Raw genomic sequence first — 82,708 nt, 5'->3', positions numbered from 1 at the left:
CATCCAGCCGAAGCTGAATCGAGGTTATTTGGCATTTGACAAGTGCACGCTGTTGAGTTCTCAAGGATCGGACGCTCCCCCGACCCAGTCATCACAACCAGGCCCGAAGGGCAACTTCTCAATCTTAGCCACCCTGTCCCGCTTGTCAAATCAGCGCGCCGCGCGGATCTTGGATCCGGTGCGCAGCCTGTGACAGCCGCAGATGGGGTGGATCTCCCATCCTAGACGCACGCGCCTGTTCTCACAAGTGAGAGGAGTGGGAGGTGGTTCTCCGCTTGAGGGGGGTGAAGCTCTCGGCCTCTCCGCTTCCCTGTGGGGCGAACAAGTAATAAGTTACGTGGATTCCGGGGTTCTGGCAAATCGGGGCGGCACCCCCGGGCGTGTCGCGGGCGGCCCGCGATCAGGAATGCCCAGTCCAGCGGCACTAAAGCATCGGGATCGGCCCCACGGGTACGATCGCAGCGTGCGCCAGCCTCCGATCTGCTCCCCCGCCGCCGCCCTCCTCGACCGCGTGCGGACGGAGATCGGCGTCGACTGGGGCGACGACGATATCGCCGCGTCGCCACCTCATCCCGTGCCGCTGCCCGCCCGGCTGTCCGTCTCGGATCTGGCATGGGCGAGCGTGCGCGCCGCGGGGCTCGCCGCCGGCATCGCCACTCCCCCTGACCCGGACCGCATCGCGATGGCGTATCGCAGCGACCGTGTCCTCACCGTCGACGGCGCTTCTCCCGATGTCTGGTCGCCCTTCTCCGGATTCTGGCGCTCGCGTGACGGCTGGGTGCGCACCCATGGCAACTACCCGCACCATGCGGCGCGGTTGTTGGCCGGACTCGATCTGAGCACAGAATCGGATGCCGCCGACGTGGCAGCCGTCATCGCTGGTTCGACGACTTCCGAGACGGTGGCGGCGATCACTGCGACCGGCGGGCTCGCGGTCCCCGTGCGCCCCGAGTCGCCGCCGACGGATGCGAGGCTGCGCGCCGCCCCGCTCCTCGAGGTCATCCGCGCCGGCGGAGGGGACGCCGCGCCCCCAGCGGCGAGGGGTCAGGACCACGGGAGTCGGCCGCTCGACGGCATCCGCGTCCTGGATCTCACCCGTGTCATCGCAGGGCCGGTCTGCACCCGGACCCTCGCGCTCCTGGGCGCGGATGTGCTGCGAGTCGATCCGCCCCATCTGGCCGAACCCGACTGGCAGCATCTGGACACGGGGCACGGCAAGCGGTCCATCCTGCTCGATGCACGCATCGGCCGGTTCCAGGAACTGCTCGACCGTGCCGAGGTCGTCGTCCTCGGCTACCGCCCCTCGTCACTGGCGACGCTCGGCCTCTCCCCCGAAGCCCTCGCCGCCCGGCATCCCGGGCTCGTGATCGCACAGTTGAGCGCCTGGGGTGCCGACGAACCGGGGCGGACCGGATTCGACAGTCTCGTGCAGGCGGAGTCCGGAATCGCGCTGATCGAGTCACCCGACGGGGATCGTCCTGGCACGCTTCCCGCGCAGGCGCTCGACCACAGCGCGGGCTACCTGCTCGCCGCCGCGATCACGGGGGTGCTCCGGCGTCGTCGACGGGAAGGCGGCACCTGGATCATCCGCACCTCGCTCCGGCGGATCGCCGCTGAACTGCTCGGGATCCCGCGCGCGAGCGAGCCCGAGCCGGAGCAGACGATGGATCTGCCGGCGCACACCGCGTCCTTCGATGTCGACGGGACGACGCTCATCACCGCCGCTCCCGCGCTGCCGGGACTCGCGTTCGCGGCTCCGCACCGATGGGGCTCTGATCAGCCCGAGTGGTGACGCCGCCGGAAGGCGGGCAGCGCGAGGCAGAGCGCCAACGTGAGCGCACCCCACAGCGCACAGGCCGGCGGGAGCATCCGATAGGCCAGGTGCTGGTACGTGAATTCGGCGGTGAACGGGCCGTATGCCAGGTAGCCGACGATGCAGGCAGTCACCAGCACCGCAGGCAGCGACAGCCACCAGGCGATGCGCACCGCCGCGGGGACGAACCTGTCGTCGCCGTCTCGGGGTTCCTGCCGGTTCCAGCGGAGCATGGCCCAGATGCCGATGCCGAGGAGCCCGATCACACTCGATCCGTGCTGCAGCCACTTGTAGCCGCTCAGCGGTCCCCACATCTGCTCGAGCGCCGGGAAGATCTCGACGCCCCAGCGACCCTCATGCGTGAAGAGGTCCCACACGATATGCGTCAGCACACCCAGGATCAGCGATACGGCGAGCAGGACGGGGTAGGCGGGACGCCCGAGACCGACGCCGACCGCTTCCCCGGCTGCCACGACGCCTGAGCGCTTCCACTCGTCGGGCAGCCGCCGCGCGATCCAGAGTGGCGTGAGCTCTCCGACCGCCGGACGCAGCACGACGCGCCAGACGAGGAAGAGCACGAATGCGACCAGCGCCGTCCACACGACGTTTCCGAACGTGTGCGTGAACGAGTACTGGAGTCCGAGACCCCGCACGAACAGCGGAAGGTCGGGGGTCATCGCTCCGATCGCGATGGCCGACGGCACCAGCGGCGTGCGGATGAACGGCAGGGCGACCAGAGCGTGACTCGGGGTGAACGGCATCGGTGTCTCCTGTCGGACCAGGCGGTCGAGAGGCGTGGCGGCGGCTGTCCGAGGTGATCTCGGTCAGCCGCCGCTTCGCGATCGGATGTCGCTCGTCGCTCAGGCGATGAAGACCCCGGCGAGGGTCTTCTTGCCGCGTCGAAGGACCGAGACTCCGCCGGGCAGCGTGCCCGCGACGGTGGCGCTCTCATCCTCGACACGTTCTCCGTCGAGCGACACCCCGCCCTGGCTGATCGCACGGCGTGCTTCGGACAGACTCGACACCAGGCCGGTCGTCACGAGCGCCTCGACCACCGGCGCTCCCACCGCGACAGTCGTGTGCGGCAGCTCCTCGATGGCCGTACGCAGCGTCGCCGCATCGAGCGCGGTCAGGTCGCCCTGGCCGAACAGAGCCTCGGATGCCGCGATCACCGCGGCCGCGGCATCGATGCCGTGCACCGTGGCGACGACCTCCAGCGCGAGACGCTTCTGTGCGGCACGACGGAACGGCTCGCTCTCGACCAGTGCCTCGTACTCCTCGATCTCGGCCCTGGTGAGGAAGGTGAAGACCTTCAACCGGTCGATGACGTCGGCATCCGTCGTGCTCAGCCAGAACTGGTACATCCGGTACGGGCTGCACATGTCGGCGTCGAGCCAGATCGCGTTGCCCTCGCTCTTGCCGAACTTGGTGCCGTCGCTGTTCGTGATCAGCGGCGTGCCGATCGCGTGCGCGGAGACCCCCTCAGCACGACGGATCAGATCCGTACCGCTGGTCAGGTTTCCCCACTGGTCCGACCCACCGGTCTGCAGCACACAGTCGTACTGCCGGTACAGCTCGAGGAAGTCCATCCCCTGCAAGATCTGGTAGCTGAACTCGGTGTAGCTGATGCCCTCGTCCGAGTTCAACCGCGCAGCGACCGCATCCTTCTTCAGCATCGTGCCGACCCGGTAATGCTTGCCGATCTCGCGCAAGAAGTCGATCGCCGACAGCGGCGCCGTCCAATCGAGGTTGTTGACGATGCGCGCGGCATTGTCGCCCTCGAAACTCAGGTACCGCTCGACCTGCGTCCGCAGGCGCCCCACCCACTCCTCGACCGTCTCCCGCGTGTTCAGCGTGCGCTCCGCCGTGGGACGAGGGTCACCGATCAGACCCGTCGACCCTCCGACGAGTCCGAGCGGCTTGTGACCGGCGAGCTGGATGCGACGCAGCGTCAGCAGTTGCACCAGGTTTCCGAGGTGCAGGCTGGGAGCCGTCGGGTCGAAGCCGCAGTAATACGTGATCGGGTCCCCGGCGAGAAGGGCGCGCAGCGCCTCCTGGTCAGTGGACACATGGACGAGGCCGCGCCACAGCAGTTCGTCCCACACGTTCTCGAACGTGGGGTCGATCGCCGGCGGGGCGGTCGTCAGAGCGGAATTCGACACGCGCTCCAGGCTATCAGCGGTCGGCATCGGCGATTCGCCGACCGTGCGCTCGGCCTGTCACCGTTCGCGCGGCAGGTCAGCTGTGCGCTGCCCACCACACGAGGAACGCGGCGCCCAGACCGATCACCCAGCTGACGAGGCTGCCGACGAGGAAGTACTCGGCGCGCGCCCCCGTCTCTCCGTCGCGCGAGATCTCCGGGAACCTCACGATCCCCTTGGCCGCCAGCATCGCCGCGAGGATCGGGTAAGCGGCGGCGAGTGTCAGGATCATCACGAGGATGCGCTCGAGCGGACCGATCAGGCGACCGCCCTGGAATCCGGCACGGGGGTCGCGAGGCGTCGCTACCCCCGGCGCTGTCTCGACAGCGGAGGTCTCGACAGCAGAGGTCTCGACAGCAGAGGTCTCGACAGCAGAGTTCTCGACATCAGGCGCGGCGGAGGCCCGCTCGGCGGGTCGCCAGGTGTGCTCGCCGTCGAGCGCCGCGCGCACCACGAGGTTCGAGGACTCGAGGAGGAAGACCCCCGTGCCCAGGGTCAGCAGCGCGAGGTCGAACGGCACATCCCCGAACGGAGAGCGCAGGTTCCATACGCCGCCGATCAGCCCCGCGTCGTCGCGCGCGCCGAGCCAGACGACGGCTCCGATCGTCAGTACCCCGAGGAGGACAGCGGGCCAGAAGCCCAACGGCGCGGTCTTCTCGGACGGCATGCACCACACCCAGAGTGCTCCGACGACGAGCCCGAGCAGCATCGGCAGCAGCGCGTCGCTGACGCTGCCCAACAACAGCAGAATGATCGCGACCGTGAGATAGCCGACCCAGCGGCGCGGGGCGAACTGGCGCACGAGGTCGGCAGCGCCGACCGCGAGGAGGAGGAAGCCGGCGACGATCACGTGTTCGATCCTCTCAGCGCGGCGAGTCCTTCGAGAAGGGCGGAGCTGCCGGCATTGCGCAGCGATTTCGAGACGCTCGGCTGCGAGATGCCCTCTTCGGCGGCGAGTTCGTGCTGCGATCGACCGACCAGCCGTCCGTACGTGAGGCGCCGCTCGCGCTCGTTCATCGCCCCGACCAGCTCGTCACGGACGAGGAGGTAGGCGTTCGATGCCGCGATCGTGCTCTCCATGACCTCATCCTGCCCGGGGGCTCCGACAATCCAGGTCCGCGTGCGCGGTACGGCGCGACCTTCCCTGGCGTGGACGGTCTCGATGGCCGCCCGCGCGGCATACCAGCCGGGGCCGTCCGCCAGTTCGCCGTGCACGGAGTCGACCGCGCTGACGGCCCCGACTCCGATGCCGAACCGGAACGCGATGCCGTCCGGCAGCCGGAGCTGGATCATGAGGAGCGAGACCATCGCGTCTTCGAGGGTGCGGTAGAGGCCCTGCTGCTCGTCGCCGACGGTGGGGGTGAGGGTCTGCTGCGCGAGAGGGAGCTCGCCCTCGACCTGGGCGATGGTGTCATCGAGGATGCGCTGCGCCGCGGTGCGATCGTCGAGCTTGCGGGAGCCCACGATGTCGGCGAGAACGGCGATGACCATGTGATAACCGTATCACGAATAACTTGGCTTTATGCCCTATTTGGTTATAGTCTCGAGATATGCCTGAATCAGACATCATCTCCTGGACCGACGGAGCCTGGACCCACGAGCCCGCAGCGGTCGCCCCATCCGCCGGACATCTCGACGTCACCGCTGTCGAGAGCAGCGACGCCTGGCGTCACACCGCCTACGGTTTCGTGCACGACACCGAGCACGCCCTGCTCGCTCCCCTGGCGGTCGGCGAGGCGATGGACGTCTCCTTCCGCGCCCCCTGGGACGGCCAGTTCGACCAGGCAGGGATCTTCGTGCAGACAGACGAGGAGCACTGGATCAAGGCGGGAGTGGAGTACGCCGACGGTCATCTCGGGCTCGGCGCGGTGGTCACCGACATCCGCTCGGACTGGTCGGTGGGATACGTCGACGAGTGGCACGGCAGCGAGATCACGGTCCGAGTGAGCCGCTGGCAGGACGCCGTCATCGTGCGCGCCCGCGCCGACGACGGCGAGTGGCGACTCGTCCGCGTCGCGCCGTTCGCCGGAGATGCCGCAGCATCCGCCGGGCCGTTCCTCGCCGCACCCACCCGCGCGGGACTCGTCGTGCGATTCACCCGCTGGACGAGGTCGGCCGCCGACGCCGAACTGCACTGACGCGGCTAGAGGCCGAGCGCGTGCGCCGCGGCCTGCGCGCGAGCCACCAGCTCGGCGCGCTGCTCCGCGACGCGCACGGGAGCAGTGCCGCCCGCTCCGGTGCGTGAGGCCACCGATCCCTCGATCGTGAGCACCTCCCGCACCTCGGGCACGAGATGCGGGGACACCGAGAGCAGCAGGTCATCGGATGCGTCCTCGAGGCCGATCCCCTGCTCCTCGCAGGCACGGACGAGGGCTCCGGAGATCTCGTGCGCATCGCGGAACGGCACCCGGCGCTTGACGAGCCACTCGGCCACGTCGGTCGCCAGCGAGAACCCCTGCGGCGCGAGCGCCGCCATCCGCTCGGTGTCGAAGCGCAGAGTCGCGATCATCCCGGCGAACGCCGGAAGCACGACCTCGAGGGTCTGCACCGAATCGAACACCGGCTCCTTGTCCTCCTGCAGGTCGCGGTTGTACGCGAGCGGGAGTCCCTTGAGCGTGGCCATGAGCCCGGAGAGATTGCCGATCAGACGCCCGGACTTGCCACGAGCGAGCTCGGCGATATCGGGGTTCTTCTTCTGCGGCATGATGCTCGAGCCCGTCGAGTACCCGTCGTGCAGTGTGACGAATCCGAACTCGCGGGTGTTCCAGAGGATGATCTCCTCGCTGAGACGGGAGAGGTCGACACCGGTCATCGCCGCGATGAACGCGAACTCCGCGACGACGTCGCGGGCGGCGGTGCCGTCGAGCGAGTTCTCCGCCGGACGATCGAGGCCGAGCTCGGAGGCGACCAGAGCCGGGTCGAGCCCCAGGGTCGACCCGGCCAGCGCTCCCCCGCCGTACGGGGAGACGCCGGCACGACGCCGCCAGTCGACGAGCCGCTCGAGCTCGCGCACCAGCGGCCAGCCGTGCGCCTGCAGGTGGTGGGCGAGCAGCACCGGCTGCGCATGCTGCAGGTGCGTGCGACCGGGAAGGATGGCGTCGGGATGCGCCTCGGCCTGAGCCACGAGCGCATCGATGACGCGCAGGAGGTCGCGCGCGATGACGCGGGCATGGTCGATCAGGTACATCCGCACGAGCGTGGCGATCTGGTCGTTCCGACTCCGGCCGGCGCGGAGGCGCCCGCCGAGCTCAGGGCCGAGCTCGGCGATCAGCGCCTGCTCGAGCGCGCCGTGGACGTCCTCGTCCGAGGGCACCGGCTGCAGAGCGCCGTCGGCGATGCGGCCGGCCACGGCATCCAGCCCCTCGTGCATCCTGGCCGCCTCGTCGGGCTCGAGATAGCCGGCAGCCTCGAGCGCCTTCGCGTGAGCGTGCGATCCCGCGATGTCGTAGGGCGCCAGCACCCAGTCGAAGTGGGTCGATCGGCTCAGCTCGACCAGCTCCGGCGAGGGGCCGGTGGCGAACCGGGCGCCCCACAGCGCGCCCTCGTTGGTGCCGTCGTTCTTCGCGTCGACCATCAGGCGTCCTTCTTGTCGAGCAGCCAGACCAGCAGGGCCTTCTGGGCGTGCAGGCGGTTCTCGGCCTCGTCCCAGACGACGCTCTGCGGGCCGTCGATCACCTCGGAGTCGACCTCGTATCCGCGGTCGGCGGGGAGGCAGTGGATGAAGATCGCCTCAGGATCGGCGATCGACATGGTCTCGGGGGTCACCTTGTATCCGCCGAGATCGCGGATGCGGGCGAGCTTCTCCTCCTCCTTGCCCATCGACACCCAGGTGTCGGTGACGACGACGTCGGCTCCGGCCGCGGCCTCGACCGCATCGGTGTAGAGGGTGATCGATCCCCCGGTCTCCGCGGCGCGGCGATCCGCCGCCTCGACCACGTCGGCGCGGGGCGAGTAGTCGGCGGGAGAGGCGATGCGCACATGCATCCCGGCGGTGACACCGGCCAGCGCGTACGAGTGCGCCATGTTGCTCTGCCCGTCGCCGAAGAAGGTCAGGGTCAGGCCCTTGAGGTCGCCCTTGTGCTCGCGGATCGTGAGCAGGTCGGCGAGCAGCTGGCAGGGGTGGAAGTCGTCCGAGAGCGCGTTGACCACCGGAACCGTGGTGCCCTCGGCCATCTCCTCGAGCCCCGCCTGGGCGTAGGTGCGCCAGACGATGGCGGCGACCTGACGCTCCAGCACGCGCGCCGTGTCGGACGGCGTCTCCTTGCCGCCGAGCTGGCTGTTCGCGGTGGAGATGACCAGGGGCGAGCCGCCCAGGTCTGCGATGCCGACCGCGAACGAGACCCGGGTGCGGGTCGAGGACTTGTCGAAGATGACCGCCACGGTCTGCGGTCCCGCAAGAGCCTTGTTCGCCCAGCGGTCCTTCTTCAGTTCGAGGGCGAGGTCGAGGATCTCGGCCTGCTCGGAGGAGGTCAGATCGTCGTCGCGCAGCAGATGGCGGGTCATGCGAGGGCCTTTCCGGATTCGGTGAGGGATGCCTGCACGTCGGCGAGCGAGGCGGCGAAGAGCTCGCGGAACTCGGCGAGCTCGGCGTCTCCGATGGTGAGTGCGGGCGCGATGCGCACGGTCTCGGGATTGGCGGCGTTCACGATGAGCCCGCGCTCCTGAGCCGCAGCGACCACCTCGTTCGCGACCGGCGCACTCAGCGCGACGCCGATCAGCAGGCCTCGACCGCGCACGCCGGTGACGAGAGGCGACTCCAGACCGCTGATGATCTCGCGGAGCTCCGCGCCTCGACGTGCGGCGTTCTCGACGAGTCCCGCACGCTCGATCTCGGCGAGCACGGCGTCGGCCACGGCCGTCGCGAGCGGATTCCCTCCGAAGGTCGAGCCGTGCGACCCGGGTGTGAACAGGGCACTGGCCGCGCCGTAGGTCACGAGGGCGCCGATCGGGAAACCGCCGCCGATGCCCTTCGCGAGCGTGATCGCATCGGGGGTGATGCCCTCGTGGCTGAAGCCGAACCAGGCGCCGGTGCGTCCGGCACCGGTCTGGATCTCGTCGACGATGAGCAGCGCCCCGTGCTTCAGGGTCAGCGAGCGCGCCGCCTGCAGGTATCCGTCCGGAAGCTCGACGACACCGGCCTCGCCCTGGATCGGCTCGACGATGACGGCCGCGACGGTGTCGTCGATCGCCTCCTCGAGCGCGGCGATGGTGGCGGGGATGTGCTCGACCCCGCCCGGCATCGGCTCGAACGGCGCGCGCATCGAGGCCTTCGCCGTGAGTGCGAGCGAGCCCATCGTGCGACCGTGGAAGCCGTTCTCCAGCGCGAGGATGCGGGGCTTCTCGGTCGCGCCGTGCAGGCGCGCGAGCTTGAAGGCGGCCTCGTTCGCCTCGGCTCCGGAGTTCGAGAAGAACACGCGGCCGTCGATGCCGGCGCCCGCGAGGCGCTTCAGTCTCGCGGCGAGCGCGAGCTGCGACGGGGTCGCGAAGTAGTTCGAGACATGGGCGAGGGTCGCAGCCTGCCTGGACACGGCCTCCACGAAGACCGGATGCGCGTGACCGAGCGAGGTCACCGCGATACCGGCCAGGAAGTCGAGGTGGCGCTTGCCCTCGGAGTCCCAGAGGTAGGACCCCTCCCCGCGGGTCAGCATCGCCAGTCGCGGGCCCGCGTTCAGGACCAGGTGGTTCGCGGCGTCATCCTGCCAGTTGCTCATGCGTTCGTCCCTGCTGTTCCCAAGACCACTTCTGTTCCGATTCCCTTGCTCGTGAAGAGCTCGACGAGCACCGAGTGCGGCACGCGTCCGTCGATGATGGCTGCCGCGTCGACGCCGCCCTCGATCGCATCCAGGCATGCCTTCATCTTCGGGATCATGCCGGACTCGAGAGTCGGCAGCATCTCGATGAGAGCATCCGAGGTGAGGTGCGAGACGAGCGAGTCGCGGTTCGGCCAGTCGGCGTAGAGCCCCGGCACATCCGTGAGGATCACCAGCTTGCGGGCGTTGAGCGACACCGCGAGGGCGGCGGCTGCGGCATCCGCGTTCACGTTGAGCGACTGACCGGGGTGATCGAGGTCGGGCGCGATGCTCGACACGACCGGGACGCGTCCGGCGGCGAGGTGGTCGAGCACGGGGGTCGGATCCACCTCCACGACGTCGCCGACGCGGCCCAGATCGATCTCCTCGCCGTCGATCACGACGCCTCGGCGGCGTCCGCCGAACAGCCCGGCGTCCTCACCGCTGAGCCCGGTCGCGATGGGGCCGTGGGAGTTGATCTTCGACACGAGCTGGGGGTTCACCTGACCGGTGAGGACCATGCGGACGACGCTGATCGCCTCGGTGTTCGTGACCCGGTAGCCGCCCTTGAACTCGCTCGGGATCTCGAGACGCTGCAGCATGTCGGAGATCTGGGGGCCGCCGCCGTGCACGACGACGGGCAGCACGCCCACGTAGCGGAGGTAGGCGATGTCCTGGGCGAATGCCTCCTGCAGCTCGTCCGAGACCATGGCGTTGCCGCCGTACTTGACCACGACGATCTGGTCACGGAACTTCTTCAGCCACGGGAGCGACTCGATGAGCGTCGCGGCCTTGACGGCGGCGACGTCGGGCGTGGTGTCCTGGATGTCGGTCATGAGGCGTAGGCGCTGTTCTCGTGCACGTAGTCGTGGGTCAGGTCGTTGGTGAGGATCGTCGCGGTCGCGTCGCCGACCTTGAGGTCGATCACGAGATGGGTCGCGCGAGGGGTGAGGTCGACCTCCTCGCGGGGGCGATCGGGGCCGCCCTCGCTGCACACGCGCACGCCGTTCATCCAGACGTCGACGTCGTAGGGGTCGAACTGCGCGCTCGTGGTGCCGATCGCCGCGAGCACCCGGCCCCAGTTGGGGTCGTTGCCGAAGATGGCGGCCTTGAACAGGTTGTTGCGAGCGACCGAGCGGCCCACCTCCACGGCTTCCGCTTCGGTCGCCGCGTGCTGCACCTCGATGGTGATGTCGTGGCTTGCCCCTTCGGCGTCGCCCTGGAGCTTCACCGCGAGCTCCTGGCTCAGCTCGGCGAGTGCCGCCGTGAACTCCTCGACGCCGGGGGCGATGCCGGATGCGCCGTTCGCCAGCAGGGTGACCTGGTCGTTCGTCGACATGCAGCCGTCCGAGTCGAGGCGGTCGAAGGTCGTCCCGGTCGCAGCACGGAGCGCGGCATCCGCTTCGAGGGGCTCGAGGACCGCATCCGTCGTGATGACGACCAGCATCGTCGCGAGACCCGGTGCGAGCATGCCGGCACCCTTGGCCATGCCGCCGATGGTCCAGCCGTCACGGCTGACGACGGCGGTCTTCGACACACTGTCGGTGGTCATGATGGCTTCGGCGGCGAGCTGGCCGCCGTCGGCCGACAGAGCCGCGATCGCCTGCTCGGTGCCCGAGAGGACCTTGCCCCGGAACACCTCGTCACCGACTCCGATCAGCCCGGTCGAGCAGATGAGGATGTCTCCGGCACTCACTCCGAGCAGCTCAGCCGCCTTCTCAGCGGTCTGGTGCGTGGTCTGGAAGCCGAAGCTGCCGGTGAAGCAGTTCGCACCGCCGGAGTTCAGCACGACGGCCTCGACGATGCGGTCGGCGACGGCCTGCTGCGACCAGATGATCGGGTTGGCCTTCGCGCGGTTGCTGGTGAACACCGCGGCGCCGACCTTGCGGGGGCCGCGGTTCACGACCACGGCGACATCCGGCTTGCCGGTCGTCTTGAGTCCAGCCGCGACGCCGGCGGCTTCGAATCCTGCGGGTGCGGTGACGCTCACGGCGCGACTCCGTTCACTGAGAGGGCGCGGGACTCTGGCAGCCCCAGCGCGAGGTTCATGGACTGGATGGCAGCGCCGGCGGTGCCCTTGACGAGGTTGTCGACCGCCGTCACGACGGTGACGCGGTTCGCTGACCGGTCGATGGCGAGACCGATGAGCGCCGTGTTGGCGCCCAGCACGTCGGCCGTCCGGGGGAACTGCCCCTCGGGGAGCAGCTGCACGAAGGTCTCGTCGCCGTACGCATGCTCCCATGCGGCTCGGATCTCGGCGTCGCTGACGTCACCGGCGATGGGTGCCGTCGACGTGGCGAGGATGCCGCGTGACATCGGGACGAGGACCGGGGTGAAGGAGATGCGGATGCTGTCGCCCGCGGCGCCCGACGCGGCGGCGAGCGCCTGGCGGATCTCGGGGATGTGCCGGTGTGTGCCGCCGACCGCATACGGATTGGCGCTGCCGAGGATCTCGCTGGCGAGCAGGTTGGTCTTGAGGCTCTTGCCGGCTCCGGACGGCCCGACGGCGAGGACCGAGACGATGTCGCCCGGATCGATCACGCCCGCGGCGACACCGGGGGCGAGACTCAGGCTCACCGTCGAGGCGTTGCAGCCCGGAGCGGCGATCCGCGTCGCACCTCGGAGGGTCTCGCGCTGCTTGGCACCGCCGACGAGCAGCTCGGGGACGCCGTACGCCCACGGCTCGTGGAAGTCTCCGCCGTAGAAGGCGTCCCACGATTCCTGGGAGGTGAGGCGGTGATCTGCTCCCGCGTCGATCACGAGCGGGGTGTCGCCGAGGGAGTCGGTGTACTGCCCCGACTGCCCGTGCGGCAGGGCGAGGAAGACGATGTCGTGCCCCGCGAGCGTCTCGCGCGTCGTGTCCTGCAGAGTCAGATGTGCGAGCGAGCGCAGGTGCGGCTGATGCTGCACGAGCGGCTGCCCGGCGTTCGAGTGGGCGGTGACGGTGCGGATCTCGATGTCGGGATGCGAGGCGAGAAGGCGCAGGATCTCGCCGCCCGCGTAGCCGGATGCGCCGGAGACGGCGACGGAGTACGTCATGCTTCTACCTTAACGGTCGGACCCCTCGTCGAACGCGGGGTGCAGTGTCGGGAACCGGGGCGGCGACACCGGCACTCGACCGCCGTGCGTGAGCAGGCAGAAGCGCAGGGTCGCCTAGAGTCGGCGGCCGCTGCGGCGTCGGCGCACGGCGATGACGCTCGGAGCGAGCGTCAGAGAGGCAGTGGCGGCCGAAGGCATGCCGCGACGATAGCGCGCTCGTCGCGGCATGCGCAAATCCGGCGCGTCATGTGGCGGATGCAGTCGTTTCCGCGGCCGCGAAGAACGCCCGCTCGTGCTCGCTCGATGCGGTGAAGGCGCGCAGCATCCGCTGTCGCCCTGCGGCGTCCGTCCGGTGTGCTGCGGTCATGACGTGGCCGATCGCCTCCTCCGTGGCCGCGGCGAACGCCGGGTCGGCATACGTCTCGAGCCACGATGCATACGGATGCCGCGGGTCGCGCGCGAACGCGTCGAACTCCCCCGCGTGCAGGCGCCCGCCGAGGTCGGTGTAGAGCCAGAAGCACGGCAGCAGCGCGGCGATCAGCTCGTCGTAGTCACCGCCGAACGCCACGGATCGCAGATGATCGAGGTAGGCGACCGTGGCCGGGGCAGGCGTCGCGGCGAAGGTGGCGTGGTCTTCCCCACCTGCGGGTGCGAGCCACGACGCATGGAGTTCGAGCTCGCCGACGATCGACCCGTGCGCGGAGTGCGCCCAGAACGCCTGCTCGTGCGGGGTGGGGGCCAGTCGCGCGGCCTCCGCGAGCACCCTGGCGTAGTCCCTGAGGTAGAGAGCGTCCTGGCCGAGGTAGAAGAGGAAGGAGCCGCGCGCGAGCGTGCCGCCCGCGAGCGCCGTGATGAACGGCAGTTCGTCGATGTCCGCTCGCACGGAGGCGATGCGCTCCCACCAGTCCTCTCGGATCTCCTCAGCGGCCGGAGCCGTGTCCACACCGCCCCGTCGCCAGAGTCCGGCGAGATGGTTGACGGGCCCTCGCCCTCGTCCGACCTGGAGCGCCTCGCCCTCACGGAGAGCCTCGCGCAGCCACGCGCGGGCGGCCGCCACCCCCTCGACGGGGGTGACCCCTCGGGCCAGCTGAGTCGCGAGCGCGGAGGAGAGCGAGCATCCGGTCCCGTGCGTGTGCGCGGTCGCGATGCGGGACCCCGGGTACCCGTGGCGCAGCCCGGCGGCCGAGTCGACCAGCGCGTCGGGGACCTCATCGCCGTCGAGGTGCCCGCCCTTCACCAGCACGGCGACCCCGAAGCGCTCGGACAGGACATCGGCTGCGGCGAGCGCGGCATCCCAGTCATCGACGTCCTGCCCGGTGAGGACCGCGAGCTCCGCGAGATTCGGGGTGACGACGTCGGCGCGACCAAGCAGTCCGAACAGCGCGGATTCTGCGTCGGGTTCGAGCAGACGGTCGCCGCTCGTGGCGACCATGACGGGATCCAGCACGACGATCGGCGGCCGGACCTCGTCGAGCCAGTCGGCGACGGTGCGGATGACGTCGGCATCCGCGAGCATCCCGATCTTCACCGCATCGATGACGATGTCGTCGGAGATCGCGTCGAGCTGGGCGCGCAGGAACCCGGGTGGCGGGACGTGGACCGCGCGCACGCCCTGAGTGTTCTGCGCCGTGAGGGCGGAGATCACCGCCATGCCGTATCCGCCGTTCGCGGCGATCGACTTGAGGTCGGCCTGGATGCCTGCGCCTCCTGACGGGTCGCTGCCGGCGATGCTCAGCACCCGCGGCACGCCGACTCCCCGCCATCGACGGACGAACTCCCGTGCGGTGACTGCCGGGTCATCGGCCGCGCAGAGTGCGGAGACGACGGCGAGCCCCGCGGCCCCTGCGGCACGAAGCGCCTCGGTGTCGTCGATGCGCACGCCGCCGATGGCCACGCAGGGGATCGGGCTGGCAGCGGCGAGCGCCCCGAATCCGTCGACCCCGAGGGCCGGAGGATGATCAGGCTTGGTCGCCGTGGGGCGGATGACCCCGACCCCGAGGTAGTCGACGGTCCCCGCCGGGAGGGCGAGCACCGCCTCCACGTGCTCGGGGGTGTTCGCCGTGAGTCCGATGATCGCGTCAGGACCGAGCGCCGCCCTGGCGCGGCGCACCGACGCGTCCCCCTGTCCGAGATGGACACCATCGACGCGAGCTCCCTGCTCCCGCGCGGCGAGCGCGGCATCGAGCCGATCGTTCACCACGAGCAGCGCGCGCCCGTCGATCACCCTCGAGAGCTCGATGAGCAGGGCGGTCGTGTCGGCATCCGTGGCCGCCTTGTCTCGCAGCTGCACGATACGCACTCCCCCGTCCACGGCCTCTCGAACGGTCTCGACGACGCCGCGCGCGCCGCACAGGTCGGGATCTGTGACGAGGTACAGCGAGAGGTCGGCGATCACAGCGCGCGCTCCTCGACTCGCGCTGCGGGCGCGAGGTCGTGCGGACGGATCGTGGCGAGCGCATCGAGGAATGAGACGGCGAAGCTGCCCGGACCGGATGCCCGAGCCGCCGCGTGCTCGGCGGCGATCGTGTAGACGAGGCTCGCGGATGCCACCGCGGTGAGCGGGTCGACGCCGCCCGCCCGTGCTGCACCGAGGAACGCGGCCATCACCGCTCCCAGGGCGCACCCGCCACCGGTGACGCGGGTCAGCAGTTCATCGCCGTTCGCGAGGCGGATGACGCGGCGTCCGTCGGTGATCAGGTCGACGGGTCCGGACACCGCGACGACCGCACCGTGGCGGGCGGCGAGCGCGATCGCGGCATCGGCGGCCGCATCCGTCGTGTCGGTGGCATCCACCCCGCGTCCGCCCGCGGTCTGGCCGGCCAGCGCGAGGATCTCGGAGGCGTTGCCGCGGATCGCCGTCGGGCGGGCGGCGACGAGTTCCTGCGCGAGTGCGGTCCGGATCGGGAGCACGCCGATCGCCACCGGGTCGAGCACCCAGGGCGTGCCGGATGCCGTGGCCCCGGCGACCGCCTCCCTGCTCGCCGCGCGCTGTTCGGGGGTCGGCGTGCCGAGGTTGATCAGCATCCCGGATGCGACGCCGGCGAAGAGTCCCGCCTCGTCGACGATGTCGACCATCGCGGGCGCGGCGCCGAGAGCCAGCAGGACGTTCGCCGTGAAGCCGGTGACGACGCTGTTCGTGATGCAGTGCGTGAGCGGCGGGGCGCCACGCAGCGCGGAGAGGAGCTCTGCGGCTGAGGCCGCGAGGGTCGGATCGGATTCTGGACGCAGACGATCGCTCATGGGCGACATCCCTTCGCTAGTACGAACTAGATCAGGTTCGACGGGTCTGTTCTCAGCCGCGGATGCGGCACCCCGTGTCACTGCTCGCAGTCTAGCGATGCGCCCTCGCTCGGCCCGCGCTCCCGCGTCGTCCCGCACTCTGCGGGCAGCGGTGGTCACCTTCGCATCCCCCGGCCCCGTCTCGGATGCGTTATCGACCCCGCCTGGCATGTGCAGTGCAGCGGTGGTCACTTTTGCACCCCTCAGGCCCGTTTCGGATGCGATATCGACCCCGCCTGACATGTGCTGGCAGCGGGGGCGACCTCTGCACCCCAGTGCAGCGGTGGTCACTTTCGCATCCCCCAGCCCCGTTTCGAATGCGATATCGACCCCGCCTGGCATGGGCGGGCAGCAGGGGTCACTTTCGCATCCCCCACTCCAGCGGTGGTCACTTTCGCATCTTCCACTCCAGCGGGGGTCACTTTCGCATCCCTCAGCCCCGTTTCGGATGCGATATCGACCCCGCCTGGCATGTGCAGGCAGCGGTGGTCACTTTCGCATCCCCCAGCCCCGTTTCGGACGCGATATCGACCCCGCCAGGGACGGGACGGGACAGGACGGGACGGGACGGGGAAGGACGGGGCGGGGACGGGACGGGACGGCTACTCGTCAGGCGAGCAAGCCGATCAGCGCGAGCTCGTCGGCGCGAGTGAGACCGGCCCGACGATCCCGGTCGACCCCGCGCTCCTGCTCGTCGCGGATCACCGTGGCGATCGTGTCCTCGAGGGGCCTCAACTCACCGCCGGCCGCGCGGTAGCGGGCGTTCGAGCGCGACATGAAGCCTGTCATCTCCGCGGGCAGCCACAGGGGCAGCGACCTCTCCCCTGCCCAGTACTCCACGCCGTTCGCGCCGAGCCATTCCTCGGTGGCGGAGACGACCTCCCCCCGGTGGCCGGCCTGCTCGCGCACGACACTCAGGACATCGGCGAGCGGATGCCGGTCCCCGATCGTGTTGATCACGCCCGTCGCATCCGTCGTGATGACGAACTCCACGAGGTCGTCGACGTCGATGACCTGCAGGTCGCGGTCCTCCATGGGCGGCAGCAGGACCGGCCCGTCCTCGGCGCGCAGGAAGGCGGCCGCCCAGTATCCGAATCGGTCGCTGGGATCCCCCTCTCCCACGATCAGCCCTGGGCGCACGATCAGCGCGCGGTCGTCGAGCGAGCGCACCGCGTTCTCGGCGGCGACCTTCTGCGCTCCGTACTCGTATTCGTCGCCCGGGGCGGCCGCGTCGCGCAGCGGAGCCGTCTCGTCTGCACCGATCGTCTCATCGTCGGAGTACGCCGACATCGACGAGACGTACGTCCAGCGTGCGGCCCGAGACCCGAGCGCCGCCACCGCAGCCTCGACATGGGCGGCCGTCGACGAGACGTCGATCACGTGATCCCATTCCCGCCCCGAGACCGCGTCGTATGCGTCGGCGTCGTCCCGGTCGGCGAGCACGAGGCTCGCCCCGTCCGGCGACGGACGCCCGCCCCGCGCGAGACACATCACTGTCGCCCCGTTCACCAGCAGCCGTCGGGCGATGCGGCCGGACAGCCACCCCGTGCCGCCGAGGATCAGTACGTTGGTCATGCCCTCATGCCACCACGCGTTCGAGGCGGAGCGGAAGGGGCTTCCGCTCAGGGCAGAGACCGTGCTCAGTCCTTCTGGAGGTCCGCGAGCCCGTCGAGCACCGGCACCGTCCAGGTCGGGTCGGGCCGCCAGTTCTGCCATTCCGGATCGAAGGGCCACTCCCCCGCGCGGAACGACGCGATCGCCGCGTCGGCGTGACGTTCGATCTGCGCGGCCTGCTCACTGGTGAGGCGGCCCTGCTCGATCGCGGCGATCAGCTCGTCCTCATCCTTCAGGTGCACCTGGCCGTCCGCTTCGATCTCCACGTCGAGGATGTGATCGGACGAGTACGTGTCATGGTCGGTCCGCAGATGCGCGTTCTCGAGGTTCACGTACCACCCCGCGAACTCCCAGCGCGTGCCGTCGACTTCGCTCCAGAACAGCCACACCGACCACGCGGCTCCCGCCGGTGCGATGCGCAGGATGCCATGCCCCCACCACTCCTCCACGATCCGGGTGCGCGGGTCGAGCCAGCGGCGCTCGAGCGGCACGGTCCGGATGCGTTCACCTGCCGGGGTGCCCTGCCCCTCCTGCAGCGTTCCCGGTGCGAGCCAGGCGATCAGCCCGCGTTCGTCGTCCCGGACGACACGCATCGGCGTGATGGTCGAGGCATCACCCGGCTGCCAGCCGGGCTTGCGGTAGTGCCAGGAGATCTGATCACCCGGCCGCAGGAACGGCGCCTCGCCCATCGGGCGGACACCATCCGGCACCGCCGCGGGCGTGCTGTGGGGAAGGATGCTCACCTCGCCACGGTACCTCGCAGCGTCGTCGGGCCCAGGAGGGCGCGGCGGCGGTTCGCATACGCCTCTGCCGCGACGATCGGCCTCCGGCGGTTGCGTGAACTGCATCCTCGCTCGGGATGCAGTTCACGCAACGAGCATCAGTCGCGGATGACGGCTCCGAAGCGCTCGGCGGCGACGGCGACTCCGGCGAGCTTCGCCTCGGTGGCTTCCGCGGCGGTGAGCGTGCGGTCGTCCGCCCGGAACCGCAGCGCGAACGTCAGGCTCTTCTGGCCGTCGGGGACGCCCTCGCCGCGGTAGTCGTCGACGAGTCGAACGGACTCGAGAAGCGCGCCCGCTCCGTGAGCCAGCGCAGCGCGCACATCGCCTGCGGGGACCTCGGCGCCGACCACGAGCGACACGTCCTGCGTCGCCGCGGGGTAGGTCGACAGCGATGCGGCCACGGCCCGAGCGCTCGCGAGCGTCAGGATGCCGTCGAGATCGAGTTCGAGCACGGTCGCGCGTCCCGGCAGATCGGCCGCCGCGGCGACCTCCGGGTGCACTTCGCCGACGTATCCGACCTCGGCTCCGCCGACCGTCAGCACACCCGTGCGTCCAGGGTGCAGCGCGGCACGCTGCCCCTGCGCCACGTCGATGTCGACGCCGGCCGCCGCGGCGATCACTCGCACGGCGTCGAGGGCTTCGGACAGTCCGGCGGGCTCGGCGGCGCGTCCCGGCTGGCGTGCGACGACGTTCCCGGTGAACAGCGCCGCGACGTGGCGGTGCTGCGGCGGGATCGACGCGTTCAGCGCCTCGAGCGTCTCGTCGGAGGGTCGGATGCCGAGGGGCGGGACCTCATCCGTGCCGTACTCGACACCGGGCTCGGGAAGGAACACGACACCGGTCTCGAACAGCGCGAGGTCGGTGAGACCGCGCGAGATGTTGCGGTGCGCGATCTGCAGGAGCCCCGGGATGAGCGAGCGGCGCAGGAACGGCGCAGATCCGTCGAGCGGGTTCGCCAGGCGGATGCTGGGCAGATGCGTGCCCGATGCCGATCCGTGCAGATCGTTCTCCGCCTCGGTCGTGAACGGGAACGACGGCGTCTCGACGAGGCCCGCAGCAGCCAGCGCATCGGCCACGCGACGGCGGCCCTGCTGGTGAGCGGTGAGACCGCGTCCGGACGGCGGCGTCGGCAGCACGGAGGGGATGCGGTCGAGACCGTGGATGCGGGCGACCTCTTCGGCGAGCGACCACTTGTCGGTGAGGTCGGGGCGCCAGGTCGGCGGGATGACGGTCCAGCCGGCATCCGTCGCCGTGACCTCTCCGCCGATCGTCGTGAGCGCGCCGACGATCTCCTCGTCGGTGTAGTCGACGCCGATGAGTCCCTGCACGAATCCCTTCGGCAGCTCGATGTCGGCGACGAAGACCTCGGCGAACAGCGCGCCGCCCTCGTCGGTGAGCGTTCCTCCGGCGAACTCGACCATCAGGTCGGCGGCACGGCGGGCGGCGACGAACGGCACGAGCGGGTCGACACCGCGCTCGAAGCGCTTGGAGGCCTCGCTGGGCAGCTTGTGCCGCCGGGCGGTGCGGGCGATCGTGACCGGGTCGAACGTGGCCGCCTCGATCAGCACGTTGCGAGTGGTGTCGCTCATCTCGGTGGTGCCGCCGCCCATGACCCCGGCGAGGCCGATGGGCCCCGACTCGTCGGTGATGAGGAGGTCCTCGGCGTGGAGCGTGCGCTCCTGTCCGTCGAGCGTGGTCATCTTCTCCCCGGGCGTCGCGCGACGCACGGTGATGCCGCCGGCGAGCCTGTCGAGGTCGTAGCCGTGCAGCGGCTGCCCCAGCTCAAGCATGACGTAGTTCGTGATGTCGATCAGGATCCCCAGAGAGCGCATGCCCGCGAGGGAGAGTCGCGCGATCATCCACGGCGGGGTCGGCCGCGCGGGGTCGACGTCTCGGACGACGCGCGTGACGAACTCGCTGGCTCCGACGCGGCCGCGGACGGGCGCCGCATCATCGACGATCGCCGTGTGACCGGTGCCCGGCTGCAGCTCGGCGAAGTCGCGCTCAGCGGGGTCGCGGAAGGTCGCCCCCGTGGCGTGGGAGTACTCACGAGCCACACCACGCAGTGAGAACGCGTATCCGCGGTCGGGGGTGACGTTGATCTCGACGGCGACGTCATCGAGGCCGAGCAGGCTGATGGCGTCGGTGCCCACCGGGGCGTCGATTCCGAGGTCGGCGAGCACGAGGATGCCGTTGTGCTCGTCTCCGAGTCCGAGTTCGCGCGCCGAGGCGATCATGCCGTCCGACACGTGGCCGTAGGTCTTGCGCGCGGCGATCGGGAACGGCCCCGGCAGCACGGCGCCGGGCAGGGTCACGACGACCTTGTCTCCGGCGACGAAGTTGTGCGCACCGCAGACGATGCCGCGGATGCCGCCGTGGGCCTCGCCCACATCGACCTGGCACCAGTTGATGGTCTTGCCGTTCGACTGCGGCTCCGCCTCGAGCGAGACGACCTGTCCGACGACGACAGGACCCGAGATCTCGAAGCGGTGCACGTCCTCCTCTTCGAAGCCGACGGTCACCATCGCCGCCAGGACCTCTTCGGGAGTCGCCTCCGCCGCCAGATCGACGTACTCACGCAACCACGAAAGTGGGACGCGCATCACACCACCATCCCGTACTGCTCGCTGAAACGGACATCGCCCTCTGCCATGTCCCGCATGTCCTGCACGTCGCTGCGGAACATCAGTGCCCGCTCGACGCCCATCCCGAAGGCGAACCCGCTGTAGACGTCGGGGTCGATCCCGGCCGCGCGGAGCACGTTCGGGTTGACCATCCCGCATCCGCCCCATTCGATCCAGCGCGCACCGCCCTTGAAGGTCGGGTGCCACAGGTCGAGCTCTGCCGACGGCTCGGTGAACGGGAAGAAGTTCGTGCGGAAGCGCGTCTTGGCCTCAGGGCCGAAGAGCTGGCGTGCGACATGGTCCAGCGTGCCCTTGAGGTGCGCCATCGAGATGCCCTTGTCGACGACGAGGCCCTCGAACTGCGTGAACACCGGGAGGTGCGTGGCGTCGAACTCGTCGGTCCGGTAGACCCGGCCGGGGCACAGCACGTAGATCGGCACGTCGCGCTCGAGCATCGAGCGCACCTGCACGGGGCTCGTGTGCGTGCGCATGACCAGATGACGCGACGCCGGGTCGACGTAGAACGTGTCCTGCTCCTGGCGGGCGGGGTGGTCCACATCGAAGTTCAGTGCGTCGAAGTTGAACCACTCGTGCTCGAGCTCCGGCCCCTCGGCGATCTCCCATCCCATCCCGACGAAGATGTCGGAGATCTGTTCGCTGAGCAGGGTGAGCGGATGCCGCGCTCCCACGCGCGTGCGCGACGGCACAGCGGTGATGTCGACCCGCTCCGACTCGAGACGGGCGGCGACCTCTGCTGCGGCCAGCTCGGCTTCTTTGGCGGCGAGCGCCTTCGTGACCCGACCACGTCCTTGACCGACCAGCTTGCCGAAGGCGGCCTTGTTCTCGGGCGCCACCTGGCGCATCGAGGCGTTCAAGACGGCGAGCGGCGAGCCGTCGGCGACGTGGGCGGCCCTGGCCGCTTTCAGCTCGGCGGTGTCGGCGGCTGCGCCGATCGCTGCGAGAGCTGCCGCGACGGCGGCTTCGACTGCTTCCGGGGTGATTTCGGGAGACTCAGACACGAGATAGGAGTCTACCGGGGGCCGCGGGCCTCGCCTCGCGGGTCACGGCTGGGGCAGGGCCGCCGCCGTCTGACCTCAGAGCGGTCCGAACATGCCGACCCCGGCCCGCGGCACCCAGACGGTGCGCTCCTGCTCGAGCGAGGCAGCCACATGTGGATCCCTGCTCGCGTCCCGACGCAGCGCTGCACGTCCGTCTCCGATGACGGCTGCCGGTACCACGAAGCCCGAGACGAGGAGGAGCACCAGCCCACCGTCGATCATCAGGATCGGCGTCAGGTCGGAGGCCGACAGCATGGCCGGGATGAAGAAGACGTTCACTGCGGCGAACATGCCGCCTGCCGCCACGATGCCCCCGCGCAGCGTGCCGGCACCGCGTGTCGTGTGCGACTCACCCGGTCGCGGGATCCTCCGCTGCTCGCGTCGCAGGACGACAGCGGATGCCGCGGCGACGACACCTCCGACCGAAGCCGTCGCCACCGCAGCCGTCCACCACCCGAACACGAGGAACGCCGCGCCCATGACGACAGCCGATGCACCGAGGGCGAGGAACGCTGCCCACATCGCCCGGCGCATCGCCCGTCCGTCCGCGATCTCGCGCAGTCGGGTGCGCGCATCGGAGCCGTGACGGGCGGACAGCTCCGGATCCAGCCACTGCGCGAGCGTTCGGCTCGACGCGGGCGGATACGGCGAGACCGGTTCGACGTGCATCCGACCAGCCTGCCAGAGGGTCAGAGCGCGCCTGAACCTGTGTTCGTCCCGTCGAACTTGCCCGCGCCCTTCTGCATCGCGATCACCTGCGTCATCGTCGACTCGTCGTCCGCTGCGGGGTTGCCTGCAGCAGTGATGGCCTGCACCTTCGGGGATCGACGGGTGCGGATCTCGATCCACCGCGCGATGCCGGAGAGGATGAGGCACATGATGATGTAGATGCCGCCGATGACGAAGGCGGACTGGAGCACCGGGCGACCCTGCTGCGAGGTCAGCTGCTTGGCGAAGTAGAGCAGTTCCGGGTAGGTGATGATGAACCCGAGCGCGGTGTCCTTCATCGTCACCACGAGCTGCGCGACGATGACAGGCAGCATCGCTCGGATCGCCTGAGGGAGCAGGATGAGACGCATCACGCCGCTCTTGCGGAGACCGATCGCGTAGCCGGCTTCCTTCTGACCGCGAGGCAGCGACTCGACGCCGGCACGGATCACCTCGGCGAGGACGGACCCGTTGTACGCCATGAGGGCGAGGACGACCGCCCAGTACGGCTCCATCTTGACGCCGATGACCGGGAGTCCGTAGTAGAGCAGCATCATGAACACGAGCACCGGCACGGCTCGGAACAGCTCGGTCACGACGGTGACCGGGACGCGGATCCAGGCGTGGTCGGAGAGACGCCCGATCGCGAGGACGAACCCGAGCACGATGCTGAGGACGGCGGCGACCGCGAAGGCCGCGAGCGTGCTGCCCAGCGCTTCGAAGATCTGTGCCCACACGGCGCTGAAGGTGAACACGTACCACCGGGACGCCTCGAACTGGCCGCTCTCCCAGAAGCGGTACCCGATGAATCCGAGCAATGCGAGGATGACCACCACTGTGGCCACGCCGATGAGACGGTTCCTCAGGATCGCCTTCGGACCGGGGACGTCGTACAGGACGGAAGTCATCGCGCGATCCTCCACTTGTTCTCGAGATAGCGCTGGAGCCAGCTGAGCAGCATGACGAGGGCGACGAAGATGAGGGCGACCCAGAGCAGCACCACGAGCGCGTTCTCACCGCGCTCGCTGAGGTACGAGCGCACGGCTCCGAGCTCGAGCACGGAGAAGCCGGCAGCCACGGTCGTGTTCTTGAGGAGCGCGATGAAGACGCTCATCATCGGCGGCACCACCGACCGGAACGCCTGCGGAAGCACGACGAGCGTCATGACCTGCCCGAAGGGGAGTCCGATCGCTCGTGCGGCCTCGGCCTGGCCGACGGGCACGGTGTTGATGCCCGCGCGGATCACCTCGGCGACGTAGGTCGCGGTGTAGATGCCGATGGCGAAGATCCCGAGCACCATCGTGCTCACCTTCGGCAGGCCGAGCTGGGGGTAGCCGAAGATGAAGAAGAAGAAGACCAGGGTGAGTGGCGTGTTGCGGATGAGGTTGACGTAGATCGTCCCCACTCCGCGGGCGATCGGCACCGGTGCGACGCGCATGGCGCCGACGATGATGCCGAGAATCAGCGCGAGCACTCCGCCACCGAAGAAGAGCGTCAGCGTGTTGCTGAGGGCTCTTCCCCAGAGATCGGTGTTGCCGAAGATGACGTCCACGCCACCCTCCCCTTCTCCGGACCGGGCGGGGTGGCCCTTCCGCGGAAGGGCCACCCCGAGTGGGATCAGTACGCGTCGACCTCGGGCTGCTCGACCTCGATGCCGCTGGAGCCGAGGTTCTTGTCGAAGATCGCCTGCCAGATGTCGCCACCGTCGGTGAACAGCTCGTTGATGTGGCCACGCAGTGCGTCGTCGCCCTTGGTGAGGCCGACGCCGTAGCGCTCCTCGGAGAACGGCTCGCCGACGACCATGAGGTTGTCGGGGTCCTGCGCCGCGTAGCCGATCAGGATGGCCTGGTCGGTGGTGACGGCCTGGACCTCACCCGACAGCAGAGCCTCGACGCACGCCGAGTACAGGTCGAACTCCTTGGTGGGAACCTCGGGGTAGTTGTCCCGGATGTTCTGGATCGGCGTCGATCCCGTGGCCGAGCAGACCGTGGTGTCGGCGTTCAGATCCTTCTCGCTCTTGATGTCGCTGTCGGAGCCGACGAGCAGGCCCTGACCGGTGATGAAGTAGGGGCCAGCGAAGTCGATGAGCTCCTTGCGCTTGTCGTTGATCGAGTAGGTGCCGACGTAGTAGTCGATGTCACCGTTCGTGATCGCCTGCTCGCGGTTCGCCGAGGCGATCGGCTTGAACTCGATCTTGTCCTCGTCGTAGCCGAGCGAAGCGGCGATCCAGCGGGCGATGTCGACGTCGAAGCCGGTGCGCTCGTCCGTCGTGACGTCGAGGAATCCGAGCCCCGGCTGGTCCTCCTTGACGCCGATGACGACCTTGTCGCGCTCCTGGATGGCGTCGAACGTGGGGCTGCCCTCGAGCTGCACGTCGTCGGCGACCTCGAACCAGGTGGAGTCCTCGCCCTCGTCGCCTCCCGTGCCTGCGCCCGGGCTGGACGGGCTGCCGCTGTTGCAGGCGGTCAGCGCGAGCAGCGCTGCTGCCGCGATCCCGATTCCTGCCAGTGTCCGTGTGCGTCGCATGTGCGTCTCCTTCGTGTGCTGTGTGTGCAGGGTCTGTGAGCTGCTCAGTGCGTGAGCAGCTTCGAGAGGAAGTCCTTGGCGCGATCGCTCTTCGGGTTCGTGAAGAACTCCTCGGGCGTCGCCTCCTCGACGATCTTGCCGTCGGCCATGAACACGACCCGGTTGGCGGCCTTGCGCGCGAAGCCCATCTCGTGGGTCACGACGATCATCGTCATGCCGTCACGGGCGAGCTCCACCATGACGTCGAGGACCTCGTTGATCATCTCGGGGTCGAGCGCGCTGGTCGGCTCGTCGAAGAGCATGACCTTGGGCTGCATGGCGAGGGCGCGGGCGATCGCGACGCGCTGCTGCTGTCCGCCGGAGAGCTGAGCGGGAAGCTTCGAGGCCTGCTGGGCGACGCCGACGCGCTCGAGCAGCATCATCGCCTCCTTGTCGGCATCCGCCTTCTTCATGCCGCGGACCTTGATCGGGCCGAGCGTCACGTTCTCGAGGATGGTGAGGTGCGCGAACAGGTTGAACGATTGGAACACCATGCCGACGTCGGCGCGGAGGTTCGCGAGGCCCTTGCCCTCGGCGGGGAGCGCCTTGCCGTCGATGCTGATCGTGCCGCTCGTGATGGTCTCGAGGCGGTTGATGGTGCGGCAGAGGGTCGACTTGCCGGAGCCCGACGGACCGATCACGACCACGACCTCGCCGGCGTCGACCGTGAGGTCGATATCGGTGAGCGCCTGGAAGTCGCCATAGTGCTTCTGGACGTTGTCGACCACGACGAGGGGCTTACCAGAGGTCATCATTTCTCCAAACTAGCCAGGTCGAACACGGGGCTCCACACGGACACCTCGACATTTACACGTTCGTAACCACGCGACGGGACGGATTCGGGCCGGGCACCGGAGTGCCCCCCGGTCCGCCCCCGCGAACCGTGGGGGCGTCCCTGCCGCCGCGTTCCTCCCCCTGGTAGAACGAGACGGCAAGCCTCCGATCGGATGTGATCCCGAGATCCCCCGGAGGAGAGGCCGAGCCCGCGCCTGCATGAATGGCGTGGGCTCCGTGGCATCTGAATTCTCCGTCGAATCGAGCGCGATCGATCACCAGAGTGGCAGAGCGTCACCCTCATCCGAGCGGATCTTGAGGGTTTCTTGAGGCCTCAATCGCGTTGCGCCCGGTAGTACTCGATCGCTCCCGGATGCAGCTCGACGGGGCCGGTGAAGATCGCCTGCCGTCGATCGAGCAGCGCCGCCGCCGGGACGGTGTGAGCGATGCGCGTGCGGGCGTCGAAGAGGCCCGTGAGCACGTCACGGACGATGGCATCCGGAGTATCCGCGCCCGTGACGAGGTAGTTGGGGACGGCCATCGTCGGTTCCGAGCGATCGAGCCCGTACAGCCCGACGGGGAAGTCCGACGGACGGTAGGCGTCGGAATAGCGTCTGTTGATCTCGTTGACCCAGCTCTGGTCGATCGCCAGGAGCCGGACGGGTGTGGTCTCGGCGAGTTCCGCGATCCCCGGGGTGGGGATGCCGCCGACCCAGAAGAAGCCGTCGATCTCCGACGCCTCCAGCGCGCTGATCGACTCCGCGAGGTCGAGCTGACGGTCGGTGAGCGATGCGGCATCGACCTCAGCGGCATCCAGGACCCGCCCGGCGATCACGTTGACACCCGAGTTCTCCGCGCCCAGCGACACGGTACGGCCGGCGAGGTCGGCGAGTTCCTCGATGTCCGAGTCCGCCCTGACGACGACGTGGAGGTACTCGTCGTAGAGCCGTGCGATCGCCTGCACCGGCAGCGGTTCGTCGAACGCGCCGGCGCCGGCCACGGCATCCGCTGCCGCATCGCCCTGGGCGAAGGCCAGCAGGGCCTCCCCCGATCCCACGCGCAGCAGATTGTCGACGGAGCCGGCCGTCTCCGCGGCGCTGATCTCCACGTCGAAGGCGGCTTCGAGTTCGCTCGCCAGCTCGCTGCCGTAGGCGTAGTAGACGCCGTTCGCCCCGCCCCCGGCGATCTCGAAGGTCGAATCCGTCCATTCGGTCGCTCGGGTGCTGCAGGCGCTGGTCGCACCGAGCATGGTGACGGCGAGCCCGACCGCGACGATCCGTCGGACCAGCACTCCGCTCCGCGCGCCGACGCTCACTGCCCCGCTCCGTCAGGGACCACGAGGGTCACCTGGAGGCCGCCGCCCACCGCCGATTCGACGCGGAGCTCGCCCCCGATCGACTGCAGGAGGTCGGTGGCGATGGCGAGGCCCAGCCCCGAGCCCGGTGTCTCGCCGCTGTCATCACTGCGCCAGAACCGATCCGCGGCGTTCGCGGCCTGCTCACTGGTGAGACCCGGTCCGTGATCGCGCACCGAGAGTCTGCACTCCCCGTCGCCGAGGTGCGCGTCGATCTCGACGACGGCTTCCGCGGGCGAGAACTTCACGGCGTTGTCGATCACGGCGTCCAGGGCACTCTCCACGATCGTCCGATCCGTCACGCAGAGGATCGGTCCCGTCGTCGCAGCTCGCATGATGACGCCCCGCTGCGATGCCACCTCGCGCCAGGCATCCGCCCGCCGTCCGGCCAATGCGGCCAGGTCGACGGCTGAGATGGTGGTGTCGGCACGGCCGCCGCGGGCGAGGCCGAGCAGGGTCTCGAGGATCCGAGCCATCCGACGCCCCTCCTCCCGGGTCTCCTCGATGTCGTCCTGCCAGCGCGCGTCGAGTCCGGTGGAGAGGTGCTCGACGCGCAGCAGCAGCGCGTTCAGCGGGTTGCGCAGCTCGTGCGAGGCGTTGAGGGCGAACTCCTGCTGACGGGTCATGACGCGCTCGATCTCGTCCGCCATGCCGTTGAACACGCGTGTCATGCGGCGGAGCTCAGGTGGCCCGGTGTCCTCAGCGACCCTGGCGTCCATCTCGCCGCGCTCGATCGCGACCATCGCCTCATCGAGCCGCCGCACGGGCGAGAGCACCCACCGCGCCAGCTGGAACACCAGCAGCACGCCGAGACCGATGAGCACGATCGAGATGAGCGTCAGGATCAGGATCTGCTGCAGGATCTGCGCACGCGGCGTCTCGACGTCAGCGGACACCATGACCGCGCCGATCACGTCGCCGTCGTCGAAGACGGGCTCCACCAGCGACGACTCGGCGGCGATCCACGGGAACACCGGCTCAGGCGCCTCGGCGCGACGTCCGGAGAGCGCGAGGTCGACCCTCGCCGCCTCGTCCTCGGCGAGCACGTCGTCGCCCTCACCCCCGGACGCCCAGAGGCCGCCGGCCAGGTCGAAGACCAACACCCGGATGCCGTACACCTCCTCGAACCGCTTCACCTCGGCGTCGATCACGGTCGCGCTCCCCGACCTCAGGGCCTGACGCGCGCTGGTGACGAAGTACCCGAGGTCGCCGAGCTGCTCGGTGTAGAAGGCCTGCTGGATGCTGCGCGTCGCGCTCCATGCGGCCGTGCCCCCGAGCGACAGGAGGATCGCCACGAGAGGCACCAGGAAGACGACGATGAGACGGCGGCGCATCGTCCGCTATCCAGCCAGCCGGTAGCCGACGCCGCGCACCGTCTCGATCAGCCTGTGCTGCCCCGCCTTGCGGCGGATCGCGCCGACATGCACCTCGAGCGAGTGACCGAAGCCGCGCCAGTCGGTGTTCCACACCTCGCGGATCAGGCGTTCCTTGGGCACCGCCACCCCCGGATAGCGGGCGAGCACGGCGACGATGTCGAACTCCTTGCGCGTGAGTTCCACCGGCGACCGATCGATCGTCACCTGACGAGCCACGAGGTCGATCTCCACGACCCCGCCCTGCAGCTGCACCCGTGCCTCCGACTCCGGTCGCATCGGCCTCGAGCGGCGCGTGACCGCCTCGATCCGCGCCAGGAGCTCGTGCACGTCGTACGGCTTCACGACGAAGTCGTCGGCCCCGGCTCGGAGGCCCTTGATGCGCTCGGTCACCTGATTCCGTGCCGTCACGATGACGATCGGCACCTCGGATCGGCCACGGATGCGGCGGCACAGATCGATGCCGTCGACGTCGGGCAGTCCGAGATCGAGCAGCACCACCTCGGTGTCGGCCCCGAGCATCTCCAGAGCGGATGCTCCGTCGGCTGCCCGGGCGGTCGCATAGCCCGACCGCGCCAGGAATGCTTCGAGGGCGGCGGCGACGCGCTCGTCGTCCTCCACGATCAGAATCCTCATCGACTCTGGGTCCCCTTCTCCGCTCGAGCAGGCCTAAACCTACCAGCCGTGCAGGCGTCGAGCGGACCGACGGGGGTCAGGCCACAGTGGCGGCGCGCTGCGCGAAGGCGCTCTCGTACAGGCACACGCTCGCCGCCGTCGCGAGGTTCAGCGACTCGGCGCGGCCGAAGATCGGCAGCTTGAGCACGCGGTCGGCTCGTGCCAGCGCCTCGTCCTCGAGGCCCCGGGCCTCGTTGCCGAACAGCCAGGCGGTGGGCTCGGCGAGCACGCCCTCCGCTCGGGCGCGCAGCAGGTCGTCGCCCTTCACATCCGCGGCGAGGATCCGCAGCCCCGCGGCATGCGCCTTCTCGACGACGTCGGCGAGCTCGGCCCCCACCGACACCGGCAGGTGGAAGAGGGAGCCGGTGGTGGCTCGCACCACCTTCGGGTTGTACGGATCGACCGTGCGACCGGTGAGCACGACGGCGTCCGCACCGGCGGCATCCGCTGCCCTGATGATCGTGCCGAGGTTGCCGGGATCCCTGACCTCTTCGCAGATGGCCACGAGACGGGGCGCCGCGGCGAAGATGTCCTTGACAGAGGTCGGCGTCTGCCGGACGACCGCGACGAGACCCTGCGGGGTGACCGTGTCGGCCATCGCGTTCAGCACGTACTCGGTGACGTACTCGACCTCGATGTCGGCATCGGCCGCCTTCGAGCGGATGTCCGGGTGCTTCTCCCAGCCGGTCGGTGTCGAGAACAGCTCGACGATCGCCTCGGGGCTGTAGGTCAGCGCTTCGCGCACCGCCTGAGGGCCTTCGAGCAGGTACAGACCGGTCTCGGTGCGCGCGCTGCGCTTGGTCAGCTTCGCGACAGCACGGACTCGGGGCGAACGGGGGTTCTCCAGCACGTCCTCAGTCTAGAGAACCGCGGGCGTCCCTCCGTGCAAACGACGGGATAACGACAGAGGACGCCCTCCCGAAGGAGAGCGTCCTCTGTGAAGAAGAGTCTGCTTACGCAGCCGTCTTCGGGGCGTTGACGTCAGAGGGCAGAGCCTTCTTCGCCGTCTCGACCAGCGTCGTGAAGGTCGCAGCGTCGTTGACCGCGAGGTCAGCGAGCATACGACGGTCGACGGTGACACCCGCGAGGCCGAGGCCCTGGATGAAGCGGTTGTACGTGATGCCGTTCTGGCGTGCAGCGGCGTTGATGCGCTGGATCCAGAGGCGACGGAAGTCGCCCTTGCGCTTGCGACGGTCCCGGTACGAGTACACCAGGGAGTGGATGACCTGCTCCTTGGCCTTGCGGTAGAGGCGCGAACGCTGACCGCGGTAGCCGGAGGCGCGCTCGAGGATGACGCGACGCTTCTTGTGGGCGTTTACCGCCCGCTTGACTCTTGCCATTTTCCTGTGTTCCTATTCGTGCGTTCGGGCGCGTCAGCGGCCGAGAAGCTTCTTGGCGACCTTGAAGTCTGCCTTCGACAGAACCTGGTCCTGGTTGAGGCGACGGGTGCGACGGCTCGACTTGTGCTCGAGGTTGTGGCGCATTCCGGCCTGCTGCTTCTTCAGCTTGCCGCTGCCGGTGATCTTGAAGCGCTTCTTAGCACCCGAGTGGGTCTTCTGCTTCGGCATCTTCTCTTCCTTCGTATGGCGCCTTCTCAGGCGACGGTGTCAACCCGCGGTGCGGGAGTTCTGGGGCGGAATCACTCCGCCGCGGCTGCGGCAGGAGCGTCCGTGTCGGTCTTGGCCTCGCGGGCAGCCTGCTTGTTCGCTGCGCGCTGGGCGTCGCGGACGGCGTTCTGCTCCTGCTTGGCCTCGGACTTGCTCTTGAGCGGAGCCACGATCATGACCATGTTGCGACCGTCGATGGTCGGGTTCGACTCGACGGTTCCGAGCTCCGCGACATCCTCGGCGAACTTGCGCAGCAGGCGGACGCCCTGCTCCGGGCGCGACTGCTCGCGGCCTCGGAAGAGGATCATGGCCTTCACCTTGTCGCCAGCCTTGAGGAAGCCCTCGGCGCGCTTGAGCTTCGTCGTGTAGTCGTGCGCCTCGATCTTCAGGCGGAAGCGGACCTCCTTGAGGATGGTGTTCGCCTGGTTGCGGCGAGCTTCCTTCTCCTTCTGGGCGGCTTCGTACTTGAACTTGCCGTAGTCCATGATCTTGACCACGGGCGGCTTCGAGTTGGGTGCGACCTCGACGAGGTCGAGGTCGGCTTCCTGCGCAAGGCGCAGCGCCGCCTCGATGCGGACGACGCCGATCTGCTCACCCGCGGGGCCGACGAGGCGGACCTCGGGGACGCGGATGCGCTCATTGGTGCGGGGATCGCTGATGCGGAACTCCTTAGACGATGGGATTCGGCCACCGGAACGCTGTCAGCATCCCGGGCGAAATCAGAATCGTCCCCACCCACCGGCATTCAGACGCCGGCTCCACACCCTGTCTGCCGGATCCGTCTGACGACGAAGCCGGTGGAGTGCAAGACCCGGTAGCCTGGAACGGCAAGCGCGGGTGGGAAGTGAATCCTCTTTCGTGCCGGAGCATGACGCTCCGGAGCCCGACACAGTCTAACAGAAGGCAAGGCGAAGTGACGAACCAGGCATCGGACGAGGCAGCACGCGAGCGCGAAGAGCGCTGGGCCCGGCAGGAGGAGGCGGCCTCATCCGCCACACGGGACATCGCGGACGTGCCGGCCGTGGAGGTCATCACCACCGCCGCCGTGCACCTGATGAGCGCCGCCGCGGTCAAGCTCGGCCTCGCCGACGACCCGGATGCCGCCGCCCAGCTCGACCTCGACGAGGCCCGCAAGCTGATCAACACGCTCGCAGGGCTCATCACCGCCGGCGCTCCGGAGATCAGCGACATGCACGCGCGCTCCCTTCGCGACGGTCTGCGGTCTCTGCAGCTCGCCTTCCGCGAGGCCTCGACCATCCCCGACCCGATCGGCAAGGGCCCGGGCGAGAAGTGGACCGGGCCGGTCAACTAGCCCGCGAGAACGACCGGCGGGGCCGTCGACGCCCCGCCGCATTGGCCGGTCGGAGGCGTCCACTCGATCGTGTGCTCCGACTCCCCCAGGAGCGTGCCGTCGGCGGCGAACACTCGGATGACGACGGACTCGGGTGCGGTCATATCGAGGTTCAGCGTCCAGTCGTCGCCGTCCTGATCCGCCCGCAACATGGTCGCCACCGAGCCCGTCGGCTGCGTCCCGTCTGCACGCGGCGAGCATTCCTCATCGATGCAGAACTGCAGGTCGGTGACGCCGTCGATCGCGCTGGTGTCGACTCGCACGCTGTTGGACCATCCGATCGCCGGACAGTATGTCTCGCAGCCGGCCAGGCCGATCATGAGCGTCAGGGCCATGATCACGGCGGCTGTTCGGCGCATGCCGTCACCCTACGATGCGACGAGCACTCAGAGCGAGCGGCGGAGCTTCACGGTGAGGGAGTCCGCGAGGACCGCGATGCGGTCATCGGCAGCCCAGCGCTGCGCGAGCCGGGCGAGCACCGCATCGAGGACCTCGCGCTCGAGCCCATCCACGAGCTCGAGGACGACGACCAGCTCGGGTCCGCGCAGCCGGGCGTCCGGATCCCCCGCTGCGACCGACACGTCGATGACGGCCAGCTCATGGGCGACGCTCTCCTGGAGCGCGTGGAAGACCTCGGGTGAGAGGAAGCTCGGTTCCCACCGATGCCCCTGAGCGATCGCCCACACGGCGGGGCGGCGGATGACGAACTCGGTGTCGGAGGTCGGATCGAGCACGATGAGGTCGGTGTCCTCCGCCGACGCCGCGAGCGCCACGCGCGTCGCCTCGACGGGGATCGGGCGCGCCGCGGCATCCCACCGCTGCATCGCCTCGACCGAGGAGAAGACCGGCTGCACACGGCGTCCGTCAGGGGCCGCGACCGTGACGATCGAGAGCTCCTGCGTCTTGTCGACGGCGAGCCCGCTGGGCGCCACGCCCTCCTCGCCCTTCTCCGCGATGAGCGGGATGAGCACCCTGGCGTTGCGGAACGCGTCGACGACCTCGGCCTGCGACCCGTCACCGGCGCGGAACCTCAGCAGCGCGTCGAGCAGCGCGGGGTCGGCCGAGCCGTCGTCACCCGCGTGCGGATTCGACTCGAAGCTGCGGCCCTCCCACGGGACGCCGGCGGAATCGCCGTCGTTGCGCGGAGCGTCGTGGGCGCCGTGGTCGTGCGAACCGTGGGCGCCGGTGTCGTCAGTCCCCCGCGACATCCAGTGCCTCGGCCAGCGTGAACGCGCCGGCATAGAGTGCCTTGCCGACGATGGCGCCTTCGACACCGAGCGGCACCAGCTCGCGGAGGGCCGCGATGTCGTCGAGGTTGGAGATGCCGCCGGAGGCGACGACGGGCTTCGGGGTACGGGCCGTGACCTCGCGGAGGAGCTCGAGGTTCGGGCCCTTGAGGGTTCCGTCCTTGGTGACGTCGGTCACGACGTAGCGGCTGCACCCGGCATCCTCGAGACGCTCGAGGACCTCCCAGAGATCGCCGCCCTCCTTCGTCCAGCCCCGTGCGGCGAGCGTCGTGCCCCGGACGTCGAGTCCGACGGCGATCGCCTCACCGAAGCGGCCGATCACGTCGGCCGCCCACTCCGGGTTCTCCAGCGCAGCGGTGCCGAGGTTGATACGGCTCGCACCGCTCTCGAGTGCGGCCTCGAGCGTCGCGTCGTCGCGGATGCCACCGGAGAGCTCGACGTTGACGTTCTTGAACTGCTTGATGACCTTGCGGAGGATCGGCGCGTTGGTGCCACGACCGAACGCGGCGTCGAGGTCGACGAGGTGGATCCACTTCGCGCCCTGCGCCACCCACTCCCCTGCGGCATCCAGCGGGTCGCCGTAGCTGGTCTCGGTGCCGGCCTCGCCCTGGGTGAGCCGGACCGCCTTGCCCCCGGCGACGTCGACAGCGGGAAGCAGGGTGAGCGAAGGAGACTGCGCGAAGTCGTTCATGACGTCCTCAGGTGAGATGGGAGGGCCGATTCGTCGGCACGAGAATCGACACTAGCCCGCGCATCCGCCCGCTCCAAAATGATGACCGCAGAGAACATCCGGCATCAGGCGGTAGCCTCGATGACGCCCCTGTTCGGTCGGTGAGGAGATATTGCATGGTGCGCGATGCGGAACCGCGAGGAGGCGGACCCCTGCGACGCGGGAACCCGATGCCGCCGGAGAACCCGGACATCGTGGCGCACGTCCCGCTGAACCCGGAGGATGCCGCTCCCCTGGCACGGCCTCCGCGCCCGGCGGATGCCACCGCGGCCGCAGACATCGACGACTCCGTGCCCGAGATGACGGTGCCCAGGGCACCGAGAGCGGCGAGCACCGCGGCCACTCCGGCGCCGACCGCGCCCGCCACGCGGGCGGAGGCCGCCGCTGCGGCGGCTGCGGTCCCGACTCCCCCTGCGGCACCGGCTCCCACTGCGGCACCGGCGGCCGCACCGGGAACACCGGCCGCGAGCCCGGCCTCGTCCGCGCCGGCCGCCCCGACTCCTCCGATGACGCCGACCGCTCAGACCGCCCCGACCTCGATCCGGCGCGATGCCGCTGCGCCTGCATCTCCGGTCTCGCCCGCCACTCCGAGCGTTCCGACAGCTCCGTCCTGGCCGGCACCGCCGGTCGTCGCGCCCGCGCAGCAGACCCCCGCAGCGCCCGCGACACCTCCGGTGCCGATCACCGGCGTCCCCACGAGCCCCTCCGCGCCCGCCGCGCCGTCTCTGTCACCCGCGCCGTCTCTGTCGCCCGCGCCGTCTGTGTCACCGGCGCCGTCTCTGTCACCGGCGCCGTCTCTGCCGTCGACCCCGGCCACGCCATCCGCGTCGCCGGCACACGCCCCCGTTCCGTCGCCGGTCGCGCCGCCGTCACGCCGCGAGCAGCGGGAGCAGGGCATCGAACGACGCTCGTTCCTGCAGGAGGAGCGCCGCGAGGAACCGGCCCGTAGAGGCGGACGCGGATTCCTCAACAAGGTCGGCTTCTCGATCGGCCCGAACGCGCGCGAACGTGCCATGCGCGACGACGAGCACGAGGTGAGTCGCCACTGGCCCGGCCCTCGAACCGTCGCCGTGGTGAACGGCAAGGGCGGCGCGGGGAAGACCCCGGCCACCGTGCTGCTGTCGGCCGTCTTCGCCCAGTACGGCGGTGCCGGCGTGCTCGCGTGGGACAACAACCAGACTCGAGGGACACTCGGCTGGCGCACCGAGGCCGGTGCCCACGACCGCACTCTGCTCGAGCTCCTGCCCCAGACGCAGCGGCTCCTCGGCGCCCAGGGCCAGTCGGCCGACCTCGCGCACTTCGTGCACCATCAGCCGCAGGAGAAGTACGACGTCCTGCGGTCCAAGCCCATCCGGCTGGCGCATGAGAACAGGCTGAGCCCCACGGACGTCGACTCGATCCACGCCGTCGCAGCGAAGTTCTACCGCCTGATCATCATCGATTCCGGTAACGACGAATCCGACCCGATGTGGCTGCGGATGATCGACCTCGCCGACCAGATCGTCGTCGCCACGACGACCCGCGACGACCACGCCGAAGCAGGCGCGCTGCTCCTCGAGGCACTGGAGGACCGCGACGAGCGGTCGGCCCGCCTCGCCCGCGATTCGGTCGTCGTCGTCAGTCAGGCCGACCCGAAGGCGTCGTCTGCGGATGTCGCTGAGGTCGTCGCGGGCTACCAGCCGTTGGCCCGTGAGGTCGTCAGCATCCCCTTCGACCGCGAGATGGTCGACGGTCACCTGCGCCTGCGGGGTCTTGCGGCGCCGACGCAGCAGGCGTGGCTGTCCGCCGCAGCCGCCGTCGCGCGCGGATTCTGACGACGAGGGTCGCCAGAGGCGTCCGACGCCCGTCAGCCGGCGCTGTCAGCCGCGAAGGCTGTCGACCCAGTTGCGCAGGAGCTGGATGCCCGCGTCGCCGGACTTCTCCGGGTGGAACTGGGTGGCCGACAGCGGTCCGTTCTCGACGGCCGCGAGGAACGGGTCGCCGTACGTCGACCACGTGAGCACCGGCTGCGGGAACGGCGGGATCACATCGAGCTCCCACGACTGCGCGGCGTAGGAGTGCACGAAATAGAAGCGCTCGTTCTCGATGCCGCGGAAGAGCACCGAGTCGGAGCCCGGCTCGACCGTGTTCCATCCCATGTGCGGAAGCACGGGAGCGTTGAGCTCCGTCACCGCTCCGGGCCACTCGGCCAGGCCCTCGGTGTCGTGGCCGCGCTCGACCCCGTGGGCGAACAGCACCTGCATGCCGACGCAGATGCCGAGCACGGGGCGGCCTCCGGCGAGGCGTCGATCGATGATCTCGTCGCCGCCGTGCGCGTGGAGCGCCTCGCGGACGGCCTGGAAGGCGCCGACTCCTGGCACGACGAGGCCGTCGGCCTCGAGCGCCTCCTTGCGGTCGCGGGTGAGCACGGCATCCGCTCCCGCCGCGACGAGGGCCTTCACCGCCGAGTGGACATTGCCGGACTCGTAGTCGAAGACGGCGACCCGAGGTGCGCTGCTCACAGCGCGCCCTTGGTCGAGGGGATGCCGTCCACCGAGGGATCCAGAGCCTTGGCCTGACGGAACGCGCGGGCGAACGCTTTGTACTCCGCCTCCGCGATGTGGTGCGGGTCGCGTCCGCCGAGAACCCGGACGTGCACGGTGAGGGCGGCGTTGAAGCTGATGGCCTCGAACGAGTGACGCACCAGCGACCCCGTGAAGTGGCCACCGATCAGGTGGTGCTCGAACCCGGCGGGCTCCCCGGTGTGCACGAGGTACGGGCGCCCCGAGATGTCGACGACCGCCTGCGCGAGCGCCTCGTCGAGAGGCACCAGCGCATCGCCGTAGCGGGAGATTCCCGACTTGTCGCCGAGCGCCTCGAGGATGGCCTGTCCGAGCACGATCGAGACGTCCTCGACCGTGTGGTGCGCATCGATCTGCGTGTCACCGGAGGCTCGCACGGTGAGGTCGGTGAGCGAGTGCTTCGCGAACGCCGTGAGCATGTGGTCGAAGAACGGCACCGACGTGTCGATGCGGCTCGCACCGGTGCCGTCGAGGTTCAGTTCGAGCTCGACGGTGGACTCCGACGTGCTGCGCACACGCGAGGCGGTGCGCGGGGTCTGGACGGGGCTGCTCATGAAGCCGATCCTATCGAGGCGAGGGCGTCGAGGAACGCGGTGGTCTCCGCCTCCGTGCCCGCGGTGACGCGCAGGTGCCCGGGAATCCCGACGTCGCGGATGAGCACGCCCCGGTCGTAGAGCTGCTGCCAGACCCGCTGCGGCTCGGCGACGCCGCCGAACAGGACGAAGTTCGACCACGACTCGTGGGGCGTGTAACCCAGGGCCTCCAGAGTGGCGGAGATGCGATCGCGCTGTTCCACGATCTCCTCGACCATGCCCAGCATGACCTCGGAGTTGCGCAGGGCGGCGATCGCGGCCGCCTGCGTCAGGGCACTCAGGTGGTATGGCAGGCGCACGAGGCGCAGAGCGTCGATGAACGCGGGGTCGGCGGCGAGGTAGCCCACGCGTGCCCCGGCGAACGCGAACGCCTTGCTCATGGTGCGCGACACCGCGAGGCGTGGCCGACCCTCGAGCAGAGTCAGCGCAGACGGCGCCTCGTGCGGGGCGAACTCCTGGTACGCCTCGTCGACGATCACGATGCCGCGCGACACCTCGTAGACCGCCTCGACGACGTCGAGGCCGAGCGGCGTTCCGGTCGGGTTGTTCGGGGAGCACAGCAGGATGACGTCGGGGTCGAGTTCCTCGACCTGGGCGGCCGCCTCGTCGGGCGTGATCGTGTAGTCGGGCTGGCGGGTGCCCGCGATCCAGCGCGCCCCCGTGCCCTGGGCGATGAGCGGGTACATCGAGTACGTCGGCGCGAAGCTGAACGCCGTGCGCCCCGGTCCGCCGAACGCCTGGAGGATGTGCTGGAGCACCTCGTTCGACCCGTTGCCCGCCCAGATCTGCTCGGGCTGGAGCCCGTGCCCGAGATACTCGGCAAATCCTTCGCGCAGTGTCGTGAACTCGCGGTCGGGGTAGCGGTTCACGTCCCGCAGTGCGACCGCGATGTCGTCGAGGATGTCACTCGCCACAGCATCCGGCACGGGATGCGTGTTCTCGTTGACGTTCAGGGCGATCGGAAGCGGGGCCTGAGGAGCGCCGTACGGCGTGAGCCCTCGAAGGTCGTCGCGAAGCGGGAGGTCAGACAGTGATGCAGTCACCCTTCCCATGGTAGGCCGCGTCAGACCTCTCGACTCGCGTCGTGACGGAGAAGGACTGCGCGAGGCCTCACTCGGAGTACTGCGCGGGGATGGCCAGCTCCTGGCCGATCTGCAGCTCGCCGCCGCGCAGGACGTTCAGGCGGGTGATGTCGCCGATGACCTCTCGCGGATCCGCCGCCGGAGCGATGCTCTCTGCGATCGACCACAGGGTGTCGCCCGGCATCACCGTCACCGTCGCGAACGACGCGGTGGCGACCTGCTCCCCCGACGCCATCGCGCTGCCGCCGCTGAGAGCGGCGAAGCCGATCCCCACGGCGAGCGGCACCGCTGCGATGGCGAGGACGACACGACGGCCACGCGCCGTCAGCTTGAGCCGCGTCGCCGGACGAGCCGGAAGGACTGCTGCTGCGGTGCTGAAGGTGATGGTGCTCATGTCGTGGCTCCTCTGCATTCCCGCCGAAGCGGTGAAGTTGGCGTAGCGTTCGCATCCGCGTCTCGGCCGGGAGCCTTGGATGCGAAGCTACGTTCCGAAGGTATCTTCGAATTCGAACATCTGTCAAGCGTTCTTCGAAAAACACATCCGATATTCGGCCGACACGCTCGAACAGATCTTCCACATCGGCGCGATTCTCGGATACGGTTTCGATACGGACACCCCATCACGGGCCTCCGACATTCGAACCGAGACGCCGGATCGCACACCTGAGGAGCACCATGAGCGAGAACTCCGCACCCGAGTCCGACGTCCCGCGAACCCGCCGCCGGAAGAGCCTGAGCCCCAAGCAGATGGCGATCCTCGAGGTCATCCAGGCCTCGATCAGCCGGCACGGCTACCCGCCGAGCATGCGCGAGATCGGCGACGCCGTCGGGCTGAAGTCGCTGTCGAGCGTCACCCATCAGCTCGGTCAGCTGGAGCTCAGCGGCTACCTGCGCCGCGACCCGGGCAAGACGCGGGCCATGGAGGTCCTCATCGACCTGCCCGGCACGAGCGGCGAGAACCCCGCCGACGTCGCGACGCCCGTCGGCGACGCCGCGCTCGTCCCCCTGGTCGGGCGTATCGCCGCCGGGGTTCCCATCACCGCCGATCAGCAGGTCGAGGAGATCTTCCCCCTCCCCCGGCAGCTCGTCGGCAAGGGCGACCTCTTCATGCTCAACGTCTCGGGCGAATCGATGATCGACGCGGCGATCTGCGACGGCGACTGGGTCGTCGTCCGGTCGCAGAACAACGCGGAGAACGGCGAGATCGTCGCCGCCATGCTCGACGGCGAGGCCACGGTCAAGGTGCTCCGTCGCCGCGACGGCCACACGTGGCTGCTGCCGCGCAACTCCGCGTTCGAGCCGATCCTGGGCGACGAAGCCGTCATCCTCGGCAAGATCGTCGCCGTGCTGCGCGCCGTCTGACTTCCACGAAGGCTCCTCCTGCATAGGAGGGGCCTTCGTCATGCGCGGACCGGTCTCCGCCTCGGGCCGCTGCGAGCCGTCGGAGAGCACCATAGGCTCGAAGCATGTCGTCGCCGTTCGGTACCTGGCCCTCCCCCTTCTCCCCCGCCTCTGTCGCCACCGCCTCACCACGGATCGACGGCGCCCTGTTCGTCGGCGATGAGATCTGGTGGGGCGAATCCGTCCCCTCCGAGGGCGGCCGCGTGACCGTGCGCAGTTCGACCGGGGTCGAGATCCTTCCCGCGCCGTGGAGCGCCCGCTCGCGCGTGCACGAGTACGGCGGAGGAGCATGGACAGCCGACCACGACGGCACGCTGTACTTCGTGGCAGCTACCGACCAGCGCGTGCATCGGATGCCGCGGGGCGGCGCACCGGTCCCACTGACCCCCCAGGGTGCCGCCCACGGAGGCCTGCGGTTGCAGCACGGCCGCCTGTTCGCCGTCAGGGAAGACCTCACGCAGGACCCTCACCGCCGAGCGATCATCGAGATCCCCACCGACGGCTCGGCACACGACGACGCGTCTCGGCTGAGCGTCATCGTGGAGGGTGAGGCGTTCTACGCGCATCCCGCCCTCTCGCCGGACGGCACCCGCATCGCGTGGGTCGAGTGGTCGGGAGAGCGGATGCCGTGGCAGCACGCCGCTCTCATGGTCTCGGACGGTGCGACCCGCATCGAGCTGCCCACGCGCGCGGCTCTGCAGCCCGAATGGCTTGACGACGCAGAACTCGTCTACGCCGACGATCCCTCCGGTCGCTGGGCGCTGCACCGTCAACGCTTCGAGCATCTGCACGCGGTCGGGCCCGCAGTGCCCGTGGACGAAGTCGACGCGGACACCGGATACGGGCTCTGGGTGTTGGGCAACCGCTGGTACCGACCGCTCGGAGACGGCCGTCTCGTCGCCGTGCGGACCGAGGGACGCGATGAGGTCGTCCTCCTCGATCATGACGGTGCCGCACGGGTGCAGGGACTCCCCGCCGACGGACACGTCAGCGTCGACGACGTCTCAGGCACCCGGGTGCTGCTCTCCGGGAACAGCTCGACGACGTCGCCGGGAGTGTGGTGCGTCGACGTCGACTCGGGTGAGGTCACGGCGATCACCGGCGCCCAGCCCGTCGATGCCGACTGGATGCCCGCGCCCTCCGAGCTCGTCGTCGCCGGCGCCCACGGCGACGTGCACGCCTTCGTGTACGCCCCGGCGAATCCGACCGCATCCGCTCCCGATGGCGAGCTCGCGCCCTACGTCGTGTGGGTGCACGGCGGTCCCACCGCGCACGTCACGGGAGCCGCATCCGCCGCCATCGCGTTCTGGACGAGCCGGGGCATCGGCGTACTCGACGTGAACTACGGCGGCTCCACCGGCTACGGCCGTGCCTATCGTGAGCGCCTCGACGGCGCCTGGGGCGTCGTGGACGTCGACGATGTCATCGCCGCCGCCCGCGGTCTCGCCGAGGCCGGCCTCGCGGACCCTGCCCGCATCGCGATCCGCGGCGGATCGGCCGGCGGCTGGACGGTGCTGTCCGCCCTCGTCCGCGGCGGCACGTTCGCGGCGGGCATCAGCCGCTACGGCGTGGCCGACCTGCGGATGCTGACCGCGCACTCCCCCGACTTCGAGGCGCACTACATCGACGGTCTGGTCGGCCCACTGCCGGAGGCCGAGGCTCTCTACGTCGAACGCTCTCCCCTGACCCACGCGGACCGGATCCAGGTGCCGGTGCTGCTGATGCAGGGAGCGGACGATCGGGTGGTGCCGCCGTCGCAGTCGGAGGCCATCCGCGACGCACTGGCTGCGCGCGGGATCGACCACGAGTACGTCCTCTACCCGGGTGAGGGACACGGGTTCCGTGCGAAGGAGACGATCGTGGATGCGCTCGAGCGCGAGTACGCGTTCCTCGGCCGCGTCTTCGGGTTCGCTACCGAGAGCTGATCACTCGCCGACGCGGTTGCGCAGGCGCATCGCGCGTTCGGCTTCGCGGGTGTCCTGACGCTCGCGCAGCGTCTGGCGCTTGTCGAACTCGCGCTTGCCCTTGGCGAGAGCGATCTCGACCTTGGCCCGACCGTCGGAGAAGTACAGCTTGAGCGGGATCAGCGTGTAGCCACCGGCCGAGACGGCATGCTGCAGCTTCGCGATCTCCTCGCGGTGCAGCAGCAGCTTGCGGACGCGCTTGGCGGAGTGGTTGGTCCAGTGCCCCTGCGAGTACTCCGGGATGTGCACGGAATCGAGGAACACCTCGTTGCCCTTGACGAACGCGTATCCGTCGCTCAGATTCGCGCGCCCCTGGCGCAGCGACTTCACCTCGGTGCCGGTGAGCACCATCCCCGCCTCGTACGACTTCTCGATGTTGTAGTCGTGACGTGCGCGACGATTGGTCGCGATGACCTTCTCCCCGCGTTCCCTGGGCATGATTCTCTCCTGATCCGTGCCGTGCAGTGGTTCCAGAGCCCGATGGCGGGCGCACGACAGCCTGTCAGTCTATACCGACAGGCGGCTCACGTGCGCAGCCAGCGACGGATCGCGAACCCTGCCGAGAGCGCGGCGAGCACCACCCCGATGCCGATCAGGACCGGCACCACGATCGCGGCGTCGTTCATCGAGACCCAGGTCGTGATGAACGGCACGCGTCCTCGCAGGTAGCCGTCGACGCCGAAGTGCACACCTGCGACCACGGCAGCACTCGCCAGTACGGACCCGAGGAATGCGGCGAAGACGCCCTCCAGGACGAACGGCGTCTGGATGAAGCGGTTCGAGGCGCCGACCAGACGCATGATCCCGATCTCCTTGCGCCGCGCATAGGCGGACAGCCGGATGGTCGTGCCGATCAGGAGGATGGCGGCGATGAGCATGAGCACGGCGATCCCGACGGCGATGTACGTCGCGACGGTGAGGGCCGAGAAGAGGGGTTCGAGGTACTGCAGCTGGTCCTGGACCTGCTCGACCCCGGCGACGCCGTTGAACGCCTCCGCGATGACCTGGGACTGCCCCGGGTCCTTCATCGTGACGAAGAACACCTCGAACGCCTGGTCCGGCGTGATCACGCTGGCCTGGTCCTCGCCCAGCTGGTCGACCAGCTTGGCGTAGGTGTCCTCCTTCGAGTCGAAGGTGACATCGCTGATGAGCGGCGCGAGCGCTTCGCCCTCCAGCTGGTCGCGGACGGCGTTGACCTGGTCCTCGGAGGCGCCGCCGTCGACGCAGGTGTCCTGCTCGGAGATCTCCGAGCACATGTAGACCGCGACCTGCGCCCGCTCGGTCCAGTAACCGCGCATGGTGCCGATCTGCGCCTGCATGAGGATGGCGGCGCCGACGAAGGTCAGCGAGACGAAGGTCACCAGCACGACGGAGATCACCATCGAGATGTTGCGCCGCAGGCCGCCGAGGACCTCGGTGAGGATGAGTCCGATTCTCATGAGGTCGGTCCCACTTCCTCTGCGCCGTCATCGGACAGGCCGAGTCGATCGGCCACCCCGAGTTCGGCGACGTCGACCTCCGGGAGCACGATCGGGTGCGTGCGCGGGCCCGCGGCGGGTGCGACCGGAGCGGTCTCACCGGGCATCCGCGCGGCGGCCGGCTGCTCGACGACCGGCTCCTCGAGCGGTGCGGCCTGCGCCTCCGGGGTCTCGGATGCGGTCGGCACGGCGTCGGACGACGCCGCTGCGGCCTTGCGCTGGGCGCTCAGCTCCTCGGCGAGGGCCGCACGGACGATCGACAGGTCAGAGGTCTGGCGCTGCACCTCCTGGACCGCGGTGAGGGCTGCGGCGGCTGCGGCGCCCCGCACCTCCTCCGGCACGAGTCGGGGGATGTTGGAGGTGTCGCCGTATCCGCCGTGCACCTCGTCACGCACCATCTCGCCGTCACGGAGCTCGATGACCCGGCGCTGCATCTGGTCGACGAACGCCGCCTCGTGGGTGGCCATGAGCACGGTGGTGCCTCCGGCGTTGATGCGCGCGAGCAGCTGCATGATGTCGACCGAGGTGGCGGGGTCGAGGTTTCCGGTCGGCTCGTCGGCGAGCAGCACCTGGGGGCGGTTGACGAGCGCCCTGGCGATCGCGACGCGCTGCTGCTCTCCACCGGAGAGCTCGTGCGGCATCCGCTTCTGCTTGCCGTCGAGTCCGACGAGCGCGAGAGCCTCCGGCACCGCCTGCTGGATGAAGCCGCGGGAGGAGCCGGTGACCTGGAGCGTGAACGCCACGTTCTGGTAGACCGTCTTCGACGGGAGCAGTCGGAAGTCCTGGAAGACGGATCCGATGTGGCGGCGGAAGTACGGCACCTTGCGGTTGGCAAGCGAGCGCAGATCACGTCCGAGCACGGCGACGCGACCGGTCGTCGGCACGTCCTCCCTCAGGATGAGCCGCAGGCAGGACGACTTGCCGGACCCCGAGGCGCCGACGAGGAAGACGAACTCCCCGCGCTGCACTTCGAAGTCGACACCGGACAGCGCGGGCCTCGCGGTCCCGCGGTAGCGTTTCGTGACGTTCTCGAACCGAATCATGGCTGTTCGAGCCTAAGCGCGCGGTGTCGTGTGCCCGCGAGCGACACCCCGGGCACTCCCTGAGCGTCTGCCTCCACTGATATACATGGAGATGCCGATCCATGCCGTCTGCGTGGACCACGACTTCGAGGGGAACACCATGACGACGCCTGCAGGCTGGTACGACGACGGATCCGGGCGCCAGCGCTGGTGGGACGGCACGCAGTGGACGGAGCACTTCGCTCCCGTCGCGGAGGCCGCGGCCGCAGAGCCCGCCGTCGAGGCGACCCCCGCCGAGCACGATCTGGATGCCACCCACGACCGGGCATCGGCCGAGACGTCGACGGGGTCGGCCGCGGAGGCCGAGACCGCCGATTCGATCCAGTCCGTGGCCGCGGTCGAGAGCCAGTCCTGGAGCACCCCGGCTCCGACGGATGCCGCAGACGAGACTGCTGCGCAGAGCTCCCCGGAGGCACCCGCAGAAGAGGTCGCCGCCCCTGAGGCCGCACCCGCATGGGCGGCCGCCGAGTCGCCGGCGGCCGCGCCTGCCGACTCCCCCGTCGAGTCCGCCTCGCAGCAGGACTTCATCGCCCCGGGAGCCACCGGTCCGACCGAGCCGTTCGGCGGCGACGTGCCGCCGTATGCGAACGCCGCACCTTCGTACCCCGCCGCAGCGCCTTCCTACCCGGGCGCCGCCCCCTCCTACCCCGGTGCGGCACCGGCGCAGCCTGAGGCATACCCGACGGCGCCCGGGTACCCCGCGGCTGCTCCCAGCTACCCCGGCGCCCCTGCGTACGCCCCCGCCGGCCAGAACTACGGCGCGCCCGGCGGCTACCCGCCCGCCTACGGCGCCGCTGCGCCCGCAGCTCCTGCGGGCGTATCGATCGTCGGCATCGTCGGCCTCGGTCTCGCCGCCCTCGGCACGCTGCTCGCCTGCATCCCGGTGACCTTCGTGTTCGGCTGGATCCTGCTCGCCGCGGGCTTCATCGTGTCGCTGATCTCGCTCTTCCTCAAGGGCAAGAAGTGGCCGGGCATCACCGGACTCATCCTCTCCGTGGTCGGCACGATCATCGCCGTCATCGTCGCGATCGTGTTCGCGGTCGCGAGCGTCGCCGACGCGGTCGACGACCTGCCGACGGACTCGCCGTCCAGCGGCACCGAAGACGGCACCGACACCCCTGAGGTCGTCGAAGGCGAGCTCGGTGCTCCCGTGACGATCGAGCAGCTCTCGGGCACCAGCGAGGTCACGATCAACTCGGCGAAGTGGGCGACCACCGACGGATCGAGCATCGAGTCGACCAACGGCGGCTACGTCATCCTCGACGTCACCTTCGAGGGCATCTCCGGCACGAGCTACGTGAACCCGTTCTACTTCTCGATCGAGACCGCCGAAGGCGCCGAGGGCACCTACGACTACTACGTCGACGGGATCGTCGCCGAGGAGCTCGCGGCCGGCGACACCATCACCGGCACCATCACGTTCGATGTCGCGCAGAGCGAGTCGTACGAGATCATCTTCACCGACGAGCTCCTCGAAGAGGTCGCTCGCGTCTCGATCACGCCGTCCGCCGGCTGATCCCGAACAGCGGGCAGGATCGATGACGACCCCGGCGGGGTGGTACGACGACGGCTCGGGCCGTCAGCGCTGGTGGGACGGCTCGGGGTGGACGCAGCACACCGTCGAGTCCGCCCCTCCTGCCCCACAGGCCGAGTCTGCACCGGTGCCGGACTCGTCCGCGCCGGTGCAGGCCGCTCCTGAACAGAACGCGCTCTCGTCCGCGCCGTCGGAGCAGCCCTTCGTCGCTCCGCACGTGTGGCAGGCGCCGAGCCCGGCAGCGGATGCGGGCGTCGACGCGTATCCGCGTGCCGACGGCCCCTCCGCGATGCCGCAGAACCCGTATCCGTGGTCGGGCCAGCCCGGCGCGCACCCGAGTCACACCGCGCCCGCGCAGGCGAAGAACCGGGTGTCGATCCTCGGCATCATCGGACTCGCGGTCGTCGTGGTCGGCGTCGTCCTGTCGTGCATCCCGGTGATCTCCGTCATCGGCTGGGTGCTGCTCGGAGCGGGCTTCGTCGCCTCGCTCGTCTCGCTCTTCCTGCCGGGGATGAAGTGGCCGGGCATCACCGGCCTGGCGCTCGGTGTCGTCGGCTCGGTGCTCGCGATCGGCGTCGGGCTGCTCTCGCTCGGCATGACCGGGCTCGCCTCCCCCACCCCGTCACCGTCGGCCACCGCCGAGGAGTCCGAGGATCCGAGCGCGGACGGCGGGCTTCCCGAAGGCACCGAGACGGTGCCGATCGGCGACCTCGAGGTCGGGCACTGCCTGCCGCTGATCGAGTGGGACGAGGAGATCTACGAGCTCCCGATCGTGCCCTGCGACCAGCCGCACACCGACGAGGTCTACCTCATCTTCGACGCGCCGGACGGCGAGTTCCCGGGTGACGACGAACTCCAGAGGCTCGCCACGGAGAAGTGCGACGCGGGCTTCGCGACGTTCGTCGGTGTGCCGTACGAGGAGTCCGAGCTCGACAACTACTGGTTCGTGCCCACCGAGGGGTCGTGGAATCGCTGGAACGATCGCGCGATCCAGTGCATCGCGGTGAGCTACGAGGAGATCACGGGCACGCTCGAAGGTGCCGCCCGCTGAGCTGAGCGCGGCGCGAGGTCAGAGCCCTGAGTCAGAGCGCTGAGCTCAGTCCTCGTCCTTGCGCTTGCGCCAGCGGATGCCGGCCGAGATGAACCCGTCGAGGTCGCCGTCGAACACGGCGGCAGGGTTGCCGGACTCGTGTCCTGTGCGCAGGTCCTTGACGAGCTGCTGGCCGTAGAGGAAGTAGGAGCGCATCTGGTCGCCCCAGCTCGCGGTGATGTTCCCGGCGAGCTCCTTCTTCTTCGCAGCCTCCTCTTCCTTCTGCAGCAGCAGGAGGCGAGTCTGCAGCACGCGCATCGCGGCAGCGCGGTTCTGGATCTGCGACTTCTCGTTCTGCATCGACACGACGATGCCGGTCGGAAGGTGCGTGAGGCGCACGGCGGAGTCCGTCGTGTTGACCGACTGGCCACCGGGGCCCGACGAGCGGAAGACGTCGACGCGGATGTCGCTCTCGGGGATGTCGACCTCGGTCGCCTCCTCCATGAGCGGGATGACCTCGACCGCGGCGAACGAGGTCTGGCGCTTGTCGGCCGAGCCGAAGGGGCTGATCCGGGCCAGGCGGTGAGTGCCGGCCTCGACCGACACGGTGCCGAAGGCGTAGGGGGCGTCGATCTCGAAGGTCGCGGACTTGATGCCCGCGCCCTCGGCGTAGGAGGTGTCGAGCACCTTCACGGGGTACTTGTGACGCTCGGCCCAGCGCAGGTACATGCGCATCAGCATCTCGGCGAAGTCGGTGGCGTCGTCGCCACCGGCACCGGAGCGGATGGTGATGATCGCGGACCGCTCGTCGTACTCGCCGTCCATCAGCGTCTGCACTTCGAGCTGGTTGATGATCTCGGTGAGCGCGGTGAGCTCGGCGCGAGCCTCGACCGCGGAGTCCTCGTCGCCCATCTCGTTCGCGAGGTCGACGAGCACCTCGAGGTCGTCGAGCCGACGACCGATCCCCTCGACCCTGGCGAGCGCCGACTGCCGGTGGCTCAGCGCGCTGGTCACCTTCTGGGCGCGTTCGGGGTCGTCCCAGAGGTCCGGCGCGCCGGCTTCCTCGCTGAGGCGGGCGATGTCGGAGCGGATGGTCTCGACATCGAGCACCTCGCGGATGTCACCGTAGGTGAGTCGCAGGGCCTGGATGTCGGCGGAGAGATCGAGTTCGAGCATGTCGGCTCCAGCGTACCGTGCCGCCTGTGCGGACGGCGACGGCCCGGGAACGGGAGTAGCGTGAAACGAGTGAGCAGCGCATCCACGGTCCTGAGGCGATTCGGACCGATGGTGTATCTCCCCACGGTCCTCTTCTCCCTCGGCGAGGGTGCCGTCATCCCGCTGATCCCGGTGATCGCATCGGCGATGGGCGCGGATGTCGCATTCGCGGCGCTCGTGGCCTCCGCACTGGTGGTCGGTCAGCTGTGCGGCAACCTGCCGGCGGGCTGGGCGGTCGCCCGCATCGGCGAGCGGTTCACGATGGTGATCGCCGGCGTGATCGCGATCGCGGCGGGAGTCGGGATGGTGCTCGCCCCGTCGTTGGCCGTGCTCGCTGCGTCGGTCTTCCTGCTGGGCTTCTGCGCGGCCGCCTTCGGGCTCGCGCGCCACGCGTTCATGACCACGCGGGTGCCGATCGCATTCCGCGCCAGGGCGCTCTCGCTGCTCGGCGGCAGCTTCCGTCTCGGCATCTTCATCGGCCCGTTCGTGGCGGCCGGACTTCTGCAGCTGTTCGGGTCGGAGTCCGCCGCGATCTGGTTCTTCCTCGGCTGCCTCATCGTGATGGTTCTGCTGGTGCTGTTCGGCCCGGATCCCGAGAAGACGACCCCGCCGACCACCGCGGTGCGCACCGCCTCTCTCTCCGACGACTCGGGTGAGGTCGTGACCGGGTCGATCCCGACGGTCGAGCGCACCGGCATCTTCCGCACGATGTGGCAGCAGCGCAGTGTGCTCGGTCGCCTCGGGCTCGCTGCAGCGTCACTGTCGGCCGTCCGGTCGGCGCGTCAGGTCGTGCTTCCGCTGTGGGGCCTCTCGCTGGGTCTGGATGCCTCCACGATCGCCCTCGTCGTCGGCGTCTCGGGTGCGATCGACTTCGCCCTGTTCTACGCGAGCGGCCAGGTGATGGACCGCTTCGGCAGGCTGTGGGCGGCGATGCCCGCGATGGTGCTGATGGGCGCGGGGTTCCTCGCCCTGTCGTTCACCCATGACCTCGATGCGGCTGTGCTGTGGTTCGGCATGTTCGCGGCGGTGCTCGGCGTCGGCAACGGATTGTCGAGCGGCATCCTGCTGACTCTCGGCGCCGACGTCGCCCCGAAGACCGAGCCGGCGGCGTTCCTCGGCTCCTGGCGCACGCTGACGGATGCCGGTGGCGCGGTCGCTCCTCTGCTGGTCTCCGGCATCATCGCGATCGCGTCCCTGCCGATCGCGGCGGCCACGATGGGCGTGGTCGGCCTGGTGGGTGCGCTCGGGTTCATCCGCTGGATCCCCCGGTTCGTGCCGCGCACAGCGAAGGATCCCTCGTGAGCTCGCTTGGCGCGGACGTGCGCCGACTCGTCGTCGGCGCCGCCGTGGCCACCGAGCGCGAGCGCGCGGCCCGGGCTGACTTCTCGACCTTCTTCCCGGATGATCTCGGCCCGGTCTCGCGAGACGACGGCCCGCACCATGCGACGGCATCGGCGATCGTGTTCGACCGGTCGCTCACCCGCACGCTCCTCGTCTTCCACGGTAAGGGGCGGTTCTGGGTGCAGCCCGGTGGGCACCTCGAGCCGGGCGATGCGTCGATCGCGGATGCCGCGCTGCGCGAGCTGCGGGAGGAGACCGGCGTCGTCGTATCTGCTCTCGCCGAACCGCTCGTGTACGACCTCGATCATCATGCGCTGTCTTCGGCCTTCGGTCGCTGCGCGTCGCACCTCGACATCGGAATGGCGGTCGTGGCCGACGAGGATGCCGCACTCGTGGTGAGCGCGGAGTCGGAGGATGTGCGGTGGTGGCCGATCGACGCATTGCCGGCGCAGGTCCCTTCCGGGTTCGAGGGACGGGTGCGGCGGTTGCGAGATCGCCTCGCGGTCTGACAGGCGTCATCTGACGGACGTCATCGCAGCGCGGTGCGGCTCGTGCCCGTCGCGTCGAGTCGCACACCGTCGGGCACGAACACGGAGACGAGCGGCGGATGCCAGTCGACCGAGAGGTGCACCCGCGCCGACGACCCGTCCGGTGATTCTGCGGAGACCAGCATTGCGTCGCCGGGCAGCTGACGCAGCAGCGCCTCCGCCTCCGTGCGGACGGCATCGTCCGTGAGGTCGGCGTGCACGGCGTTCCCCTCGACGACGACCGTGAACCCGTCGGCTCCGGCGAGCGCGGCCGCGTCGGCGAGCGCGTCGAGGTGCTTCTGCGCGATGTAGAGATCCGTGGCGCACACGCTCACGATGATCAGCGCGATGGCAAGCAGTGCGTACCCCAGGGTGAGCAGGATCACGCTCCCGTCCTCGTCGGGATGCGTCATCCTGTGCCCCACAGGCGCGAGATCTTCTGGACGGCAGTCCCCTCCACTCCGACCGATGCAGCGTCGTCCCCTCCGAACAGGGCTGGGATCAGCGGCAGCGTGACCCTGGTGGTGACCGTGATGGTCACCACCGCCCCCGCTGAGGGGCAGTCGATACCGTCGGGGGCGCACGACATCGACACCTCGGTCGCGTCGTGGTCGAGACCGTACTGCTCGGCGACGTCCGCCAGCACTCGATCCCCCTGGGAGGCAGCCGCCTCCGGGTCCGATGTCGTGGCCATCACTCGCGCCACCTGGCGGGCGGCAGCCTCGACACCCAAGGTCTGCTCCTGGATCGCTCCGAGCGCGATGATGAGGTACACGAGCGGGACGAGCAGGATGACCCCGACCGTGATGAACTCGAGCGCCGCCGAGCCGTCGTCATCCGTCATCGAAGGACTCCTCCGGCGCATGCGCCTCCACATCGAGCGCGAGCGGGATCCCGAGGAGTCCGATGAGCGGCAGCGTCGTGCGCACGCGCACCTCGATCATCGGTCGTCCGAGGGCGGTCGCGCGTCCGACGACCACATCCTTCGCATACGCGTCGCCCACCGCGCGCGTGATGCTCCGTCGGGTGACGGCAGCGCCCTCGGCGAGCTCCGTGTCTGCGAGCGCCGCGTGGTACGCCCCCTCGACGGCCGCGTCGTGCACGACGTTGCGCACATACACGGCGAGCGCGAGCTGCAGCACGCCCAGGGTCAGAAGCGTCAGCAGAGTGCCGACCATGACGAACTCGACGGGGCTCGACCCGCGGTCGTCCGAGATGCCGCCGAGTGGGATGACAGACATGGACAAAGCAGGTCAGATACCGGACACGCGCTGGATGGCCTGCTCGAACAGCGTGCTCAGCGCCGGTCCTGCAACCGCCCAAATGAGTACCACGAGTCCGGCCGTCATGAGTGTGACCAGCACCCAGCCGGGTACGTCTCCTCGCTCATCGCCCAGCATCGGCTCGGGTTCCACGAACGTGAAGTTTCCGCGGAGCTCTCGAGACGTGTTCATGTCGGTCGTCCTTTCAGTGGGCACTCAGCCGATGCCGAGTCGCAGGATGAAGAGCCCGGGATAGATGGCGAAAAGCACGGACAGCGGCAGGATCAGGAAGACCAGTGGCAGGAGCATGAGGATCTCCTTGCGGCCAGCCTGCTCGATCAGGACCCGCTTGGCGTCCTCGCGAGCGTCGCCTGCCTGCGCGTGCAAGACCGAGGCGAGCGGCGCGCCGTGTTCCAGCGCCGCGATCACCTGGTCGATGGCCCGGGTGAGACCAGGAAGCTCGAGGCGGCGGGACATCTCGGCCAAAGCGTCCGCGAGTGATGACCCGGTGCCCGCAGCGAGCACGACTCGACGGAACTCGTTCGTCATCTCGCCGGATCCGACGGCAGCGACCCGCCGGAGCGAATCGAGGAAACCCTCCCCCGCGGACAGGCACAGGGCGAGGAACTCGAGGGCGGTCGGAAGCTCGTCGGTGAGTCGTCGACGTCGGGAACGCACGCGCGCGGTGAGCAGCATGTCGTACGCGATACCGGCGCCGGCGCCGAAGAGCGCCGGCGCGAATGCGATAGGCGGACTCATCCTGCCCAGCACGGCTGCGGAGATGAGGACGACGGCGCCCGCGGCGATCCCGACGAGGACCCATCCGAGCTGACGACCTCGGAATGCGCTCTGCTCCATGGGCGACCCGGACTGGGCGAGTCGGCGACGAAGAGCGTCGCTTCCGCCGAGGACTCGCCCGAACAGCGCCTGAGCCCTCGCCCACAGCCGCAGATCACCCGCCGGAAGGATTCCTCGGTGTGAGCGGGCGCTCGGCGGCAGATCCTCCTCAGCGACGACGTCGCGCAGATACGGTGCGATCCGGCGCGCCAGTGGGACCGCCGACCATCGGGGAAGCGCAGCGAGGAGAAAGATCACCCCGACGCCCATCGTCCCCCCGATGAGTATCGCGAACGCTGCTGCGGAAGCCATGCTCATCCGAACCACCGCCCGGGTTCCGGCAGCCGACCGATCCGGATCATGATCCGATAGGCGACCAGCGAGACCCCGGCTCCCGCGACGATCACCAGCATCCCTTCCGGCGTGCCGTACGCCACCGCACCCTCCGGACGCAGAACGAGCAGCCCGAGGATCGCCCACGGTGCGATCGACCCGAGCACGGCCGCACCGCGGATCCACGACTGTCTGGCCTCCACCTCGCCACGAAGCGCGGCATCCGCACGCACCGAGAGCGACAGCGCTCGCAGGACGCCGCTGAGCTCGGTGCCTCCGACTTGGCGTGCCATACGCAGGGTCTCGATGATGCGGTCGGCTGTCGGATCGGCGAGCGAGCGCTTGAGCCGATCGAGGCTCGTCTCGAAGCGGCCCGTCGAGCGCAGATCCTGGGCGAACACCTCGAACGCCGGCCGCATCATCGACGGAGCGGACTCGGCGAGGCTCGCGACCGCGTCGGGAAGGGACAGTCCGACCCGGATCGACGCGATGAGCAGATCGCATATGTCGGGCCAGAGCTGTCGGCGCTGACGACGCAGGCGCACACGCCGCGAGCGGAGAAGTGCGAGGGGCGAAGCGGCCGCGGCCACGGCCGCCAGAACCGCCAGCACTGGTATCGCGGAGACGAGCAAGACGACGGATGCGGCGGCGAGCGCGAGCGCAGCCATGATCACGACCAGCACGCGCGGTCGTACTGCCGCGAGTCCGGCGTCAGCCAGCATCCGGGTGAAGAGACCGGCTCGCCGGGTGGCGTCCCGCTCAGATCGAGGCGGCCAGAGCCACGGTGAGACGCACAGCAGCACGCCCGCCGCCAGCATCGCACCCAGCAGAGCGGTCATCCGGGCGCCCCGACTCGCCGGAGGTCGCCGCGCCGGCCGGGGGTCGTCGCCGCACCGTGCGAGAACACCTGTCGGGTCACGATCCGCCCGGCATCGATCTCTCCCGTCGGCGCGATGACCTCGTGCACCCGTCGCACGCCGTCGTCATCGCGGACGCAGTGCACCACCAGGTCGACGGAAGCGGCGAGAGCGGGCACGATGAAGGAGCGATCGATGTTGCGCCCGGCGAGCAGCGGAAGCAGCGTGAGCTTGTCGAGCGCATCCGCTGCCGAGTTGGCATGCACGGTCGCGGCACCGGGCACGCCGGTGTTCAGCGCCAGCACCAGGTCGAGTGCCTCCGCGTCGCGCACCTCTCCCACCACGATGCGGTCCGGCCGCATCCTGAGGGCTTCCTTGACGAGGCGTCGCAGCGTGATCTCGCCGGTTCCCTCCAGACTCGCCTGCCTTCCCTGCAGAGACACGACGTCCGGACCCTCGACGGCGATCTCGAAGGTCTCCTCGACCGTCACGATGCGCTGACGCTCGGAACACGAATCGAGCAGCGCCCCGAGCAGGGTGGTCTTGCCCGCATGCGTCGCGCCCGAGACGATGACGCTCCGGCCGTCCTCCATCGCCCGTCGCAGCACCGCCGCAAGGTCAGGGGTGAGCGCTCCCTCGCCCACCAGCGCATCGAGCGACCGGTACCGGGGCAGGAACTTGCGGATGTTGACCGACCACGAGCCGCGCACCACATCCGCGATCGCCACGTGCAGCCGCGAACCGTCCGGAAGTGACGCATCGACGAACGGCTGACCGATGTCGACACGGCGGCCCGTCGACTGCAGCATCCGCTCGACGAGATCGCGCAGCATCACCTCGCTCAGCTGCAGACCGATCCTCTCCGACACCCCAGCCCGCGCGACATGGATGCTGTCGGGGCCGTTGAGCCAGATCTCCTCGACCTCCGGGTCGTCGAGCAGCGGCTGCAGCGCCCCGAACCCCGTCACCGCGGCCAGCACATCGCGCACGCACCCCGGCTCGTCGTCGATCATCGCCTCGCCGCGCGCGAGAGCCACGTCATTGAACCGCCGCACCTCCCCCACCGCGACGGCTCGCGCACCCTCCGCATCCAGAGTCGGATCCATCCCCTCCCCTCGGAGTCGCTGCCGCACGCGCTCGGCGACGACGATGGAAGGAGGGATCACCCGAGCATCCTCGCAAGAATGCCGCCGTCGCCGTCGGAGTTATCCACAGCCCCGAAGCGCTGCTGCGGGCGGATCCCCAGCAATGCACGATCCCCCGATCAGTAGACTGTTTTTCACCGCGCGGGAGTGGTGAAATTGGCAGACACGCAGGATTTAGGTTCCTGTGCCCTAGGGCGTGTGGGTTCAAGTCCCACCTTCCGCACGAGAGACGATGGTGCCGTTGTCGGCCGCCGTCACTCAATCAGCTCCACCGCCGACCCTTACGACCGACGGGAATCCTCCAGTGCTCGAAACGATGCTGCACGCACCGACCGCTCTCATCCCCTGGCTCGATCCGGAGACCATCATCCGCGGGGCTGGGCCTTGGGCGCTGCTCGTGGTGTGCTTCATCGTGTTCGCCGAGACCGGGCTCCTGGTCGGCTTCCTGCTCCCCGGGGACACGCTTCTCGTCATCGCCGGCCTGCTCTCGCACCCGATCGCAGGCTCCGAGAACGGAATCTTCGGGATCAACGTCTGGATCGTGGCGCTGCTTATCGCGCTCGCTGCGTTCGTCGGCGGAGAAGTCGGATACGTCATCGGCCATAAGGGCGGTCCCGCGATCTTCGAGCGCAAGGAATCGGGTCTCTTCAGCAAGAAGAACGTCGAGCGCACGAACGCGTTCTTCGAGCGATTCGGCGGCATCACCGTCATCCTGGCCCGCTTCGTGCCGATCGTCCGCACGTTCGCCCCGGTCGCTGCCGGCGTCGGGCATATGCCGTGGCGGAAGTATTCGCTCTACAACCTGATCGGCGCGATGCTGTGGGGATTCGGGCTCACGATGCTCGGCTACGCGATCGGCTTCATTCCGCCGATCAAGTGGTTCGTGACCGAGTACATCGACCTCATCCTGCTCGCCGCCGTCGGCGGCACCGCGCTGGTCACGCTCTGGCACTACCTCTCCGAGCGCCACAAGGCGAAGAAGGCCGCCGCGGCCGGTGAGGGCGAGACCGACGCGATCGAGGCGCAGGAGCTCACGCTCGACGCCGAGGTGTTCGACCGCGCCCCCGACCTCGACGGCGACGGCAAGCACTGACACCCGCGCAGGCTCAGAGCAAGGCCGGCTGACCTCAGCCGGCCTTCTTCTTGCTCGGACCCTTCTTCGTGGTCTTCTTCTCGTCCGACGACTCCGACCGCGCAGCCTTCGTGCGCGCGACGCTGGCGCGCAGCGCCTCCATCAGGTCGATGACCTCGCCGCTCTTTGCGTCGCCCTCTCCCTCGCCGAACGTCTCGGAGACATCGAAGGTGTCGCCGGCGTCGATCTTGGCGTCGATCAGCGTGCGCAGTTCCTTCTGGTACTCGTCGACGAACGACTCGGGGTCGAAGTCGGCCGAATAGCTGTCGACGAGGGATGCCGACAGGTCGAGTTCCTTCTTCGAGATCCGCACGTCCTCATCCAGCGACGGGAACGCCGCCTCGCGCACCTCGTCGGCCCAGAGCAGCGTCTGCAGCACGAGCACCTTGCCGCGCACCCGCAGCGCCGCGAGCCGCGTTTTCTGACGCAGCGTGAACCGCACGATCGCCGTCCGGTCGGTCTGCTCGAGCGTCTTGCGCAGCAGCACGTACGCCTTCGGCGACTTCGAGTCGGGCTCGAGGTAGTACGGCTTGTCGAGCGTCAGCAGGTCGACCTGGTCGGAGGGCACGAACTCGACCACATCGATCTCGCGGCTCTTCTCCGACGGGAGCGCCGCGAGGTCGTCCTTCGTGAGCACGACCGTCTGGCCTTCATCGACATACGCGCGGTCGATGTCGGCATACGCCACGGTCTCACCGCACACCTCGCACGTGCGCTGATACCGGATACGCCCGCCGTCCTTCTCGTGCACCTGGTGCAGCGGGACGTCGTGGTCCTCCGTCGCGGAATACACCTTGACCGGGACATTCACCAGGCCGAAGGTCAGCGCGCCCTTCCAGATCGTTCTCATGCCCCCAGTGAACACCAGCCGCCCGGTTCACGGCCAGTCCTTGACTACGCTGGGCGTCATGGTTCCGGAGGCGCAGAACGTGCAGATCGACGGCCGCCGGCTGCGCATCACGAACCTCGACAAGGTCGTCTACGCCGAGACCGGCACCACCAAGGGCGAGATCATCGCCTACTACACGGCGATCGCGCCGCATCTGCTCCCCCTGCTCGACGGGCGCCCGGTCACCCGCAAACGCTGGGTCGAGGGAGTGGGGACAGCGGATGCTCCCGCCGACGCGTTCTTCACGAAACAGCTCGAACCGGGAGCGCCGGACTGGATCCCGCGGCAGCCGATCCAGCATTCCGACGGCCCCAAGGAGTATCCGCTCGTCGAGGACGTGCCCACCCTCGTCTGGCTCGCGCAGGTCGCGGCGATCGAGCTCCATGTGCCGCAATGGCGCTTCGCACCCGACGGCCTGCCCGGCAGGCCGGACCGTCTCGTGCTCGACCTCGACCCCGGCCCCGGAGTGGGACTCGCCCAGTGCGCGGAGGTCGCCCGCATCGCTCGGGGCCTCCTCACCGACATCGGCCTCGACCCTGTCCCCGTCACGAGCGGCAGTAAGGGCATCCACCTGTATGCCGCTCTTCCCGGTCAGCAGACCAGCGCTGAGATCTCGGCCGTGGTGAAGGAGATCGCCCGGCTCATCGAGACCGATCACCCCGACCTGGCGACCAGCACCATGGCGAAGGCCGCCCGCGGCGGCAAGGTCTTCCTCGACTGGAGCCAGAACAACGGCAAGAAGACGACGATCTCGCCGTACTCCCTGCGTGGCCGCGCGCAGCCCTGGGTCGCCGCACCCCGCACCTGGGAGGAGCTCGACGACCCCGACCTGGCTCAACTCGACTTCTCGACCGTGCTCGAGCGCGCAGAGTCCGGCGTCGATCCGATCGCGCCGCTCCGCATCGCACCCGCGGAATCGCTCAGCACCGGTCGCGCCACTGCCGAGGTTCAGGCGACGGCGCCGACCGAAGAGCCGCGCGAGCGGGGCAGGCCTGCGCGCCGCCATGCCCGCGGTGCAGGCGGCGCCGCCTCGCCCGCATCCGTCACCGCCGCCTCCCTCTCCCCGATGCTCGCCGAGAACGGCACGCCGGCGATCGCGCGCGGCCTGAGCACCCCCTCCTGGGTCGAGGTGAAGTGGGACGGGATCAGGGCGATCGGCACGTGGTCGGACGGACGGATGCTGCTGCATGCCCGCAGCGGCACGGACATCACCGCCCGGTACCCCGAGCTCACCGCCGACGGGGCACCCTTCCTCCCCGTCTCCGATGCGATCCTCGATGGCGAGATCGTCGCCTTCGACGCGCAGGGCAGACCGAGCTTCTCGAAGCTGCAGAACCGCATGCACCTCGAGCGCCCCCGCGAGATCGAGCGCGAGGTCGTGCGGACCCCCATCATCTACATGGTCTTCGACCTGCTGCGGCTCGACGGCCACGACCTCACCACGATGCCCCTCTCGCAGCGTCGCACCCTGCTCGACGAGGTCATCTCCGAGCTCGACGCCCCGGTGCAGGTGCCTCCGGTGTTCGACGACGTCGACGCGGCGCTCGCGACGAGTGACGAGTTCGGCCTCGAGGGCGTCGTCGTCAAGGATCCGGGTTCCCGCTATCGCCCGGGGCAGCGATCTCCCGCCTGGCTCAAGCTCAAGCACACCCGGATGCAGGAAGTGGTGATCGTCGGCATCCGTCCGGGCAAGGGGGATCGCGAGGGCACATTCGGCTCGCTGCTGCTCGCGGTGCCGGATTCGGGACGGCTGCGCTACGTCGGCCGCGTCGGCACGGGCTTCACCGACCGGATGCTCCGCGACCTGCTGTCACGTCTCGCGCCGCTGCGCATCGAGAAGGCGCCCCTCGCGGATGTCCCTGCACTGGATGCCTCCGACGCGCTGTGGGTCGAGCCTGAGCTGGTGGGCGAGGTCGAGTTCGCGAACTGGACGCCCGACGGCATCCTGCGTCATTCCCGGTGGCGGGGTCTGCGGCCCGACAAGACACCCGACGAGGTCGTCGTCGAGAGCTGAGACCTCAGGCGTGATGCGGTTCGCAGTCGGACTGCTCGGCCGGCTCGATCTGGAACGTCGAGTGCGCGACGTCGAAGTGATCGGCGAGGCAGGACTGCAGATCGTTGAGCAGGGTCGCCGATCGACCGTCGGCGAGCAGGGTCGGATCCACGCTGACGTGCGCGCTGAACACCGGCGCACCGCGCGTGAGCTGCCAGACGTGCACGTCGTGGACGCCGATGACCCCGTCGTAGTCGAGGAGGTGCTGGCGGATGTCGCTCACCGCCGTTCCCTTCGGCGCTGACTCGGCGAGCACCGAGAACACCTCCCGCAGCAGTGCGATCGCTCGCGGGATGATGAGCACGGCGATGAGCATGGACGCGATCGCGTCCGCCGGCATCCATCCGGTCGTGACGATCACGATCGCGGCGATGATCACCATCGCCGAGCCGATCAGGTCGCCCATGACCTCGAGGTAGGCGCCTCGCACGTTGATGCTGGTGCGCTGCGCACGGCTCAGAAGCCACATCGAGATCGCGTTGGCGATGAGACCGACGACCGCGACGACGAGCATCAGCCCTCCGACGACCTCGGTCTCGCCCGGGTTCAGCAGGCGGCCGATAGCCTCGATCGCGACCCAGCCGGCGAGCAGGATCAGGATGATCGCATTGATCAGCGCTCCGAACACCTCGGCCCGCTGGTATCCGAATGTACGTCGGTCGTCCGCGGGTCGCGCTGCGACTGCGGCGGCGATCAGCGCGATCACGAGGGCCGAGGCGTCGGTGAACATGTGCGCGGCATCGGCCAGCAGCGCCAGCGATCCGGTGAGCACGGCGCCCACGATCTGCACCACCATGACGGTCGCCGTGAGCGTCAGCGAGATCGCCAGAAGTCGACGATGGCCGGCGGAGCGGATGCCGCCGGCGGCGGGCGCGTGATCGTGCATGTCTCCAGGCTAGACCGGCGTCCCCGGTCGCCGGCCGGTATCCGCCCAGTCGGGAATGGTGATGATTCTCAGTAGCCTCGGCCTCAGCGCAGGCGGGCGTATTCGAGCACGACGCAGCCGTTGTCGAACGACCGCACCTGCTCCAGGCCGAACTGCGTCGGAGCGAACGAGTGGCTGACCATCGGGATGCCGGACCCGGCGATGACCGGGTACTTCTTGACGATCAGTCGGTCGATCTCGTCGAGGAGGACGCCGGCGAGCACCGCCCCACCCGCGAGGTAGATTCCGAGGCCCGGCTCGGCCTTGAGCTCTCGTACCCGAGCGACGGGGTCCGTCCGCACGATCTCGACGTTCGGATCCTGCGGGTCCGCCTGCGTGGTGCTGAACACCACCGTCCGCAACTGCGAGTAAGGGTCGGTGATGCCCATCTGCAACGCCGGCTCATACGTGCGGCGCCCCATCAGCACGGTGTCGAAGCGGGTGAGCGGCTCGTCGACTCCTCCACGATCCGCGCGGACGAACGCCGGCTGGATGTCGGCCAGCTCAGTGCCCATCATCTCGGCGAATGCGGGGGTCACCGGATAGAAATCGACCTCGTCGGCGGGCCCAGCGATGAACCCGTCGAGGGTCACGCCGATGTAGTAGGTGAGTTCTCTCATGCCGCCAGATTAACCACTACGAATGAAGTACGTCAAGCGTAGTGGTTGACGTATCGCGCGGCTCAGAGCGTCGTGAGCAGCGGTGCCAGCTTCTCGAAGGCGCGGGCGCGGTGCGACTGCGCCTGCTTCTCCTCCGCGGTGAACTGGCCCACGGTGCGCTCGGCTCCGGCGGGCTGGCCGTCGGGGACGAAGATCGGGTCATAGCCGAAGCCGCCGAGTCCCGACGGCTCGGTCGCCAGGCGTCCTGGCCAGTCCCCCACGACCACGTGCTCTGCACCCTCCGGGGTCACGAGCGCGATGGTCGAGGTGAAGTGGGCGCTGCGGTGCTGATCCGCGATGTCACGCAGCTGATCGAGCAGCAGCTCGAGGTTCGCGGCGGCATCCTTCTTCTGCCCGGCCCAGTAGGCGGAGAAGACGCCGGGCGATCCGCCGAGCACGTCGACGCAGATGCCGGAGTCGTCGGCGAGCGCCGCGAGCCCGGTGTGCGCCGAGGCAGCCCGCGCCTTGATCAGGGCGTTCTCGGCGAAGGTGACCCCGTCCTCGACCGGCTCGGGGCCGTCGTAGCCCACGACCTCGAGATCGGGTCGCGTCGCCGCGACGATCTGCTGGAACTCCGCGACCTTGTGCGGATTGTGCGTGGCGAGGACGACCTTCATCAGCCCGCCAGAGCCTTCAGCTGCTGATCCTTGAGGTCTGCGCAGCCGGCCACACCCAGATCGAGCAGGGCATCGAGCTCGCGCTTGTCGAACGGCGCTCCCTCGGCCGTGCCCTGCACCTCGACGAACAGGCCGCGGCCGGTGACGACGACGTTCATGTCGGTCTCCGCCCGGACGTCCTCGACATATGCGAGATCGAGCATGGGCTCGCCGTCGATGATGCCGACCGAGACGGCGGCGACCGAGTCGAGCAGCGGCGTCGCGTTCTTGCCGATGAACTTCTTCTCGCGGCCCCACTCGATCGCATCGGCCAGCGCCACATAGGCGCCGGTGATCGCCGCGGTGCGGGTGCCGCCGTCGGCCTGCAGCACGTCGCAGTCGATCACGATCGTGTTCTCACCCAGAGCCTTGGTGTCGACGACCGCGCGCAGGGCGCGACCGATCAGACGGGAGATCTCGTGCGTGCGTCCGCCGATGCGACCCTTGACGCTCTCGCGGTCGTTGCGGCTGTTCGTCGCCCTGGGCAGCATCGAGTACTCGGCGGTCACCCACCCCTTGCCCTTGCCGGTCAGCCAGCGCGGCACGCCGTTGGTGAACGATGCGGTGCACAGCACCTTCGTTCCGCCGAAGCTGATCAGCGCCGATCCCTCGGCATGGCTGCTCCAGCCTCGTTCGATGGTGATCTCGCGGAGCTGGTCGGTGGAGCGGCCGTCGGCACGGACGATGCTGGTCATGGGCTTCTTTCGGGTGGGGGCGGGTGACGCGGATGCTGCGGAAGGGATCAGGAACCGGGGGTCAGTTCAGGAAGAGTGATGACGCCGGTCTGCACGAGCTGGACGTCGCGCACCTCGCGGCCCATCAGACGGTTAGCGAGCGCCGTGAACTCGATCGTGGAATCGCCGGTCGCCTCGTAGACGTACGACGCGGTGGCGTCCGGCGAGGCGAGCAGGTCGCCGCGCACGAGCTGGCGGTAGACGTCGCCCGCGGTCTCGTCGTCGCTGGAGACGAGGGTGACGCCCTCGCCCATGACGTAGCTGATGGCGCCGCGCAGGAACGGGTAGTGCGTGCAGCCCAGCACGAGGGTGTCGACCTCCGCCTCGCGCAGCGGCGCCAGGTACTCCTCGGCGGTGGCGAGGACCTCCGGGGTGCCGGTGATCCCTCCCTCGACGAACTCGACGAAGCGAGGGCAGGCAGCCGTGAAGACCTCGAGCCGCTCATTCACCTCGAGCATGTCCTGATAGGCGCGCGACCCGATCGTCCCGACGGTGCCGATCACGCCGACCCGTCCGTTGCGCGTGGTCGAGACGGCGCGGCGCACGGCGGGGCCGATCACCTCGACGACCGGGACGTCGTAGCGCTCCCTGGCATCACGCAGCATGGCGGCGGATGCCGTGTTGCAGGCGATCACGAGCATCTTGACGCCCTGATCGACCAGTGTGTCGAGGACCTCGAGGCTGTAGCGGCGCACATCGGCGATCGGCTTCGGGCCATACGGCGAATGCGCCGTGTCACCGATGTAGACGAACGATTCCCGCGGCAGCTGGGCTCTGATGGCCCTGGCCACCGTGAGTCCGCCGACACCGGAGTCGAAGATTCCGATCGGGGCGTCGTTCATGACTCCCCAGCCTACCCGCGCCCACCCCGCGTCACGCTCAGCAACTCGAACGGATGTCGTCACTAAGCTGAACCGCATGACGACGTCCACGGCGCTGCTGACCGACCGTTACGAACTCACGATGCTCGCCGCCGCCCTGCGCGACGGCACCGCATCACGCCCCAGCGTGTTCGAGCTTTTCTCGCGTCGACTCTCCGGCGGGCGCCGTTTCGGCGTCGTCGCCGGCACCGGCCGTCTGCTCACGCTGCTGCGCGAGTTCCGCTTCGAGGACGACGAGCTGCGTTTCCTCCGCGACAACGACGTGGTGGACGCCGAGTCCCTGACCTACCTCGAGAACTACCGCTTCACCGGATCCATCCGCGGCTACCGCGAAGGTGAGCTGTATTTCCCCGGCTCCCCCATCCTCACGGTCGAGGGCAGCTTCGCCGACGCCGTCGTATTGGAGACGCTGGCGCTCAGCGTCCTCAATCATGACTCCGCTGTCGCCACGGCGGCGTCCAGGATGAGCATCGCCGCCGGTGAGCGCCCCCTGGCCGAGATGGGCTCCCGCCGAGCCGCCGAGCAGTCCGCGGTCGCCGCAGCTCGCGCCGCGTACATCGCCGGGTTCCGGGCGACGAGCAACCTCGAAGCAGGGCGGCGCTGGGGCATCCCGACCATGGGCACGGCGGCCCATTCCTGGACCCTTCTGCACGAGAGCGAGGAGGAGGCGTTCCGATCGCAGATCGACAGCCTCGGCACCGGGACGACGCTCCTCGTCGACACCTACGACATCCGCACCGGCGTCGAGACCGCGATCCGCGTCGCCGGAACCGGGCTGGGCGGCGTGCGCATCGACTCGGGCGACCTCCCGATCGTGGCAGCGGAGGTGCGGGCGCAACTCGACGAGCTCGGCGCCACCGGCACCAGGATCACCGTCACCAGCGATCTGGACGAGTACGCGATCGCCGCTCTGGCTGCGTCGCCGGTGGATTCCTACGGCGTGGGCACCTCGGTCGTGACCGGATCCGGATACCCCACGGCGAGCATGGTCTACAAGCTGGTCGCGAGACAGGATCCGAACGGCGCCTGGATCGGCGTCGCCAAGGCCTCGACCGACAAGGCGTCGCACGGCGGGCGCAAGGCCGCCTTCCGCACGCTGGTCGACGGGGTCGCCGAGGCCGAGACGGTGGTCGTGTCGGACGGCTTCGAGGAGCTCGACACCCCGAGCGAGCACCCGGACGGACGAGCACTGCAGACGACGTTCGTCGAGGCCGGCGACATCGACACCTCCTTCGAAGGGCCGCAGGGCACGGCATCCGCTCGCGAGCACCACCTGCGTGTGCGCGAGGAGCTGCCCGTGCGAGCGCTGGCGCTCAGCAAGTCGGATCCGGCGATCCCCACCGTCTACGTCGACGCGAGCTGATACGGTCCGACGCGAGCGGACGACGGCTGTGCGCCCGGCTCAGCCCATCATCGATTCGTAGATCTCCTTGCAGGTGGGGCAGATCGGGAACTTCTCCGGGTCGCGACCCGGCGTCCACTTCTTGCCGCACAGCGCCCGCACCGGCTTGCCGGTGATGGCGGACTCGAGGATCTTGTCCTTCTTGACGTAGTGCGAGAAGCGCTCGTGGTCGCCCGGCTCCAGATTCTCCTCGCGGAGAAGTTCTTCTAGTTCGCGATCGAGCGTTGTCACGCCGCCCTGATCGGGGCTGTCCAGCGGAGTACTCATGCCGAGAGTCTAGCCGCGCAGGAGCCTCGTCGGGCGGGTGTCACGCCGTCTCGACGAACTCCATCAGCCGCTCGCCCTCGCGCTCGAAGATGCGCCCGCCGATCGTGACTCCGGCCGCGAGGACGACGATCCCCGTGGCGAGCCCCACCCAGAAGGTCGCCGGTGCGAACTGTGATCCTTCGACCATCGTGAGCACGAGCAGCCAGATCGTCGGGATGCTCACCGCGATGGCTCCGAGGAACGCCGCGGCCGGGCCGTAGGCACCCCGCGAGGTCGGCCTCTGCGGCTGCTGGAAGGGGCTGTCCCCCGGGCGCGACACGGCGTACGGCGCGATGACCGAGACGATGCTCGAGAAGCCCAGGGCGGACAGCAGCAGGCTCGCGCCCAGGCCGGTGAGCGGCAGCAGCAGCCGCCAGTCGTCGATCCACAGCAGGGTGAGCGGCACGGCGATCGCGAGCACGGGCACGGCCACCAGGATGACGGGCACGAGTCGGCCGAGGCGGTCCGGGATGCCGCGGACCCCACTGGCCACGTGGGTCCACAGCGCGGTCGAGTCGTAGGCGACGTCGTTGTGCGGGAGCCACCCGAAGAACAATGCCATCACCGGCACGGGCACCAGCGCGGCGATCTCGAGCGGGACGCCGGCGATCAGCAGCGGGAAGACCGTCAGCACGCCGGCGATCGGCACGACGATGAGGTTCATGATGTACCGGCGATCGCGGAGCCAGTAGACGAGGCTGCGTGCCGCGATCGCCCCGAAGGCGTTCGAGGGCAGCAGCCCGAACCAGCCGAGGCCGGAGCGCTCCCTCGACGCGGCGGGGCGCTCTGTGGTGGTCAGCAGTCGTCGCACGAGCCAGGTCCACAGCGCCCACAGGCCGACGGCGGTGAGGAGGGCGATGATGCCGCTCGCCCAGGCACCGGCGGCGTCGTCCGTGGCGAAGGAGAAGAGGAATCGCGACGAGGCGGCGAACGGGGTGAAGCCGACGGAAGCCGTCAGCGCGGCGACCGCGGCCGGCACCTGTCCGTCCCACTTCAGCGAGGCGAGGAAGACCGCGACAGGGAAGGCGATGACGATGACCGCCAGCGCGAAGAGGGCGGTCAGCTCGCGGGAGCGGCGCTCCGGCAGGAGCAGTGCGTTGACGGCCATGCCGATGCGCGCGGACAGCACCATGCTCAGGAGTCCGACCAGGCTCGTCAGGACGGCCACCACCCAGGGGGCGCCGAGCCTGATCGCGACGACGCAGACGCTGACGTTGACGGCGATCAGCGCCAGGCTCGGGACGCTGATGAATGACGCAAGCGCGAGGATCCACGGCATCTGCCGCTCGTCGACCCCGAACACCGCGAACCGTCGCGGATCGAGCTGGTCGACCGCGCCGACGAGGATCGGCCCCACGAGGAAGCCGAGCAGCAGTGCGGCGCTGCCCAGCACGATGACCGTGCGTGCGACGGCCACCGGAGCGTCATCGAGACTCAGGACAGCGCTGCACACCAGCGCGGTGAGGATGACGACGACAGCGAGCATGACCAGGGTCCGCACCCGACGTTCGCCGCGGAGCGATCCGATCAGGAGCGCGGCCCTCAGTCGGAGAACGTGTGCAGCCACTCGAGCCCCTCCACCTCTCCGATGCCGCCGGAGAGCTCGACGAACCGTGCCTCGAGGGTCTGCCCCGCGCGAACGTCGTCGATGGTCCCCTCGGCGAGGACGTCTCCGCCGACGATGATCGCCACACGAGAGCACACCCGCTCAACCAGGTCCATGCCGTGGCTGGAGAGGATGACGGTGCCGCCGTGCGCGACGTACGCGCGCAGGATGTCGAGGATGACCGCGGAGGACACCGGGTCGACCGCCTCGAAGGGCTCGTCGAGGACGAGCACCCGGGGCGAATGGATCATGGCGCCGGCGAGCATGATCTTCTTCGTCATGCCGGCCGAGTAGTCGGAGACGACGCGGTTCAGTGCCTCACCGAGATCGAACGCCCGCGCGAGGTCGCCGACGCGCTTCTCGATCACGTCCGAAGTGAGTCCTCGCAGCAGACCGTAGTAGTAGAGGAGCTGACGCCCGGTGAGCCGGTCGAACGTGCGCAGACGGTCGGGCAGCACTCCCATCATGCGCTTCGCAGCGAGCGGCTTGGCCGCCTGGTCGATGCCGCAGATCACGACTTCGCCCTCGTCCGCGCGCAGCAGACCGGCGACGATCGAGAGCGTGGTCGTCTTGCCTGCGCCGTTCGGGCCCACGATGCCGTAGAAGGACCCCGCCGGAACCGTCAGGTCGATGCCGTTGACGGCGACGTGATCGCCGAACGTCTTCACGAGACCGCGGATGCGGATGGCCTCGGTCGCGGATGCCGCGCCCACGTCGCCGACCGCCTCGTCGGAGGCGTCAGCATCGGAGACGCCGTCCGCTTCCGAGTCCGATGGTCGCGCCTCATCGGTCGCGTCGTCCGCCGTGGCCTCCTCCGCAGGGAGCTCCGCGATCGTCTCCTCCGCGATCGTCTCCTCCACCGAGGACTCTTCGGCGAGCGTCTCGTCGGCGACCGTCTCCTCCGCGATCGTCTCGTCGGCGATCGGGGCGTCCGCGGTCGTCTGTTCGAGGGCGGCGCCGTCGCCGACTTCGGCGGGGAACGCGATCAGAGGCTCATCGGCCTCGGCGCGGTCCGGGCGGGATGCGTCCGACTCGGACTGCACGTCGGCCGAGGGGCCTCCGGTGGGATCCGCCTCGGCGGATGCCGCGGTCGCGGCCGCAGTTGCGGTCGCAGTCGCCTCCGCTGCGTCGGCGTCCGCGGCCTCAGCTTCCGCCGCGGCCGCCTCCGCCGCAGCAGCCTTGGCTGCGGCGGCCTTCGCGGCTGCCGCCTTCGCAGCAGCCGTCTTGGCGGCGGCGCTGCGAGCCGCGGTCGTTCGAGCGGAGGACTTCGCTGCGGCGCTCCTCTCCGCGGCCGCCTTCGCTGCGACCGTCTTCGAGGCCGCACCCTTCGCCGCGGTCGGCTTCGCGGCCGTCGTCTTGGACGCTGACGTCTTCGCGGTCGCGCCCTTCGCAGTCGTCGTCGTCTTCGCAGCCGTCGTCTTCGCCGCGGTCGTGCGCGCAGCAGCGGGCTTCGCAGTAGTGGATCGAGAGCCCGAGGCACGCGCCGAGTTCTTCGCGGCGGCCGTGCGGGCTGCTGTCGACGTGGTCCTCTTCGCCGGCGTTTTCGTCACTGCGCCATCGACCGGACGGTCCAGCTTCAGCGTCGGCTCCGCGACCACCTCGATGGTTGTCGCAGCCTTGTCCGCAGCGGATTTCGTGGAGGTCCGACCACCGGTCGTCTTCTTCGCCGGACTCTTCCGCGCCGGCGTCTTCTTCGGGGTCGAGGGGGCAGCGTCAGCCGCCTGATCGGTGGAGTCGTCGGAAGCAGCAGTCACCGTCCTAAGGTATCAACGGGTGCTCCGATTCTTGGGGTCGCCGCAACAATTGGGCGCGGAAAATCTGGATTCGCCCGATCGTCGCAGGGATCTGGACGAATCTGAGTGTTCGGTGTGTACTGGGTCACGAATTGGCAACAGGGGCGACCAGCCCCGGGGCTTCCCAGGCTGTATCGCTAGCATGACTCTCGGCACGACGAAGTGTCTGGTCGGTGAACCGACCGTGAACACATACTTCCTTTAGGAGCACTCGTGACTCTTCAGACCGTCATCCTCGCCGCCGGCATGGGCTCACGCCTGGGCCGCGCGCTGCCGAAGCCGCTCACCGAGCTGAGCGACGGCCGCACGATCATGCGTCAGCAGCACGACAACATCCGCGCCGCCTTCGGATCGGACGCCCGCATCACCGCCGTCGTCGGCTACCGCGCCGAGACCATCATCGAGGCGTTCCCGAACGTGAACTACGTCCACAACGAGCGCTACGACGAGACGAACACGTCGAAGAGCCTGCTGCGCGCCCTCGGCGCGACCGGCAAGTCGGGCGTGCTCTGGATGAACGGCGACGTCGTCTTCGACCCGATGATCCTGGGACGCGCTGCGGCCTACATCGAGCGCGATCAGTCGTTCGTCACCGTCAACACCTCCAAGGTGAGCGACGAAGAGGTCAAGTACACCGTGACCGCCGAGGGCTTCATCAACGAGCTGTCCAAGACGGTCAAGGGCGGTCTCGGCGAGGCCGTGGGCATCAACTACATCTCCTCCGCGAACAAGAAGGCGTTCATGCGCCAGCTGCAGCGCGTCGAGGACCAGGATTACTTCGAGCGCGGCCTCGAGCTCGCCATCGCCGAAGACGGCCTGCTGCTCGAGCCGATGGACGTGTCGGACCTCTACGCGGTGGAGGTCGACTTCGCCGAAGACCTCGAGCGGGCGAACCTGTTCGTCTGATCTCGTTTCACGAAAGCCCGGCCCCGTCAAGGGTGCCGGGCTTTCGGCGTATTCGCGGACTGTCTTCCTAGGATCGATCCATGGCCCCCAAGGTGCACAAGATCCACTCCCTCCCCGACGACGCCCCGTGGGACCGGGGAGTGCCGCCCGTGGGTTCGACGGAGCATCCGCTGATGGTCCGCGGCCTGGATCGCGTCCTCGCGATCCAGCGCCCTCTCGTGCTCGCGCACATCCGCAGCATCCGTCTCCGCAACCCGCACGCCTCCCCCGAGCAGATCATCCGCATCCTCGAACGTCGCTACCTGACTGCGGTGACCACGGGCGGTGCCGCCGTCGGTGCCACGGCGGTGGTGCCGGGGATCGGCACGGGCATCACACTCGCGCTCTCGGGAGTCGAGACCGTGGGGTTCGTGGAGTCGACCGCGCTGTTCGCCCAGTCCGTGGCCGAGGTGCACGGCATCGCCGTCTCGAACCCCGACCGAGCCCGAGCCCTCGTCATGACGCTGATGCTGGGCAAGGAGGGCGTCGCGCTCGTCGGCCAGCTCGCCGGTCAGGCGACCGGCCGCGGCGGCACACGCTCGTCGTACTGGGGCGAGATGGTCACCAAGTCGCTCCCCCGCGCGGCTGTCGGCCCACTCGTCGACCGACTCAAGAGCATGTTCGTGAAGCAGTTCGCGGCCAAGGGCGGTGCGTCGTTCGTCGGCAAGGCGCTGCCGTTCGGCGTCGGTGCGGCGGTCGGCGGTGCGGGTAACCACATCCTGGGGCGCCGTGTCCTCACCACCTCGCACCACGCGTTCGGCGCCGCGCCTCTCGATCTGCCGCTCGAACTCGAACCGGTGGACGGGGCCGAGAAGCTGGAGCTGCGGATGCTGCACGGCGCGCAGTTCGTCGGCGGCGCGGTCGCGGGGGCAGCGGGTTCTGCGGTACGAGGCGTCGGCTGGGCCGGACGCCGGATCGCCTCGGTCGGTCGGGGCCGCCGCAAGGACGCCGGTGAGCTCGAGCAGTCGGGCACGCACGATCTCCCTGGCGAGCTCGGCGCCGATCGCCCGGACCCGACACGCTGAGACCTGACACCCGGACCCCCGACACGCACCGACCGCGTTCCCTGAGCGTGCACGAGAGACGCCAAAGGATCGGGCGACCCGTTGTGGCGAGCATCCAACGGAGCGGGCCGAGCCGACGATAGGGTGGAATCCGTGACGGACAAGCCCGAACTCTCGACCACCGCCGGCAGGATCGCAGACCTCCGCGCTCGCTACAACGAAGCCGTTGTCGACGCTGAGAAGGTCGCGCACGACAAGCAGCACGCCAAGGGCAAGATGACCGCCCGCGAGCGCATCGAGCTGCTCGTCGATCCCGGAAGCTTCGTCGAGTTCGACGAGTACGTGCGGCACCGCACCACCGCCTTCGGAATGGACCGGAACCGCCCGTACGGCGACTCGGTCGTCACCGGCGTCGGCACCATCCACGGACGCACCGTCGCCGTCTACTCGCAGGACTTCACCACTTTCGGCGGCTCGCTGGGCGAGGTCTCGGGCGACAAGATCATCAAGATCATGGAGTTCGCGCTGTCCGGCGGGATGCCGATCATCGGCATCCTCGATTCCGGCGGCGCCCGCATCCAGGAGGGTGTGCTCGCCCTGAGCAAATACGGCGAGATCTTCCGTCTCAACACGCGCTCGTCCGGCGTGATCCCGCAGATCTCGATCATCATGGGCCCGGCCGCCGGTGGAGCGGTTTACGGCCCGGCGCTGACCGACTTCGTCATCATGGTCGACAAGACCAGCCAGATGTTCGTCACCGGTCCCGATGTGATCAAGACGGTCACCGGCGAGGACGTCGGCATGGAGGAGCTCGGCGGTGCCCTCACGCACAACACCCGCTCCGGTGTGGCGCACTACCTGGCGGAGGACGAAGACGACGCGATCGACTACGCCCGCACCCTCCTCGGCTTCCTGCCCGACAACAACATGGCGGAGATCCCCGGCTACGAGAGCGGCTTCGAGTGGGAGACGACGGATGCCGATCGCTCGCTGAACGCGATCATCCCCGACTCCCCCAACCAGCCGTACGACATCCACACAGTGATCGAGCACGTCGTCGACGCCGGGGACTTCATCGAGGTCCAGCCGCTGTTCGCTCCCAACATCGTGATCGGATTCGGTCGCGTCGAGGGCCGCTCGGTCGGCATCATCGCCAACCAGCCGTCGCAGATGGCCGGCACCCTCAACATCGAGGCCGGCGAGAAGGCGAGCCGGTTCGTGCGCTTCTGCGACGCGTTCTCGATCCCGATCGTCACGCTCGTCGACGTACCGGGCTACCTGCCAGGCACCGACCAGGAGTGGACGGGCGTGATCCGCCGCGGCGCGAAGCTCATCTACGCGTACGCCGAGGCAACGGTCCCCCTCGTCACCGTCATCCTGCGCAAGGCCTACGGCGGCGCGTACATCGTGATGGGCTCGAAGCAGCTCGGCGCCGACGTGAACCTCGCGTGGCCGACGGCCGAGATCGCCGTCATGGGCGGCCAGGGCGCCGTGAACATCCTCTACCGCAACGAGATCAAGAAGGCGGAGGAGGCCGGCGAGGACGTCGCCGCCGTACGCACCCGGCTCGCCAACGAGTACACGTACAGCGTGACCTCGCCGTTCCTGGCTGCGGAGCGCGGCGAGATCGACGGCATCATCGAACCGGCGAACACCCGCGTCTCGATCGCGAAGGCCCTGCGCGCGTTGCGGGGCAAGCGCCAGGACCTGCCGCCGAAGAAGCACGGGAACATCCCGCTGTGAGCGTGCACGCACCAGAGGACGGGTCAGGCGAGGCCCAGCGCCCGCCGACGATCGAGATCACCCGCGGCGCGGCGACCGAAGAGGAGCTCGCCGCGCTGATCGCCGTCGTGAGCGACGCGTACGCGCAGGAGGCGGCGGAAGCCGTCGTCGAAGAGCCCGTCGTCTCGGCCTGGATGCGGACGCAGCGTCCGCTGCGTCGGCCACTGCGTCGCGACATCCCTTGGGGCCGGTTCGCCGGCTGAGCCGCAGAGAGACGGAAGGTCTGCGAGACCCGCGGAGCCCCCCAGCTCGCGGGCCACGCAGCCGACCCTCCGTCGATCGATGCGGGACCGTCGTCCCGAGCATCACCCCAGTCTGCGCATCGCTCCAATAGTACATCGATTGGAGTTATCACTTCGAAGCTCCCACCGATATACCGGTATGCACTGAAGGGGGATTCAGTCCTCCAGGTACAGATCGGAGGCACGCGGAGTCAGGACCGCATCCAACACCACGCAGGCGGCACCCACTGCACCGACATCGTCTCCGACCACGGTCCCCTCCACCGGCAGCGTGCGCACAGCCCGCGTCGCGCTTCGGGCGTGCAGGAGATCGGGCAGCTCGCGCAGATAGACCCCGCAGAGGCGCTCCCAGAAGGGACCGCCGAGCACGACGCGATCGACGTCGAGGATGTTCGTCAGCGTCGCGATCAGGACGGCGAGGTGATCGGCCGCTGTGCGGACCAGGTCGAGGGCCGGCTGCTCACCGGCATCCGCCCGCGCGCAGAGCTGGGTGAACCGCTCGTCTATCGCCGCCTCGGCGCCGCCTGTCGGTGAATCGCGCCAGAGACCCGCGGCCTCCGCTCGCTCGACGATCGCCTGCGGAGTGCAGACGACCTCCACACAGCCTCTGAGGCCGCATGCGCACGGAGGCCCGTCCGGATCGACGATGATGTGTCCGATCTCCCCGAAATTGTGGGAGCTGCCGGCGATCGCCTCGCCGTCGCGGACGACCGCGGCACCGAGACCCGTCCCGAGGTAGACGAAGACGAATGACCCCTGGCCACCACCGCCGGTCCACAGCTCGCCGACCGCTGCGGCCGTGGTGTCCTTCTCGACGGTCACCTCCAGGCCGGTGGCCTCGGCCAGGACCGACCTCAGCGGCACCCGCTCCCACCCCTGGAGTTTGGGCGGATCGATCACGGTGCCGCGCTCGGCGTCGAGCGGTCCTGGGGCCGCGACGCCGACTCCGGCCACCAGCGATCGGTCGATCCCTGCCTCGTCGATGAGGTCGGCGACGGTCTGCGCCATGATGTCCACGATCCGCCGCGGATCCTTGTCGGGAGTGCGTTCAGCCCGCCGCTCCACGACGGCGCCGGACATGTCGAGCAGGACCACGGTGATCACCGCCGGGTCCAGATGCACGCCGACCGAGTAACGGCTCTCGGCCACCAGGCGCAGAGTGACGCGGGGCTTGCCCGGCCCGGTGATGGTGCGACCGGCCTCGGTGATGAATCCCTCGTCGAGGAGCCGCCGGGTGATGTTGGTGACGGTCTGGGCGGAGAGGCCCGTGGCCTCGACCAGCTCGATGCGGCTGAGCCCCTCGACCGAGCGCCGGACGGCCTCCAGGATCACCGACTGGTTGAAGTCGCCCATCCGGGGGAGGTTGGTTCCGCGGCGCATGCCCATGCCTCATCATCTCGCACACCGCACGGTTCCGTGTCCCCCAAAATACCTACAGACAAGGATGCGAAGACCCGTGAGACTAAGGGAGACGCTTCGCGTTCGGCTGGTCTCTCTGTCCCAGGGTAGATAGACGCAGACCGGCCACCAGCGGACGGTTTTCGGGTAACTGTTCCGCACGGCGAGGGGCTGGCGGATTCGCCGCCCCTCGCCCACTCTTTCGCCTCGACTCTGATCTCCTCCCCCGATCAGAGCCGAGGGCAGGTCCTGGCGCAGCGGTGATGCCGAACGGTCACGAGGCGTCGCGTGGAATCTCGTGCCAGACGTCGACGGCGTCGTCGTCGCTCTGTCCGCCGGCACCCGCTCGGCCGACCACCGTCACGGCCGTTCGAGGGTCTCTCGCTGCCCGGATGATCCAGCGCTCGGCCTCCGCGTTGCGGAGCACCTCCGCGAGTTCATCCCGGATCTCCCCGCGCCGCTCCTCGTCGACCTCGTCCATACCGCCCTCGTCGAACACCGTCACGACCGCGCCGCGGCGACGGGCATCCTCGATCGCGTCCCGCACCGCATCGTTGAGGAGGTCGGCGCCGCGCAGCTCGTCGCGCAGCCGCCCCTCCGCCAGCCGTGCCTGCAGCCTCTCCTCGTCGTCGAGCAGGCCCTGGGTCGCCACCGCCCTGCTGAGCACAGGCCCCGCGACCGCCAGAGCGAACTGCGTGCGCAGCCGTCGCTCCTTCTGCCGCACCTGCTGTGTGGCGTGCCAGGCGGACACCGCCTGCTGGATCCCGGCGAGCCGCTCGGTGTCGCGCACCGCGCGGTCCCAGAACATGACGAGGAGGTGCGCGACGGCGACCCACATGATCGAGCCGACGAGTCCGAGCGACAGCGCCACGAAGAAGCCCAGCGCGAGGGAGGACGCCGCGACGAGCACGAGCACGACAGACCAGCCGACGACGAATCGTCGCCGCACGACGCAGACGACGCCGATCAGCCCGAGCGCTCCGATGTACCAGGTCGCGAACGGTGCCGTCCGCGTGAGCGGATCGAGCGAGAGCGTCACCAGTGCCGGGATCAGCGCACTCGCGACGAGCGTCAGGAGCGCGACCCAGAGGGGCATCCGGACGGCGATGGCGGAGTCCCAGAGAATCGCCACGTTCACGACGACGAGGTAGAGGGCGATCGCCGCCACCATGAGCAGCGGTCCGGTCGGCTGCTCGATCCACCACACTCCCCGCGCCGCGAAGTACATCGCGAAGCCGACGGCGAGCGAGGTCGCGACGCTGCGGACAGTGCGGTTCATCGCGCCTCCCAGCCCAGCGTCACCGTCGTGCCGAATCGGCTCGAGTCGATGTCGGCGGTGCCGGCGACGCCCGCCATGCGGGCGAAGATCGACGCGCGGATGCCGAGGCGGTCGGCCCCGATCGCCTCGATGTCGAATCCGGGCCCGGTATCGGAGATGGTCACGGTGATGCCCTCGTCACCTCGCCCCTCGGCGATGATGTGCAGGCCTCGACCGTGGGCGTGGGTCACCGCGTTGCCGAGTGCTTGCCTCGCCGCGAGGACGAGCGCTCTGGCGGCGCGGCCGGGGATCAGGCCGATGCCGCCGCGCTCCTCGACGATCGCATCCGCACCGAGTTCGGAGAGCGCCCGCCGGAGCTCGATCACGATCTGCGCCGCGCCGACCGGCTCATCGCTCCCCTCCTGGGCCACGGCCGCCTCGGTGTTGGCGAGGCGGGTGAGCGCTTCCCGTGCCATGCCGACGGCGAGCTCCTGGGCGCGCTCGCCCTCCGCCCGCTCGGCGGCGATCAGCGCGGCGAGGACGCTGTCGTGCATGAGCGCCGACATCGTGGCGCGCTCCTCCTCTGCGGCCGCTGCCGCGGCGGCCGCGGCATAGGAGGCCACTGCGCGTGCACGGGCTTCGTCGACGCCCGCCGCCACGGAGCGGAACATCCAGCCGAGCGAGATGATCACGATGCCGAGGATCAGGGTGAACGAGACGTCGAACGCCGTGATCACCCAGTAATCGCGGGAGAACTCCCCCTCGACCAGCCGGACGTACCCGTACACGAAGGGCAGGCACACCGCCCAGGTGAACTGGAGCCAGAGCGGGAAGGCCAGCATCGCCGCGACGACGCCGACGTTCACGAGGAAGAAGATCCACGGCTGATCCGCCGCCTTCACCATCGGATCGACGAAGCTCGGCCACGCCGCCAGCGCCGCCGTGTACACGATCGCGAACGCGCCCGAGGCTGTGCGCACCCCGCGGCCGACCACACAGGCGACCAGCATCACCACGAGCGGGACGAAGACGACGAGCAGCATCGCGATGCGCGCGGCATCCGCCCATGCCATCGTCGTGATGCCCGCGATCAGCGCCTGCGCGCCGAGGATGCCCGATCCGATCGCGACGACGGTCGCGAGGATCCGCTCCATGCGCTTGCCCGTGAAGCGCTCGAACTCGGTCTCCACACTGCCCGGAGAGGGGATCTTGCTCCAGGCCTCGCGGATGCTGAGCGGGTCAGCGGGCACTCGGCGCCCCGTCGGCCGCCACGATGCCGTCCTCCATCGCGCGGCGCAGCAGGTCGACCTTCGTCGGAGCCGGCCGGCCGACCTCGACGTACTTGACGCGGATGCGGGTGATGTTCTCCTTGGCCGTCGAGTACGCGACGCCGAGTCGTTCGGCCACCGCCTTCAGCGGCAGGCCCGTGGCGTACAGGCGCAGCACCTCACGCTCGCGGGTGGACAGCTGGGCGTCGGCGAAGTCGCGGTCGCCGTCGACCGCACTCGCCCACTCGACGTTGTTGAGGGCCTCGCCCTGGGCGACCGTGCGGATGGCGTCGAGCACGTCGTCGAGGGCCGAGGACTTGCTCACGACGCCCGCCGCACCGGCGACGAGCGCCTCGCGCACAGCTGCGGGTCGGTCGGCGACGCTGTGGATGACCACGCTCGCGCCGTCCGCCACGAGCGACCTGACGTTCTCGGTCACGGTCGTGCCGTCGCCGAGGGTCAGATCGAGCACCACGACGTCCGCCGGCGGAGACGAGGTGGCCGAACGCCAGTCGAGATAGGAGACCACCGTGCTCCCGGAGAAGACGACGGTCTGCGCACCGTCACGAGCGCACGCGGCCTCGAGACCGAGGCGGACGGATTCGTGATCGTCGATGAGTGCGACCCTGCTCATCAGCCCAGCCTACTGAGTCCGTGCGGAGACCCGATCATCGCTCACCGCGTGAGCAGCGCCACGACCTCGAAGTGGTGCGAGTGCGGGAACAGGTCGAACCCGCGCATGGTCGTGACGTTCCACCCGTGACCGCGGAAGGTGCCGAGGTCCCGTGCCAGCGCGACAGGGTCGCACGCGACGTACGCGATGGCCTCGGGGGCCAGCGCATCGAGAGCGTCGACGACGGCGCGTCCTGCGCCCGCGCGCGGCGGGTCGAGGACGACGGCGCCGGCCTTCGTGCCGGCCGGGACGCCGGCGAGATAGCGGTCGACGCGCGCCGTGACGGCGGTGACGTCGAGAGGGGCCAGGTTCCGCTGCGCGTGCGCCGTGGCCCGTCGGCTCGATTCGACGGTGACGATGTCGGTCGCTCCGCGATCGGCGAGCGTCGCGGCGAACAGGCCGACACCCCCGTACAGGTCGAAGTGCGTCGCATCCGGATCCACGTGGTCGTCGAGCACGCCGTAGACGGCGGCATCCAGCACGGACGCGGCACGGGGATGCACCTGCCAGAAGCCCCCGGCATCCACCTGGAACCGTCGGTCGCCGACCTGCTCGTACACGACCTCCGGCGCGGGGCGACGGCCCTGTCCGCGCGCAGGGCGCTGGTCCATCCGCTCCCGACGGACGACGCGTACCTCGCCATCTCCCGGTTCGATGAGGTCGACGCTGCCCGCCTCGCCTCCGGCGAGACGGCGCGCTGCCTCGGCGATCGCCGGGCGCGCGAGCGGATGCGTGCCGACCGGGATCACCCGATGGCTGCGCGCGGCGAAGGGACCCACGAGTCCGGCGTCGTCGACGTGCAGCGTCACCCTGGTGCGCCACCCGGTGCCGTCGGTCGAATCGACCGCTTCGATCTCGGGCGCCTCGAGACCGGGGCCGGCGAAGCGGTCCAGTGCCTCGGTCAGCACCTGCCGCTTGAGCACGCGCTGGTGCTCGAGGTCGATGTGGCCGAGGTCGGCCCCGCCGGGGCGATCCTCGGGAGCGCGCGAGACGTCGGCCTCCGCCCAGATGTGCGGGCGTCGGTGCGGCGAGGCTTCGAGGACCTCGACGGTCTCGGCACGCCAGAAGCTCTTCGACTCCCCCGTCGAGTCCTCGGTCAGGCGCGCACGCACCCGCTCGCCGGGGACGGCGTCGGAGACGAACACGACGCGTCCTTCGTGGCGGGCGATGAAGGTACCGCCGTGCGCGATGCCGGTGATGTCCAGATCGAGCAGGTTCGGGGAGGAAGTCATCCTTCGAGGATACGGTGGTGAACATGCGCGTCTGCCTCGCCTCCACCTCTCCCGCCCGCCTGATGCTGCTGCGGCAGGCCGGTATCGAGCCGCTGACCCAGTCCCCCGACGTCGATGAGGATGCCGTCGCCGCAGCGGCCGAAGCCGAACGGGGCGCGGAGCTCGCGCCGGACGAGCTCGTCCTGCTGCTCGCCCGCGCCAAGGCCGCCGACGTCGCCCGACGGCTCGCCGATGGAGGCTCCTTCGACGGGATCGTGATCGGGGGCGACTCGATGTTCGCGCTGAACGGCCGCGTGTACGGCAAGCCGTACACGCCGGAGGAGGCGACGCGGCGCTGGCACGAGATGCGCGGCGCCACCGGCATCCTGCATTCGGGCCATTCGGTCTTCCGCGTCTCCCCGGGAATCGCCCCGGTCGAGGCGACGGCGACGGCTCAGGCGTCCGTGACGTTCGCCGACGACATCGGCGATGCCGAGATCGAGGCGTACGTCGCCTCCGGCGAGCCCCTGCTCGTCGCGGGGGCCTTCACGGTCGACAGCCTCGGCGGCGCGTTCATCACCCGTGTCGACGGGGATCCCTCCACCGTCGTCGGCATGTCGCTGTCGACCGTGCGCCGCCTCGCTGCCGAGCTCGGAGTGACCTGGACCGACCTCTGGTCGTAGAGTCCCGTCGACGTTTCTCCCTCTTTCTTGTGGAGAGTCGTCAAATGGATCGGGAGCCTACTCGCTAGGCTGGCAATCATGCCTGATATCGCCAAGGTGCTCATCGCCAACCGCGGCGAGATCGCCGTACGCATCATCCGTGCCGCCCGTGACTCGGGGATCGCCTCGGTCGCCGTGTACGCCGACCAGGATCGCGACGCTCTGCACACCCGCCTCGCCGACGAGGCCTATGCCCTCGGCGGAGCCACGAGCGCCGAGACCTACCTGCAGATCGAGAAGATCCTCTCCGTCGCCCGCCGTGCCGGCGCCGACGCCGTGCACCCCGGGTACGGCTTCCTCGCCGAGAACGCCGAGTTCGCCCGCGCCGTGATCGGCGCAGGCATGACCTGGATCGGCCCCTCCCCCGAAGCCATCGAGGCCCTCGGAGACAAGGTCACCGCCCGCCACGTCGCCGAGAAGGTGGGCGCACCGCTCGCCCCCGGCACGCCGGGCCCCGTCTCCGGAGCCGACGAGGTCATCGCCTTCGCGCAGGAGTTCGGCCTCCCCATCGCCATCAAGGCGGCCTACGGCGGCGGCGGCCGCGGCCTCAAGGTCGCGCGCGAGCTCGACGAGGTCGCTGAGCTGTTCGAGTCGGCGACCCGGGAGGCCGTCACGGCCTTCGGACGCGGCGAGTGCTTCGTCGAGAAGTACCTCGACAAGCCCCGCCACGTCGAGACACAGTGCCTGGCGGATGCCGAGGGCAATGTCGTCGTCATCTCCACGCGCGACTGCTCGCTGCAGCGTCGCCACCAGAAGCTCGTCGAGGAGGCGCCCGCGCCCTTCCTCACCGATGAGCAGAACGCCCAGCTCTACTCCGCTTCGAAGGCCATCCTCAAGGAGGTCGGCTACGTCGGAGCGGGCACCTGCGAGTTCCTCATCGGCGCAGACGGCACCGTCTCGTTCCTCGAGGTGAACACCCGTCTGCAGGTCGAGCACCCCGTCTCCGAAGAAGTCACGGGAATCGACCTCGTGCGCGAGCAGTTCCGCATCGCCGCCGGCGGCACGATCGACTACGACGACCCGCAGCCGACCGGGCACTCCATCGAGTTCCGCATCAACGGCGAGGACCCCGGTCGCGGCTTCCTGCCGCAGCCCGGTCCCATCCACGTCTTCAAGACCTTCGGCGGCCCCGGCATCCGTCTCGATTCCGGCGTCACCGCCGGCGACTCGGTCTCCGGCGCCTTCGACTCGCTGCTCGCGAAGATCATCGTCACCGGCAAGGACCGCGCCGAGGCCCTGGAGCGCTCGCGCCGCGCCCTCGAGGAGTTCGAGGTCGCAGGTCTGCCCACCGTGCTGCCGTTTCACCGCAAGGTCGTGAACGATCCGGCGTTCACCGCCGTCGACGGCGAGTTCGGCGTCTTCACCCGCTGGATCGAGACCGAGTTCGAGAACGACATCCCGGCGTGGGACGGCGAGCTCGAGGCACCCGGCGCCGGCGAGAACCGTCACACCGTCGTCGTCGAGGTCGGCGGCAAGCGCCTCGAGGTCAGTCTCCCCGACCGCGTGGCCGTGGCCGCCGGCACCACCGGTCGTCCGGCCGCAGTCCCGCCGTCCCGCCGCAGCCACGCCACCTCGGTGAGCGCCGGCGCCTCCGGAGACGCGGTCAAGTCGCCCATGCAGGCCACCGTCGTCAAGGTCGCCGTCGAAGAGGGCCAGCAGGTCGTCAAGGGCGATCTGGTCGTCGTCCTCGAGGCGATGAAGATGGAGCAGCCGCTGCAGGCTCACAAGGACGGCACGATCGGCAACATCGGCGCCGTCGCCGGTGCGACCGTCTCGGCAGGGCACCAGCTGCTCACGATCAGCTGACACCTGGCCTCACACGACGAAGGCGCCCCGCAGGAGCGGGGCGCCTTCGTCGTGTCGGTGCGACCTCGGGTCAGGAGATCTTCGCGTTGACGAGATGCATGGCGCGGCTGGCGTCGGTGATGCTGCTCGACAGCGACGGGTAGGCCGCGAACACACGCGAGACCTGGTCGACCGTGAGGCGACGCTCGACGGCGACGGCGATCGGGTAGATCAGCTCCGAGGCCTTCGGGGCCACGATGACGCCACCGATCACGGTGCCCGATCCCTTGCGGGCGATCAGCTTCACGAAGCCGTCCTTGATGCCCATCATCTTCGCCCGCGGGTTGGCGGCCAGCGGCAGCTTGTAGACGAGTCCGTCGGCCACGCCGTCCTCGACGTCCTTCTCCGAGTAGCCGACCGTCGCGATCTCGGGGGCGGTGAAGATGTTGGAGGTGATCTTGATGAGCTCGAGCGGGATCACGATGTCACCCAGCGCGTGGAAGACCGCGGTGCGGCCCTGCATCGACGCGACCGAGGCGAGCGGGAAGAAGTTCGTGCAGTCCCCCACCGCGTAGACGTTGGGCACCGAGGTGCGCGCCACGCGGTTGACCCTGACGTGCCCGGTCTCGTCGAGCTCGACCCCGGCGTCCTCGAGCCCGATGCCTGCGGTGTTCGGGATCGACCCGACCGCGAGGAGGCAGTGGCTGCCGTCGACCGTACGGCCGTCGGAGAGCGTCGCCGTGACGCCGTCCTTGGTGACCTCGACCTTCTCGGCGCGGGACTTGGAGAGCACCGTCATGCCGCCGCGCTTGAAGACCTTCTCGAGCACGTGGGCGGCATCCTGGTCCTCACCGGGGAGCACCTGCTCACGGCTGGAGATCAGCGTCACCTTGGCGCCCAGGTTCATGTAGGCGGAGGCGAACTCGGCGCCGGTCACACCGGAGCCGACGACGATGAGGTGCTCGGGGAGCGCCTTCATGTCGTACAGCTGCGTCCAGGTGAGGATGCGCTTTCCGTCGGGCTTCGCCGAATCCAGCTCGCGCGGCGAAGCACCGACGGCCACGATGATGGTGTCGGCTTCGACACGGTCGAAGTCGGTGCCGTCCTGACCGGTCGAGACGATGATCGCGTTGGGACCCTCGAGCCGTCCGTGACCCGACAGGATGCGGACTCCGGCCTCGAGCAGGGTCGTGCGCATGTCCTCGGACTGCTGACCGGCGAGTGCGATCAGGCGCTTGTTCACGGCTGCGAGGTTGATCGCGATCTCGGGCTTCAGCGGCTTGCCGTACTCACCCTTCGCGTAGAACTGCACACCGAGGTCGGAGGCTTCCGAGATGGCCACGGCGGCATCCGCCGTGGCGATCAGGCTCTTGGACGGCACGACGTCGGTGAGGACAGCCGACCCGCCGACACCCACCCGCTCGACGAGGGTCACCTCCGCTCCGAGCTGAGCGGCCGCGAGGGCCGCCTCGTAACCGCCGGGACCGCCGCCGAGGACGGCGACGCGCTGAGTGCGCTCAAAAGGGGTGGAAGACATGATCTCCATTCTTCCGCAATCCTGGCACCGGAGCCTGCACCTTCCTAGAGTGGAACCCATGTCTGACACACACAGCAACCCCCTCGACGACCCGAACGCGAATCCGTTCGAGATCGCGGCCGAGGCAGCCGCCGACATCGCGCGCCTGACCGGAGTCGAGAAGCACGACATCGCCCTCACCCTCGGCAGCGGCTGGGGCAAGGCCGCCGACATCATCGGCGAGACCACAGCGACGATCCCCGCCACCGAGGTGACCGGCTTCTCGAAGCCCGCTCTCGAGGGGCACGTGGGCACTCTGCGCAGCATCCGCACCCCCGACGGCAAGAACGTCCTCGTCATCGGCGCGCGCACCCACTACTACGAGGGACACGGTGTGCGCCGCGTGGTGCACTCGGTCCGCACCGCCGCGGCGACGGGCGCCGAGATCATGGTGCTCACCAACGGCGCAGGCGGCGTCCGCGAGACCTGGACGCCCGGACAGCCGGTGCTGATCAGCGACCACATCAACCTGACCGCCGACTCCCCGCTCGAGGGTGCCACCTTCATCGACCTCACCGACCTCTACTCGAAGCGCCTGCGCGACATCGCCCGCGGTGTCGACCCCAGCCTCGACGAGGGCGTCTACACGCAGTTCCGCGGTCCGCACTACGAGACACCAGCCGAGGTGCAGATGGCGAAGCACATCGGTGGGCACATCGTCGGCATGTCGACCGCCCTCGAGGCGATCGCCGCGCGCGAGGCCGGCATGGAGATCCTCGGCTTCTCGCTCATCACCAACCTCGCGGCCGGCATCCAGCTGACCCCTCTCAGCCACGCCGAGGTCATCGAGGCCGGTCGAGAGGCCGAGCCGGTGATCTCCGCTCTGCTGGCACGAGTGGTCGAGGCGCTGTGAACGACGAGCGCCTCGCCCAGGCGCGGGCCTGGATGCGGCAGGATCCCGATCACGAGACCCGTGACGAGCTCGCCGCGGTGATCACCCGCGCGGCGGGCGGCGACGAGGCGGCATCCGCCGACCTCGACGA

84 protein-coding genes, 1 tRNA gene and 1 riboswitch (1 of these 86 only partly in view) are annotated in these 82,708 nt (G+C 69.3%); of the genes, 24 read left to right on the top strand and 61 right to left on the bottom strand.

Going from position 1 to position 82,708, the window contains the following annotated elements:
• Nucleotides 1-193, top strand: a 193-nt coding sequence (locus ACESK8_RS07615) for a hypothetical protein (RefSeq protein ID WP_372968020.1), incomplete at its 5' end; no start/stop codon positions are given.
• A gap of 270 nt (nt 194-463) precedes the next feature.
• Complete coding sequence (locus tag ACESK8_RS07610; protein WP_372968019.1) at nt 464-1,792, top strand: CoA transferase; 1,329 nt, start codon at nt 464-466, stop codon at nt 1,790-1,792.
• Here ACESK8_RS07610 and ACESK8_RS07605 read toward each other — a convergent pair.
• The 4 genes from ACESK8_RS07605 to ACESK8_RS07590 all read right to left on the bottom strand — a co-directional run bounded on the left by ACESK8_RS07605 (nt 1,777) and on the right by ACESK8_RS07590 (nt 5,505).
• Nucleotides 1,777-2,574 (bottom strand): DUF4184 family protein, encoded by a 798-nt coding sequence (locus ACESK8_RS07605; RefSeq protein WP_372968018.1) that lies wholly within the window; start codon nt 2,572-2,574, stop codon nt 1,777-1,779. The two genes, ACESK8_RS07610 and ACESK8_RS07605, sit on opposite strands and share 16 nt — an antisense overlap.
• A 99-nt stretch (nt 2,575-2,673) precedes the next feature.
• Complete coding sequence (gene tyrS, locus ACESK8_RS07600; protein ID WP_372968017.1) at nt 2,674-4,002, bottom strand: tyrosine--tRNA ligase; 1,329 nt, start codon at nt 4,000-4,002, stop codon at nt 2,674-2,676.
• A 49-nt stretch (nt 4,003-4,051) separates the two neighbouring features.
• Nucleotides 4,052-4,864 carry a hypothetical protein gene (locus ACESK8_RS07595; RefSeq protein ID WP_372968016.1) on the bottom strand — a complete coding sequence of 271 codons (813 nt, stop codon included), beginning with the start codon at nt 4,862-4,864 and terminating at the stop codon, nt 4,052-4,054.
• A complete protein-coding gene (locus ACESK8_RS07590) occupies nt 4,861-5,505 on the bottom strand; it encodes a SatD family protein (RefSeq protein WP_372968015.1) in 645 nt (214 codons plus the stop codon). The genes ACESK8_RS07595 and ACESK8_RS07590 overlap by 4 nt, the downstream gene beginning before the upstream one ends.
• 59 nt (nt 5,506-5,564) lie before the next feature.
• Here ACESK8_RS07590 and ACESK8_RS07585 point away from each other — a divergent pair, with 59 nt between their 5' ends.
• Entirely contained in the window at nt 5,565-6,152 is a 588-nt protein-coding gene (locus ACESK8_RS07585; RefSeq protein ID WP_372968014.1) for a DUF1349 domain-containing protein, read from the top strand.
• Between the two features lie 5 nt (nt 6,153-6,157).
• Here the strand turns inward: ACESK8_RS07585 and argH are convergent, their stop codons facing one another.
• From argH to infC, 24 genes are all read right to left on the bottom strand, one after another.
• A complete protein-coding gene (gene argH / locus ACESK8_RS07580) occupies nt 6,158-7,588 on the bottom strand; it encodes an argininosuccinate lyase (RefSeq protein ID WP_372968013.1) in 1,431 nt (476 codons plus the stop codon).
• The gene (argF, locus tag ACESK8_RS07575; protein WP_372968012.1) at nt 7,588-8,517 is read right to left on the bottom strand and encodes an ornithine carbamoyltransferase; all 930 of its coding nucleotides are present in this window, start codon (nt 8,515-8,517) and stop codon (nt 7,588-7,590) included. Before argF ends, argH begins: the two co-directional genes overlap by 1 nt.
• Nucleotides 8,514-9,725, bottom strand: a complete 1,212-nt coding sequence (locus ACESK8_RS07570) for an acetylornithine transaminase (RefSeq protein WP_372968011.1) — start codon at nt 9,723-9,725, stop codon at nt 8,514-8,516. The genes argF and ACESK8_RS07570 overlap by 4 nt, the downstream gene beginning before the upstream one ends.
• Complete coding sequence (gene argB / locus ACESK8_RS07565) at nt 9,722-10,639, bottom strand: acetylglutamate kinase (RefSeq protein WP_060927861.1); 918 nt, start codon at nt 10,637-10,639, stop codon at nt 9,722-9,724. Before argB ends, ACESK8_RS07570 begins: the two co-directional genes overlap by 4 nt.
• Nucleotides 10,636-11,793: a bifunctional glutamate N-acetyltransferase/amino-acid acetyltransferase ArgJ gene (argJ, locus tag ACESK8_RS07560; RefSeq protein ID WP_372968010.1), complete on the bottom strand. Its 1,158-nt coding sequence runs from the start codon at nt 11,791-11,793 to the stop codon at nt 10,636-10,638. The genes argB and argJ overlap by 4 nt, the downstream gene beginning before the upstream one ends.
• Nucleotides 11,790-12,842 carry an N-acetyl-gamma-glutamyl-phosphate reductase gene (argC, locus tag ACESK8_RS07555; RefSeq protein ID WP_372968009.1) on the bottom strand — a complete coding sequence of 351 codons (1,053 nt, stop codon included), beginning with the start codon at nt 12,840-12,842 and terminating at the stop codon, nt 11,790-11,792. Before argC ends, argJ begins: the two co-directional genes overlap by 4 nt.
• A 244-nt stretch (nt 12,843-13,086) precedes the next feature.
• Nucleotides 13,087-15,237 (bottom strand): bifunctional hydroxymethylpyrimidine kinase/phosphomethylpyrimidine kinase, encoded by a 2,151-nt coding sequence (locus tag ACESK8_RS07550; RefSeq protein WP_372968008.1) that lies wholly within the window; start codon nt 15,235-15,237, stop codon nt 13,087-13,089.
• On the bottom strand, nt 15,234-16,082 hold the full coding sequence (thiM, locus tag ACESK8_RS07545) for a hydroxyethylthiazole kinase (RefSeq protein ID WP_372968007.1): 849 nt from the start codon (nt 16,080-16,082) through the stop codon (nt 15,234-15,236). Before thiM ends, ACESK8_RS07550 begins: the two co-directional genes overlap by 4 nt.
• A riboswitch (TPP riboswitch) is annotated at nt 16,074-16,167 on the bottom strand. Its footprint overlaps the gene before it by 9 nt.
• 563 nt (nt 16,168-16,730) lie before the next feature.
• Nucleotides 16,731-17,696: an NAD-dependent epimerase/dehydratase family protein gene (locus tag ACESK8_RS07540; RefSeq protein ID WP_372968006.1), complete on the bottom strand. Its 966-nt coding sequence runs from the start codon at nt 17,694-17,696 to the stop codon at nt 16,731-16,733.
• A 65-nt stretch (nt 17,697-17,761) separates the two neighbouring features.
• Nucleotides 17,762-18,478, bottom strand: a complete 717-nt coding sequence (locus ACESK8_RS07535; RefSeq protein ID WP_372968005.1) for a DUF402 domain-containing protein — start codon at nt 18,476-18,478, stop codon at nt 17,762-17,764.
• Nucleotides 18,479-18,615: 137 nt separating this feature from the next.
• Nucleotides 18,616-21,120: a phenylalanine--tRNA ligase subunit beta gene (pheT, locus tag ACESK8_RS07530; RefSeq protein ID WP_372968004.1), complete on the bottom strand. Its 2,505-nt coding sequence runs from the start codon at nt 21,118-21,120 to the stop codon at nt 18,616-18,618.
• Nucleotides 21,120-22,160 (bottom strand): phenylalanine--tRNA ligase subunit alpha, encoded by a 1,041-nt coding sequence (gene pheS / locus ACESK8_RS07525; RefSeq protein WP_372968003.1) that lies wholly within the window; start codon nt 22,158-22,160, stop codon nt 21,120-21,122. The genes pheT and pheS overlap by 1 nt, the downstream gene beginning before the upstream one ends.
• A 75-nt stretch (nt 22,161-22,235) precedes the next feature.
• Nucleotides 22,236-22,868 (bottom strand): hypothetical protein, encoded by a 633-nt coding sequence (locus ACESK8_RS07520; protein WP_372968002.1) that lies wholly within the window; start codon nt 22,866-22,868, stop codon nt 22,236-22,238.
• A 20-nt stretch (nt 22,869-22,888) separates the two neighbouring features.
• A complete protein-coding gene (locus ACESK8_RS07515) occupies nt 22,889-23,815 on the bottom strand; it encodes an amino acid ABC transporter permease (protein WP_372968001.1) in 927 nt (308 codons plus the stop codon).
• A complete protein-coding gene (locus ACESK8_RS07510) occupies nt 23,812-24,459 on the bottom strand; it encodes an amino acid ABC transporter permease (RefSeq protein WP_372968000.1) in 648 nt (215 codons plus the stop codon). Before ACESK8_RS07510 ends, ACESK8_RS07515 begins: the two co-directional genes overlap by 4 nt.
• Before the next feature lie 65 nt (nt 24,460-24,524).
• Nucleotides 24,525-25,433, bottom strand: coding sequence for a glutamate ABC transporter substrate-binding protein (locus tag ACESK8_RS07505; RefSeq protein ID WP_372967999.1), 909 nt, complete (start codon nt 25,431-25,433; stop codon nt 24,525-24,527).
• A gap of 44 nt (nt 25,434-25,477) precedes the next feature.
• On the bottom strand, nt 25,478-26,227 hold the full coding sequence (locus ACESK8_RS07500) for an amino acid ABC transporter ATP-binding protein (protein WP_372967998.1): 750 nt from the start codon (nt 26,225-26,227) through the stop codon (nt 25,478-25,480).
• 353 nt (nt 26,228-26,580) lie between these two features.
• Nucleotides 26,581-27,561, bottom strand: coding sequence for a TAXI family TRAP transporter solute-binding subunit (locus ACESK8_RS07495; RefSeq protein WP_372967997.1), 981 nt, complete (start codon nt 27,559-27,561; stop codon nt 26,581-26,583).
• Nucleotides 27,558-28,934 carry a sensor histidine kinase gene (locus ACESK8_RS07490; RefSeq protein WP_372967996.1) on the bottom strand — a complete coding sequence of 459 codons (1,377 nt, stop codon included), beginning with the start codon at nt 28,932-28,934 and terminating at the stop codon, nt 27,558-27,560. The genes ACESK8_RS07495 and ACESK8_RS07490 overlap by 4 nt, the downstream gene beginning before the upstream one ends.
• Nucleotides 28,935-28,940: 6 nt before the next feature.
• Nucleotides 28,941-29,609 (bottom strand): response regulator transcription factor, encoded by a 669-nt coding sequence (locus tag ACESK8_RS07485; RefSeq protein WP_060927875.1) that lies wholly within the window; start codon nt 29,607-29,609, stop codon nt 28,941-28,943.
• Nucleotides 29,610-29,685: 76 nt separating this feature from the next.
• Nucleotides 29,686-30,498 carry a TrmH family RNA methyltransferase gene (locus ACESK8_RS07480; protein ID WP_372967995.1) on the bottom strand — a complete coding sequence of 271 codons (813 nt, stop codon included), beginning with the start codon at nt 30,496-30,498 and terminating at the stop codon, nt 29,686-29,688.
• 103 nt (nt 30,499-30,601) lie between these two features.
• Nucleotides 30,602-30,988 carry a 50S ribosomal protein L20 gene (rplT, locus tag ACESK8_RS07475; RefSeq protein ID WP_060927877.1) on the bottom strand — a complete coding sequence of 129 codons (387 nt, stop codon included), beginning with the start codon at nt 30,986-30,988 and terminating at the stop codon, nt 30,602-30,604.
• A 33-nt stretch (nt 30,989-31,021) separates the two neighbouring features.
• Nucleotides 31,022-31,216: a 50S ribosomal protein L35 gene (rpmI, locus tag ACESK8_RS07470; RefSeq protein WP_060927878.1), complete on the bottom strand. Its 195-nt coding sequence runs from the start codon at nt 31,214-31,216 to the stop codon at nt 31,022-31,024.
• A gap of 71 nt (nt 31,217-31,287) precedes the next feature.
• Complete coding sequence (gene infC / locus ACESK8_RS07465; protein ID WP_372968024.1) at nt 31,288-31,938, bottom strand: translation initiation factor IF-3; 651 nt, start codon at nt 31,936-31,938, stop codon at nt 31,288-31,290.
• Nucleotides 31,939-32,168: 230 nt separating this feature from the next.
• Here infC and ACESK8_RS07460 point away from each other — a divergent pair, with 230 nt between their 5' ends.
• The gene (locus ACESK8_RS07460) at nt 32,169-32,567 is read left to right on the top strand and encodes a DUF1844 domain-containing protein (RefSeq protein ID WP_060927880.1); all 399 of its coding nucleotides are present in this window, start codon (nt 32,169-32,171) and stop codon (nt 32,565-32,567) included.
• Here the strand turns inward: ACESK8_RS07460 and ACESK8_RS07455 are convergent.
• The 3 genes from ACESK8_RS07455 to priA are packed head-to-tail and all read right to left on the bottom strand — an operon-like array spanning nt 32,564 to nt 34,544.
• Nucleotides 32,564-32,965 (bottom strand): hypothetical protein, encoded by a 402-nt coding sequence (locus tag ACESK8_RS07455; RefSeq protein WP_372967994.1) that lies wholly within the window; start codon nt 32,963-32,965, stop codon nt 32,564-32,566. The two genes, ACESK8_RS07460 and ACESK8_RS07455, sit on opposite strands and share 4 nt — an antisense overlap.
• Before the next feature lie 27 nt (nt 32,966-32,992).
• Nucleotides 32,993-33,814: an SseB family protein gene (locus tag ACESK8_RS07450; protein ID WP_372967993.1), complete on the bottom strand. Its 822-nt coding sequence runs from the start codon at nt 33,812-33,814 to the stop codon at nt 32,993-32,995.
• On the bottom strand, nt 33,798-34,544 hold the full coding sequence (gene priA / locus ACESK8_RS07445; protein WP_372967992.1) for a bifunctional 1-(5-phosphoribosyl)-5-((5-phosphoribosylamino)methylideneamino)imidazole-4-carboxamide isomerase/phosphoribosylanthranilate isomerase PriA: 747 nt from the start codon (nt 34,542-34,544) through the stop codon (nt 33,798-33,800). The genes ACESK8_RS07450 and priA overlap by 17 nt, the downstream gene beginning before the upstream one ends.
• Before the next feature lie 155 nt (nt 34,545-34,699).
• On the opposite strand from priA, the gene ACESK8_RS07440 reads away from it, so the two are divergent.
• Nucleotides 34,700-36,397, top strand: coding sequence for an AAA family ATPase (locus ACESK8_RS07440; RefSeq protein ID WP_372967991.1), 1,698 nt, complete (start codon nt 34,700-34,702; stop codon nt 36,395-36,397).
• Between the two features lie 45 nt (nt 36,398-36,442).
• Here ACESK8_RS07440 and hisH read toward each other — a convergent pair whose 3' ends face one another.
• Genes hisH through ACESK8_RS07420 form a run of 4 tightly spaced genes read right to left on the bottom strand, consistent with a single transcriptional unit; the run spans nt 36,443 to nt 39,213 of the window.
• Complete coding sequence (gene hisH, locus ACESK8_RS07435) at nt 36,443-37,084, bottom strand: imidazole glycerol phosphate synthase subunit HisH (protein WP_372967990.1); 642 nt, start codon at nt 37,082-37,084, stop codon at nt 36,443-36,445.
• Nucleotides 37,081-37,698, bottom strand: a complete 618-nt coding sequence (hisB, locus tag ACESK8_RS07430) for an imidazoleglycerol-phosphate dehydratase HisB (protein ID WP_060927203.1) — start codon at nt 37,696-37,698, stop codon at nt 37,081-37,083. The genes hisH and hisB overlap by 4 nt, the downstream gene beginning before the upstream one ends.
• Nucleotides 37,695-38,789: a histidinol-phosphate transaminase gene (locus tag ACESK8_RS07425; protein ID WP_372967989.1), complete on the bottom strand. Its 1,095-nt coding sequence runs from the start codon at nt 38,787-38,789 to the stop codon at nt 37,695-37,697. The genes hisB and ACESK8_RS07425 overlap by 4 nt, the downstream gene beginning before the upstream one ends.
• A gap of 58 nt (nt 38,790-38,847) precedes the next feature.
• The gene (locus tag ACESK8_RS07420; protein WP_372967988.1) at nt 38,848-39,213 is read right to left on the bottom strand and encodes a LysM peptidoglycan-binding domain-containing protein; all 366 of its coding nucleotides are present in this window, start codon (nt 39,211-39,213) and stop codon (nt 38,848-38,850) included.
• Nucleotides 39,214-39,494: 281 nt separating this feature from the next.
• On the opposite strand from ACESK8_RS07420, the gene lexA reads away from it, so the two are divergent.
• A complete protein-coding gene (gene lexA / locus ACESK8_RS07415) occupies nt 39,495-40,181 on the top strand; it encodes a transcriptional repressor LexA (RefSeq protein WP_372967987.1) in 687 nt (228 codons plus the stop codon).
• Nucleotides 40,182-40,285: 104 nt separating this feature from the next.
• Complete coding sequence (locus tag ACESK8_RS07410; RefSeq protein ID WP_372967986.1) at nt 40,286-42,145, top strand: prolyl oligopeptidase family serine peptidase; 1,860 nt, start codon at nt 40,286-40,288, stop codon at nt 42,143-42,145.
• Here ACESK8_RS07410 and smpB read toward each other — a convergent pair whose 3' ends face one another.
• The 3 genes from smpB to ftsE all read right to left on the bottom strand — a co-directional run bounded on the left by smpB (nt 42,146) and on the right by ftsE (nt 44,705).
• Entirely contained in the window at nt 42,146-42,622 is a 477-nt protein-coding gene (gene smpB, locus ACESK8_RS07405) for an SsrA-binding protein SmpB (RefSeq protein WP_060927199.1), read from the bottom strand.
• Nucleotides 42,623-42,708: 86 nt separating this feature from the next.
• The gene (gene ftsX / locus ACESK8_RS07400) at nt 42,709-43,623 is read right to left on the bottom strand and encodes a permease-like cell division protein FtsX (protein ID WP_372967985.1); all 915 of its coding nucleotides are present in this window, start codon (nt 43,621-43,623) and stop codon (nt 42,709-42,711) included.
• On the bottom strand, nt 43,620-44,705 hold the full coding sequence (ftsE, locus tag ACESK8_RS07395; protein ID WP_372967984.1) for a cell division ATP-binding protein FtsE: 1,086 nt from the start codon (nt 44,703-44,705) through the stop codon (nt 43,620-43,622). The genes ftsX and ftsE overlap by 4 nt, the downstream gene beginning before the upstream one ends.
• A gap of 85 nt (nt 44,706-44,790) precedes the next feature.
• On the opposite strand from ftsE, the gene ACESK8_RS07390 reads away from it, so the two are divergent.
• Both ACESK8_RS07390 and ACESK8_RS07385 read left to right on the top strand, forming a co-directional pair.
• Nucleotides 44,791-46,260, top strand: a complete 1,470-nt coding sequence (locus ACESK8_RS07390; RefSeq protein WP_372967983.1) for a DUF2510 domain-containing protein — start codon at nt 44,791-44,793, stop codon at nt 46,258-46,260.
• A 22-nt stretch (nt 46,261-46,282) separates the two neighbouring features.
• Nucleotides 46,283-47,329 (top strand): DUF2510 domain-containing protein, encoded by a 1,047-nt coding sequence (locus ACESK8_RS07385; protein ID WP_372967982.1) that lies wholly within the window; start codon nt 46,283-46,285, stop codon nt 47,327-47,329.
• Nucleotides 47,330-47,374: 45 nt separating this feature from the next.
• On the opposite strand, the gene prfB is transcribed toward ACESK8_RS07385, so the two are convergent.
• Entirely contained in the window at nt 47,375-48,484 is a 1,110-nt protein-coding gene (prfB, locus tag ACESK8_RS07380; protein ID WP_372967981.1) for a peptide chain release factor 2, read from the bottom strand.
• A gap of 108 nt (nt 48,485-48,592) precedes the next feature.
• Between prfB and ACESK8_RS07375 the strand changes: the two genes are divergently transcribed.
• Nucleotides 48,593-49,825, top strand: a complete 1,233-nt coding sequence (locus tag ACESK8_RS07375; RefSeq protein WP_372968023.1) for an MFS transporter — start codon at nt 48,593-48,595, stop codon at nt 49,823-49,825.
• Nucleotides 49,822-50,373 (top strand): NUDIX hydrolase, encoded by a 552-nt coding sequence (locus ACESK8_RS07370; protein ID WP_372967980.1) that lies wholly within the window; start codon nt 49,822-49,824, stop codon nt 50,371-50,373. The genes ACESK8_RS07375 and ACESK8_RS07370 overlap by 4 nt, the downstream gene beginning before the upstream one ends.
• Nucleotides 50,374-50,393: 20 nt before the next feature.
• Here ACESK8_RS07370 and ACESK8_RS07365 read toward each other — a convergent pair whose 3' ends face one another.
• From ACESK8_RS07365 to ACESK8_RS07335, 7 genes are read right to left on the bottom strand one after another with little or no spacing between them, the layout of a single operon-like run.
• Entirely contained in the window at nt 50,394-50,804 is a 411-nt protein-coding gene (locus ACESK8_RS07365) for a hypothetical protein (RefSeq protein WP_372967979.1), read from the bottom strand.
• Nucleotides 50,801-51,235: a TadE family protein gene (locus ACESK8_RS07360; protein WP_372967978.1), complete on the bottom strand. Its 435-nt coding sequence runs from the start codon at nt 51,233-51,235 to the stop codon at nt 50,801-50,803. Before ACESK8_RS07360 ends, ACESK8_RS07365 begins: the two co-directional genes overlap by 4 nt.
• Complete coding sequence (locus tag ACESK8_RS07355; protein ID WP_372967977.1) at nt 51,225-51,632, bottom strand: TadE/TadG family type IV pilus assembly protein; 408 nt, start codon at nt 51,630-51,632, stop codon at nt 51,225-51,227. The genes ACESK8_RS07360 and ACESK8_RS07355 overlap by 11 nt, the downstream gene beginning before the upstream one ends.
• A gap of 12 nt (nt 51,633-51,644) precedes the next feature.
• Nucleotides 51,645-51,845 (bottom strand): hypothetical protein, encoded by a 201-nt coding sequence (locus ACESK8_RS07350; RefSeq protein WP_372968025.1) that lies wholly within the window; start codon nt 51,843-51,845, stop codon nt 51,645-51,647.
• Nucleotides 51,846-51,869: 24 nt separating this feature from the next.
• Nucleotides 51,870-52,802 (bottom strand): type II secretion system F family protein, encoded by a 933-nt coding sequence (locus ACESK8_RS07345; protein WP_372967976.1) that lies wholly within the window; start codon nt 52,800-52,802, stop codon nt 51,870-51,872.
• 2 nt (nt 52,803-52,804) lie between these two features.
• A complete protein-coding gene (locus ACESK8_RS07340) occupies nt 52,805-53,662 on the bottom strand; it encodes a type II secretion system F family protein (RefSeq protein WP_372967975.1) in 858 nt (285 codons plus the stop codon).
• Nucleotides 53,659-54,846 carry a CpaF family protein gene (locus ACESK8_RS07335; RefSeq protein WP_372967974.1) on the bottom strand — a complete coding sequence of 396 codons (1,188 nt, stop codon included), beginning with the start codon at nt 54,844-54,846 and terminating at the stop codon, nt 53,659-53,661. Before ACESK8_RS07335 ends, ACESK8_RS07340 begins: the two co-directional genes overlap by 4 nt.
• Before the next feature lie 120 nt (nt 54,847-54,966).
• On the opposite strand from ACESK8_RS07335, the gene ACESK8_RS07330 reads away from it, so the two are divergent.
• Both ACESK8_RS07330 and ACESK8_RS07325 read left to right on the top strand, forming a co-directional pair.
• A tRNA-Leu gene (locus ACESK8_RS07330) sits at nt 54,967-55,048 on the top strand.
• Between the two features lie 93 nt (nt 55,049-55,141).
• The gene (locus ACESK8_RS07325) at nt 55,142-55,918 is read left to right on the top strand and encodes a DedA family protein (protein ID WP_372968022.1); all 777 of its coding nucleotides are present in this window, start codon (nt 55,142-55,144) and stop codon (nt 55,916-55,918) included.
• A gap of 34 nt (nt 55,919-55,952) precedes the next feature.
• Here ACESK8_RS07325 and ACESK8_RS07320 read toward each other — a convergent pair whose 3' ends face one another.
• Nucleotides 55,953-56,807 carry a Ku protein gene (locus ACESK8_RS07320; protein ID WP_372967973.1) on the bottom strand — a complete coding sequence of 285 codons (855 nt, stop codon included), beginning with the start codon at nt 56,805-56,807 and terminating at the stop codon, nt 55,953-55,955.
• A gap of 58 nt (nt 56,808-56,865) precedes the next feature.
• On the opposite strand from ACESK8_RS07320, the gene ligD reads away from it, so the two are divergent.
• Nucleotides 56,866-58,860: a non-homologous end-joining DNA ligase gene (gene ligD / locus ACESK8_RS07315; RefSeq protein ID WP_372967972.1), complete on the top strand. Its 1,995-nt coding sequence runs from the start codon at nt 56,866-56,868 to the stop codon at nt 58,858-58,860.
• A gap of 4 nt (nt 58,861-58,864) precedes the next feature.
• Here ligD and ACESK8_RS07310 read toward each other — a convergent pair whose 3' ends face one another.
• From ACESK8_RS07310 to murI, 5 genes are all read right to left on the bottom strand, one after another.
• A complete protein-coding gene (locus tag ACESK8_RS07310) occupies nt 58,865-59,785 on the bottom strand; it encodes a cation diffusion facilitator family transporter (RefSeq protein ID WP_372967971.1) in 921 nt (306 codons plus the stop codon).
• Between the two features lie 83 nt (nt 59,786-59,868).
• Nucleotides 59,869-60,444, bottom strand: coding sequence for a dihydrofolate reductase family protein (locus ACESK8_RS07305; protein ID WP_372967970.1), 576 nt, complete (start codon nt 60,442-60,444; stop codon nt 59,869-59,871).
• Nucleotides 60,445-60,506: 62 nt separating this feature from the next.
• Nucleotides 60,507-61,100, bottom strand: coding sequence for an RdgB/HAM1 family non-canonical purine NTP pyrophosphatase (gene rdgB, locus ACESK8_RS07300; protein WP_372967969.1), 594 nt, complete (start codon nt 61,098-61,100; stop codon nt 60,507-60,509).
• The gene (gene rph / locus ACESK8_RS07295; RefSeq protein ID WP_060927179.1) at nt 61,100-61,834 is read right to left on the bottom strand and encodes a ribonuclease PH; all 735 of its coding nucleotides are present in this window, start codon (nt 61,832-61,834) and stop codon (nt 61,100-61,102) included. Before rph ends, rdgB begins: the two co-directional genes overlap by 1 nt.
• 47 nt (nt 61,835-61,881) lie before the next feature.
• Nucleotides 61,882-62,715, bottom strand: coding sequence for a glutamate racemase (gene murI, locus ACESK8_RS07290; RefSeq protein WP_372967968.1), 834 nt, complete (start codon nt 62,713-62,715; stop codon nt 61,882-61,884).
• Nucleotides 62,716-62,791: 76 nt separating this feature from the next.
• On the opposite strand from murI, the gene ACESK8_RS07285 reads away from it, so the two are divergent.
• Nucleotides 62,792-64,117: a nicotinate phosphoribosyltransferase gene (locus tag ACESK8_RS07285; protein ID WP_372967967.1), complete on the top strand. Its 1,326-nt coding sequence runs from the start codon at nt 62,792-62,794 to the stop codon at nt 64,115-64,117.
• A 39-nt stretch (nt 64,118-64,156) separates the two neighbouring features.
• Here the strand turns inward: ACESK8_RS07285 and ACESK8_RS07280 are convergent, their stop codons facing one another.
• Genes ACESK8_RS07280 through ACESK8_RS07270 form a run of 3 tightly spaced genes read right to left on the bottom strand, consistent with a single transcriptional unit; the run spans nt 64,157 to nt 67,111 of the window.
• A complete protein-coding gene (locus ACESK8_RS07280; protein ID WP_060927176.1) occupies nt 64,157-64,423 on the bottom strand; it encodes a DUF3039 domain-containing protein in 267 nt (88 codons plus the stop codon).
• A gap of 40 nt (nt 64,424-64,463) precedes the next feature.
• The gene (locus tag ACESK8_RS07275; protein ID WP_372967966.1) at nt 64,464-66,029 is read right to left on the bottom strand and encodes a hypothetical protein; all 1,566 of its coding nucleotides are present in this window, start codon (nt 66,027-66,029) and stop codon (nt 64,464-64,466) included.
• Nucleotides 66,005-67,111 (bottom strand): ATP-binding cassette domain-containing protein, encoded by a 1,107-nt coding sequence (locus tag ACESK8_RS07270; RefSeq protein ID WP_372967965.1) that lies wholly within the window; start codon nt 67,109-67,111, stop codon nt 66,005-66,007. Before ACESK8_RS07270 ends, ACESK8_RS07275 begins: the two co-directional genes overlap by 25 nt.
• Nucleotides 67,112-67,130: 19 nt before the next feature.
• Between ACESK8_RS07270 and ACESK8_RS07265 the strand changes: the two genes are divergently transcribed.
• From ACESK8_RS07265 to ACESK8_RS07245, 5 genes are all read left to right on the top strand, one after another.
• Nucleotides 67,131-67,793 carry a hypothetical protein gene (locus ACESK8_RS07265; protein ID WP_372967964.1) on the top strand — a complete coding sequence of 221 codons (663 nt, stop codon included), beginning with the start codon at nt 67,131-67,133 and terminating at the stop codon, nt 67,791-67,793.
• Between the two features lie 281 nt (nt 67,794-68,074).
• The gene (locus ACESK8_RS07260; protein ID WP_060927173.1) at nt 68,075-68,767 is read left to right on the top strand and encodes an NTP transferase domain-containing protein; all 693 of its coding nucleotides are present in this window, start codon (nt 68,075-68,077) and stop codon (nt 68,765-68,767) included.
• An 80-nt stretch (nt 68,768-68,847) separates the two neighbouring features.
• Nucleotides 68,848-69,831 carry a hypothetical protein gene (locus tag ACESK8_RS07255; RefSeq protein WP_372967963.1) on the top strand — a complete coding sequence of 328 codons (984 nt, stop codon included), beginning with the start codon at nt 68,848-68,850 and terminating at the stop codon, nt 69,829-69,831.
• 132 nt (nt 69,832-69,963) lie between these two features.
• Entirely contained in the window at nt 69,964-71,553 is a 1,590-nt protein-coding gene (locus ACESK8_RS07250; RefSeq protein WP_372967962.1) for an acyl-CoA carboxylase subunit beta, read from the top strand.
• Nucleotides 71,550-71,795 (top strand): acyl-CoA carboxylase subunit epsilon, encoded by a 246-nt coding sequence (locus ACESK8_RS07245; protein ID WP_372967961.1) that lies wholly within the window; start codon nt 71,550-71,552, stop codon nt 71,793-71,795. The genes ACESK8_RS07250 and ACESK8_RS07245 overlap by 4 nt, the downstream gene beginning before the upstream one ends.
• Before the next feature lie 195 nt (nt 71,796-71,990).
• On the opposite strand, the gene ACESK8_RS07240 is transcribed toward ACESK8_RS07245, so the two are convergent.
• The 5 genes from ACESK8_RS07240 to ACESK8_RS07220 all read right to left on the bottom strand — a co-directional run bounded on the left by ACESK8_RS07240 (nt 71,991) and on the right by ACESK8_RS07220 (nt 77,663).
• Nucleotides 71,991-73,220 carry an ROK family transcriptional regulator gene (locus ACESK8_RS07240; protein WP_372967960.1) on the bottom strand — a complete coding sequence of 410 codons (1,230 nt, stop codon included), beginning with the start codon at nt 73,218-73,220 and terminating at the stop codon, nt 71,991-71,993.
• Between the two features lie 286 nt (nt 73,221-73,506).
• The gene (locus tag ACESK8_RS07235; RefSeq protein ID WP_372967959.1) at nt 73,507-74,511 is read right to left on the bottom strand and encodes a hypothetical protein; all 1,005 of its coding nucleotides are present in this window, start codon (nt 74,509-74,511) and stop codon (nt 73,507-73,509) included.
• Nucleotides 74,508-75,740 carry an ATP-binding protein gene (locus ACESK8_RS07230; protein ID WP_372967958.1) on the bottom strand — a complete coding sequence of 411 codons (1,233 nt, stop codon included), beginning with the start codon at nt 75,738-75,740 and terminating at the stop codon, nt 74,508-74,510. The genes ACESK8_RS07235 and ACESK8_RS07230 overlap by 4 nt, the downstream gene beginning before the upstream one ends.
• Entirely contained in the window at nt 75,730-76,392 is a 663-nt protein-coding gene (locus tag ACESK8_RS07225; protein WP_060927170.1) for a response regulator transcription factor, read from the bottom strand. Before ACESK8_RS07225 ends, ACESK8_RS07230 begins: the two co-directional genes overlap by 11 nt.
• A 41-nt stretch (nt 76,393-76,433) precedes the next feature.
• On the bottom strand, nt 76,434-77,663 hold the full coding sequence (locus tag ACESK8_RS07220; protein WP_372967957.1) for a class I SAM-dependent RNA methyltransferase: 1,230 nt from the start codon (nt 77,661-77,663) through the stop codon (nt 76,434-76,436).
• Between the two features lie 23 nt (nt 77,664-77,686).
• Here ACESK8_RS07220 and ACESK8_RS07215 point away from each other — a divergent pair, with 23 nt between their 5' ends.
• Complete coding sequence (locus ACESK8_RS07215; RefSeq protein WP_372968021.1) at nt 77,687-78,325, top strand: nucleoside triphosphate pyrophosphatase; 639 nt, start codon at nt 77,687-77,689, stop codon at nt 78,323-78,325.
• A gap of 78 nt (nt 78,326-78,403) precedes the next feature.
• Nucleotides 78,404-80,170 (top strand): biotin carboxylase N-terminal domain-containing protein, encoded by a 1,767-nt coding sequence (locus tag ACESK8_RS07210; RefSeq protein WP_372967956.1) that lies wholly within the window; start codon nt 78,404-78,406, stop codon nt 80,168-80,170.
• Between the two features lie 70 nt (nt 80,171-80,240).
• Here the strand turns inward: ACESK8_RS07210 and ACESK8_RS07205 are convergent, their stop codons facing one another.
• A complete protein-coding gene (locus ACESK8_RS07205) occupies nt 80,241-81,695 on the bottom strand; it encodes an NAD(P)H-quinone dehydrogenase (protein WP_372967955.1) in 1,455 nt (484 codons plus the stop codon).
• Nucleotides 81,696-81,744: 49 nt separating this feature from the next.
• On the opposite strand from ACESK8_RS07205, the gene ACESK8_RS07200 reads away from it, so the two are divergent.
• Both ACESK8_RS07200 and ACESK8_RS07195 read left to right on the top strand, forming a co-directional pair.
• Nucleotides 81,745-82,578, top strand: a complete 834-nt coding sequence (locus tag ACESK8_RS07200) for a purine-nucleoside phosphorylase (RefSeq protein WP_372967954.1) — start codon at nt 81,745-81,747, stop codon at nt 82,576-82,578.
• Nucleotides 82,575-82,708, top strand: the beginning of a protein-coding gene (locus tag ACESK8_RS07195; protein WP_372967953.1) for a phospho-sugar mutase. The gene runs 1,537 nt beyond the window's last position; only the first 134 of its 1,671 coding nucleotides appear in the window; its start codon is at nt 82,575-82,577; its stop codon lies off the right edge, out of view. Before ACESK8_RS07200 ends, ACESK8_RS07195 begins: the two co-directional genes overlap by 4 nt.

The sequence above is a fragment of the Microbacterium sp. genome (assembly GCF_041641055.1).
Classification (GTDB): domain Bacteria; phylum Actinomycetota; class Actinomycetes; order Actinomycetales; family Microbacteriaceae; genus Microbacterium.
This window is presented reverse-complemented; position numbering and strand designations above follow the sequence as displayed.

Coding starts and splice junctions, on each gene's coding strand:
- ACESK8_RS07605 (WP_372968018.1), bottom strand. CDS start 2,574: ATGCCGTTCACCCCGAGTCACGCTCTGGTCGCCCTGCCGTTCATCCGC.
- tyrS (WP_372968017.1), bottom strand. CDS start 4,002: ATGCCGACCGCTGATAGCCTGGAGCGCGTGTCGAATTCCGCTCTGACG.
- ACESK8_RS07590 (WP_372968015.1), bottom strand. CDS start 5,505: ATGGTCATCGCCGTTCTCGCCGACATCGTGGGCTCCCGCAAGCTCGAC.
- ACESK8_RS07585 (WP_372968014.1), top strand. CDS start 5,565: ATGCCTGAATCAGACATCATCTCCTGGACCGACGGAGCCTGGACCCAC.
- argH (WP_372968013.1), bottom strand. CDS start 7,588: ATGGTCGACGCGAAGAACGACGGCACCAACGAGGGCGCGCTGTGGGGC.
- argF (WP_372968012.1), bottom strand. CDS start 8,517: ATGACCCGCCATCTGCTGCGCGACGACGATCTGACCTCCTCCGAGCAG.
- ACESK8_RS07570 (WP_372968011.1), bottom strand. CDS start 9,725: ATGAGCAACTGGCAGGATGACGCCGCGAACCACCTGGTCCTGAACGCG.
- argB (WP_060927861.1), bottom strand. CDS start 10,639: ATGACCGACATCCAGGACACCACGCCCGACGTCGCCGCCGTCAAGGCC.
- argC (WP_372968009.1), bottom strand. CDS start 12,842: ATGACGTACTCCGTCGCCGTCTCCGGCGCATCCGGCTACGCGGGCGGC.
- thiM (WP_372968007.1), bottom strand. CDS start 16,082: ATGAGCGATCGTCTGCGTCCAGAATCCGATCCGACCCTCGCGGCCTCA.
- ACESK8_RS07540 (WP_372968006.1), bottom strand. CDS start 17,696: ATGACCAACGTACTGATCCTCGGCGGCACGGGGTGGCTGTCCGGCCGC.
- pheT (WP_372968004.1), bottom strand. CDS start 21,120: ATGCGCGTCCCACTTTCGTGGTTGCGTGAGTACGTCGATCTGGCGGCG.
- ACESK8_RS07520 (WP_372968002.1), bottom strand. CDS start 22,868: ATGCACGTCGAACCGGTCTCGCCGTATCCGCCCGCGTCGAGCCGAACG.
- ACESK8_RS07515 (WP_372968001.1), bottom strand. CDS start 23,815: ATGACTTCCGTCCTGTACGACGTCCCCGGTCCGAAGGCGATCCTGAGG.
- ACESK8_RS07505 (WP_372967999.1), bottom strand. CDS start 25,433: ATGCGACGCACACGGACACTGGCAGGAATCGGGATCGCGGCAGCAGCG.
- ACESK8_RS07500 (WP_372967998.1), bottom strand. CDS start 26,227: ATGATGACCTCTGGTAAGCCCCTCGTCGTGGTCGACAACGTCCAGAAG.
- ACESK8_RS07490 (WP_372967996.1), bottom strand. CDS start 28,934: ATGCGCCGCCGTCTCATCGTCGTCTTCCTGGTGCCTCTCGTGGCGATC.
- ACESK8_RS07485 (WP_060927875.1), bottom strand. CDS start 29,609: ATGAGGATTCTGATCGTGGAGGACGACGAGCGCGTCGCCGCCGCCCTC.
- rplT (WP_060927877.1), bottom strand. CDS start 30,988: ATGGCAAGAGTCAAGCGGGCGGTAAACGCCCACAAGAAGCGTCGCGTC.
- rpmI (WP_060927878.1), bottom strand. CDS start 31,216: ATGCCGAAGCAGAAGACCCACTCGGGTGCTAAGAAGCGCTTCAAGATC.
- ACESK8_RS07455 (WP_372967994.1), bottom strand. CDS start 32,965: ATGCGCCGAACAGCCGCCGTGATCATGGCCCTGACGCTCATGATCGGC.
- ACESK8_RS07450 (WP_372967993.1), bottom strand. CDS start 33,814: ATGTCGCGGGGGACTGACGACACCGGCGCCCACGGTTCGCACGACCAC.
- priA (WP_372967992.1), bottom strand. CDS start 34,544: ATGAACGACTTCGCGCAGTCTCCTTCGCTCACCCTGCTTCCCGCTGTC.
- ACESK8_RS07440 (WP_372967991.1), top strand. CDS start 34,700: ATGGTGCGCGATGCGGAACCGCGAGGAGGCGGACCCCTGCGACGCGGG.
- hisB (WP_060927203.1), bottom strand. CDS start 37,698: ATGAGCAGCCCCGTCCAGACCCCGCGCACCGCCTCGCGTGTGCGCAGC.
- ACESK8_RS07425 (WP_372967989.1), bottom strand. CDS start 38,789: ATGGGAAGGGTGACTGCATCACTGTCTGACCTCCCGCTTCGCGACGAC.
- ACESK8_RS07420 (WP_372967988.1), bottom strand. CDS start 39,213: ATGAGCACCATCACCTTCAGCACCGCAGCAGCAGTCCTTCCGGCTCGT.
- lexA (WP_372967987.1), top strand. CDS start 39,495: ATGAGCGAGAACTCCGCACCCGAGTCCGACGTCCCGCGAACCCGCCGC.
- ACESK8_RS07410 (WP_372967986.1), top strand. CDS start 40,286: ATGTCGTCGCCGTTCGGTACCTGGCCCTCCCCCTTCTCCCCCGCCTCT.
- smpB (WP_060927199.1), bottom strand. CDS start 42,622: ATGCCCAGGGAACGCGGGGAGAAGGTCATCGCGACCAATCGTCGCGCA.
- ftsX (WP_372967985.1), bottom strand. CDS start 43,623: ATGAGAATCGGACTCATCCTCACCGAGGTCCTCGGCGGCCTGCGGCGC.
- ftsE (WP_372967984.1), bottom strand. CDS start 44,705: ATGATTCGGTTCGAGAACGTCACGAAACGCTACCGCGGGACCGCGAGG.
- ACESK8_RS07390 (WP_372967983.1), top strand. CDS start 44,791: ATGGAGATGCCGATCCATGCCGTCTGCGTGGACCACGACTTCGAGGGG.
- ACESK8_RS07385 (WP_372967982.1), top strand. CDS start 46,283: ATGACGACCCCGGCGGGGTGGTACGACGACGGCTCGGGCCGTCAGCGC.
- prfB (WP_372967981.1), bottom strand. CDS start 48,484: ATGCTCGAACTCGATCTCTCCGCCGACATCCAGGCCCTGCGACTCACC.
- ACESK8_RS07375 (WP_372968023.1), top strand. CDS start 48,593: ATGGTGTATCTCCCCACGGTCCTCTTCTCCCTCGGCGAGGGTGCCGTC.
- ACESK8_RS07365 (WP_372967979.1), bottom strand. CDS start 50,804: ATGACGCATCCCGACGAGGACGGGAGCGTGATCCTGCTCACCCTGGGG.
- ACESK8_RS07360 (WP_372967978.1), bottom strand. CDS start 51,235: ATGACGGATGACGACGGCTCGGCGGCGCTCGAGTTCATCACGGTCGGG.
- ACESK8_RS07355 (WP_372967977.1), bottom strand. CDS start 51,632: ATGTCTGTCATCCCACTCGGCGGCATCTCGGACGACCGCGGGTCGAGC.
- ACESK8_RS07350 (WP_372968025.1), bottom strand. CDS start 51,845: ATGAACACGTCTCGAGAGCTCCGCGGAAACTTCACGTTCGTGGAACCC.
- ACESK8_RS07345 (WP_372967976.1), bottom strand. CDS start 52,802: ATGGCTTCCGCAGCAGCGTTCGCGATACTCATCGGGGGGACGATGGGC.
- ACESK8_RS07340 (WP_372967975.1), bottom strand. CDS start 53,662: ATGACCGCTCTGCTGGGTGCGATGCTGGCGGCGGGCGTGCTGCTGTGC.
- ACESK8_RS07325 (WP_372968022.1), top strand. CDS start 55,142: ATGCTGCACGCACCGACCGCTCTCATCCCCTGGCTCGATCCGGAGACC.
- ACESK8_RS07320 (WP_372967973.1), bottom strand. CDS start 56,807: ATGAGAACGATCTGGAAGGGCGCGCTGACCTTCGGCCTGGTGAATGTC.
- ligD (WP_372967972.1), top strand. CDS start 56,866: ATGGTTCCGGAGGCGCAGAACGTGCAGATCGACGGCCGCCGGCTGCGC.
- ACESK8_RS07310 (WP_372967971.1), bottom strand. CDS start 59,785: ATGCACGATCACGCGCCCGCCGCCGGCGGCATCCGCTCCGCCGGCCAT.
- ACESK8_RS07305 (WP_372967970.1), bottom strand. CDS start 60,444: ATGAGAGAACTCACCTACTACATCGGCGTGACCCTCGACGGGTTCATC.
- rdgB (WP_372967969.1), bottom strand. CDS start 61,100: ATGAAGGTCGTCCTCGCCACGCACAATCCGCACAAGGTCGCGGAGTTC.
- rph (WP_060927179.1), bottom strand. CDS start 61,834: ATGACCAGCATCGTCCGTGCCGACGGCCGCTCCACCGACCAGCTCCGC.
- murI (WP_372967968.1), bottom strand. CDS start 62,715: ATGAACGACGCCCCGATCGGAATCTTCGACTCCGGTGTCGGCGGACTC.
- ACESK8_RS07285 (WP_372967967.1), top strand. CDS start 62,792: ATGACGACGTCCACGGCGCTGCTGACCGACCGTTACGAACTCACGATG.
- ACESK8_RS07280 (WP_060927176.1), bottom strand. CDS start 64,423: ATGAGTACTCCGCTGGACAGCCCCGATCAGGGCGGCGTGACAACGCTC.
- ACESK8_RS07255 (WP_372967963.1), top strand. CDS start 68,848: ATGGCCCCCAAGGTGCACAAGATCCACTCCCTCCCCGACGACGCCCCG.
- ACESK8_RS07240 (WP_372967960.1), bottom strand. CDS start 73,220: ATGGGCATGCGCCGCGGAACCAACCTCCCCCGGATGGGCGACTTCAAC.
- ACESK8_RS07235 (WP_372967959.1), bottom strand. CDS start 74,511: ATGAACCGCACTGTCCGCAGCGTCGCGACCTCGCTCGCCGTCGGCTTC.
- ACESK8_RS07225 (WP_060927170.1), bottom strand. CDS start 76,392: ATGAGCAGGGTCGCACTCATCGACGATCACGAATCCGTCCGCCTCGGT.
- ACESK8_RS07220 (WP_372967957.1), bottom strand. CDS start 77,663: ATGACTTCCTCCCCGAACCTGCTCGATCTGGACATCACCGGCATCGCG.
- ACESK8_RS07215 (WP_372968021.1), top strand. CDS start 77,687: ATGCGCGTCTGCCTCGCCTCCACCTCTCCCGCCCGCCTGATGCTGCTG.
- ACESK8_RS07210 (WP_372967956.1), top strand. CDS start 78,404: ATGCCTGATATCGCCAAGGTGCTCATCGCCAACCGCGGCGAGATCGCC.
- ACESK8_RS07205 (WP_372967955.1), bottom strand. CDS start 81,695: ATGGAGATCATGTCTTCCACCCCTTTTGAGCGCACTCAGCGCGTCGCC.
- ACESK8_RS07200 (WP_372967954.1), top strand. CDS start 81,745: ATGTCTGACACACACAGCAACCCCCTCGACGACCCGAACGCGAATCCG.